93 protein-coding genes, 1 pseudogene and 1 riboswitch (2 of these 95 running past the window's edge) are annotated in these 115,343 nt (G+C 70.4%); of the genes and pseudogenes, 58 read left to right on the forward strand and 36 right to left on the reverse strand.

Going from position 1 to position 115,343, the window contains the following annotated elements; translation table 11 throughout:
* Both ACPXB1_RS13220 and ACPXB1_RS13225 read right to left on the reverse strand, forming a co-directional pair.
* Positions 1 to 1,014, reverse strand: the start of a protein-coding gene (locus tag ACPXB1_RS13220; RefSeq protein ID WP_425735332.1) for a carboxyl transferase domain-containing protein. 2,265 nt of this gene lie to the left of the window's left edge; only the first 1,014 of its 3,279 coding nucleotides appear in the window; the start codon lies at positions 1,012 to 1,014; its stop codon lies off the left edge, out of view.
* 16 nt (positions 1,015 to 1,030) lie between these two features.
* Positions 1,031 to 2,242, reverse strand: a complete 1,212-nt coding sequence (locus ACPXB1_RS13225) for an acyl-CoA dehydrogenase family protein (RefSeq protein ID WP_355591897.1) — start codon at positions 2,240 to 2,242, stop codon at positions 1,031 to 1,033.
* A 179-nt stretch (positions 2,243 to 2,421) separates the two neighbouring features.
* On the opposite strand from ACPXB1_RS13225, the gene ACPXB1_RS13230 reads away from it, so the two are divergent.
* Together ACPXB1_RS13230 and ACPXB1_RS13235 are read left to right on the forward strand one after the other, a co-directional pair.
* On the forward strand, positions 2,422 to 3,585 hold the full coding sequence (locus ACPXB1_RS13230; protein WP_425735333.1) for an acetyl-CoA C-acyltransferase: 1,164 nt from the start codon (positions 2,422 to 2,424) through the stop codon (positions 3,583 to 3,585).
* Between the two features lie 4 nt (positions 3,586 to 3,589).
* Complete coding sequence (locus ACPXB1_RS13235) at positions 3,590 to 6,355, forward strand: AMP-binding protein (protein WP_425735334.1); 2,766 nt, start codon at positions 3,590 to 3,592, stop codon at positions 6,353 to 6,355.
* A gap of 2 nt (positions 6,356 to 6,357) precedes the next feature.
* Here the strand turns inward: ACPXB1_RS13235 and ACPXB1_RS13240 are convergent, their stop codons facing one another.
* A complete protein-coding gene (locus tag ACPXB1_RS13240) occupies positions 6,358 to 7,005 on the reverse strand; it encodes a TetR/AcrR family transcriptional regulator (RefSeq protein ID WP_355591888.1) in 648 nt (215 codons plus the stop codon).
* A 206-nt stretch (positions 7,006 to 7,211) separates the two neighbouring features.
* Here ACPXB1_RS13240 and ACPXB1_RS13245 point away from each other — a divergent pair, with 206 nt between their 5' ends.
* From ACPXB1_RS13245 to ACPXB1_RS13290, 10 genes are all read left to right on the forward strand, one after another.
* Complete coding sequence (locus tag ACPXB1_RS13245) at positions 7,212 to 8,153, forward strand: ABC transporter permease (protein ID WP_355591885.1); 942 nt, start codon at positions 7,212 to 7,214, stop codon at positions 8,151 to 8,153.
* Positions 8,150 to 9,343: a CaiB/BaiF CoA transferase family protein gene (locus tag ACPXB1_RS13250; RefSeq protein ID WP_355591882.1), complete on the forward strand. Its 1,194-nt coding sequence runs from the start codon at positions 8,150 to 8,152 to the stop codon at positions 9,341 to 9,343. The genes ACPXB1_RS13245 and ACPXB1_RS13250 overlap by 4 nt, the downstream gene beginning before the upstream one ends.
* Complete coding sequence (locus ACPXB1_RS13255; protein ID WP_355591879.1) at positions 9,340 to 10,227, forward strand: ABC transporter permease; 888 nt, start codon at positions 9,340 to 9,342, stop codon at positions 10,225 to 10,227. The genes ACPXB1_RS13250 and ACPXB1_RS13255 overlap by 4 nt, the downstream gene beginning before the upstream one ends.
* Before the next feature lie 55 nt (positions 10,228 to 10,282).
* Positions 10,283 to 11,818, forward strand: a complete 1,536-nt coding sequence (locus ACPXB1_RS13260; RefSeq protein ID WP_355591876.1) for an ABC transporter substrate-binding protein — start codon at positions 10,283 to 10,285, stop codon at positions 11,816 to 11,818.
* The gene (locus ACPXB1_RS13265) at positions 11,815 to 12,810 is read left to right on the forward strand and encodes an ABC transporter ATP-binding protein (RefSeq protein ID WP_425735335.1); all 996 of its coding nucleotides are present in this window, start codon (positions 11,815 to 11,817) and stop codon (positions 12,808 to 12,810) included. The genes ACPXB1_RS13260 and ACPXB1_RS13265 overlap by 4 nt, the downstream gene beginning before the upstream one ends.
* Positions 12,807 to 13,565, forward strand: coding sequence for an ABC transporter ATP-binding protein (locus ACPXB1_RS13270; protein WP_355591870.1), 759 nt, complete (start codon positions 12,807 to 12,809; stop codon positions 13,563 to 13,565). Before ACPXB1_RS13265 ends, ACPXB1_RS13270 begins: the two co-directional genes overlap by 4 nt.
* 3 nt (positions 13,566 to 13,568) lie before the next feature.
* Entirely contained in the window at positions 13,569 to 14,168 is a 600-nt protein-coding gene (locus ACPXB1_RS13275; RefSeq protein ID WP_355591867.1) for a nitroreductase family protein, read from the forward strand.
* On the forward strand, positions 14,165 to 15,241 hold the full coding sequence (locus ACPXB1_RS13280) for an acyl-CoA dehydrogenase family protein (RefSeq protein ID WP_425735336.1): 1,077 nt from the start codon (positions 14,165 to 14,167) through the stop codon (positions 15,239 to 15,241). Before ACPXB1_RS13275 ends, ACPXB1_RS13280 begins: the two co-directional genes overlap by 4 nt.
* The gene (locus ACPXB1_RS13285; RefSeq protein WP_355591861.1) at positions 15,238 to 15,954 is read left to right on the forward strand and encodes a tyrosine-protein phosphatase; all 717 of its coding nucleotides are present in this window, start codon (positions 15,238 to 15,240) and stop codon (positions 15,952 to 15,954) included. Before ACPXB1_RS13280 ends, ACPXB1_RS13285 begins: the two co-directional genes overlap by 4 nt.
* A 160-nt stretch (positions 15,955 to 16,114) precedes the next feature.
* A complete protein-coding gene (locus ACPXB1_RS13290; RefSeq protein ID WP_355591858.1) occupies positions 16,115 to 16,813 on the forward strand; it encodes a TetR/AcrR family transcriptional regulator in 699 nt (232 codons plus the stop codon).
* On the opposite strand, the gene ACPXB1_RS13295 is transcribed toward ACPXB1_RS13290, so the two are convergent.
* Genes ACPXB1_RS13295 through ACPXB1_RS13310 form a run of 4 tightly spaced genes read right to left on the reverse strand, consistent with a single transcriptional unit; the run spans position 16,799 to position 20,963 of the window.
* The gene (locus tag ACPXB1_RS13295) at positions 16,799 to 17,932 is read right to left on the reverse strand and encodes an acyl-CoA dehydrogenase family protein (protein WP_425735396.1); all 1,134 of its coding nucleotides are present in this window, start codon (positions 17,930 to 17,932) and stop codon (positions 16,799 to 16,801) included. The genes ACPXB1_RS13290 and ACPXB1_RS13295 overlap by 15 nt on opposite strands.
* Positions 17,933 to 17,962: 30 nt before the next feature.
* A complete protein-coding gene (locus tag ACPXB1_RS13300) occupies positions 17,963 to 18,991 on the reverse strand; it encodes an LLM class F420-dependent oxidoreductase (RefSeq protein ID WP_355591852.1) in 1,029 nt (342 codons plus the stop codon).
* Positions 18,991 to 20,148, reverse strand: coding sequence for a CaiB/BaiF CoA transferase family protein (locus tag ACPXB1_RS13305; RefSeq protein WP_425735337.1), 1,158 nt, complete (start codon positions 20,146 to 20,148; stop codon positions 18,991 to 18,993). The genes ACPXB1_RS13300 and ACPXB1_RS13305 overlap by 1 nt, the downstream gene beginning before the upstream one ends.
* On the reverse strand, positions 20,145 to 20,963 hold the full coding sequence (locus ACPXB1_RS13310) for an enoyl-CoA hydratase-related protein (protein ID WP_425735338.1): 819 nt from the start codon (positions 20,961 to 20,963) through the stop codon (positions 20,145 to 20,147). Before ACPXB1_RS13310 ends, ACPXB1_RS13305 begins: the two co-directional genes overlap by 4 nt.
* 43 nt (positions 20,964 to 21,006) lie before the next feature.
* Here ACPXB1_RS13310 and ACPXB1_RS13315 point away from each other — a divergent pair, with 43 nt between their 5' ends.
* Positions 21,007 to 21,687 carry a GntR family transcriptional regulator gene (locus ACPXB1_RS13315; RefSeq protein ID WP_355591843.1) on the forward strand — a complete coding sequence of 227 codons (681 nt, stop codon included), beginning with the start codon at positions 21,007 to 21,009 and terminating at the stop codon, positions 21,685 to 21,687.
* 1 nt (position 21,688) lies between these two features.
* On the opposite strand, the gene ACPXB1_RS13320 is transcribed toward ACPXB1_RS13315, so the two are convergent.
* Complete coding sequence (locus ACPXB1_RS13320; protein ID WP_425735339.1) at positions 21,689 to 23,179, reverse strand: aldehyde dehydrogenase family protein; 1,491 nt, start codon at positions 23,177 to 23,179, stop codon at positions 21,689 to 21,691.
* A gap of 74 nt (positions 23,180 to 23,253) precedes the next feature.
* Between ACPXB1_RS13320 and ACPXB1_RS13325 the strand changes: the two genes are divergently transcribed.
* From ACPXB1_RS13325 to ACPXB1_RS13350, 6 genes are all read left to right on the forward strand, one after another.
* A complete protein-coding gene (locus tag ACPXB1_RS13325) occupies positions 23,254 to 24,405 on the forward strand; it encodes an acyl-CoA dehydrogenase family protein (protein WP_425735340.1) in 1,152 nt (383 codons plus the stop codon).
* A 466-nt stretch (positions 24,406 to 24,871) separates the two neighbouring features.
* Entirely contained in the window at positions 24,872 to 26,104 is a 1,233-nt protein-coding gene (locus tag ACPXB1_RS13330; protein ID WP_355591834.1) for an ABC transporter substrate-binding protein, read from the forward strand.
* A 78-nt stretch (positions 26,105 to 26,182) separates the two neighbouring features.
* On the forward strand, positions 26,183 to 28,123 hold the full coding sequence (locus ACPXB1_RS13335; protein WP_425735341.1) for an ABC transporter permease: 1,941 nt from the start codon (positions 26,183 to 26,185) through the stop codon (positions 28,121 to 28,123).
* On the forward strand, positions 28,120 to 28,875 hold the full coding sequence (locus ACPXB1_RS13340; protein WP_355591828.1) for an ABC transporter ATP-binding protein: 756 nt from the start codon (positions 28,120 to 28,122) through the stop codon (positions 28,873 to 28,875). Before ACPXB1_RS13335 ends, ACPXB1_RS13340 begins: the two co-directional genes overlap by 4 nt.
* Positions 28,872 to 29,624: an ABC transporter ATP-binding protein gene (locus ACPXB1_RS13345; RefSeq protein WP_425735342.1), complete on the forward strand. Its 753-nt coding sequence runs from the start codon at positions 28,872 to 28,874 to the stop codon at positions 29,622 to 29,624. The genes ACPXB1_RS13340 and ACPXB1_RS13345 overlap by 4 nt, the downstream gene beginning before the upstream one ends.
* Positions 29,624 to 31,570: a GMC family oxidoreductase N-terminal domain-containing protein gene (locus ACPXB1_RS13350; RefSeq protein WP_425735343.1), complete on the forward strand. Its 1,947-nt coding sequence runs from the start codon at positions 29,624 to 29,626 to the stop codon at positions 31,568 to 31,570. The genes ACPXB1_RS13345 and ACPXB1_RS13350 overlap by 1 nt, the downstream gene beginning before the upstream one ends.
* A 4-nt stretch (positions 31,571 to 31,574) precedes the next feature.
* On the opposite strand, the gene ACPXB1_RS13355 is transcribed toward ACPXB1_RS13350, so the two are convergent.
* Positions 31,575 to 33,722 (reverse strand): 3-hydroxyacyl-CoA dehydrogenase NAD-binding domain-containing protein, encoded by a 2,148-nt coding sequence (locus ACPXB1_RS13355; protein ID WP_425735344.1) that lies wholly within the window; start codon positions 33,720 to 33,722, stop codon positions 31,575 to 31,577.
* A 10-nt stretch (positions 33,723 to 33,732) separates the two neighbouring features.
* Positions 33,733 to 34,947: an acetyl-CoA C-acetyltransferase gene (locus ACPXB1_RS13360; protein WP_355591817.1), complete on the reverse strand. Its 1,215-nt coding sequence runs from the start codon at positions 34,945 to 34,947 to the stop codon at positions 33,733 to 33,735.
* Between the two features lie 184 nt (positions 34,948 to 35,131).
* Between ACPXB1_RS13360 and ACPXB1_RS13365 the strand changes: the two genes are divergently transcribed.
* Together ACPXB1_RS13365 and ACPXB1_RS13370 are read left to right on the forward strand one after the other, a co-directional pair.
* Positions 35,132 to 36,328, forward strand: coding sequence for a TetR/AcrR family transcriptional regulator (locus tag ACPXB1_RS13365; RefSeq protein WP_425735345.1), 1,197 nt, complete (start codon positions 35,132 to 35,134; stop codon positions 36,326 to 36,328).
* A gap of 149 nt (positions 36,329 to 36,477) precedes the next feature.
* Positions 36,478 to 37,641, forward strand: a complete 1,164-nt coding sequence (locus ACPXB1_RS13370) for a TetR/AcrR family transcriptional regulator (protein WP_355591811.1) — start codon at positions 36,478 to 36,480, stop codon at positions 37,639 to 37,641.
* Between the two features lie 12 nt (positions 37,642 to 37,653).
* Here ACPXB1_RS13370 and ACPXB1_RS13375 read toward each other — a convergent pair whose 3' ends face one another.
* From ACPXB1_RS13375 to ACPXB1_RS13385, 3 genes are all read right to left on the reverse strand, one after another.
* Entirely contained in the window at positions 37,654 to 38,871 is a 1,218-nt protein-coding gene (locus ACPXB1_RS13375) for an oxygenase MpaB family protein (RefSeq protein ID WP_355591808.1), read from the reverse strand.
* A 169-nt stretch (positions 38,872 to 39,040) separates the two neighbouring features.
* Positions 39,041 to 40,132, reverse strand: a complete 1,092-nt coding sequence (locus ACPXB1_RS13380; RefSeq protein WP_425735346.1) for an NAD(P)-dependent alcohol dehydrogenase — start codon at positions 40,130 to 40,132, stop codon at positions 39,041 to 39,043.
* 27 nt (positions 40,133 to 40,159) lie between these two features.
* The gene (locus ACPXB1_RS13385; protein ID WP_425735347.1) at positions 40,160 to 40,630 is read right to left on the reverse strand and encodes a DUF4334 domain-containing protein; all 471 of its coding nucleotides are present in this window, start codon (positions 40,628 to 40,630) and stop codon (positions 40,160 to 40,162) included.
* 109 nt (positions 40,631 to 40,739) lie between these two features.
* Here ACPXB1_RS13385 and ACPXB1_RS13390 point away from each other — a divergent pair, with 109 nt between their 5' ends.
* Positions 40,740 to 41,654, forward strand: coding sequence for an oxygenase MpaB family protein (locus ACPXB1_RS13390; RefSeq protein WP_425735348.1), 915 nt, complete (start codon positions 40,740 to 40,742; stop codon positions 41,652 to 41,654).
* Between the two features lie 13 nt (positions 41,655 to 41,667).
* On the opposite strand, the gene ACPXB1_RS13395 is transcribed toward ACPXB1_RS13390, so the two are convergent.
* The 4 genes from ACPXB1_RS13395 to ACPXB1_RS13410 all read right to left on the reverse strand — a co-directional run bounded on the left by ACPXB1_RS13395 (position 41,668) and on the right by ACPXB1_RS13410 (position 46,828).
* The gene (locus ACPXB1_RS13395; RefSeq protein ID WP_425735349.1) at positions 41,668 to 43,536 is read right to left on the reverse strand and encodes an AMP-dependent synthetase/ligase; all 1,869 of its coding nucleotides are present in this window, start codon (positions 43,534 to 43,536) and stop codon (positions 41,668 to 41,670) included.
* Between the two features lie 247 nt (positions 43,537 to 43,783).
* On the reverse strand, positions 43,784 to 44,551 hold the full coding sequence (locus tag ACPXB1_RS13400; protein ID WP_355591793.1) for an SDR family NAD(P)-dependent oxidoreductase: 768 nt from the start codon (positions 44,549 to 44,551) through the stop codon (positions 43,784 to 43,786).
* A gap of 26 nt (positions 44,552 to 44,577) precedes the next feature.
* A complete protein-coding gene (locus ACPXB1_RS13405) occupies positions 44,578 to 45,651 on the reverse strand; it encodes a phosphotransferase family protein (protein ID WP_355591790.1) in 1,074 nt (357 codons plus the stop codon).
* Positions 45,644 to 46,828: an acyl-CoA dehydrogenase family protein gene (locus ACPXB1_RS13410; protein ID WP_355591787.1), complete on the reverse strand. Its 1,185-nt coding sequence runs from the start codon at positions 46,826 to 46,828 to the stop codon at positions 45,644 to 45,646. The genes ACPXB1_RS13405 and ACPXB1_RS13410 overlap by 8 nt, the downstream gene beginning before the upstream one ends.
* Positions 46,829 to 47,112: 284 nt before the next feature.
* Here ACPXB1_RS13410 and ACPXB1_RS13415 point away from each other — a divergent pair, with 284 nt between their 5' ends.
* The 3 genes from ACPXB1_RS13415 (at position 47,113) to ACPXB1_RS13425 (ending at position 51,284) form a co-directional block, all read left to right on the forward strand.
* Positions 47,113 to 48,333 (forward strand): oxygenase MpaB family protein, encoded by a 1,221-nt coding sequence (locus ACPXB1_RS13415; protein WP_355591784.1) that lies wholly within the window; start codon positions 47,113 to 47,115, stop codon positions 48,331 to 48,333.
* 107 nt (positions 48,334 to 48,440) lie between these two features.
* The gene (locus ACPXB1_RS13420; protein ID WP_355591781.1) at positions 48,441 to 49,073 is read left to right on the forward strand and encodes a molybdopterin cofactor-binding domain-containing protein; all 633 of its coding nucleotides are present in this window, start codon (positions 48,441 to 48,443) and stop codon (positions 49,071 to 49,073) included.
* Between the two features lie 327 nt (positions 49,074 to 49,400).
* Positions 49,401 to 51,284 (forward strand): alpha/beta hydrolase-fold protein, encoded by a 1,884-nt coding sequence (locus tag ACPXB1_RS13425; RefSeq protein WP_425735350.1) that lies wholly within the window; start codon positions 49,401 to 49,403, stop codon positions 51,282 to 51,284.
* 104 nt (positions 51,285 to 51,388) lie between these two features.
* Here ACPXB1_RS13425 and ACPXB1_RS13430 read toward each other — a convergent pair whose 3' ends face one another.
* Entirely contained in the window at positions 51,389 to 52,582 is a 1,194-nt protein-coding gene (locus ACPXB1_RS13430) for an ROK family transcriptional regulator (protein WP_355591775.1), read from the reverse strand.
* Positions 52,583 to 52,965: 383 nt separating this feature from the next.
* Between ACPXB1_RS13430 and ACPXB1_RS13435 the strand changes: the two genes are divergently transcribed.
* From ACPXB1_RS13435 to ACPXB1_RS13470, 8 genes are all read left to right on the forward strand, one after another.
* On the forward strand, positions 52,966 to 54,084 hold the full coding sequence (locus ACPXB1_RS13435; protein WP_355591772.1) for a substrate-binding domain-containing protein: 1,119 nt from the start codon (positions 52,966 to 52,968) through the stop codon (positions 54,082 to 54,084).
* 118 nt (positions 54,085 to 54,202) lie between these two features.
* A complete protein-coding gene (locus ACPXB1_RS13440) occupies positions 54,203 to 55,195 on the forward strand; it encodes a phosphotriesterase family protein (protein WP_355591769.1) in 993 nt (330 codons plus the stop codon).
* Positions 55,195 to 56,241 (forward strand): ROK family protein, encoded by a 1,047-nt coding sequence (locus tag ACPXB1_RS13445; protein ID WP_355591766.1) that lies wholly within the window; start codon positions 55,195 to 55,197, stop codon positions 56,239 to 56,241. Before ACPXB1_RS13440 ends, ACPXB1_RS13445 begins: the two co-directional genes overlap by 1 nt.
* Positions 56,242 to 57,222: an ABC transporter permease gene (locus tag ACPXB1_RS13450; RefSeq protein ID WP_355591763.1), complete on the forward strand. Its 981-nt coding sequence runs from the start codon at positions 56,242 to 56,244 to the stop codon at positions 57,220 to 57,222.
* A 19-nt stretch (positions 57,223 to 57,241) separates the two neighbouring features.
* Positions 57,242 to 58,489 (forward strand): alanine racemase, encoded by a 1,248-nt coding sequence (locus tag ACPXB1_RS13455; RefSeq protein WP_355591760.1) that lies wholly within the window; start codon positions 57,242 to 57,244, stop codon positions 58,487 to 58,489.
* On the forward strand, positions 58,486 to 59,286 hold the full coding sequence (locus tag ACPXB1_RS13460; protein ID WP_355591757.1) for an ATP-binding cassette domain-containing protein: 801 nt from the start codon (positions 58,486 to 58,488) through the stop codon (positions 59,284 to 59,286). Before ACPXB1_RS13455 ends, ACPXB1_RS13460 begins: the two co-directional genes overlap by 4 nt.
* A gap of 237 nt (positions 59,287 to 59,523) precedes the next feature.
* A riboswitch (SAM riboswitch) is annotated at positions 59,524 to 59,641 on the reverse strand.
* Positions 59,642 to 59,874: 233 nt separating this feature from the next.
* Entirely contained in the window at positions 59,875 to 60,678 is an 804-nt protein-coding gene (locus tag ACPXB1_RS13465; RefSeq protein ID WP_355591754.1) for an ABC transporter ATP-binding protein, read from the forward strand.
* A 3-nt stretch (positions 60,679 to 60,681) separates the two neighbouring features.
* Positions 60,682 to 63,216, forward strand: a complete 2,535-nt coding sequence (locus ACPXB1_RS13470) for an ABC transporter permease (protein WP_355627782.1) — start codon at positions 60,682 to 60,684, stop codon at positions 63,214 to 63,216.
* A 75-nt stretch (positions 63,217 to 63,291) separates the two neighbouring features.
* On the opposite strand, the gene ACPXB1_RS13475 is transcribed toward ACPXB1_RS13470, so the two are convergent.
* Entirely contained in the window at positions 63,292 to 64,539 is a 1,248-nt protein-coding gene (locus ACPXB1_RS13475) for a sensor histidine kinase (protein WP_355591749.1), read from the reverse strand.
* 675 nt (positions 64,540 to 65,214) lie between these two features.
* On the opposite strand from ACPXB1_RS13475, the gene ACPXB1_RS13480 reads away from it, so the two are divergent.
* Entirely contained in the window at positions 65,215 to 65,514 is a 300-nt protein-coding gene (locus tag ACPXB1_RS13480) for a MerR family transcriptional regulator (protein ID WP_355591746.1), read from the forward strand.
* Positions 65,515 to 65,535: 21 nt separating this feature from the next.
* On the opposite strand, the gene ACPXB1_RS13485 is transcribed toward ACPXB1_RS13480, so the two are convergent.
* The gene (locus ACPXB1_RS13485; RefSeq protein ID WP_355591743.1) at positions 65,536 to 65,970 is read right to left on the reverse strand and encodes a DUF6223 family protein; all 435 of its coding nucleotides are present in this window, start codon (positions 65,968 to 65,970) and stop codon (positions 65,536 to 65,538) included.
* Between the two features lie 214 nt (positions 65,971 to 66,184).
* Between ACPXB1_RS13485 and ACPXB1_RS13490 the strand changes: the two genes are divergently transcribed.
* From ACPXB1_RS13490 to ACPXB1_RS13505, 4 genes are all read left to right on the forward strand, one after another.
* Entirely contained in the window at positions 66,185 to 67,303 is a 1,119-nt protein-coding gene (locus ACPXB1_RS13490) for a sensor histidine kinase (protein WP_355591740.1), read from the forward strand.
* Entirely contained in the window at positions 67,300 to 67,962 is a 663-nt protein-coding gene (locus ACPXB1_RS13495; protein ID WP_355591738.1) for a response regulator transcription factor, read from the forward strand. Before ACPXB1_RS13490 ends, ACPXB1_RS13495 begins: the two co-directional genes overlap by 4 nt.
* A 71-nt stretch (positions 67,963 to 68,033) precedes the next feature.
* Positions 68,034 to 68,948, forward strand: a complete 915-nt coding sequence (locus tag ACPXB1_RS13500; protein WP_355591736.1) for a pyridoxal-phosphate dependent enzyme — start codon at positions 68,034 to 68,036, stop codon at positions 68,946 to 68,948.
* 39 nt (positions 68,949 to 68,987) lie between these two features.
* Positions 68,988 to 69,890 carry a hypothetical protein gene (locus tag ACPXB1_RS13505; protein ID WP_425735351.1) on the forward strand — a complete coding sequence of 301 codons (903 nt, stop codon included), beginning with the start codon at positions 68,988 to 68,990 and terminating at the stop codon, positions 69,888 to 69,890.
* A gap of 502 nt (positions 69,891 to 70,392) precedes the next feature.
* Here ACPXB1_RS13505 and ACPXB1_RS13510 read toward each other — a convergent pair.
* A pseudogene (locus ACPXB1_RS13510) lies at positions 70,393 to 70,791 on the reverse strand (helix-turn-helix domain-containing protein); the annotation flags it as partial.
* Positions 70,792 to 71,246: 455 nt separating this feature from the next.
* On the opposite strand from ACPXB1_RS13510, the gene ACPXB1_RS13515 reads away from it, so the two are divergent.
* The 4 genes from ACPXB1_RS13515 to ACPXB1_RS13530 are packed head-to-tail and all read left to right on the forward strand — an operon-like array spanning position 71,247 to position 78,756.
* Entirely contained in the window at positions 71,247 to 72,251 is a 1,005-nt protein-coding gene (locus ACPXB1_RS13515) for a multicopper oxidase domain-containing protein (protein ID WP_425735352.1), read from the forward strand.
* A 24-nt stretch (positions 72,252 to 72,275) separates the two neighbouring features.
* On the forward strand, positions 72,276 to 76,211 hold the full coding sequence (locus ACPXB1_RS13520) for a ThuA domain-containing protein (RefSeq protein ID WP_425735353.1): 3,936 nt from the start codon (positions 72,276 to 72,278) through the stop codon (positions 76,209 to 76,211).
* An 8-nt stretch (positions 76,212 to 76,219) separates the two neighbouring features.
* On the forward strand, positions 76,220 to 77,746 hold the full coding sequence (locus ACPXB1_RS13525; protein ID WP_425735354.1) for an OmpL47-type beta-barrel domain-containing protein: 1,527 nt from the start codon (positions 76,220 to 76,222) through the stop codon (positions 77,744 to 77,746).
* Positions 77,747 to 77,778: 32 nt separating this feature from the next.
* Entirely contained in the window at positions 77,779 to 78,756 is a 978-nt protein-coding gene (locus tag ACPXB1_RS13530) for a hypothetical protein (RefSeq protein ID WP_355591720.1), read from the forward strand.
* A 92-nt stretch (positions 78,757 to 78,848) separates the two neighbouring features.
* On the opposite strand, the gene ACPXB1_RS13535 is transcribed toward ACPXB1_RS13530, so the two are convergent.
* From ACPXB1_RS13535 to ACPXB1_RS13565, 7 genes are all read right to left on the reverse strand, one after another.
* A complete protein-coding gene (locus ACPXB1_RS13535; protein WP_355591717.1) occupies positions 78,849 to 79,826 on the reverse strand; it encodes a cyclase family protein in 978 nt (325 codons plus the stop codon).
* Positions 79,813 to 80,577 carry an IclR family transcriptional regulator gene (locus ACPXB1_RS13540; RefSeq protein WP_355591714.1) on the reverse strand — a complete coding sequence of 255 codons (765 nt, stop codon included), beginning with the start codon at positions 80,575 to 80,577 and terminating at the stop codon, positions 79,813 to 79,815. The genes ACPXB1_RS13535 and ACPXB1_RS13540 overlap by 14 nt, the downstream gene beginning before the upstream one ends.
* Positions 80,578 to 80,639: 62 nt before the next feature.
* Positions 80,640 to 81,710, reverse strand: coding sequence for an extracellular solute-binding protein (locus ACPXB1_RS13545; protein ID WP_355591711.1), 1,071 nt, complete (start codon positions 81,708 to 81,710; stop codon positions 80,640 to 80,642).
* Positions 81,711 to 81,869: 159 nt separating this feature from the next.
* Complete coding sequence (locus tag ACPXB1_RS13550; RefSeq protein ID WP_355591708.1) at positions 81,870 to 83,006, reverse strand: ABC transporter ATP-binding protein; 1,137 nt, start codon at positions 83,004 to 83,006, stop codon at positions 81,870 to 81,872.
* Positions 83,007 to 83,014: 8 nt separating this feature from the next.
* Positions 83,015 to 83,884, reverse strand: coding sequence for an ABC transporter permease (locus ACPXB1_RS13555; RefSeq protein ID WP_355591705.1), 870 nt, complete (start codon positions 83,882 to 83,884; stop codon positions 83,015 to 83,017).
* Positions 83,881 to 84,747 (reverse strand): ABC transporter permease, encoded by an 867-nt coding sequence (locus ACPXB1_RS13560; protein WP_355592099.1) that lies wholly within the window; start codon positions 84,745 to 84,747, stop codon positions 83,881 to 83,883. The genes ACPXB1_RS13555 and ACPXB1_RS13560 overlap by 4 nt, the downstream gene beginning before the upstream one ends.
* Before the next feature lie 51 nt (positions 84,748 to 84,798).
* Positions 84,799 to 85,584 carry an IclR family transcriptional regulator gene (locus tag ACPXB1_RS13565; RefSeq protein ID WP_355591702.1) on the reverse strand — a complete coding sequence of 262 codons (786 nt, stop codon included), beginning with the start codon at positions 85,582 to 85,584 and terminating at the stop codon, positions 84,799 to 84,801.
* 238 nt (positions 85,585 to 85,822) lie between these two features.
* Here ACPXB1_RS13565 and ACPXB1_RS13570 point away from each other — a divergent pair, with 238 nt between their 5' ends.
* The 7 genes from ACPXB1_RS13570 to ACPXB1_RS13600 are packed head-to-tail and all read left to right on the forward strand — an operon-like array spanning position 85,823 to position 92,817.
* Complete coding sequence (locus ACPXB1_RS13570) at positions 85,823 to 86,743, forward strand: DUF6282 family protein (RefSeq protein ID WP_053656683.1); 921 nt, start codon at positions 85,823 to 85,825, stop codon at positions 86,741 to 86,743.
* On the forward strand, positions 86,743 to 87,684 hold the full coding sequence (locus tag ACPXB1_RS13575; RefSeq protein ID WP_355630057.1) for a 3-keto-5-aminohexanoate cleavage protein: 942 nt from the start codon (positions 86,743 to 86,745) through the stop codon (positions 87,682 to 87,684). The genes ACPXB1_RS13570 and ACPXB1_RS13575 overlap by 1 nt, the downstream gene beginning before the upstream one ends.
* Positions 87,681 to 88,592 carry a hypothetical protein gene (locus tag ACPXB1_RS13580; RefSeq protein WP_425735355.1) on the forward strand — a complete coding sequence of 304 codons (912 nt, stop codon included), beginning with the start codon at positions 87,681 to 87,683 and terminating at the stop codon, positions 88,590 to 88,592. The genes ACPXB1_RS13575 and ACPXB1_RS13580 overlap by 4 nt, the downstream gene beginning before the upstream one ends.
* Positions 88,589 to 89,392 carry an HpcH/HpaI aldolase family protein gene (locus ACPXB1_RS13585; RefSeq protein WP_355591694.1) on the forward strand — a complete coding sequence of 268 codons (804 nt, stop codon included), beginning with the start codon at positions 88,589 to 88,591 and terminating at the stop codon, positions 89,390 to 89,392. Before ACPXB1_RS13580 ends, ACPXB1_RS13585 begins: the two co-directional genes overlap by 4 nt.
* Positions 89,389 to 90,162: an SDR family NAD(P)-dependent oxidoreductase gene (locus tag ACPXB1_RS13590; protein ID WP_425735356.1), complete on the forward strand. Its 774-nt coding sequence runs from the start codon at positions 89,389 to 89,391 to the stop codon at positions 90,160 to 90,162. Before ACPXB1_RS13585 ends, ACPXB1_RS13590 begins: the two co-directional genes overlap by 4 nt.
* Positions 90,155 to 91,393: an iron-containing alcohol dehydrogenase gene (locus ACPXB1_RS13595; protein ID WP_425735357.1), complete on the forward strand. Its 1,239-nt coding sequence runs from the start codon at positions 90,155 to 90,157 to the stop codon at positions 91,391 to 91,393. Before ACPXB1_RS13590 ends, ACPXB1_RS13595 begins: the two co-directional genes overlap by 8 nt.
* The gene (locus ACPXB1_RS13600; RefSeq protein WP_355591685.1) at positions 91,390 to 92,817 is read left to right on the forward strand and encodes an NAD-dependent succinate-semialdehyde dehydrogenase; all 1,428 of its coding nucleotides are present in this window, start codon (positions 91,390 to 91,392) and stop codon (positions 92,815 to 92,817) included. The genes ACPXB1_RS13595 and ACPXB1_RS13600 overlap by 4 nt, the downstream gene beginning before the upstream one ends.
* 73 nt (positions 92,818 to 92,890) lie before the next feature.
* Here the strand turns inward: ACPXB1_RS13600 and ACPXB1_RS13605 are convergent, their stop codons facing one another.
* The 3 genes from ACPXB1_RS13605 to ACPXB1_RS13615 all read right to left on the reverse strand — a co-directional run bounded on the left by ACPXB1_RS13605 (position 92,891) and on the right by ACPXB1_RS13615 (position 98,690).
* Positions 92,891 to 95,479 (reverse strand): nuclear transport factor 2 family protein, encoded by a 2,589-nt coding sequence (locus ACPXB1_RS13605; RefSeq protein WP_425735397.1) that lies wholly within the window; start codon positions 95,477 to 95,479, stop codon positions 92,891 to 92,893.
* Between the two features lie 393 nt (positions 95,480 to 95,872).
* Positions 95,873 to 97,201 carry an alpha/beta hydrolase gene (locus ACPXB1_RS13610; RefSeq protein ID WP_425735358.1) on the reverse strand — a complete coding sequence of 443 codons (1,329 nt, stop codon included), beginning with the start codon at positions 97,199 to 97,201 and terminating at the stop codon, positions 95,873 to 95,875.
* A gap of 112 nt (positions 97,202 to 97,313) precedes the next feature.
* Positions 97,314 to 98,690, reverse strand: coding sequence for a serine hydrolase domain-containing protein (locus tag ACPXB1_RS13615; RefSeq protein WP_425735359.1), 1,377 nt, complete (start codon positions 98,688 to 98,690; stop codon positions 97,314 to 97,316).
* 238 nt (positions 98,691 to 98,928) lie between these two features.
* On the opposite strand from ACPXB1_RS13615, the gene ACPXB1_RS13620 reads away from it, so the two are divergent.
* Positions 98,929 to 100,305, forward strand: a complete 1,377-nt coding sequence (locus ACPXB1_RS13620; RefSeq protein ID WP_355630072.1) for an FAD-dependent oxidoreductase — start codon at positions 98,929 to 98,931, stop codon at positions 100,303 to 100,305.
* A 35-nt stretch (positions 100,306 to 100,340) separates the two neighbouring features.
* Here the strand turns inward: ACPXB1_RS13620 and ACPXB1_RS13625 are convergent, their stop codons facing one another.
* The 3 genes from ACPXB1_RS13625 to ACPXB1_RS13635 form a co-directional block, all read right to left on the reverse strand.
* Entirely contained in the window at positions 100,341 to 100,817 is a 477-nt protein-coding gene (locus ACPXB1_RS13625) for a heme-degrading domain-containing protein (RefSeq protein ID WP_425735360.1), read from the reverse strand.
* A gap of 35 nt (positions 100,818 to 100,852) precedes the next feature.
* A complete protein-coding gene (locus ACPXB1_RS13630) occupies positions 100,853 to 102,307 on the reverse strand; it encodes an SDR family NAD(P)-dependent oxidoreductase (RefSeq protein WP_355630078.1) in 1,455 nt (484 codons plus the stop codon).
* A gap of 203 nt (positions 102,308 to 102,510) precedes the next feature.
* Positions 102,511 to 103,407 carry a siderophore-interacting protein gene (locus ACPXB1_RS13635; RefSeq protein ID WP_355630118.1) on the reverse strand — a complete coding sequence of 299 codons (897 nt, stop codon included), beginning with the start codon at positions 103,405 to 103,407 and terminating at the stop codon, positions 102,511 to 102,513.
* Between the two features lie 107 nt (positions 103,408 to 103,514).
* Here ACPXB1_RS13635 and ACPXB1_RS13640 point away from each other — a divergent pair, with 107 nt between their 5' ends.
* Positions 103,515 to 106,688, forward strand: coding sequence for a BTAD domain-containing putative transcriptional regulator (locus ACPXB1_RS13640; RefSeq protein ID WP_425735361.1), 3,174 nt, complete (start codon positions 103,515 to 103,517; stop codon positions 106,686 to 106,688).
* Positions 106,689 to 106,690: 2 nt separating this feature from the next.
* On the opposite strand, the gene ACPXB1_RS13645 is transcribed toward ACPXB1_RS13640, so the two are convergent.
* Entirely contained in the window at positions 106,691 to 107,509 is an 819-nt protein-coding gene (locus ACPXB1_RS13645; RefSeq protein ID WP_355591660.1) for an ABC transporter permease, read from the reverse strand.
* Complete coding sequence (locus tag ACPXB1_RS13650) at positions 107,506 to 108,486, reverse strand: ATP-binding cassette domain-containing protein (protein WP_355630084.1); 981 nt, start codon at positions 108,484 to 108,486, stop codon at positions 107,506 to 107,508. Before ACPXB1_RS13650 ends, ACPXB1_RS13645 begins: the two co-directional genes overlap by 4 nt.
* A gap of 264 nt (positions 108,487 to 108,750) precedes the next feature.
* Here ACPXB1_RS13650 and ACPXB1_RS13655 point away from each other — a divergent pair, with 264 nt between their 5' ends.
* The 7 genes from ACPXB1_RS13655 to ACPXB1_RS13685 form a co-directional block, all read left to right on the forward strand.
* Entirely contained in the window at positions 108,751 to 109,692 is a 942-nt protein-coding gene (locus ACPXB1_RS13655) for a hypothetical protein (RefSeq protein WP_355630087.1), read from the forward strand.
* A gap of 152 nt (positions 109,693 to 109,844) precedes the next feature.
* Positions 109,845 to 110,627 (forward strand): S1 family peptidase, encoded by a 783-nt coding sequence (locus ACPXB1_RS13660; protein ID WP_355591651.1) that lies wholly within the window; start codon positions 109,845 to 109,847, stop codon positions 110,625 to 110,627.
* Between the two features lie 207 nt (positions 110,628 to 110,834).
* Positions 110,835 to 111,863, forward strand: coding sequence for an iron-siderophore ABC transporter substrate-binding protein (locus ACPXB1_RS13665; RefSeq protein ID WP_355591648.1), 1,029 nt, complete (start codon positions 110,835 to 110,837; stop codon positions 111,861 to 111,863).
* Positions 111,860 to 112,903: a FecCD family ABC transporter permease gene (locus ACPXB1_RS13670; RefSeq protein ID WP_355591645.1), complete on the forward strand. Its 1,044-nt coding sequence runs from the start codon at positions 111,860 to 111,862 to the stop codon at positions 112,901 to 112,903. Before ACPXB1_RS13665 ends, ACPXB1_RS13670 begins: the two co-directional genes overlap by 4 nt.
* Positions 112,900 to 113,934: a FecCD family ABC transporter permease gene (locus ACPXB1_RS13675; RefSeq protein WP_355630090.1), complete on the forward strand. Its 1,035-nt coding sequence runs from the start codon at positions 112,900 to 112,902 to the stop codon at positions 113,932 to 113,934. The genes ACPXB1_RS13670 and ACPXB1_RS13675 overlap by 4 nt, the downstream gene beginning before the upstream one ends.
* Positions 113,931 to 114,767 carry an ABC transporter ATP-binding protein gene (locus tag ACPXB1_RS13680; RefSeq protein ID WP_355591639.1) on the forward strand — a complete coding sequence of 279 codons (837 nt, stop codon included), beginning with the start codon at positions 113,931 to 113,933 and terminating at the stop codon, positions 114,765 to 114,767. Before ACPXB1_RS13675 ends, ACPXB1_RS13680 begins: the two co-directional genes overlap by 4 nt.
* A 5-nt stretch (positions 114,768 to 114,772) precedes the next feature.
* Positions 114,773 to 115,343: the start of an ABC transporter ATP-binding protein gene (locus tag ACPXB1_RS13685; protein WP_355630092.1), read on the forward strand. The gene runs 1,136 nt beyond the window's last position; the window shows 571 of its 1,707 coding nt (coding positions 1–571); the start codon lies at positions 114,773 to 114,775; its stop codon lies off the right edge, out of view.

The following is a 115,343-nucleotide window of genomic DNA, read 5'->3' on the forward strand; positions in this document are numbered from 1 at the left end:
CGCGGGACCGTCCAGGCCGATGTCGGCGAGGCTCGCCCCGGCTGCCAGGCGCAGCTGGATCTCCACGAGGTCGACGTCGAACACCTGCTCGGTGACTGTGTGCTCGACCTGCAGGCGCGGGTTGGCCTCCAGGAAGACGAAGTCGTCTCTGCCGACGAGGAACTCGACGGTGCCGACCCCGCGGTAGCCGAGTCCGGCGGCCAGGCGTACCGCCGCGTCGTGCACCGCGTCGCGCAGTCCAGAGGCCAGACCGGGTGCCGGGGCGAGTTCCACCACCTTCTGCCGGCGCCGCTGGAGGCTGCAGTCCCGGTCACCGAGGGCGACGGCCGCGCCGGTGCCGTCGCCGACGATCTGCACCTCGATGTGCCGGCGGCCGGTGAGCAGCTGCTCGGCGTAGAGGGTGCCGTCGCCGAACGCGCCGAGCGCCTCGGACCGGCAGCGCTCGAACGCGGCGGCCAGGTCGGCCGGGTCGGTGACCGGCCGCATCCCGCGTCCGCCGCCGCCGGCCACGGCCTTGAGCATGATGCCCTCCGGTGCGCCGGCCAGCAACTTCGCCGCTTCGTCGAGCGTCGCCGGCCCGGTCGCCGGCACCACGGGGATACCCGCCGACTCCGCCGCCGCGCGTGCTGCGGTCTTGTCGCCAAGCACCCGCAGCACCTGCGGCGCCGGACCGACGAACACCAGCCCGGCCTCGGCGCAGCGGCGCGCGAACTCGGCGTTCTCGCTCAGGAACCCCCAGCCGGGGTGCACGGCAGTGGCTCCGGCCGCGTGGGCGGCCTCGATCAGCGCGGTCTGATCGAGGTACGCGCCGACCCCGGTGCCGGGCAGCGGCACCGCCCGGTCCGCCCGGCGTACGTGCAGGCAGCGGTCGTCGTCGGCGGCGTACACCGCGACCGACGGCACGGCGAGGTCGGCGAGCGTCCGCAGCACACGGACGGCCACCTCGCCCCGGTTGGCCACCAGCACGCGATCCGGGTAGATCCCCACGGTCAGCTCCTCTGCGTTGTCGCCCACGCCGCCATCGTCCCGGTCAGGCGGATGTCTGCGCGTGCAGCTCCGCACGGGCGATCGAGCGCCGGTGCACCTCGTCCGGGCCGTCGGCGAAGCGCAGCGTGCGCTGGTGGGCGTACATGCTGGGCAGTGGGGTGTCCGGTCCGAGGCCGGCGGCGCCGAACGCCTGGATGGCGTGGTCGAGCACGCGGAGCGCGACGTTGGGAGCGATGACCTTGATCCCGGAGATCTGGGTCCGGGCCGCCTTGTTGCCCTGGGTGTCCATCAGCCAGGCGGTGTAGAGCGTGTAGAGCCGCGCCTGGTCGATCTCGATCCGCGCGTCGGCGATCCAGCGCTGGATCTGGCCCTGCTCGGACAGCGGGCCGCCGAACGCCACGCGGGACGTCACCCGCTGGCAGAGCAGCTCAAGGGCGCGCTCGGCCGCCCCGAGCGACCGCATGCAGTGGTGGATCCGGCCCGGTCCGAGCCGCGCCTGGGCGATCGCGAAGCCGCCGCCCTCCTCGCCCAGCAGGTTCGTCACCGGAACCCGGACGTTCTCGAACGTGATCTCGCAGTGCCCCTCCTGGTCCTGGTAGCCCATGACGGTGAGGCTGCGCACGAGTGTGACGCCCGGGGTGTCCAGCGGCACGAGGACCATGCTCTGCTGCCGGTAGGTGGGGCCGTCGGGGTCGGTCTTGCCCATCACGATGGCGATCTTGCACCGGGCGTCGCCGGCCCCGGAGATCCACCACTTGTGGCCGTTGATGACGTACTCGTCGCCGTCGCGGACGATCGAGCACTGGATGTTGCGGGCGTCGGAGCTGGCCACAGCCGGTTCGGTCATCGCGAAGCAGGAACGGATCTCGCCCTCCAGCAGCGGCTGGAGCCACTGCTTCTGCTGCTCCTCGGTGCCGAACATGGTGAGCAGCTCCATGTTCCCGGTGTCCGGTGCGGAGCAGTTCAGCGCCTGCGAGGCGATGTGCGAGCGGCCCAGGATCTCGGCAAGCGGCGCGTAGTCGAGGTTGGACAGGCCCTCGGTCCACTGGGTCTTGTGCGGCAGGAACAGGTTCCAGAGGCCACGGGCCCGTGCCTCGCGCTTGAGTTCCTCCATCACCGGAGGAAAGAAGTGCGGGTCACCGCTGTCGGCGAGTTGTTGCCGGTAGACCGGCTCGGCCGGATAGACGCACTCGTCCATGAACGTCAGCAGCGTTTCTCGCAGGGCGGCGGAGGTGGGCGAGTAGGCGAAGTCCACGAGAGCTCCAAGCGTCGTCGATCGGACCGGGTCGGAAGCGGAGGTGAGTCCGGGCCTCCGACGATCCGGATGGTTGCGTCGGCCCGGTACCGGTGCTCAAATTAGAGCCGACGTCGACGTCGGCGTCAAGAAATCGGACAGGTCCGTTGGTGGACCTTTTCGCGACGAATGGAGACGACGTGGCGCCAGCCCGCGAAGCAGTAATCGTGGCCACCGCACGGACGCCGATCGGTCGTGCGCACAAGGGGTCGCTCCGTCAGGCACGGCCGGACGATCTGGCCGGTTTCGCCATCGCACAGGCCCTGGGAAAGGTCCCAGCTGTCACCCCTGACCAGATCGGCGACGTGATCGTCGGTACCGCCAACCCGGCGGGGGAGCAGGGACTGAACGTCGGACGGCTGGCCGCGCTGCTGGCCGGGCTGCCCGACACCGTCACCGGGACCACCGTCAGCCGGGGATGCGCCTCCTCGCTCGACGCGATCCGGATCGCGGCGAACGCCATCGTGGCCGGCGAGGGCGACGTGTACGTGGCGGGCGGCGTCGAAAGCGTCTCCCGGACCTCAAGCGCACACATCGACGACGCCGCCACGAACCCGCGGTTCGGCACCGACCCCCTGCCGGACGCCTACATCACGATGGGGCGCACGGCCGAGAACGTGGCCGACCAGTTCGACATCTCCCGCGCCCGGATGGACGAGTACGCCAAGCTCTCCCAGGACCGCGCGGTCGCCGCCCGGGACCGTGGGTTCTTCGCCCGGGAGATCAGCCCGTACCGGCTGGACGACGGCACGCTCGTGGAACAGGACGACTGCCCGCGCGCGAACGTCGACCTCGACGTGCTGGCCGGGCTTCCCACCCCGTTCAAGGTCGACGGGCGGGTCACACCCGGCAACTCCTGCCCGCTCAACGACGGCGCTGCGGCGGTCGTCGTGATGTCCGCCGAGCGCGCCCGCGACCTGGGGATCCAACCCCTGGCGCGGATCCTGGGCTGCGCCACCACCGGTTTGGCCCCGGAGATCATGGGGGTCGGGCCGATCGAGGCGGTACGCCGGCTGTTCGACCGCACCGGGCTCGCCATCAGAGACGTCGACGTGCTGGAGCTCAACGAGGCGTTCGCGGCGCAGGTGCTTGCGGTCGTGGACGCCCTGAAGATCTCGGTGGAGGACCAGCTCAACCCGCACGGCGGCGGGATCGCCCTGGGCCACCCCTTCGGCATGACCGGTGCCCGGATCATGACCACGCTGCTCAACGGGTTGGAGGCCACCGGCGGTACTGTCGGCGTCGAGACGATGTGCGTCGGCGGCGGGCAGGGGATGGCCATGGCTGTCGAGCGGATGGCGTGACCCGATGACGTACCCCACGGCGCATGCGCTCCGGTGGCCGGACCGGCCGGCGGTGGTGATCGCCGAGACCGGCGAAACCCTCACCTACGGTCAGTTGGACGATGCCTCCCGCCGACTGGCGCGGGCGATGTGGAACGCCGGCCTGCGCCCCGGAGACCATGTCGCCCTGATGATGGCCAACCACCTCAGCTTCCTGGAGGTGTACTGGGCGGCGATGCGGTCCGGGCTGGTCCTCACCCCGATCGGCACTTCGCTGACCGCCGACGAGGCGGCCTGGATCGTCGACAGTTGCGGGGCCAGAGCCCTTGTGGTGGACGCGGCGGCACCCGCTGCGGGCGCCCTCGCCGCCGTACCCGCGATGGTGTTGAGGCTTGCGGTCGGTGGCCCGCTGGCGGGCTTCGACGACTACGCCGAGACGCTCGCGGCGTCGTCGGCCGAGCCGCTGGAGCACGAGCCGCTGGGCGTCGCGATGGTCTACAGCTCCGGCAGCACCGGGCGGCCCAAGGGGGTACGCCGCGAGCTGTCCGGCCGCACCGTGCAGGAGGGACACCCGCATTTCCTGCGCTGGCTCAGGGAGCTGTGGAAGTTCACCGACGACTCGGTGTTCCTGACTCCGGCCCCGCTGTACCACGCCGCGCCGCTGTCGTTCTCCAGCACCGTCACGGCGGCCGGCGGCACCGTAGTGCTGATGCGCAGGTTCGACGCGGATGCGGCGCTCACGGCGATCGAGCGGTACGGCATCACCCACGCGCTGATGGTGCCCACGATGTTCGTCAGGCTGCTGCGGCTGCCCGCCGAGCGGCGCCGGGCCGCTGTGCTCGACTCGCTGTCCGTCGTGATCCACGGTGCCGGACCGTGCGCCGTCGACGTCAAACGCCAGATGATCGACTGGCTGGGGCCGATCCTGCTGGAGTACTACGCCGGCAGCGAGGACAACGGCACCACGTTCATCGATTCGCAGGAGTGGCTGGCGCACCCGGGGTCGGTGGGCCGCGCCATCGCCGGCTGCCGGGTGCACGTCTGCGGCCCCGAGGGGGACGAGCTGCCGTCCGGGCAGGATGGCCTTGTGTACTTCGAGGCCGAGGGCGGTCGGTCCGACTTCGAGTACGTCGGTGGAGCCGACAGCTCGGCGGCCCGCCACCCGGTACGCCAGGACTGGTCCACGCTCGGCGACATCGGCCACCTCGACGACGAGGGCTACCTCTACCTCACCGACCGGCGGGACTATCTGATCATCTCGGGGGGCGTGAACATCTCGCCCCAGGAGATCGAGAACGCGGTGATCGGCTACGAGCCGGTGGTCGACGTGGCCGTGTTCGGCGTTCCGGACGAGGAACTCGGCGAGCAGGTGGTGGCGGTCATCCAGCCCGTCGACCCGGCTGTCGACCGGGACGAACTCGTGGCCGGGCTGCTCGCGTACCTGACCGGTCGGCTGGCCCGGCACAAGATTCCGCGGTCGGTGTTCGTGGTGGAGGCCCTGCCGCGACTGCCCACCGGCAAGCTCGCCAAGAACCGCCTGCGGGAGCGGTACCTGCCGGCCCGTGCCCTGGACACGGCCGCCGGGCCGCAGGAGTTCCGGGCCTCCGTACGCGCGCTGCTGGAAAGGGAACTTCCGCCCGGCTGGAGCGGGCTCGGGGCGCTCGGGGACGACGAACTGCACAAGTGGATAGCGCGCTGGCGCGCGGTGCTGGCCCGGCACCGCCTGCTCGCCCCCGGCTGGCCGGTCGAGCACGGCGGGCTCGGTCTCGCCCCGGACCAGCAGGTGGTGCTCCAGGAGGAGTTCGCGAGGGCCGGAGTGCCAAGCGGCAGCGGCAACGACCCGTTCGGCATCGACATGCTGGGCAACACGCTGCTCGCCCTCGGTACGACCGAACAGCGGGCCCACTACCTGCCCCGGATCCTCGACGGCACCGACGTGTGGTGCCAGGGCTTCTCCGAGCCGGGCGCTGGATCCGACCTGGCGGCGGTGCAGACCCGTGCGGTGCTCGGCGCCGACGGGCGCTGGCGGCTCACCGGGCAGAAGATCTGGACCTCGAACGCGCACCTGGCGTCCTGGATCTTCGTGCTGGCCCGTACCGGCGCCCGCGCTGAGCGACACCGTGGCCTGACCTTTCTGCTCGTGCCGCTGGATCAGCCGGGTGTCGAGGTGCGCCCGATCCGGCAGCTCTCCGGCGCCTCCCACTTCAACGAGGTGTTCTTCACCGACGCGGTGGCCGCCGATGTGGTGGGCGCCGTCGGTGGAGGCTGGGCGGTAGCAATGGCGTTGCTCGGCCACGAGCGCGGGCAGTCCGCCACGACCCAGGCCATCCGGTACCGCGCGGAGTGGGAGCGGCTGGTCCGTACCGCCCGGGAGAACGGCATGCTGGATCGGGCCTGGGTACGTGACGGCCTGGCCGCCGCGTACGTCCGGATCGAGGTGATGGACGCGCTCGGCCGGCGGCTGGCCGACGGCGGCCTCACCGGTGCCGACGCGGCGGGGGACGCCGCCCTGTTCAAGTTGCAGTGGAGCGCGCACCACCAGGCGGTGACCGAGCTGGCCCTGGAGATCCTCGGGCCGGAGGCCACCACGCCGACAGGGCGTGTGCTGGAGCTGGGCTATGGCGGCCCGGACGCGGCCGGCGCGCCGATCAGCTCGGCCTCCTGGGTCGACATCTTCTACAACGCCCGACCCGGAACCATCTACGCCGGCACCACCCAGGTGCTGCGCAACGTGGTGGCCGAGCGCCTGCTCGGGATGCCGAAGGAGGTGCGACCGGCGGGCCCCGGCTGAGGTCAGTCCTTCTTGAGCCCGATCGCGTTGGCCCACAGGCGGGTCAGGCCGTCGACGGCGGCGTCGAGGTCGAATTCGTAGTCGGGGCCGGCGTCGGCGCCCATCCACAGGTACGCGAAGCGGCTGAGCATCGAGGTGAGGGCCACGGCGCTCAGGTGCGGGTCGAGGTCCGGGTCGGCGAAGCCGTCGGCCTGGAGCCTGCGGATCGAGCGTTCGGTCCGGCTCATGGTCTGCTGTGCCCGGGACTCACGGATCGCGTGGATGTCGTCGTTGAACGTCGACACCTGCTCGATGATCGCCATGATCCGGCTGTGCCGGCGGTAGGACTCCAGGTAGCGGCGGTTGGCGGCCTCGATCCGCTGGTACGGGGTGAGGTCGGCCGACCCGCCGCGCTGGCCGTCGAACATCTCGGCCTGGATCTGCTCGGCGACGACCCGGAAGATCTCCTCTTTGGAGGAGAAGTACGTGTAGAACGAGCCGTGCGCGAGGCCGACCTCCTTCGCGATGTCGGTGATCCGGGCATCGATGAACCCGTCCCGCTCGAAGACCCGGTGGGCGCCCTCCACCAGCTTGGCGCGACGCTCGAGATAACGCTTCGACTGCGTCGCCGCGCCGTCCGGACGTGCCGGCGTGGTGGTCCTGTCTGTCACTCGTCGCCCCATTCGATCTCGTGTCGCCCGGTCGGCCGCTGTCGACCGGCCGTGTGAACCGAATCATAGAAAATCCTGGACACCGGGTAGTGCCTCGTCCTAACGTCCTGTGCAACGAATCTGACCCCGACGTCAGAGTCAACCCTAACTCCCCTGCTTGACGCGCGTCGCGGGTCTCCCAGGATTAACGCGAGAAAGGTGACGGGATGCGTGCCTTCCTGATTCGCAGACTGGCCACCTTCGTGCCCACGCTGCTTCTCATCACCTTGATGGTGTTCGGGCTGCAACAGATCGTGCCGGGCGGTCCCGCCGAGGCGATCGCCGGCGCGGGATCGACCCAGGAGTCGATCGACGAGATCAACAGGCAGCTCGGGCTGGACCGCCCGCTCATCGAGCAGTACACCTCCTGGATCGGCAACCTGGTACGCGGTGACCTCGGCACGTCGTACTTCAGCCGGGAGCCGGTGGACGAGCTGCTCTCCCGCCGGCTCGAACCGACGGTGCTGTTGGTGGTCTCGGCGCTCGTCCTGGCCCTGCTGATCGGCGGCGGCGCCGGTCTGTGGGCCGCGGCCCGGCGTCGCCACCTGGACGGCCGTTCGGTGCTCGCCGTCTCCGGCATCGGCCTCGCCGTCCCGGACTTCTGGCTGGCGACGATCGCCGCCGGCTTCATCGGTCTCGACCTGGCCCTGCTGCCGGCCGTCGGCTACACGCCGCTCGCCGACGACTGGGTGCAGACGATCCGCTCGATCATCCTTCCCGTCCTGGTGCTCTCCTTCGCCACCGGCGCGCTGGTCTGCCGGCACGTCCGCAGCGCGGTGAGCCAGGCCCTGGACAGCGCGCACATCCGTACGGCCTGGGCGATGGGCCTCGCGCCCCGGCAGGTGTACCTGGGCGACGCGTTGCGCTCGGCGGCGCCCGCCGTGGTGACCCTCCTGCCGCTGCTGGTGGCCACACTTGTGGGTGCCTCGGTGGTGGTCGAGAACGTGTTCGCGATTCCCGGCCTGGGCGGCCTCATCGTGCAGTCGGTCGACAACCGGGACTACGCGACGTTGCAGGGCACTGTGCTGCTGATGGCGCTGCTGGTGCTCATCCTCAACTTCGTCGCCGACCTCGTGCTCGCCCGGCTCGACCGGCGGGTGGCGGCGTGAGCGCGGCGGCCGGCGCGCTGGCCGGCGTCCGGGTGATCGAGCTCGGCCACGCCATCGCCGGCCCGCACTGCGCGCAGATGCTCGCCGACCACGGCGCGGACGTCGTCAAGGTCGAGCCGCCGGTGGGGGAGATGTCCCGCGACGCCCTGCCGGTCGTGGACGGCGTGAGCGTCTACTTCGCCTCGCACAACCGGGGCAAGCGCAGCATCTGCCTGGACCTCAAGACCCCGCCCGACCTGGAGCTGCTGCTCCGGCTGTGCGACACCGCAGACGTCGTGCTCACCAACTACGGCGCCGACGTGCCGCAGCGACTGGGCTGGTCCTACGACGTGCTCCGGGCCCGCAATCCACGACTGGTGATGGTGCACGTCACAGGCTTCGGCTCCGGGGCGTCCGACGCGCCCCGTGCCGCGTACGACGGCGTCATCCAGGCGATGAGCGGGATCGCCGACCTCACCGGGCAACCCGGCGGGGAGCCGACGTTCGTCGGTGCCTTCGTGGCCGACCACGTGGCCGCGTACCACGCGACAATCGCGGTGCTCATGGCGCTGCGCGAGCGTGAGGCCACGGGCGCCGGAACGTTCGTCGACGTGAGCATGCTCGACTCGTACACCGCAATGCTCGCCCACGAGGTCGGCCTGGCGGCCGCCGGCGTCCCCCGTGGACGCTGGGGCAACCAGGTCCAGACCGCGTTCGCGAACGTCTTTGCGGCGCGGGACGGGCAGGTCTTCCTGGCCCCGTTGGGTGACGCCGCCTGGCAGCGGTTCTGGGCGGTTCTGGGCGGCACCGACGTCAGCTACGACGAGTCCACCGGAGAGGCGCGGGAGCGTCTGGAACAGGTGGTGGGCGACTGGACCTCCGGTCGCACCATCGCCGAGGTGCTCGACGCGATGCGCGCCGCGGGCGTGGCGGCGGGACCGATGCGCCCGGTCGGGGAGGCGGTCACGGCGATGGCCGGCACGGGCATGGTGCTGACAGTTGAGGGCCCCGACGGCCGGCCGGTGCGGGTGCCCGGCCGGCCGGTGCGGGTCGGCCTCACCGAACGCCCCGGCGCGCTCACGGTGCCGCGGACCGGTGAGCACACGACGGAAATCCTCACCGAACTCGGGCTCGCCCCGCACCAGCAGCAGGACCCGGCCGAGCGCGGCCCGGCCGCCCCGGTAGCGCGATCGCAGGAGGCAGACCGATGACCACGTCGATGGACCCGCGCACCGCTGCCACGCCGCTGCGCGTCCGCGCCGGGCTGGCCGCCCGGCGGCCACGGTCGGCAAGCGGCCCGCGCGCGGTCGCCTTCTGGATCGGTTCCGCGGTCGTCCTGCTGGTGCTGCTGGCCGGGCTGCTCGCGCCCTGGCTGGCGCCGTACGACCCGCTGGCCATCGATCCGGCCGACCCGTACGCCGGGCCGTCCGGCGCGCACTGGCTCGGCACCGACGCGAACGGCCGCGACGTGCTGTCCCGACTGATGCACGGCTCGGCCTCCAGCTTCCGCGGAATCGCCATCACCGTCGGTGTGGCCGGAGTGTTCGGCAGCCTGTGGGGTCTGGTCGCCGGCTACGTCGGCGGGCCTGTCGACGAGGTGTTGATGCGCCTCGCCGACGCCGTGATCTCCTTCCCGGGCATCGTGCTGGCCATCGCGATCACCGGCGCGCTCGGCCCGAGCCTGCTCACCGCGATGCTCTCCGTCGGTGTCGTCTTCGCCCCGATCGTCGCCCGGCTGCTGCGTGCCCAGGTGCTGGCGCTGCGGCAGGCGGAGTTCGTGCTTGTGGCCCGGTCGCTCGGCGTACGCGGCTGGCGGATCGCGCTGCGGCACGTGCTGCCCAACGCGATGGGGCCCGTCGTCGTCCAGCTCTGCGGCCTGGCCAGCACCGCGCTGATCATCGAGGCCGCGCTCGGATTCCTCGGCCTGGGCGTGCAGCCGCCGGCACCCAGTTGGGGGCCGGACCTGGCCCGCGCGTACGCCGACTTCTACGTCAACCCGTTGCTCACCGTCGCTCCCGGCCTGCTGATCACCGCTACCGCGTTCGCGATCAGTCAGGTCGGTGACGGCCTGCGCGACCGCCTACGGATCGGATGAGCCGTCCCGTCATCCGCTCCTTTCTTCTCACCAATTCCCTCGATGAGGAGCAGCAATGTCCATATTCGGCCCCCGCCGCCTACCCACCACTGCCCTCGCCGTCAGCATCCTCGTCCTCGCGACCGGGACCGCATGCGGATCCGGCGAGTCCGGAACCGACTCGACGGCCGCCGCACCCTTGAAGATCGGCACGGTCAACTTCCCGACCTCACTGGACCCGACAGTGAGTTCCTCGGGGTACGACTACCCGCACCTCAACCTGGTCTACGACCGCCTTCTGGTCGGCGATCCCAAGACCGGTGAGCTCGGCCCCGGCCTGGCCACGTCGTGGAAGGTCGCCGACGACGGCTCCTCGATCACCCTGGAACTGCGCGAGGGCGTCAAGTTCTCCGACGGCACGACGATGGACGCCGCCGCCGTGAAGGCCAGCATGGATCGGTTCAAGGCGTCCGCGAACGGCCAGGACATCGCCAGTGTCTCCGCGATCACCGCAGAAGGCGCCAACACAGTGGTGCTCACGATGAGCAAGCCGGACTCCTCGATCCCGACGGCGTTGAGCGACCGGGCCGGGATGATCGTCTCGCCGACCGCTGTCGAGAAGGAGGGCAAGGACTTCGCCGCCCGTCCGGTCGGCGCCGGGAAGTACACGCTGGAGAGCCTGCAGACCGGGGCGGCCGTCAACTACAAGCGCAACGACGCGTACTGGGGTGACAAGGGCAAGGCGCCCACGCTCAACTGGCAGGTGTTCAAGGACCCGCAGGCAATGGTGACGGCGTTCCAGAGCAACGTGGTCGATGTGGCGATCTCGGTGCCGCCGCTGAGCGTCGAGAAGCTCAAGACGGTGCCGGGCAAGCAGGTGGTGGTCGGTCCCGCGTACTCCGAGACAATGATCAACTTTAACGCGAAGCTGGCGCCCACCGACAAGGTGGAGATCCGGCAGGCCATCAACTACGCGCTCGACCGCGAGGTCATCCGGAAGGCGGCAAGCGGTGACGCCGCCGAGGTGACCTGGACGGCGCTGCCGCCGACGCACCCGTACCACGACGCGTCGATCACACCCACCTACGCCTACGACGAGGCGAAGGCCAAGGCGCTCGTCGCCCAGGCCACCGGTGGCAAGCGGGTGGCAATGAAGTGCCTGACCTTCCCGGGCCTCAACTACGAGACCAGCGGCCCGATCATCATCGACTCGCTGAAGAAGATCGGCATCGACGTCACCATCCAGTCCGAGACCGCCGCCGCGGCCACCGAGGCGTTCTGGGCCAAGAGCCAGGCGCCCTGTTTCCTGTCCGGCTGGACCGGCCACGCCGACCCGGCGATCACCTACGGCCGGTTGCTCAACCCGGACTCCTTCTACAACGCCGGCAAGACCGACTTCGGCACCGCGCAACTTCAGGACAAGCTGTTGACCACGTTCGACTTCGCGCCGCGCAAGGCGGCGGCCACCGACCTCGCCAAGAAGGTGGCCGAGGTCGCGCCGTTCGCGCCGCTGTTCACCGTACCGATGATCGTCGGTCTGTCCGACCAGGTCGACGGCTACGAGCCGAACGCCAGCGGCCGACCGGACATGTCGACGGTGGCCCGCAAGTGACAAGCGCGGAGCAGGCGGCCCTGGAGATCCGTGACCTGGGCATCAGGTTCGCGGGGAGCCCCGAGCCCGCGGTGCGGAACGTCTCGTTCACTGTCGGACGCGGTGAGGTCCTCGGCGTGGCGGGGGAGTCCGGCAGCGGCAAATCCTCTATCGCCCTCGCCGCGCTGGGGCTGCTGCCGCCGGACGCCGAGGTGACCGGAAGCATCCGCCTCGGCGACCAGGAACTGGTCGGGCTCCGGGGCCGCCGGCTCCGCGCGATTCGTGGTCGGAGGATCGCGATGATCTTCCAGGAGAGCGTCTCGGCGCTGCATCCGATGCGCCGGGTGGGTGACCAGATCGTCCGGGTGATCCGGGCGCACCTGCCCGGCAGCCGGGCCGAGGCCGGTGCGCGCGCGGTGGCGGCGTTGCGCGACGTCCGGCTCGACCCGGATCGGGTCATGGGCAGCTACCCGCACCAGCTCTCCGGCGGGATGTGCCAGCGAGTGATGATCGCGATGGCGCTCAGCTGCGAGGCCGACGTTGTCCTCGCCGACGAGCCCACCACGGCGCTTGACGTCTCGTTGCAGAAGGACATCCTCGTCCTGCTGCGGGAGCTGGTCGCCTCGCGCGGCCTGAGCGCCGTCTTCATCAGCCACGACCTGGGCGTCCTCGGCGACGTGAGCGACCGGGTGATGGTGCTCTACCGCGGTGAGGTCAAGGAGGTCGGTGCGGTGGACGCGATGCTGAGCCGGCCGCAGCACCCCTACTCGCAGGCGCTGCTGGACTGCGTACCCCGGCTCGGGGGCGACCGGCTGCGGACCTTCCCGGAGATCGCCGCCGACCAGGCCGGTGGCTGGACCGGCGGTGGGTGCAACTACGCGGCCCGCTGCCTCCGTGCAGCCGACGACTGTCGGGAGCACCCCGACCTGCGCAGTGTCGAGGAGAGCCTGGTGCGCTGCCGGCACCCGCTGGGTGAGGCGGCCCCCGCCGGCCGGACGGAGGTGCTGCGGTGAGCGACGTCCTGCGGGTCTCGAAGGTGTCGAAGGACTACGGCTCGGGCGACCGCGCCCACCGCGTGCTTTCCGACGTCAGCCTGGAGTTGGCGCGCGGCGAGGTGCTCGGCGTCGTCGGCGAGTCCGGCTCGGGCAAGTCCACGCTGGGTCGGATCGTCGCCGGCTTTCTGCCGCCGAGCCAGGGCAGCGTCGAGCACCTCGCCGGCGGGCCACGGTCGGTCCAGATGATCGTCCAGGAGTCGGCCGGGGCGTTGAACCCCCGGCTGCCGGTCTGGCGGTCGATGGCCGAGGTCACCGCTGTCAACCGGCGGTTGGCCCGCCGGTTCCGCGAGCCGTCGATGGAGTACGTGCGGTACGTCGGGCTCAGCGACGCCGACGCCGACCGCCGCCCGACGCAGTTGTCCGGCGGTCAGCGCCAGCGCGTCTCGATCGCCCGGGCGCTTGCCGCCAAGCCTGCGGTGCTGGTCTGCGACGAGGCGGTGTCCTCGCTCGACGTCTCGGTACGCGCCACAGTCCTCAACCTGCTCAACCGGGTCCGAGTGGACTTCGGCATCGCGATGATCTTCATCTCGCACGACATCGCCGTCGTGAGCCATCTGGCCGACCGGGTGCTGGTGCTGAGCAACGGAAAAGTGATGGAACACGGGCCGACCGAGCAGGTGCTCACCCGGCCCGAGTCGGACTACACCCGCGCCCTGATCGCGGCGACCCCCAGCCTGGAACGTCGCCTGATGCATTCCGCCGAAGGAGCCTGAGCAATGGACGTCTTCGAGGCGATCCGGACGACGCGCGCGATGCGGCGACTGGATCCCACGGTGCCGGTCACCGACGAACAACTGTGGACCATCCTGGGCGCGGCCCACTGCGCGCCCTCCGGCGGCAACGCGCAGTGGCTGCGCTGGGTGGTGGTCACCGACGCCGAACGACGCGCTCGACTCGGCGAGATCTATCGGGCCTGCTGGGCGCCGGTCCGCCGGCGCTACGACGACCGCGTGCCCGCCGACCCGGAGGCGGCCGAGAAGCAGGCACGGATGCTGCGCTCGGCGGACCACCTGGCCGAGCACATGGGTGAGGCGCCGGTCCTCATCGTCCCGGTGACGACAGTGGACGAGCCGTCGTCGGTGTTTCCGGCGGTGCAGAACCTCATGCTGGCGGCGCGGGCACTGGGCCTGGGCACGACGCTGACCACCACGCACCGGCACGCCGCCGACGAGGTGCGGAAGGTGCTCGGCCTGCCACCGGACGCGATCACCTGGGCGCTGATCCCGGTCGGCGTCCCGACCGGCCGCTGGGGCGAGGCCCGCAGGCGTCCGCTGGAGTCGGTCGTCTACTGGGACACCTGGGAGGCGACCCGGTGAGCGACGCCCAAGCCGACTTCCGCCAGTCGCTGCGCGGTTTCCTGGCGAAGGCGTCACCGGAATCCGAGGTACGGCGGCTGATGGAGGCCCCGATCGGCTTCGATCCCGCAGTCTGGCAACGGATGGCGGTCGAGCTGGGGCTGCCGGGTGTGGCCATCCCCGAGGCGTACGGCGGGCAGGGCTTCGGCGGCGCGGAGCTGCGGCTCGTGATCGAGGAACTCGGTCGCGTCCTCTACGGCGGCCCGTACTTCGCCACCGTGGCCCTCGGGGCCGAGCTGCTGCTCCGGCTCGACGACGAGCGGGCCCGCGCCGACTTGTTACCCCGGATCGCCGACGGGTCGCTGCCTACGGCCGTCTCGCTGGGCGGCGACCTGCGGGCCCGGGCCGGCGAGGACGGGACCTGGGTGGTCGACGGCACCGCGACGCACGTCGTCGACGCCGAGGCGGCGACGCTCCTGCTCGTGGTCGCCGCGACCGTGGACGGTGTCGACGTCCTGGCGGTGGACCCGGCCGAGGCGGAGGTGACAGTGCAGCCGTCGCCCGTGCTGGACCCGACCCGCCGCCAGGCTGTGGTGCGCTTCCGGTCAGCCCCGGCACGGCGGCTCGGGCGACCGGGCCAGGCGGCCACGGTGGTGGCCCGCGTGCGGGACCAGGCAATGGTCGCGCTCGCCGCGGAGCAGACCGGCGGCGCGGCCCGCGCGTTGGAGCTGATGGTGGAGCACGCGTTGACCCGGGAGCAGTTCGGCCGCCCGGTGGGCGGCTTCCAGGCGATCAAGCACCTGTGTGCCGAACGCCTGCTCGACGTGGAGTCGATGCGGTCGCTCGTCCACGCGGTCGACGACACCCTCGACGACGACGCCTTCGCCGTCCAGGCCCGGACCGTACGGTCGTTCTGCTCCGAGGCGTACTTCCGGGTAACCGCCACGGCCGTCCAGGTGCACGGCGGCATCGGCTTCACCTGGGAGCATCCGATCGGCCTCTACTTCAAGCGGGCCAAGAGCAGCGAGTTGCTGTTCGACGGGCCGGCGACGCAGCGGGAGGAACTCATCGACCACCTGCTCGCCGCCCGATGAGCGTCCACACGCCGCTGAACTTCCGGGACCTCGGTGGCCTGCCGACAGCCGACGGCGGGCGGGTGCGCCCCTGCGCGGTCTACCGCAGCGCCACCCCTGTGTTCCTCGACCCGGACGAGGCAGAGGCCTTTCGCGAGGTGACAGGCATCCGGGTCCGGGTCGACCTGAGGGGCCGCCGGGAGATCGCCGAGACCAGCGAACGGGACCGGCTCACAGGCGGTCTGCGGATCATGCACCTGCCGTTCGGCCGATCGACCCTGCGGCCGGTGCATCCGGACCCGGGTGTGCGCCTGGCCGAGCACTACGCCGACATGCTCGTCGTGTCCGCCGCGACGATCACCACGGCGGTGCGGCAGGCTGTGGACGCCCGCGAGAACCCCCTGCTCGTGCACTGCACAGCGGGCAAGGACCGCACCGGCGTTGTCGTCGCCGTGCTGCTCGCCGCGCTCGGCGTCCCCGCGCGCGACGTGGTCGAGGACTACGCGCGGACCCGTGAGCACCTGGTGGCGATCTGGAACCAGGCGCGGCTCCTGCCGGAGTGGGAGAAGCGGATTGCGAGCCTGCCCGAGGAGGCGCACACTGCGGAACCAGCCACCATGGAGCACTTCTTGGCGCTCGTCCAGGAGCGGCACGGCGGCGTCGCCGCCTGGCTGGCGACGCAGGGCTTCGGCGCCGCCGACCTCGACGCGCTGAGGGCCGCCCTGGTGGAGTAGTGCTCGGGCTGTGACGAGTGTCCGACACCGGCGGTCCCACCATTACCGTCTCGGAACTCCGGGTTCCTGATTGCTACCGTGATGCAAGGCGCGCGTCAACGTATCTCACGAGAGGGCAACCATGGCCCGGACCGTTTCCGCGAACGCAGCAATCCCCGGTATGTCCGAGGCGACCCACGACCAGCCTGTCGCGGCACCGCCGGGGGCCGCGCCCCGCTCGGAGTCGCTGCTGGAACGCGCCTTCACCGAGGCGCTCGAGCGCTCCGACGACAACGACGAGATCACCATGCGGCTTCTCGACGCCGCCTACGAGCAGTTCCGCCGCATGGGCGTCCGCCGGTCAACAATGGAGGACGTGGCGCGGCGGGCCGGCGTTTCCCGGATCACCGCGTACCGCCGGTTCGCCACGAAGGACCGGCTGGTGGAGCAGGTGGTCCGCCGGGAGTTCCGGCGCTACTTCGACCAGTTCCTCGTCGACATCCAGCGGGCCGCGACCGTCGGCGACCGGGTGGTGCTGGGCTTCGTCAGCGCCTTGCAGGCGATCCGCCGCAACCCGCTGATCGGAGGGCTGATGGACGCCGAACCGGACATGCTCATCCCTTCGATGATCAGCGACGGCGGGCGGACGTTGGCCACGGTGCAGCGGTTCGTCGCCGGCCAACTCCGCCGCGAACAGCACGCCGGCACCATCTCCGCCTCGGTGGACGTCGAGATCGTCGCCGAGCTGATGACCCGGCTTTCCTGCTCCTTCCTGCTCATACCCAGCCACGTCATCGACCTCGATGACACCGAAGAACTACGAGCCGTGGCCCGGCGGTTCCTCGTACCCATGCTGGAGCACGGTTCACAGGCCGAGTGATCGGCCGATCACCTCCTTCATGATCTCCGTGGTGCCGCCGTAGATGGTCTGCACGCGGGCGTCCAGATACGCCCGGGCCACCGGATATTCGCGCATGTAGCCGTAACCGCCGTGCAACTGGAGGCAACGGTCGACGGTGCGGTGCTGTAGCTCGGTGCACCACCACTTCGCCATCGCCGCCGTCTCCGCCGTGAGGTCCGGCGCGACCAGGCACTGGTCGATGAAGACCCGGCCGAGGCGCAGTTCGGTGGCGAGTTCGGCAAGCACGAACCGGTTGTGCTGGAAGCTGCCGATGGGGCGGCCGAATGCCTGGCGTTCCTTGCAGTACGCGAGGGTCTGCTCGAACACCGTCTCGGCGCCGGCGAGCGCCGCCACGGCGATCGACAGCCGTTCGAAGGGAAGGTTGCGCATCAGGTAGCCGAAGCCCTTGCCCTCGACGCCGAGGAGATTCGCCGCGGGCACCCGGACGTCGGCGAAGAACAGCTCGGCGGTGTCCTGCGCCTTCTGCCCGATCTTGTCGAGGTTGCGGCCCCGCTCGAAGCCTGCCATGCCCCGCTCCACCACCAGCAGGCTGATGCCCCGGTGCCCCGCCGCCGGGTCGGTGCGGGCCACGACGATGACCAGGTCGGCCAGGATGCCGTTGCTGATGAAGGTCTTCTGACCGTTGAGGACGTAGCAGTCCCCGTCGCGTACCGCGGTGGTCGTGATGCCCTGCAGGTCGCTGCCAGCGCCCGGTTCGGACATGGCGATCGCGGTGATGATCTCGCCGGAGCAGAAGCCCGGCAACCAGCGTTCCTTCTGCTCGTCGTTTGTCAGGTCGGTGAGGTACGGACCGATGATGTCGTTGTGCAGGCCGAACGCAGGGCCGCTCGCGCCGGCCCGGGCCAGCTCCTCGGTGAGAATGGCGCTGAACAGCCGGTCGGTCACCCCGCCTCCGCCGTACCGTTCGTCGACGGAGAAGCCCAGCAGGCCGGTCGTGCCGGCGGCCCGCCACAGGCCGCGGTCGACGATGCCGTCGGCCTCCCAGCGGTCGTGGTGCGGTGCGATCTCCTTGTCGATGAAGGCACGCACCAGTTCGGCGAACGCGAGGTGGTCGGCGGTGAGGATGGGACGGTCCACCATGTGTGTCAGCTCCTTGCCGCACGGGCCCTACCGGGCCATGTCCTTCACTGTGGCGATGAGACGCCGCGGGTCCGAACCCAGCGGTGTGACGTTGAGGATCGTGACGCCGGCGTCGCGGTAGGCCTGGACCCGATCCCGTACGTAGCTCTCCGGCCCGATCAGGCTGGTGCGCTCCAGCAGTTCGGCGGGGACGGCGGCGGCGGCCTCCGTCTTGCGCCCCGCCAGGTACAGCTCCTGGATACGGTCGGCGTCGTCGGCGTAGCCGTAGCGGCACAGCAGGTCGTGGTAGAAGTTGCGACCCTTTGCGCCCATGCCGCCGACGTACAGGGCGATCAGCGGTCGGGCGAGGTCGCGCAGGCCTGTCACGTCGCTGCCGATGGCCAGTGGACCACCTGCCACGACCTCCAGCGGCGGGAGATCGGCGGATCGTTTGCCCTGTCCGGCGGCCAGCGCCGCACCCCAGATGTCGGCCGCGCGCTCCGGGTCGTAGAGGAACGGGAGCCACCCGTCGGCCACTTCGGCGGTCATCCGTACGTTCTTGTCGCCCAGGCTCGCCACGTAGATCGGGATGCTGTCGCGGAGCGGACGGGTGAGGATCTTCAGCGGCTTGCCGAGGCCGGTGCCTTCCTCGGCGGGCAGTGGCAGCGGATACACACCGTCGTTGACAAGCGTCTCGCGTCGCCACACCTGCCGGCAGATCCGGATCACCTCGCGCGTCCGGGCGAGCGGCCGATCGTAGGCGACGCCGTGCCATCCCTCGATCACCTGCGGCCCGGACGCGCCCAGGCCGAGGATGGCACGACCGCCCGAGACCGCGTCCAGCCCCGCCGCGGTCTGCGCCAGCAGCGCCGGGGTACGGGAGTAGATGGGCAGGATGGCGGAGCCGATCTGCAGCCGTGTGGTCTTCGCGGCGAGGTAGCCCATGATGGTCGGCGCGTCGAACCCGTAGGCCTCCGACACCCAGACCACGTCGAGGCCGTCCTGCTCCCAGGCGGCCACGGCATCAGCCCCGCTTCTGGGGTCCGTCGCGTAGGCCAGGGGTGTCGCGATACGCATCAGTGGTCTCCTAGTTTCTCGCTGACGGCGCCGTTGTCCAGCCACCGCGGCACGTCGGCGCCGAGGCCCCAGTCGGTGAGGACCGTCGCGGTGTCCGCGCCCGGCGCCGGCGGGCTGCCGCCGACCGACCCGGGTGTCAGCGACAGGCGGGGCGCCACAGCGGGCTGGCGAACGCCGAAGTGCTCCTCGAACGTCGCGCGCGCCACCAGGTGCGGATGGTGCTGCGCCTCGGCGAGCGACAGCACCGGTGCCACGCAGGCATCGCTGCCGTCGAACAGCTCGGTCCACTCGTCGCGGGTACGGCCCGCGAAGACCTCCGCGAAGCGTGCGCGGAGCACCGGCCATCCGGTGACGTCGTGCTGGGCGGGCAGGTCCGCGTCGGCCAGCCCAAGCAACCGCAGCAGCTCGGCGTAGAACTGGGGCTCCAGTGCGCCGACGGCCATGTGCCCGCCGTCGGCGGTCGCGTAGACGTCGTAGAACGGTGCGCCGCCGTCGAGCAGGTTGCGGCCACGCTCGGGTTGCCAGGCGCCGTCGGCGAGCAGTCCGGCGAACATCGTGGTGAGGTGGGCAGTGCCGTCGACGATGGCGGCGTCGACCACCTGCCCCTGACCGGTGCCGCGGGCCGTGTGCAACGCGGCGAGGCAGCCGACGACGAGGTAGAGCGCGCCGCCACCGAAGTCGCCGACGAGGTTGAGTGGGATCTGCGGCGGCCCGTCGGAGCGGCCGATCGGGTGCAGGGCCCCGGCGACGGCGATGTAGTCGATGTCGTGGCCGGCGGCGTGAGCCAGCGGCCCGTGCTGCCCCCATCCGGTCATCCGTCCGTAGACGAGGCTGGGGTTGCGCTCCAGCGCGGCCTGCGGGCCGACACCGAGCCGCTCGGCCACCCCCGGACGCCAGCCCTCAATGAGGATCGCGGCCCGGTCGGCCAGTCCGAGGACCACCTCGGCCCCGTCGGGATGCTTCAGGTCCACGACGACCGAGCGCTTGCCCCGGTTGAGCAGGTCACGCCTCGGGTCGCCGGCCGGCAGCGCGCCCGGCCCCGGTCGGTCGACCCGTACGACGTCGGCGCCCAGGTCGGCCAGCAGCATAGCGGCGAACGGGCCGGGGCCGATCCCGGCGAGTTCCAGGACCCGGACCCCGGCCAGTGGCCCGCTCACGCGCCGGCCCGGGGCGCGAAACGGGGCGTACGCCTCTGGACCTGACTGGCCAGGGCCTCACCGAAGTCGGCACCGGCCAGGGAGGCGGTCATGAGTCGACTGGCATCGGCGGCCGCCTCGGCGATCCCGCACTCCAGGCCCGCGAACACCTGCCGCCGGATCACCGCCATGGAGGCTGGCGAGCAGTGTGCGGCAAGGTCGGCGGCGTAGGCTTGCGCCTGGGCCAGCACCTCGTCGCGGGGGAGTACGCGTTGCACAAGTCCGATCCGGAGCGCCTCCGCCGCGTCGATCTTGCGACCGGACACCAGTAGGTCCAGCGCGTTGCCGACGCCGACCAGCCGGGGGAGCAGCCAGGCGCTGCCGTACTCGGCGATGAGACCGAGCCGGCTGAACGCCGTGGCAAGGCGCGCCCGCGTCGCCATGAACCGCACATCGGCATACAGCGCGTGGACCAGCCCCAGGCCGGCGCCGCCGCCGTTGACCGCCGCGACGATCGGCGTTCCCAGCGTGATCGGCAGATGTGGCTCGAAGCCGAACTCTTTGGTCAGTTGGTCGCGGTGACGTTCGTCGAGCAGCGCCTCCAATGCCCCCGGATCGGCGCCCGCGCAGAACCAGTCGCCGGCGCCGGTCACCACGATGGCGCCTACCTCCGGATCCCTGTCGGCTGCCAGCAGCGCCGCGTAGTAGTCGCGGAACATGTCAAGCGTCATCGTGTTGCGCTGGTCGGGCCGGTCGAACCAGATCGTGCGTACGCCGGCGTGGGTCGCGGCCCGCAGACCACAACCGGCCGGCTCGGCCTCAAGCACGGAGAGCATCGGTGCGTCCCTTGTGATATCTGATATTTGATACTGTTGTCGGGTGGCAACCCGGAGCAAGGTCCAAGACGTATCTCATCCCCAGCTCTCCGAGACAGTGGCGAGCCTGCTGCGCGACCGGATCATGTCCGGCCAACTGCGCCCCGGTGAGCGGATCCGCCTTGAAGAGGTCGCCAAGGAGACCGGGCTGAGCATCACGCCGGTGCGCGAGGCCCTGCTGATGCTGCGCGCCGAGGACATGGTCGAGTTGCAACCACGTCGTGGCCACGTGGTCGCGCCGCTGTTCCGCCAGGACATCGTGGACGTGTTCGGGCTGCAGGGCGACATCGCCGGCGAACTCGCCGCCCGGGTCGCCGTCAGAATCACCCAGGCCCAGCTCGATGACCTGCGGCAGCAGCACGAGCGGCTGCGCCGGGCAGCCCAGGCCCGGCAGGTCGGCCGGGTCGAGCAGCTCGAGTTCGAGTTCCACCGCGGCATCAACCGGCTGGCCGGCGCACGCAAGCTGTCCTGGCTGCTGCGAACCGCGACGCGCTACACGCCGTCGCGGTTCTACGCGGCCGACGCCGAGTGGCGGGCGGGCATGATCGCCGACCACGAGGCTCTGCTGGACGCCCTCGAGGCCCACGACCCGGTCGCCGTGCGGCCGGTCATGGCCCGCCACTTCACCGACGGCGCGGAGCGGCTGGTCAAGCACCTGGACGGTCTGGGGGTGTGGAGCGGGTGAGTCAGTGGCGACCATGACGCCACTTGAACATCGCCAGCGAGGTCCGCATGGCGGAAGCGGCGGGTTGCAGCGTCATCACGTCGATCGGCGGCCGGAACCGCTGCCAGGTGACCGAGCGCGGTCGGCTGAACTCGCGCAGGCCGTCCGCGCCGTGGACCCGCCCGAAACCCGAATCGCCCACGCCGCCGAAGGGCAGTGACGGCACCCCGGCGTACCCGAGCACCGAGTTGACCGACACGGCTCCCACCTGCAGCCGGGCCGCGAGTGCCAGCCCCTGGCGGCGGTGTCGCGTGAAGATGGAGCCGGACAGCCCGTACCTGGTCGCGTTCGTCCTGCGTAGCGCCTCGTCGACGTCGGGCACCGGATTGACCACCAGCACCGGACCGAACGTCTCGTCGGTCACCGCCGTGCTGTCCTCGGGGACGTCGGCGAGCACTACCGGCTCGACGAACGGTGGCCGCACCGAACTCGCGTCACCGACCACGGCGCGGGCACCCCGGTCGATGGCGTCGGTGATGTGGCTCAGCACGATGCCGGGCTGGACCGGCGTGCTCATGGGCCCGTACGGCGCATCCGGCTCGGCGCCCGGCTGGACCTGCCGCACCAGCTCGGTCAGCTTGGCCACGAACGGCTCGTAGACGGCCTGCTCCACGTAGACGCGCTCGACACCGGCGCACGTCTGCCCGGCGTTGCCCAGGCCGCCGAAGACCGCCGCCTGTGCGGCGGCGTCGAGGTCGGCGTCGGCGGTGACGATGAGCGCGTCCTTGCCGCCGCCCTCGATCACGACGGGGGTCAGAGTCTCGGCGCAGGCGGCCATCACCGCCCGGCCCGTCGCGGCCGACCCGGTGAACGCGATCTTGTCGGCCCCCGCGCGGCACAGTGCCGCCCCGGTCGTGCCGTCGCCGGTGACGACCTGCAGGACCGGTCGATCGGGAAGCAGGTCACTCCAGCGCTCGGCGAGCCACACGCCGACGCCTGTGGTGAACTCGCTGGGCTTGAAGACCACAGCGTTGCCGGCGGCCAACGCGTGCGAGATGGCCCCCATCGGCGTGTAGACCGGGTAGTTCCACGGCCCGATCACGCCGACGACGCCGTACGGCACGTACTCCACGGAGCTGGCCTGGTTGAACGCGAGCAGGCCGGAGGAGACCCCGCGTCGTTTCAGCACGCGCCGGGCGTGCCGGGCGGCCCAGTCCAGGTGCTCGACGGCGAGCATCACCTCCAACTGAGCCCCGGCGATCGACTTGCCGGTCTCGCTGCGGATGAGCTCGGCCAGCTCGTCGATGCGGTTCGCGATCGTCGCCTTGTAGGCGAGCAGGTGCTGCCGGCGTTGCCGCGCGTCCAGGCCGGCCCACCAGCCTGCCGCCTCGCGTGCCCTGTCGACGGCGGCGCGTACGACAGCTGCGTCAGCTATGTCGTAGTCGGTGCGGGACTCGCCGGTGATCGGGTCGACGAGGTGCAACCGGCGGGGTTGCTCAACGAGGGATGTCATCCGCAGCTCCTGACATTTGATATTCGATAGTTTAGCCTTGCTGTCAATCCCTTTGCGACGCTGGAGGTACAGCTGTGGAATGGAGCGACGAGCAACGGTCACTGGTCGCCGCCGTGCAGGATTTCTGCCGTCGCGAGGCAGGCACCCGTGAGCAGCGGCAGAGACTCACAGACGGCGGACGGGAGCCCCACAGCCCGGAGCTGTACCGCAAGATGGCCGACCTCGGCTGGCTGGGCCTGTCTCTGCCGGAGGAGTTCGACGGCGGTGGGGCCGGCATGGTGGAGCTGTGCCTCTTCCTGGAGGAGACGGCCAAGGCGATGGCGCCGATCGGCGGCTTCACCACGTCGATCATCGTGGCCGCCACCTACGAGCGCTTCGGCTCGTCCGAGCAGAAGAAGCTCATCCTCAGCGGGGTGGCCCGTGGCGTCGTCGAGGCAGTCGCGATGTCCGAGCCGGAGGCCGGCTCGGACGTGGCCAACCTGAGCTGCCGCGCCGAGCGCCGGGGCGACGTTTTCGTCATCAACGGCCAGAAGACGTGGTGCTCCAACGCCCATCTCGCCGAGCACATCCTGCTTGTCGCCCGGACGTCGGGAAGCGCCGGTGACCACCACGGCCTCACCATGTTCCTGGTCCCGGCCAACGCGCCTGGCCTGACCATCTCCGGCATCGACACAATGGGCGGCCGGGAGGTCAACGACCTCTACTTCGCCGACTGCGTGCTGCCCGCCGACGCCGTGGTCGGTCAGGTCGACAACGGCTGGCGGCAACTGATGGCCGGGCTCAACATGGAGCGGCTCATCCTGGCCAGCGTCATGCTCGGCACCGCGCAGCGGGCGTTCGACGACGTCATGGAATACGTCAAGAACCGGCAGCAGTTCCGCCGGCCCATCGGGTCGTTCCAGGTGATCCGGCACCGCCTCGCCGACCTGGCCACCGAGATCGAGTGCGCCCGGCTGCTCGTCTACAACACCGCGGCCCAGGTCGATCGCGCCCCGGAGACGGTGCTGCCCCGGGAGAGTTCGATGGCGAAACTCAAGGCCACCGAGACGGCCCGTCGGGTCGCCCTGGACGCCATGCAGATGATGGGCGGCTACGGGTACGCGACCGAGTTCGACATGGAGCGACTGGTCCGGTCCTCGGTCGTGTCCACCGTCTACGGCGGCACGAGCGAGATCCAGCGCGAGATCATCGCGAAGACCTACGGGCTGTCCGACCACATGCGGTAAGGCTCAGCGATACGCCGTCGATTGCACGTCCACCGACGGCGAACACCCCGGCCGACGAGTGTGCCGAACACTCACCGGCTGGGGTGTTTGTTAGGCATGGTTCGACATCTCCCGCCCGTCGTCGCCACCTTTCAGTGAGCCGGATACCGCCACAGCGCTCATATCGATCAGTGCTCAGCCCAGAACTCTTCCCAAGAAGTTACGTGTGATTTACAGTGCCGTAAGCACGAAGAGGGGTGCCCGCGCCAATGATCGCGGGCCGATCGCCTGTCACCGCCGGTACCGCCGGTCCGGTCACGCGCCGGTTCGGCGGTGCGCCGTCCTGGGCATTCGCCGACACCGCCACGCCACAAACGGCGACGTCTGACAGAACACCGCAGGACAGGCCCGTCGCATCACGGAGAGCCGTTCGGTCGGCCGCCTCGAACGGTTGACGGCACCGACCATCGCGTCGAAATGAGGACCCATGCCCAGATGCCCCGCCGTCCTGCGGGCTTCAGCAATTCTGGTCGCCGCAGTGGTTGCCGCGACCGGCTGCGCCTCGGACACCCCGAGCACGACCTCCACGCTGTCCAAGTCACCGATCGTCGTGGGCTTCCTCAACCCGTCCGGCGGTCCGGTTCCCCAACCGGGCACCGACACCGGGGTCAAGGCGGCACTGTCCTACATCAACGGCGAGTTCGGTGGCATCAACGGCCATCCGCTCGAGGTCGTCTCGTGCGACACCGACACGACGCCTGAGCGGGCACAGTCGTGTGCCAACATGTTCGTCGAGAAGAAGGTGGTCGCCGTCATGGACGGCTACAACCTCTCCTCCAGCGCGACCCTGCCGACCCTGACCGCCGCGCAGATCCCGCTCGTCGGCATGATTCCGTTCGACTCCGTGACCGGCGCCAAGGCGGAGAACAGGGTGTTCTTCGCCGCGCCGCAGGCCGCCTTCCTCATCGGCGCCCTGCAGGCGTTCAAGACCGAAGGCAAGAAGTCGGTGACGCTGGCCCTCGTCGACACCCCGTCGTCGCACCAGACCATCGACAACCTCCTTCCGGCACTGGCCAAGGCGCTCGAAATCGACGCCAAGGGCATCTACTTCTCGCCCACGAACCCCAACTTCACCGCCGTGGCCTCCACTATCGCCCGGGACAATCCCGATGTGGGCGGCCTGGTCGCCGCGCCGAGCGAGGCTGTCTGCACGGCTCTGGTCAAGGCACTGCGGCAACTGCGGTACCAGGGCGAGATCTTCACCGCCGCGTGCACCGACTACATCAAGGGCGCCCCGGAACAGGCTGCCGGCGGCGCGCTGTACTCGTCGAACTGGCTGCCCGCCGCCGCCCGGTACGCACCGGCGGAGGTCCAGAGCGACCTGACGCTGGCCGAGAAGTACATCTCCGGGGTGTCCGGCGGGACCGCCGGGTACTACGCGTACGGCGAGTTCGCGCTCTTCATGAACTTCGCGAAGGCGATGTCCACGGCCGCCGAGGCCGACCTGACCGGCCCCGGTGTCCTCAAGACGCTCAAGGCGCTCAAGGACTTCCCGAGCTTCCTCGGCCCCAAGATCACCTGCGGCAGCGCCACCTCACCGAACTGCACGACACAGCTACTGCTCTTCGTGGTCCAGCCCGACGGTTCGATCAAGCCCGCCACGGACACCTGGATCACGCCCATTCCCCAGGTCATGAGCATCATTCCCGGCGCTGTGTAAGCCCTTGCTGCGGCGGCGTCCGCGGGTCGCACGCCGCCGCCCACAGTCCATATCAGGGCCAGCACAAGGGAATCGACAATGGATCAGGTCTTGCTGTTCGTCACGCTCGGCTTCGCCGGCGGGGCGGTGTACGCCGTCATCGCCACGTCCATCGTGTCCCTGTACGCCGCCACCGGAGTCCTCAATTTCGCACAGGGCTCCCTGGCCCTGTGGGCGGTGTGGGTGGTGGCCGAGCTACGGGAGTCCGGCACGCTCGTGTTCCCCATCGGCGCGGTGCGGCTCAGCTCGCAACCGCTGCCGGCCTGGCCCGCTGTCGCGCTCGGCGTGCTCAGCGCGGCCGGGCTGGCGTTCGCCGCGCACTGGCTGGTGTTCCGGCCGCTTCGCACCGCACCACCGTTGTCCCAGGTGGTGGCATCGGTCGGGCTGATGCTGGCGGTCGCCGCGCTGGTGCCGCTGCGCTTCTCGACCAACGGGGCGCTCGCGCCCGCCCTGCTCACCGACCGAACGCTGCCCGTGGGCGGCGCTGTGATCAACATCAGCGACCTGGTGCTCCTGGTCGCGGCCGTGGTGGTGGCGTTGGTGCTCGCCGCGTACTTCCGGTTCACCCGGTGGGGCGTGGCGACCCGGGCCGGAGCCGAAGACGAGCTAGCCGCCAGGCTGACAGGGTTGTCGCCGGACCGGCTGGCCAGCGTCATGTGGCTGCTCACCGGAGCGGCGACGGCACTTGTGGCGGTCCTTGCCGCCCCGACACTCGGCCTCGACCCGATCGGCTACATGTTCTACGTCCTGCCCGGCCTCGCCGCAGCCCTCCTGGCCCGCCTGACCTCGATCATCATCGCGTGCCTGGCGGGTGTGGGCATCGGCGTCCTCCAGTCGGTTCTGCTGTTGTTGAGCAGCTTCGACGGCTGGCCGGTCTGGGCTCAGGCCGGCCTCGGCGACGTCGTGCCGTTCGTGCTCGTCATCGTCGCGTTGGTAGTCCTGGGCCGGCACCTTCCCGCACGGGGTGCGTTGGGCACCGTACGCATGCCCGCAGTAGATCTGCCCCGACGGCCGTTGCGGGCGGCGGTGGCGCTGGTCGGTGCCGCCGCCCTGGCCGTCGCGCTGACCTCCGGCAGTTGGCGGTTCGGCGTCGTCACGTCGATCATCATGGCGCTGATCGCCCTCTCGCTGGTCGTGCTCACCGGCTACCTGGGCCAGATCTCTCTCGCCGCCATGGCCTTCGCCGGTACCGCAGGGTTTCTGCTGTCCCGCGCGACGACGTCCTGGCACATACCGTTCCCGCTGTCGATAGTGGTCTCGGCCGGCGCTGCCACCGTCGTCGGTGTGATCGTCGGCCTGCCGGCGCTGCGGGTCCGCGGGGCGCAACTGGCGGTCGTGACCCTGGCCGGTGCCGTCGCCCTGCAACAGCTCGTCTTCGCCAACCCGGCGCTGACCCCGTTCGAGGGCAACCTCATCGCGGACCCCACCCTGTTCGGCTGGGACCTGGCGGTGCGCAGCGGCACCGACCTGACGACCACCGCGTTCGCGACCACAGTGATCATCATCGTCGGCCTGCTCACACTGGCCGTCGCACGGATCCTGGCCGGCACGACCGGCCAGTCGTTTCTGGCCGTCCGCTCGAACGAGCGGGCCGCGGCGAGCGCCGGCATCGACGTGGCGCGCGTCAAACTGACCGGCTTCGCGCTCTCCGCGTTCCTCGCCGGTGTCGGCGGATGCCTCATCGGCTACAGCCGCTCACAGCTGTCGGTCGAGTCGTTCAACATCATCGTGGGGCTCAGCGTCCTGTGCATGGCCTACGTCGGCGGAATCACCCGAATCAGCGGTGCGCTCATCGCCGGACTCGTCGCACCACTGGGCGTGCTCTACACGCTGCTCAACGGAACGTTCGGCCTCGGCCACTACTACACCCTCATCGCAGCCTGCGCCCTGGTCGTGACCGCCGTACTCAATCCCGCGGGTATCGCCGGCGGCGCCACCGGCCTGCTGCGCGGGCACACCCGTCGGGAGGTCACCTCGTGACTGCGACCCAGCCGCTGTTCACCACGACCGGACTGACCGTCCGCTACGGCGGCGTCGTGGCCAACAGCGATATCAGCATCCATGTCGACGAGGGCGAAGTCGTCGGGCTGATCGGCCCCAACGGCGCCGGCAAGACCACATTCGTCGACGCCGTCACCGGATTCACATCGGCCCGGGGCACGATCAGCGTGGCCGGACGCCGGATCGACCGGCTCGCGCCCCACCAGCGCCGGCGTACCGGTCTGGCCCGGACCTGGCAGGCGGGAGAGCTCTTCACCGACCTGACCGTGCGCCAGAACATCGCGATCGCGTCCGGCCGGGGACCGCTGCACAACCTGTGGAGTGACATTGCCGGTCGTCGCCGGCCCGACCACGACGACAACAGCGTGCTGGAGATGTTCGGCCTGCACGTCGTCGCCGACCGCCGCCCCGGTGAGCTGAGCCTCGGCCGGCAGAAGATCGTCGGCGTCGCCCGAGCCCTCGCCGGCACCACCCGCGTCCTCCTGCTCGACGAACCGGCCGCCGGGCTGGACACCGACGAGAGCACCGAATTCGGCGGCCACGTCCGTGCCATCGCCGCGTCCGGTCGGGCGGTGCTGCTCATCGAGCACGACATGAGCCTCGTCGCGGACATCTGCGATCGCGTGTACGTCCTGGACTACGGGGCCGTCATCGCCTCCGGAACGCCGAGCGGCGTGCTCTCCGATCCGGCAGTGCGTACCGCGTATCTCGGATCGGAGCTCGTGCCATGAGTGATGTCCTGCGACTGGAACGCGTCACGGCGGGCTACGCCGGCATCCCCGCCCTCCGGGAGCTCGACCTCCACGTCGGCGAGGGCGAGGTCCTGGCACTGCTCGGCCCCAACGGCGCGGGAAAGACCACGGCGCTGCTGACCGCCGCCGGGGTCATCCGGCCGATGGTCGGCAGCGTCACCGCGTTCGACCGGCCGCTGCGTAAACGGCTGGAGCAGAACGCCCGCGACGGCCTGATCCTGGTACCTGACACCCGAGGGGTGTTCCACAGCCTGTCGGTACGCGAAAATCTCGCCCTCGCCCGAGGCTGGCGTTCCCGCCTGGGGCACGCCCTCGACCTCTTCCCCGCCCTGAAACCACTGATGTCACGCCGGTGCGGTCAGCTGTCCGGCGGTGAGCAGCAGATGCTCGCCATCGCCAAGGCCCTGGTCTGCCGGCCACGGGTCCTGCTCATCGATGAGATGAGCATGGGCCTGGCTCCGATCGCGGTCCAGGCTCTGCTGCCCGGCATCCGAGCGCTGGCCGACCGGCTCGGTGTCGGTGTCGTCCTCGTCGAGCAGCACATCGATCTCGCCCTGTCCATCGCCGACCGGGCGATGGTGCTCCATCACGGCCGAGTCGTGCTCACCGGGTCCGCCGCCGAACTCCGCGTCGACCGGCGCGCCGTCGCCGAGGCCTACTTCGGCACCGCCCCGCGCCTGGCGCCGGCCACGCGGGACCCCGCCCACCGCTCTGAACGGGAAAAATGATGGAATTATCTGCCAAACAGCGCGCCGCCCTGGCGAGCATCTGCGACACCTTCGCACCGGGCGACGGGGCTGACCTCCCGCCGGCCAGTCAACTCGGCGCGGTCGACATCATGGCCGCGCTGGTTCTGCACAACCCTCGCGCCGCCGAGGTCAAGCAGTTCCTTCAACTGCTGGATCTGTGGGACTCCCGCACCACCCAGTTCATCCTCGGCGGCGGCGCACGGCGCTTCTCCCGGCAGACCCAGCAGCGCCGCGAGCGGATGCTGCTCGCCCTGGCCGAGTCGAACGTCACCCGCAAGCGGGCGCTCTTCCAGGCGCTCAAGGGCGCGGCCACCCTGTCCTACTACATGGCGCCCGGGCCGACCGGTCGATCGCCGGTGTGGCCCGCCATCGGCTACCCCGGCCCACTCGGCACCAGAACCGACGCCCCCGAGCCCGCCCTGGCGCCGATCCGCCCGTCCGCGCCGACCACCCTGGACTGCGACGTCATCGTCGTCGGGTCGGGCGCTGGCGGCGGCACCGCCGCGGCCGTCCTCGCCGGTCACGGCCTCGACGTGATCGTCGTGGAGAAGGGCGGGTACTACGACGACAGGGACTTCGACGGCGGCGAGCTGTCCGGGCTGTCGCGGCTCTACGCCCCGGGCCCCTCGGCCACCGCGGAGGGCCAGCTGAGCATCCTCCAGGGACAGTGCCTCGGTGGCGGCACCGTCGTCAACTACACCACGTCGTTCCGCACCCCGCCGCGGGTTCGCGACGAGTGGGCCGCGCTGGGCGTGCCACAGTTCGCCACTGACGAGTACGAGCGTTGCCTCGACGCGGTGTGGTCCCGGCTCGGCGTCAACAGCGACCACGGCAGGATCTCGTCTCGTGACGCGCTCATGGAGCGCGGACTGACAGCGCTCGGCTGGCATGTCGACGAGATGCCCCGCAACGTCGACGGCTGCGACACCGGCATCGAGTGCGGGCGGTGCGGTCTGGGCTGCCGTATCGGCGCCAAGAAATCCGCGACAAAGACCTGGCTCGTCGACGCCCAGCGCGCGGGGGCGCGCCTCCTCGTCGACGTCGACGTCCGCACGGTCACCATCACGGCCGGCAGGGCGACCGGCGTCGCCGGTCACACCGCCGACGGTCACCCGGTGACCATTCGCGCCCGCGCGGTGGTCGCCGCGGCCGGCAGCGTGCAGACGCCGGCCCTGTTGCGCCGCTCCGGCCTCACGAACCCGAACATCGGCCGGCACCTCCATCTGCACCCGGCCACCGGCGTCTGGGGCGTGTTCGCCGAGGAGGTCCGCCCGTGGGAGGGCGGAATGCAGACCCGGTACTCCACCGAACACGCCGATCTCGACGGCCTCGGCTACGGCGTCATCTACGAGACCGCCGCCACCAACCCGGCCACCGCCGTGTCCTTCATGAGCTGGACGGGCGCCCGGAACCACCTGGACCAGATGCGGTCGCTGCCGAACCTCAGCGGCGTCGGCATCATCACCCGCGACCGCGACAGTGGACACGTAAAGGTCGGCAGCGACGGCGAGCCGGTGGTGCACTACCGCCTCTCCGCCTACGACGCCGCCCACATGCGGGCCGGGATCGCCGGTGCCGCTCGTATCGTCGAGGCCGCCGGTGCCCGCAAGCTGTTCTCCGGCCATCAGCGCGGCAGGATCTGGGAACGCGGCAAGGGCTCCATCGAGGACTTCATCAGCCAGACGGACACCCTGGGCACCGCGCCCGGTCAGGTCGCCATGGCAGCCCTGCACATCATGGGCGCGGCCCGCATGGGCGGCAGCAGGGCCACGTCGGTCGCCGGGCCCGACGGTGCCACGTGGGAGGTCCCGAACCTGGTCCTCGCCGACGCGTCCACCTTCCCGGCGTCGTTGGGCGTCAACCCGATGATCTCCGTCGAGGCCATCGCGTACATGAACGCCCAACGACTCGCCGCCGGGATCTGACCGCCTATTCGAACCGCTCGCCCCGGCCGGCCATTGCCACCAGCAGTGGGGGCGGGCTGAACCGGTCACCGTAGCGCTCCGCGAGCACCCGCGCGCGGGCCACGAAGCCCGGCAGCCCGCCCTCGTACTGGTTGATGTACTGCAGGACGCCGCCGGTCCAGCTCGGGTAGCCGATGCCCAGTATCGAACCGACGTTGGCGTCGACCACCGAGGTGAGCACCCCCTCTTCGAGGCACCGCACCGACTCGACCGCCTCGATGAAGAGCATCCGCTCCTTCAGGTCCTCGAAGGGTGTGTCGAGATTGGTTCCGCCGAAGGTGTCCCGCAGGCCCGGCCAGAGGCCGACCCGCTTGCCGTCGCGGTAGTCGTAGAAGCCGGCGCCACCCGAGCGTCCCGGTCGACCGTAGTCGTCGATCATCCGGTCGATGACCGCGTCGGCGGCGTGCGGCTGCCAGGTGCCACCGGCGGCGACAGTCGCCGCGGCCGTCTCCTGCCGGATCCTGCGGGGGAGGGTGAGGGTGAGTTCGTCCATCAACGCGAGGACCGGCGCGGGATAACCGGCCTGGCTGCTGGCCTGCTCGATGGTGGCAGCCGGGATCCCCTCGGCCAGCATCGCCACGCCCTCGTTGGTGAACGTCCCGATGACCCGGCTGGTGAAGAAACCGCGACTGTCGTTGACGACGATTGGTGTCTTGCGTATCAGACGTACCAGGCCCAGGGCCCGCTGGAGCGTGGCCTCGTTGGTGCGCTCGCCGCGGATCAGCTCGACAAGTGGCATCTTGTCCACCGGCGAGAAGAAGTGCAGCCCGATGAAGTCCTCCGGCCTGCTGACGCCCTCGGCGAGCATTGTGATGGGCAGAGTGGACGTGTTGGAGGCGATCAGCGCCTCCGGTGCGACCTGCTCGATCTCGGCGTACACCTTCTGCTTGAGCGCGGGATCCTCGAAGACCGCCTCGACGGCGAGGTCGACGCCGGCGAGGTCGGCGATGTCCTCGGTCGCCTGGATCCGGGCCAGGATCGCGTCGCGCTCATCGACGGTGGACACACCGCGGGCGACGGCCTTGTCGAGCAGGCCCACCGAGTAGTCCCGCCCGCGCAGCGCCCCTGCGAGGGTCACGTCCTTGAGCACGACACGCATCCCGGCCCGGGCGCACACGTACGCGATGGCGGCGCCCATCATGCCCGCGCCGATGACCGCCACCCGCTCCAGCGGCGGATGGCCAGCGCCGACGTCCCGCGAGCCGGCGGCCTGTACGTCGAAGAAGAGCGCCTTGATCATGTTCTTGGCGATCTGGCCGGTGGCGAGTTCGGTGAAGTACCGCCCCTCGATGGTGAGGGCGGTGCCCAGGTCGACCTGGGCGCCTTCGACGGCGGCGGCGACGATGTTGAGGGGAGCGGGGTAGGGGGCGCCCTTGAGTTGCTTGCGCAGAATGGCCGGCACGGCCGGCAACTGGGCGGCGAGCGCCGGAGTGGACGGGGTGCCGCCGGGAATCCTGTAGCCCTTGCGGTCGTACGGCTGCATCGCGTCGGGGTTGGCGGCGATCCAGGCGCGGGCGGCATCCATCATGTCGGCCTCGTCGGCGGCGATCGCGTCGACAAGCCCGTGCGAGAGCGCGTCGTGCGGTCGGCGGCGCTGACCGCGGAGCAGCCAGTTGGTGAGCGCGTCGGTCACGCCCAGCAGGCGGACGCTGCGCACCACGCCACCGCAGCCCGGCAGCAGGCCGAGGGTGACCTCCGGGAAGCCGATCTCGATGGTCGGGTTGTCGAGGACGATGCGGTGGTGGCAGCCCAGGGCGAGTTCGAGCCCACCACCGAGGGACGAGCCGTTGATGGCGGCAACGACCGGACGGCCGAGTGTCTCCAGGCGACGTACGGTGTCCTTGAGCAGGCGGGTTTCCGCTTCGGACGCCTCGGCGTCGGCAGGCGTCAGCCGCAGTAGCGCGTCCAGGTCACCGCCGGCGAAGAACGTCTTCTTGGCCGAGGTGATGATCACGCCGGCGATCTGGTCGCGTTCGGCCTCGAGTCGGTCGACGGTCGCCCTGAGGCTCGCACCGAACTCGCCGTTCATCACGTTCGCCGAACGGCCGGGGTGGTCGAGGGTCAGCAGGACGACGCGATCGTCGCCGTGTTCCCACCGGATCGTGTTGACCATTCGTGGCTCCTCAGATTCGTTCGATGACTGTCGCGATGCCCATGCCGCCGCCGGCGCAGAGGGTGGCGAGGCCGTAGCGGCCACCGCGTCGCTCCAGCTCGTCGACGAGGGTGCCGAGGATCATGGCTCCGGTCGCTCCCAGCGGGTGCCCCATCGCGATCGCGCCGCCGTTGACGTTGACCCTGTCCAGGCTCAGGCCCATGTCGGCGACGAACCGCAGGACCACGGCCGCGAACGCCTCGTTGATCTCGACGAGGTCGAGGTCGTCGACGTCGAGGCCCGCCTTGCTCAGCGCCTTACGCGCGGCCGGCGCCGGACCGGTGAGCATGATCGTCGGTTCGGCGCCGCTGATCGCGGTGGCGACGATGCGTGCCCGCGGGACGAGACCGGCGGCCGTGCCGACGGCCTCGCTGCCGACGGCCACCAACGAGGCGCCGTCGACGATGCCGGAGGAGTTGCCCGCCGTGTGGACGTGGTTGATGCGCTCGACCCAGTGGTACTTCTGGAGCGCGACGGCGTCGAAGCCGGCCTGCTCCCCGATGCCGGCGAAGGAGGGACGAAGCGCGGCGAGGCTTTCGGCTGTAGAGTCCAGCCGGATGTGCTCGTCGCGGTCGAGGATTGTCAACCCGTTGCGGTCCCGCACCGGTACGACCGAGCGGTTGAAGTAGCCGTTGGCCCATGCCTTGGCGGCCCGGACCTGCGACTGGAGCGCGTAGCCGTCGACCACGTCGCGGTCGTAGCCCGCGATGGTCGCGATGAGGTCCGCGCTGATGCCCTGGGGCACGAAGCCTGTGGTGTAGTTGGTTTCCGGGTCCAGTGCCCACGCTCCGCCGTCGGAGCCCATCGGGATGCGGGACATCGATTCGACGCCGCCGGCGAGGACGAGGTCCTCCCAGCCCGAACGCACCTTCTGCGCGGCGATGTTCACCGCCTCCAGGCCCGAGGCACAGAAGCGGTTGAGCTGGACGCCGGCCACGGTGTCGGGCAGGCCGGCGACGACCGCGGCCGTCCTGGCGATGTCGGCGCCCTGGTCGCCCAGCGGGGACACCACCCCGAGCACGATGTCGTCGATCAGCGCCGGATCCAGTCCGGGCATCCGCCGCAGGGTCTCCTCGATCAGGCCGGTGACGAGCGAAACCGGCTTAACCCCGTGTAGCGATCCGCTCGGTTTGCCCCGACCACGCGGTGTGCGTAGTGCGTCGTAGATGAACGCCTCGGTTGTCATAGCCAAGCTCCTCGCTGCTCACCCGAATGCGAATCCAGCCTAACTTTCGTTGAGCTCGCGGCCGATTGTCAAGCAACATCGACCCCTCATGCCTGCTGGCCGCATCCGGCCTGGATCGCTTACGGCGAACGAGAGGGCAGAGGGGCATCGCAGCAATCCTGCGAGGTGGCGCTAACGTGTAGAGGTGCGAGCAGCAGCGAGCGGCACCGGCCCCGTAGCGACGAAGCGTCCGAAGGATCGCAAGGACCGTATTGCCCTGGCCGGGGCCGAACTGTTCTGCGAGCGGGGCTATCACGGCGTCTCCGTCGACGAGATCGCCGCCGTCGTCGGCATCAGCGGCCCGGCGGTCTACCGGCACTTCCCGAACAAGTACGCCATCCTCGTGCACGCCACCCGGGAGGTGGTCGGCGCGCTGCTCGCCGCGACCGCCGACCCGCCGACGGCCACCGCCGAGGGCGTCCTCGACGTCCTCCTGGGCAGGCTCGCCAGCGTTGCCGTGAGCAAGCGGCGCGTCGCGGGGCTGTACCAGTGGGAAGGCCGCTACCTCACACCGGAGCATCGCCGCGAGTTCGCCGCGACCCTGACCACGCTTGTCGGCCGCCTCGCCGGGCCGCTGCGCGAGCTGCGGCCCGAACTGACCGCCGAGCAGGCCGAGTTGCTTGTCAACGCGGCTCTCAGCGCTTTCGGCAGTGTGACCACCTACCGCGCGGCGACCACCGGCACCGGCACCGAGCAACTGCTCACCCGGGTCGCCTGGACCCTCCTGCGCGGCGATGCGCCCCAGTTGCCGCCACCGCAGCGCGGCACCCCGGGTACCGCGCCGGTGCGCCCGGCGGCGCGCCGGGAACTGCTGCTGATCGAGGCGATCCGCCTCTTCCACCGCCACGGCTACCACGCCGTGGCCGTCGAGGACATCGGACGCGCGGCCGGCATGCAGGCATCCAGCGTGTACAGGTACTTTCCCAGCAAGGCCGACCTGCTCGCGGCCGCCTACTACCGCGCCACCGACCGCCTCGCCGGGGCCACCAGCGCGGCGATCACCGAGGCGAGTGACCCGGCGGACGCCCTGCGCCGAGTCGTGCGGGCCTACGTCGCCTACGCCTTCGGCCAGAGCGACCTCGTCGCGGTCTACCTGGCGGAGAACAACAACCTGCCCGACAAGGACCGTCACCAGTTGCGCGGGGCGCAGCGGCTGCACGTCGAGGAGTGGGTACGACTCGTCGGGACGGTACGACCGGACCTGCCGGTGACCGACGCCCGTGTGCTCGTCCACGCCGCGCTCAACGTCATCACCGACATCGGCCGGCTCGGCCGCTTCGACCGTGCCGAAGGTTACGACACCCAGACGGCCCACTTGGCCCTCGCCGTCCTGCACGCCTGACCAGCGAGCATCCGCGCCGGGCAGGTCCGGCCGCGCGCCTCGGAGCCGCCCGGGCACGGCGGACCCGGCGGTGAGCACGGGGCGCGACGATGCTGTGATTGACTGTCAGGCGTGCTGCTGTGTCCGCCCACCTTTGATCGACTGAGCCGGTGACTACCGGGCCGACCGCGGCCACCCGACCTCGAAACCGCAAGCAGGTCATCGTCGAGGCAGCCGGTCAGGTCTTCAGCGAGCGCGGCTACCACGCGGCGTCCATGGAGGAGATCGCCGCCGTCGTCGGCATCAGCGCCGCAGCCCTCTACCGGCACTTCCCGAACAAGTACGCGCTGTTCGCCGAGTGCGCCAACGTCATCGTCGACAAGCTCGTAGCTGTCGTCGACGAGTGGCCGCCCGAGGCGGCCCTGACCGACGTGCTCGCCGCCCTCACCCGGGTCACGGTGTCCCACCGCGTGTCCGGCGGCCTCTACCGGTGGGAGGCCCGCTACCTCAAGCGCGCGGACCGTCAACTGCTTCGGACGAAGTTCGCGCACGTCGTGGGGCGGGTCACCGACACGGTACGACGCGAGTACCCGCTGCCCGACGAGCGCCTGCGGGCGATGGCGGCCCTCGGTGTGATCGGGTCCATCACCATGCACCGCACCTCGATCGCCCAACGCCGGATCGAGGATCTGTTGCTGGCGTCCGCCCTGGGTGTGGTGGCCACCGATCCGGCGACGGCGGCGGGCAGCGCGCGCCTGGTCGAACTGCCCGCCCAGCCCGTGCCGCGTACCCGACGCGCCGAGATCCTGGCGGCGGCCGTCCCGCTCTTCGCGCGGGACGGTTTCGCCAACGTCACGAACGCGCAGATCGCCCAGGCGGTGGGGTTGGCCCCGTCCGCGATCTACCGGCACTACCCCGGAAAGGTCGACATTCTGGTGGCCGCCTGCCTGCAGGCGGCGGGCCTGCTGGCCCAGGCGGTGGAGCGGAGCCTTCACCGGGCGACCGACCCACATCAGGCCGTCGTCGCGTTGGCGGCGGCGTACGTGGCCTACTGTTTCGAGCACAACGCGCTCACCAGCGTCGCCGAGGCCGAGGTCGCCGGTCTGCCGGCCGATCTGCGGCGGCCCCTGATCCTCGCGCAGCGGGAGCACATCGCCGTCTGGGAGCAACAGGTGCGGATGGTCCGCCCGGAGTTGGACCCACGGCAGGCCCGACTGCTGGTCCATGCGGGCTTCGGGGTGGTGGTCGAGGCCGGGCGCGCCCTGCGCTGGCAGGATGCGCCCGGCCATCGGGACGCGGTGACCGCCCTGGTCACCGGTGCCCTGACGCGGTGAGCACTGGCCGACTCAGCTGCCGGGCCGGTTCATCACCGGGATGGTGATGGGGGTGTGCGACGCCGAGGTGCCGTTGTTGAGGAAGAGCATCGCCAGGCCGCGCACGAAGTGGTCGAACGTGGAGAAGGTGCGCGGCATGATGGGTGACAGCCCCTCGCGGAACATGATGTACGTCGGCCAGCCGGCTTCGATCACGCCTCGCGAAATGAGGTCGCGCGGCAACCGCAGCCAGTTACCGATCTGGTCGCTGAGCACGTAGCGCGCGAACTCGCGTTGGAATCCCTTGGTGATGCCCAGGTCGACCGACGAGGTCAGGTTCAACAGGATGTCGGCCAGGTCGATGCCCTCCCGCGTCGGCGCCAGGATCGGCGTCAGCGCGTACTGCGACTGCTCGTGTGCGGCGGCCCAGGTGGCGGGGATGAACTCGTCCCGTACGCCAAGCAGGTGCAGCGCGACCTGCCACATGTGCAGGTACGCCTCCTCCTCCGCCGCCGACACCCGCAGGCCGTATCGACGCCACTCCACCAACTTGCTGTGCACGTAGGTGCCCAGGCTGTGGAAGGTGATCAGGATGTCGCCGTTGCTGATCGGAATCGGATGGTCGGTGACCCCCCGCCACGCCGCTGACTGCGGCAGCAGGTGCCGCACCGCGGCGTGCGTCAGGCGGGTCTTGGTGGAGGTGGTGATGAAGTTGCCCGTCGGCTTGAAGGCGTCGGGGGTGTTCAGGTCGTAGCCGTAGGTGAAGGTCTTCGCCGCGCGTGACTTCATGTCGGCGCCGCCCTCGGACCAGTAGACGTTACGGGCCTCGCGGGGGATGACGGTGCTCATGATGCCGCTGCCAAGCCCGTACAGCAGGAACAGGTACATGCTCATGCGCTTGTTGAACTGGGCGGCACGGTCCAGCTTGGCCTGGTCGGCCCACGACGGCAGCTTGTTGAACTGCCTGAGGTAGGTGGTGAGTGCGGGGGGCAGGCCGCTGGGCACCGGGTCGCCGTTCTTGATGAACGATTTGAACGCGTTGTTGACGGCCGGGATCTGGCCGTTGTCGAGCATGGAGGCGACGAGCGGGTCGGTGTCGTCGTCCCACACGTCCCACGGGTCCGTGACCGCGTTGGTCCCGGCGATCGAGTTGGTCGAGGACCACGCCCACGCCTTGGGCACGTCGGTCACGGCTACCAGACCCAGCGCCGCGCCGAGGGTCAGGGCGCTTCTTCTGCTGAGATTTTCCATTAGCCACCGCTTTCCGGGCTAGCCGGACATCGCCCTGAACACCAGCTTGATGGGGTGCTACAAGCAGGTTTCAAGTTATCCGGGCGTGTGATTTTCTATTAACATAGAGGAGCTTGACTCTGCCGACAAGGGGGTAGGCGCGACGCGGCTCCGCGATGGCGAGGCCGGGTCAACCGAAGGTGAGCACAGGCTTGATCGCGGAGCCGTCGCGCATGCCGGCCACGGCGTCACCGATGTTGTCGAAGGGAAAGGCGGCGATGAGCCGGTCCAGCGGAAAGAGGCCGCGTTGGTGAAGATCGACCAGTACGGGGATGAAGCGCGGCGGGTCCGCGTCGCCCTCGATCACGCCGTGAACACGGATCCCCTTGGTGAGCAGGCTCATGACGTCGAAGGCGACTGTGGTGCCGACACCGACGAGGGCGAGGTCGCCCCGGGGACGCAGGAAGGCGACGGCCCGCTGGAGCATCTCCGGACGGCTGGTGGTGTCCACGATGTGGTGTGCGCCGCCACCGGTGAGGTCACGCACGTTGGTGACGAGGTCGGCCGCTTTCGGGTCCAGGCCCGCCGTGGCGCCGAGCTCGATGGCCAGGGCTCGTCGCGAGGCGACCGGCTCGATGACGATGACAGGGGCGCAGCCGCGCACCAGCGCGGCCATGAGCGCGGTGAGTCCGACCCCGCCGGCACCGATGACGACCAGGGAACTCCCCGGCTCGGGGCGCAGACGGTTGAGTACCGTACCCGCCCCGGTCTGCGCACCGCAGCCCAGCGGCGCGGCGACGACGGCCGGCAAATCGTCAGGGACCCGGATGGCGTTGCGCTCGTGGGCGAGCGCGAACGTGGCGAAGCTGGACTGGCCGAAGAACCCCGCGTGTACGGGTGCGCCGTCGCGGGACAGCGGGGTGGTGCCGTCGCCCCGGCCGCCGGAGGTGTTCAGGGTCTCCTGGCGACGGCAGTACGCCGGGTGACCAGCCACGCACTGCTCACACCCACCGCAACTGTTGAAGGTCAGGCAGACACGGTCGCCCGGCGCGAGAGTGGTCACCGCCGCGCCGACCTCCTCGACCACGCCGGCACCCTCATGGCCGAAGACCATGGGAGTCAGCCGGCGGGGCCAGATCGCCTGCATGCTGAGGTCGGTGTGACACAGGCCGGCAGCTGCCATTCGGACCAGCACCTCGTACGGCCGTGGCGCCTCGAGATCCACGGCCTGGACGACGAACGGCCCGCCTGGGGTGTCGGTGACGGCAGCTCGGATTCGCATGGCGGACTCCTTCGCGCGCGGTCAGCCTCAGGCCGCGCGCTCGAGGACGAAATAGAAGAAGGGGCCCTCGGCGGGGACGTTCTTGCCGTTCATGATCCCCATGAGGGTGTTCTCGTCAGCTCGCTTGAAGTGATCGAAGACCGGCTGCCCGTCGTAGACCATTGTGGCGGTCGACTCGCCACGGAACTCGACGATCCACAGGCTGGCCTCGCCCTTGCCGAGCACGGTGTTGGAGTACAACTCGCCCCTGTCGTCGCGGCAGATCAGCGGCTTGACGTCGGCGCGGGAGACGAAACGCTTGCCGTACCACCGGACCCGGTCCAGCTGCCCGTTGAGGGGGTGCCCCGTGTCGAGCGCGCTGCCCTTCCACTCGCCGAGAATCTCCTCGGGGCGGACCGTGTCCAACGCGGCCCAGATGTCGTCGAGTTCGGCGGCGGATACCCGGCCGCCCCGTCGGCGCAGCTCGGCGAAGCGGTCTCGGGCCGTGCTCGTGTTCATCGTGGCTTCCTCTCGCCGTTTGTGAGGGTCGCGGGCACCTGGCCGGGCACCGCACCCGGCCTTGACAACGCGCCGCGCCGTCGCCGAACCTGCTGGGGAGGTGATCGCGATGGCTGATGGCGGCCGACACCGCTGGTTGCGCCGTATCGAGGCACTCGATCCGGTCCGCGACCATCACGAGATCTACCGCATTTCGATCGGCTACGAGTTTCCCTTCGACTACCAGCGGGCGCTGGAGCTGGCGCTGCTGCGCACGTACTGCGTGCCGAGCATCTCGGCGCTGCTCGACGCCACCGGCGAGTTCCGGCTCCGCGCCCAGCGGCGGTACGACGACACCGCGCTGCTGATGGCCGAGATGGCCGAGCACGGCTACGACTCGCCGCGCGGCCGGCAGGCGCTCAAGGCCATCAACCGGGCACATCATCGGTACGCCATCTCCAACGACGACATGCGCTACGTCCTGTCCACGTTCGTGTACGAGCCGATCGACTGGCTGGACCGGTTCGGCTGGCGCCGGCTGCACGAGCACGAGCGGCTGGCAGCGTTCCACTACTACCGGGCCGTCGGCGCGCGCATGGGTATCCGCGACGTGCCGGACGACTTCGACGCGTTCCTCGACTTCAAGCGCGAGTACGAACGGGCCACGTTCCGCTACGACCCGAGCAACCAGCGCATCGCCACCCACACCCTGGATCTGTTCGCCTCCTGGTACCCGCGCCCGCTGCGCCGCGCCGCGCGGCTCGGAGTGCTCGCACTGCTGCCCGCCGAGCTGCGCGCCGCCTTCGGGCTCCCGGCCGCGCCGCGCTGGGTGTCCGCCGTGGTCACCTACGGGCTGCGCGGCCGGGCTGCGGCGGTGCGCCTGATGCCGCCGCGCGGCACCAGCAGGTTGACAATCGCGCCGGACAACCGCACATACCCCGGCTACCCGCACGGGTACGAGCCCTCCGACCTGGGCGCACCGCCACCGCCGTCCGACCTCGACCCGAAGTGGCTGGCCCGCCCGGAGCCGCCGACCGATCGCTGACAGTGGTGTACGGCTAGCCGGTGGCGGACTCGGCCGCCGGGGCCGCCGACCGGTAGAGACCGTCGATGCTGTCGCCGTACCGCTCGACGATGACCCGGCGGCGCAACTTCAGCGTCGGGGTCAGCTCGCCCGACTCCGGCGTCCAACTCGACGGCAACACCTCGAAGGTCTTCACCTGTTCCGGTCGCGCGAGCCTGGCGTTCGCGGCGTCGACGGCGGCCTGGATCTCGGCGAGCAGCAGGGGGTCCGAGGCCAGGTGGGGCAGCTGCGCGTCACTGATGCCACGTGCCCGCGCCCACTGGGGAGCGACCTCGTCGTCCAGCACGATCAACGCTGTCACGTACGGTCGCCGGTCGCCGATCGCGACCGCCTGACCGATGAGCGGATGTGCCCGAAGCAGCCCCTCGATCTGCGCCGGCGAGATGTTCTTGCCGCTGGACGTGATGATGATTTCCTTCTTGCGGTCGGTGATGGTGAGGAAGCCGTCGTCGTCGATCGTGCCGACATCGCCGGTGGCCAGCCATCCTTCCGCGTCGACGATCGGCTCGATGCTGCCGTCGGCGCGCAGGTATCCGGAGCAGACCAACGGCCCGCGTACGAAGATCTCACCGTCGTCGGCGAGGCGTACCTGCATGCCCAGATGGGGCCGACCGACGCTGCCGGTACGGAAACGGTCCGGCAGGTTGATGGTGGCGGTGCCGGTGGTCTCGGTCATGCCCCACACCTCCAGCACGTCGACGCCGAGCCCGGCCAGGAACCGCAGGACGTCGACCGGGATCGGGGCGGCGCCGCTGCCGGCCCAGAGCATGTTCTGCAGGCCCAGTGTGGACTGGATCGGGCGCAGCACCGTGGCTTCGGCCTGCGCCAACTGGGCAGCCAGCTCGTCGGGCACGGCCTGGCCCGCCGCGCGCAGCTCGTACGCCTGAAGGGCGACGGCGCTCGCGGCGCTGAAGGCGGTCTGCACGGCGGGCTCCGCGGCGGCCAGGTGGGCCTGGACGCCGGCGGCCATCTTCTCCCAGATTCGCGGAACACCGAAGAACGAGTACGGAGCGACAGTGCGCAGGGCCTTGATGAGCTGGGTGGGGTCCGGGCAGATGGTCACGTGGCCGGCGCGGTAGATGGGGTTGTAGATGCCCAGGAACCGCTCCGCGATGTGGGCCAGCGGCAGGTAGGCCACCGACGGCGCGTGGTCGGGGACGAACACGTTGGCCTCCAGGGCCACGGCCTGGTAGATCACGTTGTGGTGACTGAGTACGACCCCCTTCGGGTCACCTGTCGTCCCCGACGTGTAGAGCAACGTCACCGGCTGCTCGGGTCGGATCGCGCGCCAGCGCCGCTCGAAGGCGGCGGGGTCGGCCCGGTGCGCTGCCTGACCGGCGGAACGCACCTGTGACAGCGGCACGGTCTTCGGGGACAGGTCGTCGGGCTCGGCCTCGTCGACCACCACGATCCGGCGCAGGTGCGGCAGGTCCGGCAGGACCGGACGCCAGCGGTCCAGCGCTGCGGCGTTTTCCAGCACGAGCACCTGGGCGTTGCTGTGGAGCGCCAGGTATCGCATCTGGTCGGTGCTCAGCGTCGGATAGATCGTGGAGGGCACCGCGCCCAGGTGGACTGCGGCGAGGTCGACAAGCCAGTGCTCCGGCCGGCTCGACATCATGATCAGCATGTGGCCGCCCGGCTCCAGGCCGATGTCGGCCAGGCCGCAGGCGATCTCGGTGACCTCGGCGTGCACCTGCGCCCACGTGCGGGTGTCGTCACTGTCGAGTGTGGTCAGAGCCGGCAGGTCGGCGAATTCGGTGGCGTTGCGGTGCAGCAGGGCGGGAACGGTCAAGTCGGCGGCCGTCTTGGCGCATTGGTCGGCAAGAGTCTCGGCGGGGTCCATGGGGTTACTCCTTCAGCCGTAACCGGGCCTGGTGGGGTGAGGCCGGTGTACCCCTCATCGTGGTGGTGGCGAGGGTGCCGCAGCCTGTGACAGCACTGTAAACGAGGGCTAACTTTCTGGGAAGGACCGACTGTCCGTACGCGGGTATCTGGGCCGCAGTCGTGACCAGCGCTAGAACTTCGCCTAACCAAACGGCCGCCCCGGGGCGGGGCGGCCGCAGCGGCGCTCGTCGGGGCGGGACCGGTGGTTACTGCGCGGTCCACCCGCCGTCGACGTGCAGGATGCTGCCGGTGACATAGCTGGCGGCGTCCGAGGCCAGGAAGGCGACGGCACCGACGACCTCGTGCGGCTGGCCGAACCGGCCCATCGGAATCCGTTCGCGCAACCGCCTCGACCACTGGTCGTGGCTGCGTAGCCCTGCCGTCATCGGTGTCTCCAGGTAGCCGGGCGCGACAGCGTTCACCCGTACGCCTGCGGCCGCCCACTCCAGGGCCAGCGTCCGGGTGAGCTGCTCGACTCCGCCCTTGCTGGCGCTGTAGGCGGCCAGTCGCGGAAGACCGACCTGGCCGTGCACCGATGACATGTTGACGATGCTGCCCGCGCCCTGCTCGATCATGATCGCGCCGGCGGCGCGGGCGCAGACGAACACCCCGGATAGGTTGGTGTCGATCACCTGCTGCCAGTCCGCGACGCTCAGCTGCTCGCTGCGGTGCAGCGCCGGGCTGATGCCGGCGTTGTTCACCAGGATGTCCAGGCGATCCCATCGTCGTCGGGCCAACGTCACGACGGCTTCGGCAACAGCCTCGTCGGTGACGTCACCGGCGACGATGTCCGCCGTACCACCGTTGGCGACGATCTTGTCGCGCACCGCCTCCAACGCGTCCATCCGGCGCGACTGGAGGATCACGGAAGCGCCCGCCTCCGCCAGCCCTTCGGCGATCGCCGCTCCCACGCCCTGGCCGGCGCCCGTCACCCAGGCGACCTTGCCCTGAAGCTGCCCGTCGGTCACGCTCATCTCGTCTCCTCTCTTCGGCGGTTCCGTCACGAACCCAGCGCCGCGACGCCCTGCCCGTCGACGACCCGCAGGCCCATGTCCACGAGCGCCGCAGCCGCCCCGGCCATCTCCGCGGCGTCCGATCCCAGCTGGTTGCCCTGCAGATGGCGGAAGTAGATGGATTCCATGATGACCGCGAGCTTGAGGCAGGTGAGAGCGAGGCATACGTCGAGGTGGTCACTGTCGACCGGACGGATCGCCGTGTAGGCGCGCAGAACGGCTGCCCGGTCACCGAACCCGGGACGGTCGGTCACGCCGAGGGCCACCGGAACGTGCCGCCGCAGCGTGTCTCCGGGCTCGGTCCAGTAGACGAGCAGGAGCGCCACGTCGCACACCGGATCGCCACGGGTGGCCATCTCCCAGTCCAGCACCGCGCGTACCTGTGAGGTGTCCGGCGCGAGGATGAGATTGTCCAGCCGGTAGTCGCCGTGCACCAGCGCCCACGGCCGGTCGGCGAACGCGTCCGTGCGGGCGGCCAGCCAGCGCGCGAGCCGCTCGAATCCCGGCAGGTCACGTACCTTGGTCCGGGTCCACTGGGCGGTCCACAGCGTGGCCTGCCGGCCCAGGTAGCCGACCGGCTGACCGAAGGTCTCCAGATCGGTGCCGGTCAGGTCGGCGTCGTGCAGCGTCGCCAGCGTCCGGACCAGGACGTCGGTTATGGCTGCCGCGCGTTCTCGGGGGAGACCGGCGCAGTCGGCCGCCGAGGAGAGCACGACGCCGTCGACGTGCTCCATGACGAGGAAGGGGGCGCCGATGACGGATTCGTCCGCGCAGAGCAGGTGTGGCCGGGCGCTCGGCACCGCCGTTGATCGCAGGCCGTGTAGCACGCGATACTCGCGCGCCATGTCGTGCGCCTTGGGCATCACGTGGCCGAGCGGTGGCCGCCGCAGCACCCAGGACCGTTCGCCCTGGCTGATCCGGTACGTGAGGTTGCTCCGGCCGCCGGTGAGGAGTTCCGCGTGCCAGGGCAGGGCACTGTCGACCTCCGGCAGATACTGCATGAGGTACGGCACGAGGCGGCGCAGCGCCAGGCCCGGCGGATCGCAGCCCTGCTCAGCCATGCGTTGCCCCGCCTGATCGGGCGGCCTCGTACCGCCGGACAGCGCGGCGGGCCACCGCCCAACGGTGCACCTCGGATGCGCCGTCGTAGATGCGGAACGGGCGCACCTCGGCCAGGAACCGCGCCAGCGGCAGGTCATGGGAGACGCCCTGCGCGCCGCACAACTGGACCGAGCGGTCGACGATCCGCCCGACGGCCTCAGACACGAAGGTCTTGGCTATCGACGTCTCGTTGTTCGCGCGTCCATGCCGGTCGTGCGTCGCGGCGGTGGTACGGATCAGCGCCCGGCACGCCGCGATGTCGATCTCGTTGTCGGCGATGAGGTGCTGTGCCAGGCCGAGATCGGCGAGCCGGCTGCCGAACAGTTTCCGCTCGACGACGTAGCCGAGCATGATCTCGTGAGCGCGGCGGGCGACACCGAGCCAGCGCATGCAGTGGGTGAGACGGGCCGGCCCGAGCCGCACCTGCGCGTTGACGAAACCCCTGTCGACCTCACCCAGCACGGCCGACGACGGGACCCGGCAGCTGTCGAACGCCACCTCGCAGTGTCCGCCGGTGAAGCCGGCGTCGATGGTCGGGATGTGCCGGCCGACCGACAGCCCGGCCGTGCCGGCGTCGACGAGGAACATCGTCGCGGCGTCGGCGCCCGTGCGCGCCATCACGATGAAGAACGCGGCGCCGTCGGCGCCCGTGATGAACCATTTCCCGCCATCGATCACCCAGTCGTCGCCGTCACGCGCGGCTGTCGTGGTCAGCGCTCCGGGATCTGATCCGGCGCCCGGGGCGGGCTCGGTCATCGCGAACGCCGAACGAGCGTCACCGGCGACCAGTGGCCGGAGGTACCGCTCGCGTTGCGCGGGCGTGGCGATGTGCTCCAGCAGCGTCATGTTGCCCTCGTCGGGTGCCGCGCAGTTCATGACGAGCGGACCGAGCAGACTCCTGCCTGCCTCTTCGAGGGCGTCGGCCTGTTCGAGCAGGGGCAGTCCCAGGCCGCCGTATTCGGTGGGCGCCGACGGGGCGAACACGCCTGCGGCGCGGGCCCCCGCCCGAAGCTTGGCGAGGATCCCCGGATCGGTCTCGATCTCGCGCTCGACCGGAATCACCTGGTCGTCGATGAATCGCCGAACCCGCTCCGTCAGGCTCTCCGGGCCGGTGTCGACTGTCCTATCCGTACGCACCCTGTGCCTCCTGGTCGGTCTGGTCGCCCGGACGCGGAGTCCAGTGGTCGGGTGGGGCACCGACCGGCTCTTTGGGTCTGGACTGTCCGGCCAGGACGTACGCCGGAACCGGTTGCCACCGTGGCGACTTCGTGTCGCGCGACGTCCGCGCAGTTCAGATCGCGCCGTACATAGATGGCCGTCGCGATCCTCCTTGTGATCACCGGCACAGTGTGCTCTCATCTGATACACGGTCGCAACATTTGTTTCACCGTATCAATGGCCTCGACCGCGAGGAGTGAGCCGTGGAACCACTCAGCAGACGCAAGATGTTGCAGGTCGGAGGGGCCTTGGGCGCGCTCGGCGCGTTGAGTGCCACCACGCCAGCGCAGGCCGCACCATGGTCCTGGTCCCCAGTGGGCTCGGTCGCGGGTGCCGGGGCGGGCACCGACCCGCGATGGGTGTGGGACGAGGAGGCCGACCCTCTGGTCGCCTCGCTGCTCGACAGGGGCGACGCGCCATTGGTCAACCGGGTGCTGCGGACCTGGACCAGGAACGGGCAGCCTCTGCCGGACGGCCTGCCCGCCGACGTGCGCCAGTTCATCGAGCGTGCCCGCCAGCTTCCGTCCTGGGTCGACCAGGGCAAGCTCGCCACAGCTGTGCAGTTCAACGAGAAGCGAGGGCTCTACCTCGGCGTGCTGTACGGCCTTGCCAGCGGCATGATGAGCACTGTCATTCCGAAGGAGGCCCGCGCCGTCTACTACTCCGAGGGCGGCGCGGACATGAAGGACCGCATCTCCAAGACGGCCAAGCTCGGATACGACATCGGCACGGCGAACGCCTACCAGCCCACCGGCTCGATGATCGTGACGGCCGTCAAGACCCGGCTGGCGCACGCCGGCGTGCGCCACCTCCTGCCACAGTCGCCGAGGTGGGTGGCCGTCGCCCCGGAGGACATCCCGATCAGCCAGCGAGACATGATGGTCACCTGGCACAGCCTGCCGACCACTGTGATGCGCCAGTTGAACGCGTGGCGGGTTCCGATCCCCACCCGGGAGTCGACAGCCTTCCTCCACCTGTGGCAGGTGGCCGCACACATGCTGGGCATCAAGGACGAGTACATCCCCGCCACGTGGAGCGAGGCCAACGCCCAGGCCGACCAGGTCCTCGACCCGGTGCTGGCACCGACTCCCGAGGGCATCGCGCTCGCGGACATCCTGCTCGACCTCGGTAAGGAGATCGACGCCGGCATCCTGAGCAAGCCCATCCTCGGCTCGTTCACGAGGTTCCTGCTCGGCAACCAGATCGCCAACTGGTTGCAGATCCCCCGGGAACCGCTCTGGGACACCCTGTTGCAGACGGCCTGGGGGCCGTTCATCGCCGTCCGGGAGGCGCTGCTCCCGCTTCCCCTGGCGCCCCCGTCCTACTGGCTCTTCGACGAGTTCCTGCGCAAGCTGGCACTGCTCTTCCTGTCCGAGGGGCAGCAGATCAACATCGAGATCCCGCTCGGCAACCGCCCATCCTGAACATGTACGTCGCAGTCGGGGACGCGGCCGGTGTCGCGTCCCCGACCCCTGCCGACGCACCGCACCCAGTTCGCGAGACAGCACACCGATCAGCAGTGAGAACGGCCATGGTGGAGCGCAATACCCGGGGACGCTTCCCCGGGTACGTACTGGCCGCACCGGTGCTGGTGACCGCTGCGGAACTGGTGACGCCCCCCGGTGCTGCCGAGCTGCCGTCGTCGGACCCGACGGAGCTGCTCGGCCTCAACGGCATCATGACCGCCGTGGCGCTGACCACCTCGGCACTGATCGCTGTCGAGGTCAGTGAGGACGGAACCGTCTCGTTCGCGGTGCCCCGAGCCTTGATGGGGCAGACGGCCACCACCTCGACCGCCACCCTGATCGCCGAGGAACTCTGCGTCCCGCGGGGACGGATCCGCGTGGCACCTGCCGACGCCCGGCCGGAGCGTGCGGGCACCCTGGCTGCCGTCGGGCCGTCCTATGCGCCGATCCGGGTCGCAGCGGCCATCGCCCGACAACGGCTCCTGGGGGCCGCGTCGGCAGTGCTCGACGTACCCTTTGGCGACCTGCGGCTGGAGGCCGGCTTCGTCACCGACGACGCCGGCCGGAGAGTCGACATCGGTGCCCTCGCCACGAGGGCCGCCAGCCCGAGCACCCTCGCCGTGGCTGTGGAACTCGCCCCGCGCGACGGTCGCACCCTCGTCGGCCATCCGGCGGTCGGGCCGGCGCGCGGGCGCTAGATCCCTTGACATCGGAAGGTGTGCGCGGCCACACTAATTTTGCTAATTCGATTTAGCGCCGCACCAGGTCCAGAGAGTGCCGGAACGGGTCGTTATCGACGGGCGCGAGCCCGAGTGGCCCAGGAGGAGGCTCTTCACGTTCCACCACCACCAACCCGCGTCCCCGTCCCCAGACGCCTTCAGCTCCGGTGGCTCCTCCGGTAATGAGCCGAATCAAGCGCTGCGCCCCGATTGGGGCTCGATCAGTGCTGCCCTCAGTCGACAGTGTCCGAATAGAACCGTGGGTCGGAAAGGACAAGATATGAGACTACGAAGGAGTGTGCTCAGATGAGGAAGGCGATCGGAAGGCGCGGGCTCGCGCGTGCGGTCGCGTTGCTCGCGTTCGCGTCACTCGGTGCCAGCGCGATCGTCTCCGCGCCGGCTGCCGCCGCCACCACGACCGCGCTCGTGGAAGGTGCGACAGTCACTGCGGACAGCACCTCACCGACCGGCTACACCGTCAGGTTCGTCTACCACAACCCCAACGCCACGCAGGTCCGCCTGGCCGGTGACCTGACGTTGCTCGACGTCGGCACCGGCACCACGCGGTACCAGCCGGAGGCGTGGCAGCCGGGGCGGTACCACGCCGGAGGTACCGAGTTTCTCAGGGACATGACCAGGGACCCTGCCGGCTACTGGTCGGTCTCGGTCCCGCTGCACGCCGGCAGCCTCAGCTACTGGTACCGGGTCTGGGACCCGACCCAGGGCTGGGTCAACAAGCGCATCTGGGACCCGGCTTCGACGAACCCCCGACCCCCGGGCGAGTCTTCGTTCCGGGTCCGCAACAACGACGTGCTCGACGCCGTGTACGTGCCGTACGCCGACAAGCAGAACGACCCGGTGCTGAAGGAGCGCTCGGAGTACGAGCTGCCGGTGTCGGACCCGTCGCGGCGGGGCACCGTCCGGTACATCCCCTACACGACGATCCTCGGCGACAGTGGCCACTACCTCGGTGTCTACCTGCCGCCGAACTACGACCCCAACCGGGCGCAGCCGTACAAGGTCGCGTACCTGGCCCACGGGATCTTCGGTGACGAGACCGACTTCATGGTCCCCGCGAACGTCCCGAACATCCTCGACAACATGACGGCCAAGGGCGAGATCGAGCCGACTGTGGTCGTCACCATGGGCAACCACTTCACGGGCACGAGCCTCGGGTTCGCCTCGTACAACCAGACCAACGCCGCGAACAACCTGGTCCAGACGATCCTTCCCCTCATCGAGGCCAACTACAACGTCTCGACCGAGCGGGAGGGACGTGCCTACGGCGGGTTCTCCTATGGCGGGATGACCGGCGGCGTCGTCATCAGGAACTATCCGACCACGTTCGCGTTCTACGGGCACTTCTCCGGCAACCCGTCCCTCACCACGCAGGACTACGACACCATCGCCGGCGCGGTCGGCGACGACGACCTCTTCGTGTTCCTCGGCAACGGCGTCTTCGAGGGCAACCTCAACGCCCAGAACGGCATCGCCAACAACTTCCGGGCCCGCGGGTACGACGCCCACACGACCCAGGTGCCCGGTGCGCACGACGGGATGACGGCGGGCCAGCTGTTCACGATCTTCGCCCGGGACCACCTGTGGTCAGGCGTCGACTCGGTGTCGGTGATCCCGCCGACGGAGAGCCTGACGCAGGGCTGGAACTGGACCCGGCAGTTCGCCGCCAAGGTCACCACCAACGACGGTGTGAGTCCGGCGGTGACGTGGTCGGTCACGGGCGCGACCTCGGCGGGAACTACCGTCTCCGCGGACGGTCGGCTCTCGGTGGCGGCGAACGAGACCGCTTCGGCGCTCACCGTCGTGGCGACGTCGGTGGTCGACCCGACCAAGGCGGGCACGGCCAGGGTCACCCTGACGCCTCCGGGTGCGGCACGGGTCGTCGTGAAGGCGAAGGCCGCGCCCGCGTCGATCGTCCGGGGTGGCACCTTCAGGCTGGACGTCGACCTGCGGGCGCAGACCCAGCACAAGAAGGCGCCGCCGGTGACCGGTGAGATCGCCGTGACGTTCGGCGGTAGCACGCAGGTGGTGTCGCTTACCGACGGCGCGGCCGTCGTCAACCTGCCGACCAGCGGCCTGTCGGCCGGGGGATACCCGGTCCACGTCGCCTACTCCGGTGACCCGACCTACGCCCCCACCGCGGCCGTCCATCAGCAGCTGCGGGTGCGGTAGCCCTTCGGCATGGTGGGCCGGCGATCGCAGGTCGTCGGCCCACCATCACCGGCGCCGTCCGGCCGGAGCCCCGAGTCGGGGCACGGCCCGGCGGCGTCTGACGGTCAGGCGTCCGCCGTGGCGGCCAACGCGCGCAGGTCGCAGCCGACGAGGGCGTCCGACTGGGGTACGTGGGCCAGGTCGGGCTCGGCGAGCCCGAGTCGGCCGTACGCGCTGTGCAGCGCCGCCACCACGGCGCCCAACGCGCCGGAGAGGTCCCCGAGTTCCGCGCTCTGGACGACCGCCGGGGCGGAGGGCACGATCTCTCGCAGCCGACTGCCCAGTCGGCCGAGATCGGGTGTGAGCGCGTGGGAGATGCCGCCGCCGAGGACGATCACCTCGGGTTCGTAGGCAACCACTGCGGCGGTGAGGATGATCAGCAGCGCCTGCTCGACGTACTGCTTGACCGGCACCAGGCGGGGATCTCCGGAGTGGAAGACGTCGGCCGCGTTGTCGAACGGTAGGCCGAGGTCGCGGGCGCGGGCGAGGATGCCGGGCCCGGTGATGATCTGTTCGAGTGCGCCGCCCAGAGGGCCGGCCGGCAGATGCCCGAACTCGCCCACCATGCCGCTGCGGCCCCGGAACAGCCGCCGTTCGATGGCGACGCCGGCGCCGAGCCCGGCCCCGATCGTGAACATCACAGCGGTCTGCGTGTCGCGCGCCGCGCCGAAGCGCAGCTCACCCAGCAGTGCGTAGTTGGAGTCGTTGTCCACCTCGATGCCGGTGGCCAACCGCTTCTCCAGCAGGCGAAGGAACTCCGGATCCTCGACCTGGGGAAGGTTCGGCGCGTTACGGACGGTGCGGTCGTGCTGCCGAACGGCACCGGGCAGCCCCACCGCCACGCAGTCGAGCCGGTCGAGATGGTCGCCGACGGTCTGCCGGATGAGGTCGGCCAGCCAGTGGGCCAGCCGGGGGGCGTCGTAGTCGGCCGGGGTGGGGACCGTGCGGCCCACAAGCGGTGTGGCGGCGAGGTCGGCCACCACCAGTCGGACGTTGGAGCCGCCGACGTCGACTCCGCAGACCACGCCCCGTCCGGCGGCGATCGCCACCCGTGTCGCCCGCCGGCCCCGGGTGGTGCTCGGGGTGCCGTCGCTCTCGGTCAGCAACCCCTCGTCGAGAAGTTGCTCGACGATGCGCGAGACCGTGGCGGGGGAGAGGTCGGTCTCCTGGCCGATGGCGGTACGGGTCACCGGGCCGTGGGTGAGTACGTGCGTCAGCACTGTCGACCGGTTCGCGCGTCGCGGCGCCTGTGCTTCCACGTCCACCTCCCCTATTTCTTTCCGACCGAATGTTAAGGCTGCGCCCTGGCCGCCGCAACACCCGAGCGCGTGTCGGTTCGCCCGGGTCTCGGGATGCCGCCGGTGACTCGCGCCGTCCACTGCATTTCCGCCGTAGCCGGACAGATGCCCATCTTTATGGTCGAACCGCGTGGCTGAAATCTCCGAGCGGGCCTCTTGACTGGTGTGAGCAGGGACGTTAATACTTTCATCCTGAACGGAAATAGAGGCCGCCGCCCCGCCGGTACGGACCGGAGCCGGGGTGACGGCACGGGTCCCTTGTCACGTGCCGTGCTGGTCACGTCGGAACCCCGTCTCAGTCCGGAGCCACCGGCTCCGGGCCCGTTGCTGTGGAGGGAAGAGCTATGAATCTCACCCGTAGGCGTGGGGCAGTTCTGGGCGCGATCTGCGCCCTGGCGCTCATGGTCAGCGCCTGCTCGACCGAGACGTCCGGTGATGACGGCGGCGCGTCGAGCGGTCCTCGCACCGAACCGAGCCTGTCGTTCGTCGGCCCCGGCGGGGAGACGCCCACCGCCGCCGACCAGCTTTCGCTGACCCCCGAGGAGCAGCAGAAGGTCAAGGACGGCAACTTCTCGGCCGCGTTCGTCTGGCACGAGGGATCCGCGCTGACCAAGGCTGTGGAGTCCGGCGTCCGCAAGGAGTTCGACCAGCTCGGCATCAAGGTGCTGGCCAGCACCAGCGCCGAGTTCGACGCCGCCCGGCAGGCCAACAACCTGCAGACCGTCCTGGCGCTCAAGCCCGACCTGATCGTCACGATCGCTGTCGACCCCACCGCGGCCGCGGCGGCCTTCAAGCCCGCTGTCGACGCCGGCGTCAAGCTGGTCGTGATGACCACCCCGCCGAAGGGCTACAAGGCCGGGGAGCAGATCGTCGGCATCGTCACCGCCGACCTGACCGCGTTCGGTAAGGCCAACGCGGAAATGCTCGGCAAGGCGCTCGGCGGCAAGGGCAAGGTCGGCTACATCTACCACGACGCCGACTTCTGGTTCACCAACCAGCGGGACAAGGCGTTCAAGGACTGGCTGAACTTCCTCTACCCCGACATCAAGATCGTCGAGGAGAGCGGGTTCTCCGACCCGGCGCGCACCGAGGACATCGCCACCGCGATGTTGACCCGCCACTCCGACCTGAACGGCGTCTACGTCGCCTGGGCCACCGCCGCCGAGGGCGTGCTCGCCGCGACCCGGCAGCAGGGTCGTACCGACGTCAAGATCGTCACGAACGACCTGGAGGCGAACCTCGCCGCCGACATGGTCAAGGGCGGCAACATCGTCGGCGTCGTCGCCAACGGCTCCACCCGGCTCGGCCAGAGCCTGGGCATCGTCGGCGCCTACGGGCTGCTCGACAAGAAGGCTCCCGAGCTGGTCGTCGGATCGCCGATGGCCGCCACCAAGGAGAACATCGCCGATGCCTGGCGCGACGACTACGGCCAGGAGCCGCCGGCCGAGGTGCGCGCCAACTAACAGCAGGTGACGCGAGGCCCGGGGGCCTCTCCCTGACGAGACCCCGGGCCTCACCCCGGCCGCGCGACACGGCCGGGTCCGCGAGCCCTCTGCGAAGCGCGATGGAAGGAAAAGCCAGATGGGGTACGTCCAGACAGTCCTCGGGCCAGTGTCCCCCGAGTCGCTCGGCCGGGTGCTGAGCCACGAGCACCTCGGCGCGCTGGTGCCCGGGCCGTGGCTGTCCGGCGGCGCCGGCGACGACCGCGCGGACCTCGCCGTCGACGCCGTACGCGGCCTGCCGGAACTGGGCTTCGGCACGATCGTGGACCTGTCCCCGTACGAGGTGGTGGGCCACGACGTCACACTGCTGCGCGAGGTGGCCGAACGCACCGGCCTGCACGTCGTCGCCGGATCGGCGATCTACCTGGAGCCGTACTCGCCGGGCTGGGCGCTGAACGCCAGCGTGGACGAGATGCGGGAGCGGTTCGTCGCCGACGCCACGATCGGGGTGGGCGACACCGGAGTCAAGGTCGGCATCTTCGGCGAGCAGGCCACCGGACTCAACGAGATCACCCCGCACGAGGAGAAGTGCCTGCGTGCCGCCGCCCGCGCCCACGTGGCCACCGGGCTGTCGGTGAACACCCACACCACGCACGGCACGATGGCGCTGGAGCAGGTCGAGATCCTGCGCGAGGAGAAAGCCGACCTCTCCCGCATCGTCATCGGCCACCTGGACATCAACCCCGACCCGGACTACCTGCGGGCGGTGCTCGCGACCGGCGTCAACATCGCCTTCGACACCCTCGGCAAGCAGTTCTGGGACTTCGTGCTCGCCCCGCTGCCGGACAACCCGCCCGAGGGTGAGTTCGGCAAGCGGGCGTACCACCGGCCCGACCGTGCCCGGTTGGACATGCTCGCGGGGCTGGTCCGCGACGGGTACGCCGACCGGATCCTGCTCTCGATGGACCTGACCGGCGCGGAGGCGTACCTGAATCCGGGCACGCACGGCCGCCTCGGCTACTCGTACCTCGGCCAGGAGATCGTGCCGGGCCTCGCCCGGCTCGGTGTGCCGCCGGAAGCGCTCGACGCGATGCTGGTGGCCAACCCGGCCCGACTCCTGACGGTCGGCTGATGGCCGGCCACCCGAACCCGCGGTCCGACTCGACCGGGTACGTCGCCGGTGTGGACCTCGGCGGCACCAAGCTCCGGGCCGCGATCGCGGATCTCGCCGGTCACATCGTGGCCGAGGACGTGCTGGCCACCGACCCGCGCGGCGGGGTGGCGGTCGCCGCGCAGATCGACATGCTGCTCCGCGACCTGGCCGTCCGGGCCGGCATTCCGTGGTCCGACGTCCGGGTCAGCGCTATCGGCCTGCCCGGCGCCCCGGACCCGGCCACCGGCACCGTCGACCTCTCCCCGAACGTCTCCGAACTCGGGTCCTTCGACATCCGGGCCGAGTTGACCAGCCGGCTGGGTCACAGGGTCGTGCTGGACAACGACGTCAACATGGCAGCCGCCGGAGAGCGGTGGCTGGGCAGCGGACGTACCCATCGGCATTTCGTCTTCGTGGCCGTCGGCACCGGGATCGGCATGGGCATCGTGCTCAACGGCGAACTGGTCCGCGGCGCCCGCGGCGCGGCGGGGGAGATCTCCTACCTGCCACTGGGCACCGACCCGTTCGATCCCGCGAACCAGGTCCACGGCGCGCTGGAGCAGGCGGTGGCCGGCGCTGCCCTGGCCGCCCGCTACCGGGCGGTCAGCGGCGAGCAGGCAAGCGTGCCCGATGTCTTCGACCGGGCCGCGGCCGGCGACGAGGGCGCCCGGGCGGCCATCGACGAGGAGGCCCGCTTCATCGCGTTGGCAATCGTCGCGGTCACCGCCGTCCTCGACCCGGAGGCGGTCGTCCTCGGCGGCGGGATCGGCTCCCGGGTCGAGCTTGTCGATCCGGTCCGGCGTTGGGTCGCCGCGTTGAGCGCGGACGCCCCGGAGATCAAGACCAGTCTGCTCGGCGACCGCGCCGGCCTGCTCGGCGCCATCGCGGTCGCCCGTAAAGAGGCCGGCGTCCACAGCGGTCCGCCGACCGACCACGACCTGCCCGCCCACCTCGGTTCGGCGGCGCGGCCCGTTGCGACCCAGCCCGGCTGGACCGCCTCTTTCGAAACAGCGGAGGGACGATAGATGACCCAGACCGATGCTGCGGTGAAGGCCAGAAGCGGGCCGGCCTGGAGCAGGTTCAACTGGCGCGACTACGTGGTCTACATCGGCTTCGCCGTCGTGTTCCTGTTCTTTGCCATCACGCAGGGCAGCAATGGCTTCCTCACCACCAGCAACCTCACGAACATCATCATCCAGACCGCGCCGATCACGGTCATGGCGGTCGGCCTGGTCTTCGTGCTGGCAGCCGGTGAGATCGACCTGTCCATCGGCTCGGTCGTCGCGCTCTCCGCGCTGGTCGGCGCGGTGACGTTGCGGGAGACCGACAGCATGCTGCTCGGCGCGGCGGCCGGGTTGCTCGCCGGCGCGGCGGTCGGCCTGGTCAACGGCGTCTTCGTCACCCTCGTGCGGCTACCGTCCTTCCTGGTCACCCTCGCCACGATGGGTGCGGTGGCCGGTCTGGCCCGCGAGGTCACCGGCCTCCAGTCGGTGCCGGTCGGCAACGACGCGTTCCTCGCGATCTTCGGCCAGGGCGAGATCTTCGGCATCCCCGGCCTGGTGCTCTGGTCGGTGGCGGCAGTGGTCGTCGGCTACCTCGTGCTGCGGCAGACCCGGTACGGCGCGCACACCCTCGCGATCGGCGACAACGTGGGCGCGGCCCGGGTAAGCGGCATCAACGTGGTCCGCGTCAAGATCATGGTGATGATGGGCAGCGCCATGTGCGCCGCGATGGCCGGTCTGCTCTACGCCGGCCGCTTGCAGGGCGCCCGGTACACCCTCGGCGAGGCAGACCTGATGACCGTGATCGCCGCGGTGATCGTCGGCGGGACCAGCCTGTTCGGCGGCAAGGGCTCCATCGTCGGGGCGCTGCTGGGCAGCCTGCTCATGGGCATGCTCAACAACGGCCTGATCCTGGCCGGGCTGTCCGTGTCCCAGCAGATGATGGCGCGCGGCGCGATCATCCTCGTGGCCGTCTCCCTCTCGCTGCGCGAGCGGCGCAGCTGACCCGGAAGGAAGCTGACGCATGTTTCTGGATCTGCTGCGACGCCGCAACCCGGGCCTTTTGGCCGCTGCCGCGGACCTGCACGGCAGGGGTGACCTGCCGACCAACTGCTATGCGCTGGACCTGGACACCGTGGCGACGAACGCCGCCGCCATCAAGCGTGAGGCCGACCGCCACGGGCTCTCCACGTACGCGATGACGAAGCAGGTCGGGCGCAACCCCGACTTCTGCCGGACGATCCGCGACGCCGGCATCACCGACGCCGTCGGCGTGGACCTGCAGTGCGCCCTGGCCGATCGACGCGGCGGGCTCGGCATCGGTCACCTCGGTCACCTGGTGCAGATTCCCCGGCACGAGGCAGCCACCGCCGCCGCGCTCGCCCCGAGATACTGGACGGTCTTCAACGACACCAGGGCCGGCGAGGCGGCGGCCGCGAGCGCCGCCGCCGGCCGGGAGCAGGCGCTGCTCGCCCGGATCAGCGCCCCCGGCGACCGTTTCTACCGAGGTCACGAGGGTGGCTACCCGGCCGACGAGATCGTCGCGGTCGCCGACCGGCTCGATGCCCTTTCCGGGGCACGGTTCGCCGGTGTCACGAGCTTCCCGACCCAACTGTTCGACCCGGCCGCCGGCCGGGTGGTGCCGACTGCGAACCTCGAAACCCTGCGGACCGCCGCCGCCGCGTTGCGCGCCGCCGGGCGGTCCCACGTCGAGATCAACGCCCCGGGTACGACGTCCACAGCGATCCTGGGCATGCTCGCCGAGGCGGGTGCCACGCAGGTCGAGCCCGGTCACGGGCTGACCGGCACGACGCCCTGGCACGCTGTCACCGACCTGGTCGAGGAGCCCGCCGTGCTCTACGTCAGCGAGGTGTCCCACCTGTGGGACGGCCGGGCGTACGTCTTCGGTGGCGGGCTCTACGTCGACCCCGTGCTGGGTCTGGGCGGCACGCGCGCCCTGATCGTGCCCCGGGGCGGTGGTCTGGACGACGCGCACCTGGTCGACGTGGAGATGCCCGCGCCGGAGGCGATCGACTACTACGCGATGGCTGACGTCGGCGCGGTGCCGTCCGTCGCACCCGGCGACACCGTCCTGTTCGGATTCCGCCCGCAGGTCTTCGTCACCCGGGCGCTGACCGCGGGGGTGACCGGCGTGCGTTCCGGCGCCCCGGCCGTCACCGGCGTCTACGCCGCCGACGGGTCGACGCCGATCCGGCTCGACGACAGCGACCCGCGCACCCACACGTCCGGCAGCACAGGGAGGGCATCATGAGCACTGTCACCCAGAACACAGTCCCGGCCGGTGACGCGGCCGGCACGGGCGCCCCACCGTTGCAGCTGCGCGACATCCGCAAGCAGTTCGGCGGGGTCGTCGCGATCGAGCGGTTCAACCTCGAACTGGCCGCCGGTCAGATCACGGCGCTGGTCGGTGACAACGGCGCCGGCAAGTCCACCCTCGTGAAGATCATTTCCGGGGTGTACCAGCCGACCGAGGGCGAGCTGCGGATTCACGGCCGACCGGTGACGTTCCGGGACGCCTCCGACGCCCGACGGCAGGGGGTCGAGGTCGTCTACCAGGACCTGGCCCTTGCCGACTCGCAGCCGGTCTACATGAACATGTTCCTCGGCCGGGAGTTGACCCGCGGCCCGCTGCGGCTGCTGGACCGCCGCCGGATGGCGCGGGAGACCCAGGAACTGGTAGATGCCCTGGACGTCCGCATCCCCAGCGCGAAGGCGACGATCAGGGACCTCTCCGGCGGGCAGCGTCAGGCGGTGGCGATCTGCCGAGCCACCCACTGGGCGAGCGGCCTGGTGTTGATGGACGAGCCGACCGCCGCGCTGGGGGTGGCCGAGACCGCCAAGGTGGAGCAGCTGATCATGAAGTTGCGGGAACGGGGCGCCGCAGTCCTCGTCGTCAGCCACAACCTCGACCAGGTGTTCCGGATCGCCGACCGGGTGGCCGTGCTGCGCCGTGGCCGCCAGGTCGGTGTCCGCAACATCGAGGAGACCAGCCGCAACGAGATCGTCTCGATGATCACCGGTGCGTCGGGCGAGGTCGAGCAGTCCTGAGCCCCGGCTGCTGTTGGTGAAGCCGGGGCGTCACCAACAGCAGCCGGCCAGGCCGGCGACCAGTGCGCCGTGAACAGGAAGTGCACCTGGGCCTGCCGGAGGCCGGCGAGGTCACGGGCGACGGGCACGATGCCGTAGCGGTTGAACGCGTCGACGTTCGCTCCGAGCGAGGGCGGCCACCATCGCTGCCACTCACGCAGCTCGTTTGAGCGGCGCGCGCCTGCGAGACGTGTCTACAGGGCGCTCTTGCCGGGCCGCGGCTCGCGGTCGGCCGGGTCTTCCCCCGGGGCACCGTGCGCGTGGCGCGGTTGCCGGGTCAGCGAGCCGGGAGGCTTGACGCTTACCACTCGTGACGCAGACGGAGCGTAGAGAGCATCGCCGTCGAACGCGTTCGGGCAGCTGGTAGTGCCAGCACTACGCCGGGAGTACGGCACGGGGGATGGCTGCCGTCCGACGACCCGCATACGTTCAGGTGCAAGGAATTCCGGACGGAAGAGTTCGACCTGACACGTTCGGTCTCGCGACACGGGGCCTGGCGTGGTTGTCGCTTCGGCATGCCACCCAGAGCGCCGATAAAGGAAAGAAACTATGAGCACGGATGTCTACCGTTCCCCGATCCCGGTGCCGGCGGCTGCTGCCGGGCCGATTGCCGTCCGGGTCGAGAGCCTGGTCAAGGTCTATGGGTCCGGGCGTCAGTCCGTCACAGCGCTCGCCGGCGTGGACGCCACGTTCGAGCGCGGCACGTTCACGGCGGTGATGGGCCCGTCCGGCTCGGGCAAGAGCACCCTCCTGCACATGGCGGCGGGTCTGGACCGGCCGACCTCCGGTCGTGTGTGGATCGCCGAGGAGGAGCTGTCGCGGCTGTCGGAGACCAAGCTGACAAAGCTGCGCCGGAGCAGGATCGGCTTCATCTTCCAGGCCTTCAATTTGATCGGCGCGCTGAGCGTCGAGGAGAACATCCACCTGCCGTTGCGGCTGTCCGGGACGCCGGTCGACGCGGCGTGGCTGCGGGAGGTGGTGCAACGGGTGGGGCTCGCCGATCGGTTGCGTCACCGACCGGCGGAGCTGTCCGGTGGGCAGCAGCAGCGGGTGGCGATCGCCCGCGCGCTGGCGATGCGTCCTGACGTGATCTTCTCCGACGAACCGACCGGCGCCCTGGACACGCAGACGGCGGCGGAGGTGCTGACCCTGCTGCGGTCGGTGGTCGACGATTCCGGGCAGACGGTCATCATGGTGACCCACGACCCGGTGGCCGCCTCCTACGCCGACCGGGTACTGGTCCTCGCGGACGGTCGGATCGTGCGGGACATGCCCCAGCCGGGCGCGGAGCGGATCGCCGAGCAGTTGGCGTTGCTCGGCCGCCGCCCCGCAGGCACCGCGCGGGAGGTCTGAGCCGTGCTGAGACTGGCCGCGCAGATGCTGCGCCACCGTATCGGAAGCGCCGTCGCCACCCTGGTCGCACTCACGCTCGGCGTCACGATCCTGACGTCAATCGGCCTGCTGGTCGAGTCCGGACTGCGCTACCAGCCCACACCACAGCGGTTGGCCGCCGCGGACGTGGTGATCGCCAACCGCGAACTCACCGTCACCAACAGGGAATTCGACGGCGAGATGGTCACGACCACTGTCGCCCTACCCGCCGGCGGGACCGTTCCGGTCGCGCTTGCCGATCGGCTCCGGCAGGTGCCCGGAGTGGCAACCGTAGCCGTCGACAACTCCTTCCGGGCCGTCGTCTCGACACCGGTGGCGACGGAGGCCACCGGCCACGGCTGGAGCAGTGCCGGGCTCACGCCGTACCGGATCGTCGCCGGCAACCAGCCTGGCGCCGACGACGAGGTCGCCGTCGACGTCGGGCTCGCCACGACGTCCGGTTCCACAGCGAGCCCCGGTGACCGGATCGCCATCCTGGTCAACGGCGGCGTCCGCGAGTATCGGATCAGTGCCACCGTCGAACGGACGGTCGCCGGGGACGGGCCGGCGGACGCCCTCTTCTTCACCGACACCCATGCCGCGCAGCTGAACCCGCACCCGGGCCGGGCCGACGCGATCGGAATCATCCTGGCGCCCGGCGCGGACCGCACCGCAGTGGTGGCCGAGGTTCGCCGAATGTCCGCCGAGGTCGGAGCGAAGGCGTACACCGGTGTCGAGCGCGGCAAGCTGGAGCAACCCGAGGCTCTCGCGGCGGGTGCCCTGCTCGTGGAGATCGGGGCCGTCTTCGGTGGCTACGTCGCGCTGCTCGTCATCTTCGTCGTGGCGGGAACCATCGGCCTGGCGGTACGCCACCGACGTCGCGACCTCGCCCTGCTGCGGGCCATAGCGGCGACACCGGGTCAGGTACGACTGATGATCCTCGCGGAGGTCGGCCAGCTGAGCATTGCCTCCGTCGTGCTGGGCGTGCCGGCGGGCCTGTTCGCGACCGGCTGGGTGCACCGGCAACTGGTGGAGCGGGGCTTCATCCCCGAGGGCTTCCCGATCACCGGCGGTGTCGTCTCGACGGTGGCGGTGGCAGCGGCGACGATCCTGGTGGCCGCGGCGGCGGCGTTGATCGCGGCCCGCCGCACGGTACGGATCCGACCGACCGAGGCACTCGGTGAGGTGTCGGTGGAAGCGGCGCGCAACAGCAGGACCCGGCTCTATTTCGGCCTGGGCGCGCTGGCCGGCGGCCTCGCGCTCACCATGTTCACGACGGCCGCCGGTGGCCAGGCGGCTCTCGGTGCGGCGATCGGCATGCTCTACACCTTCGTGCTCGCGGTGGCCCTGCTGGCACCATGGATCAACCGGTACGCGGCCCGCGCGCTCGGTCCGGCCCTGCGGGCCGTCTGGCGGGAGAGCGGATACCTGGCCTCGGCGAACCTGCGGGCCAACGCGCAGGGAATGGTCACCGTGCTGACGGCGCTGGTGCTGTCGGTCGGCTTCGGAGGCTCGGTCTGGTTTCTCCAGGACAACCTGCAACGCCATACGATCGCGCAGAGCCGTGACGGGATACTCGCCCAACACGCGCTGGTTTCCGCCACCGGGCTACCCGAGACCGCGGTGGACGAGGCCCGCGCGACTCCCGGGGTCGTCGCGGCGACCGGCATCCGACGTACGTCCGTTCTGATGTCCTGGCTGAGCGAGGTCGAAGTGGTCGGCGCTCAGGGCATCGATCCCGAGGGCGTGGAGCAGACGATGGACCTGAAGGTCAGCGACGGCAGCCTTGCCGACCTTCGTGGCGAGAGCGTGGCCCTGTCCAGCCTCCGAGCGTCGTCGCAGGGTGTCGACGTCGGCGAGCAGGTCTCGATGTGGTTGGGCGATGGCACGCCTGTGACGTTGCGGGTGGTCGCCATCTACGAACGGGGGCTGGGTTTCGGTGACGTGACCCTCAGCCGGGAGACGCTCGACGGGCACACGGCGACTGATCTCGACGACCAGGTCCTGATCCGAACCGAGTCGGGCGGCGACGCCGGCGCCCTCGCCAACCTCGTCAGCCGCTACCCGGGCAGCGGACTTGTCGACACCAGCGCCATCAACGCTCAGTTGGCGAAGGACCTGGCGCTCAGCGCCTGGCTGAACAAGCTCCTCATCGGCGTGATGGTCGGCTACGCCGCCCTCGCGGCCGCGAACACGATGGTCATGGCTGCACTGGCCAGGGGGCGCGAACTGGCGCTGCTCCGTCTGGTCGGAGTGACCCGGCGTCAGGTCAAGCGGATGGTGCACGCCGAACAGGTCGGCCTGCTCGGGACGTCACTGCTGATCGGCGGAGCCATCGCCGCGATCTCGCTGATCTCGGTGGTGCGGACCCTGACCGGAGAGCCCGTGCCCTACGTGCCCCTGGCGGGATGGATATCGATCATCGTTGGTACCACGCTGCTGGCGCTGGTCACCACCGTCCTGCCCATCGGCGCACTGCTGCGCACACCGCCGGTCCACGGCATCGGAATCAGGGAGTAGACGGGAGGTCGTCGAGCGACTCGGCCCGCAGCAGCAGGGCCAGCCCTTCGCGCAGCAGAGGATCGTCTTCGGCGATCACGATCCGCACGGCAGCTCCACCTGTATCGTCGTCGGCCCGCCGGGCGGGCTGGTAAGCGAGAACCGTCCGTCGTACGCCTCGACCCGCTGCCGGATGCCGGTGATCCCCGAGCCGTCGCGCTCAGCGGCACCGCCGTGGCCGTCGTCGCTCACCAGCAGCAGCAGCTGCCCGCCCTCGGAGCGCACCGTGACGGTGGCAGCGGTGGCGCCGCTGTGCTTGTTCACGTTGGTAAGCGCCTCGGCCACCACGAAGTAGGCGGTGGCCTCGACGGAGGTGGCGCACCGACCGGGCATGTCGATGTCGACCCGGCACGGCACGGCGCTGCTCGCGGCCAGGCCGTTGAGGGCGCCGGTCAGGCCGCGGTCGGCCAGTACCGGCGGCAGGATGCCGCGCACGACCGTACGCAGCTCGGCCAGCGCCTGCTCGGCGGCGTCCTGCGCCCGCTCCAGGACGGCCGTCGCAGACTCCGGGTCCCGGGCCAGCGCCCGACGGGCCGCGCCGAGCAGCACGTTGACCGCCACCAGCCGGTTCTGTGTCCCGTCGTGCAGTGACCGTTCGATGCGGCGCAGCTCCGCGGCGTGGGCGTCCAGCGCGCCAGCGCGGGTGGCGGTCAGCTGTGCCACCCGCAGCGACAGATCGGCGCCGGGAGGTGGCGCCAGCAGACGACGGCCGGGCCGCGCCTGGAGGCGGGCCATGCCCGGCCCGACGGCCAGGCCGACTGCCAGCCAGCCGATGCCCAGAACTCCCGCCCCGAGCGCGTCCAGGAACCCGTCGATCCGCCAGGTAAGCAACCCCGGCCCGTGGGAGCCGGGCGGCAGCAGCCAGAACCACAGTGGGAACGTGACGCCCTGCAGCGCGTACAGGGCGATGACGAGGGCGAGCAGACCGATCAGGAAGCCAGCGAAGGCGTGTACCGCCAGCCAGCCCAACTCCCGCCGTACGGCGTAGTCCCGCAACGCGTCGCGCAGTCCGGCCGGCACCGGCCCGGGATTCACGACCGGCGGACCCCAGCGGGACAGGCGGTCCCGTTCGCGGTTGGCGACCGCCCGCACCATCCGCAGGGTGGGCGACGGGAGGAAGATTCCGATACCGATGACGTGGGCAAGCCCACCGAGCGCCAGTAATGACGTGCTCAGCCCGCCGACGAGATGCTCCAGGGCATCGACCGCGAGACGTATCCGGTCGTTCAGGTAACGCCGGCTGGCGTGGAAACGCCTGCCAGCGGCCGAGTCCTCGAATGACACCGCACCTCCCCGCCAGACCATAGGACACCGGTCCGGGCCGGGCGACGGCGCGGCCGTGAAAGCGCTGCTGGCGGTGCGACGTCACCACCCGCGGCAGCGCGCCACAGAGAAAAACTTGTGCCCGTTGTTGTAGATATTCTCGGCCGGTCCGGTTAAGGTATCTCTCGTTGACAGCAGAGGAACGTAAAGACGCGGACGACCTGACCGATTGCGAGGTCGCGACGGGCAGAGGGCTGGAAGCCGGCGCACATCGCCGCTTTCGCCCGCACGGCAGTGCAGATAGGCACAAGCTCCGGTCGACATGACGGAGGGTCGCAGGTGGGGCCGAGGCACGTTCAGGGCTCCAGCTGACAGTTCGTCGCCGACGTGTGGGGCCACGAAGTTGCGTGGGGCCTCCACGCGGGCGAGCAGTTCAGGCAATGGAAGCAGAGGAAAGGGAGGGTTCCACACCGTTGGATCGCCCGCTACCGGTCGCTGTTCGGGCCGGGCGGACACCGCAGTTTCCATCGAACGAGAGGTGGTCTCCGGTCACGCTTATGCGATCCTCGCACCCGTTGCCTGCACAGCAGGCTGGTGCGGAAAGGACAAGCCGACGTTCTCGTCGGTAGATGGTGTTCAAACCCATAACCCTGGGCCCCGGCGCGTCAGCGCCGGGGCCCTCGACATGGAGGTCAGATGGGCCAAGGACCCGAGGACATGTTCGGCGACGAGGACTTCCCCGCGTACACGATCGGTCGCGCCGCGGAGATCGTCGGCACCACCCAGGAATTCCTGCGCAGGCTGGACGAGGCGAAGCTGATCCACCCGCAGCGCTCGGCCGGCGGGCACCGCCGCTACTCCCGCTATCAACTGCGACTGGCCGCGAGGGCCAGGGAGATGGTCGACCAGGGCACGGCGCTGGAAGCCGCCTGCCGCATCATCATCCTGGAGGACCAGCTCGAGGAGGCCCTGCGGCAGAACCAGAACGGTAGGTGACCACAGCCGCGCCCGGCCACGTCAGACGGTGCGCCGGGAGCGGCTCAGTGCGATCGAACCGAGGCCCAACGCGGCCACGCCCAAGACCAGAGCCACGTACGCGCCGCCACGCCCGTTGCCCGTGCCGATCCCACTGTCCGAGGTGACCACCACGAGCGCGCCGAGCGCCACGCCGACCAGTCCTGTCGCCAGGGCCACGGCCGCGCCGAGCCGACCGGTGGCGGTGCCGACGCGACTTGCGGGACGGGCCAGGGACAACGCGCCGATGATGACGCCGACCAGTGCCACCACGGCTGCCACGGAGGCCCCGAGCCGCCCGGCACTCATTGTGACGCTGGCGGCGACCGGCTGAGTCGACGCGTACGCGGCCGCCGGTGCGGCGAGCCCGCCGACCAGAGTGGACGCGACGACGGCGACCACCAGCCGGGCGGTTGACAGATTCCCTGACGCGTTCATGTGCCACTCCTTCGTCGTCAATCGTTGTGCTCCGATCCTGGCGGTGGGCGGGCCGCGGGTCGTCCGGCGACGGGACGCCTTCTCGCCTGCCGTCGAGGGCGTACCCGCCTGCCACGGACGGGGCAGGCGCGGCGTGCGCTACAGCGGGCGCGGTAGTGGTGGCTCGTCCGCCAGGGGGAGTCGCAGGCGGCATGCGCGGGGCTACGGTTCCGGCATGAGCACGGGACGGGTGGGTGTCCGGGACATCGGAATCGCCGTGTGCGTGACAGCGGCGCTGCTTGCCGCAGGGCTCGCCGAGGACCGCTCCCGCATCTCCCTGGACCTGCTCGGCCTCGCGCTCCTGGCGGCCAGTGGTCTGGCTCTGGCCGCGCGCCGGCAGGCACCCGTCGCCGTCCTCGCCCTCAGCGGGTTGTGCGGCGTCGGCTACCAGGCGGTGGGCTTCGACGTGCCCGCTGTCGCCTTCCTGTTCGCCGTGTACGCCGCCGTGCGGGCAGGGCATCGCGCCGTCACGATCATCGCGGCCGTCCTGATGCTGGTCGCGCTGCCGCTCACGGCCCTGGCCCCGCCGCTGGACCTTCCGGTGGGCGAGGCGCTCACACGTGCCCGCGGCGCGCTCGAGGTGGCGTGGCTCGTCGCCGCCGCCGCAGCCGGTGAGGCGTTGCGGCAGGCCGAGCGGCGGGCCGACGAAGCCGAGCGCACCCGGGAACAGGTCGCGCGTCGCCGCGCCGACGAGGAACGGCTGCACATCGCACGTGAGCTGCACGACTCGCTCACCCACCAGATCTCGATCATCAAGGTGCAGGCCGAAGTGGCCGTCCACCTAGCCCGCAGGCGCGGCGAGGCGGTGCCGGAGGCGCTGCTGGCGATTCGGGAGGCCGGCCGTGAGGCGAGCCGCGAGCTGCGCGCGACCCTGGAGGCGCTGCGCGAGGACGGCGGCAACCCGCAGCGCGGGCTCGACCACCTCTCGGAGCTGGTGGAGCGCGCCCGGATGGCCGGCCTGGACGCGACGTTGACGATCGAGGGGCAGCGACACGACGTGCCGGCAGCGGTGGACCGGACCGCCTACCGGATCGTCCAGGAGTCCCTCACCAACGTCGCCCGGCACGCCGCCGCCGCGACGGCGTCGGTCCGTGTCGACTACCGTCCGGATGCCCTCGCCATCCGCGTCGACGACGACGGTACGGCCCGGCTGGGCACGCCGCCGACGCCCGGTGTGGGGTTGCTCGGCATGCGCGAACGGGTCACCGCCCTCGGCGGTCGGCTCCGTGCCGAGCCCCGCGACGAGGGCGGCTTCAGCGTCCACGCCGAGCTTCCCGTCGGCCCGACGCCATGATCCGCGTCCTGCTTGTCGACGACCAGCCGCTCCTTCGCAGCGGCTTCCGCGCGCTCCTCGACGCCGAAGACGACATCGAGGTGGTGGGCGAGGCCGCCGACGGGCGACAGGGGGTGGCTCTCGCCAGACAACATCTGCCCGACATCGCGCTCATCGACATTCAGATGCCGGTAATGGACGGCATCGAGGCGACACGGCTCATTGCCGCGGACCCGACCCTGGCCGGGGTGCACGTCGTCATCCTTACCAACTACGGCCTCGACGAACACGTCTTCCACGCACTACGCGCGGGCGCGGCCGGCTTCCTCGTCAAGGACATCGAGCCGGAGGACTTCCTGCACGCCGTCCGCGTCGCGGCACGCGGCGACGCGCTGCTCGCACCGTCGATCACCCGCAGGCTCATCGACAGGTACGTCACCGAGCCGCCCCACCTGCGTGCCCACGCCGGCCTGGCCGGGCTCACCAACCGGGAACGGGAGACCGTCGCACTTGTCGCGCGTGGCCTCTCCAATGACGAGATCGCCGACCGCCTGGTGATCAGCCCGCTGACCGCGAAGACACACGTCAACCGCGCCATGGCCAAGTTGCACGCCCGCGACCGCGCCCAACTCGTTGTCATCGCGTACGAGTGCGGCCTCGTGGTGCCACGCCCGCGCTGAGGTGATCACCAGCAGGGCGACGAGGCGTGGCGAGCGTCGCACGAGGGTTGGCGCGGTGATTAGCTGTCAGCATGATCGCACCTGTTTTCCTCGGGACGTGGCCGACTCCGCTGGAGGCCGCACCCCGGCTCGCAGCCCGGCTCGGGCTGGCGGAGTTGTGGTTCAAGCGCGACGACCTCGGCGGGCTCGGCGGCGGCGGCAACAAGATCCGCAAGCTGCGCTACACCTGCGCCGAGGCGGTCGCGGTCGGCGCCACCACGCTCATCACCTCAGGGGCGCCACAGAGCAACCACGCGCGGCTGACCGCCGCGGCGGCCGCACGCCTCGGCCTCGGCTGCGTGCTTGTGCTCGCCGGCTCGCCCCCGCCGGAGCGGCGCGGGAACCTGCTGCTCGACGAGCTGGCCGGCGCGGAGATCGTCTGGGCGGGAGACAGCCCGCTCGCGGAGGTGGTGGCGGTAGAGGCGAACCGGCGGTCGGCGTACGCCATCCCCTTCGGTGGCACCTCACCCGCGTCGGTCCAGGGCTATGTGGACTGCGGTCGGGAACTGCGCGACCAGGTGCCGGACATCGACGCGACGGAGGTCGTGGTGGCGCTCGGCTCCGGCGGGACGATGGCCGGGCTGGTACGCGAACTGGGCGCCGAGCGGGTGGTCGGCGTGGACGTCGGGGCCCTGCCCGACCCCCGCTCGACGGTCGCCGGCCTGCTGACCGGTGAGGTTGAGCCGGCCGCGCTGCGGATCGACGGGTCACAGGTGGGCGCAGGCTACGCCACCCTCACCGACGGGGTGCGGGAGGCACTGACAACGACCGCCCGCGAGGAGGGGATCTTCCTGGATCCGACGTACACCGGCCGGGCCATGGCCGCGCTGCTGGCCGGCAGCTTCCCGCGCGGCGCCAGTGTGGTCTTCCTGCACACCGGGGGCCTGCCGGGGCTCTTCGGCCATCCTGGGCTGTTCGGCGGCGGGAAAAGCCGCCAGGATCACTGAACGCAGGCGCCCCGAACAGCTCGTGCCATGATTGCGTTCATGGGCAAGCAGCAGCACGTCGGCCGATCCGACCGGCACAGCGGACCGGCCACCACCGGCAACGACACGGCAGGTGCTGACGCGCGCCTCGGCGTTGCGCAGGACCCGGCGACGTCACAGATGACCCTCATCGATCTGGCGTCCGACCCGTCGCCAGTGGTCCGTAAGGCCGTCGCGAGCCGCAGCGACGCGCCCGCGCAGGCACTGCGACCGCTGGCCCGGGACCACGACCGTCAGGTCCGGGAGGCCGTGGCGAGGAACCCGTCGACGTCGGTCGGCAACCTGCTGCGTCTGGTCAAGGACGCGGACCGGTGGGTCCGCTGGGCGGTGGCCAGTAACCCGGCCTGCGACGAGTCGGTGCGCCGGGCCATGGTCGAGGCGGCCGACAAGGAGCTTCGTGGCCTCCTCGCCGAGACCCGCGAGTTGGAACCCGACCTGGCTGCCCGGCTTGTCAACGACGTCTCACCCGAGGTGCGGGAACGGCTCGCCACCCACACCCACGACCCCGACGTGATCAACGCCCTGATGGCCGACCGCACCAGCCGCGTCCGCAAGGGGCTCGCCCGCAACCGGCGTACCACCGCCGCGCAGCGCAGCGCGCTTGCCGCCGACCCGGTGGTGGACGTCCGCGTGGCGCTGGTCCGCTCGGTCGACCTGGACGAGGCGGACCTGGAACGCCTCGTCGACGACCGCTCCGTGCAGGTGCGACTGGCGATGGCGACGTCCGAGATCGTCCCGCCGCACATCCGTAAGGCACTTGAGCGCGATCCGGACGAGATGGTGGCCTCGGCGGCACGGGACTTCCGCCCTGCGTCGGGCACCGCCTCCGCGGTGCGGGCGCCGCGCATCGGCCACCGCCCGTCCGGCGGGGGCACCGCCCCGGCCGGCGGCGCCGCGCACTGAGGCGAGGCCGTCCCTGCCTGCTCTGGTCGCCCTGCCCGCTCTGGTCGCCTCCTCGGTACGTGTAGTGGCGCGCTGTAGAGCTGCCCCAAATCTGGGGCGTGCGCGACGCACCCTCCCTCGTAGATGACCTCACCGCGCAGCACCAGACGCCGGCACACCGGAAGCTCGTATCGGATTGAGCGACATCCGGACAAGGGTGGTGGGGCGCCGCCGCCTGCCCCACCGGTGGGGCAGCTCGACAGGACGCGCCTGGGTATGGGCGACCTGACGATGGGGCGGCACAGGGAGCTGTCGACCTCGGAGCTCAGGCCGATCCACGGCGGTGGGTTGCGGCGGCCGTGGTCGGAGTCCTACGCCGCGGGGATGAGGCGCGGAGATGAGGGAGGAGAGGACGGCGCTAAGCGAGGTGGACGGTCGGCGGTTACAGGCGCGACGCCCTTGGCTGGTGTGGGGTGTTGCGGCGGGCGACCTGCGGCGTCGATGACGGCCGGGCGTTAAGCGGTACGTCCCGGCGGGCCAGGCGGTGCAGCAGGGCGCGGATCTGGCGCTTGTCCGAGGCCGGGACGGTCTCGTCGAGCAGCCGTTCACGGATGCTGCCCATGTCCGCGTCGACCTGCGTGAGCGCCGGAGGGCTGGCCGGGGTGGGGGTGCCGGCCATCGCGAGTGGCCGGATTGCGGCAGCGATGGGAAGTCCGAGTGTGGCGCAGAGGCTGCGGACCTTCGACAGTTCCGGGTAGCGCTGCCAGTCGCCGGCGAGCCAGCGGAACAGCGTAGAGCGGCTGATGCCTGTGTGTCGCGCGATGTCGCCGACCGTCCAGCCGTGTTGTTCCCGTGCGTCCTCGACGGTCTGGCGAACGAACTGCGCGAACGCCATCTGCGGCGTCGTGGGAGTGTCCGTCATCGGAGGTGCCCCCTCGGTGCTGTGGTGCTCGGCGTACGGCACTCGATCGGATACGGCGTGTGGCCGTGATGTGATCTTCTCGCAGTCGATGCCGTAGCGCCTCGTCGTCAGGCACCGCTGCCTTACTCGTTCCAGGTTGGGCGGTTACTCAACCCACTGATCGCAGGCGGTTTCCGCGGCGCCGGTGGAGCGCTCCGCAGGCGCTGTCGAGTGGGGCGGCCTGCGTCGCGCGACCCTGTCAATCGACGGTTGCCGTGATGTCAAGGTAATCTTTTTGCAATCAGACCTGTACTTTCGTCGATGGATTACATAAGTTGCTGGCATCCACCGAAAGTTCTGAGTCTTCCGAGCAAAGCCCGCGACGAGCCTCACCTCAGTCGTGCTTCCGCCCCGTGCTCGGCGGTTGATGCACCCTGCCCTTCGTCGCGTCTTCGCCCGGTCGGGAACGGAGACCCATGGACGATCATGCTGCTGGCCCTCACCGCCAGCTCTCCCGCAGATCGCTGATCGCTACCGGAGCACTGGCCGCCGGCGCGCTCGGCGCGTCCGCCCCGGCGATCGGTAGCGCCCTCGGCGGCAGCCCTGCACGGGCCGCCGCCGGCGTCACGAAGAAGGTCACCCTCTACGCCGAGCAGTTGCCCGGTGGCCTGTTCGGGTACGGCCTGGCGCCCGGCCAGGCCACCGTGCCCGGGCCGGTGCTGGAGATCTACGAGGGTGACACCCTGGAGATCACCCTTGTCAACACCACGAACCAGCGGCTGTCGATCCATCCGCACGGGGTGGACTACAGCACCGACTCCGACGGCAGCCCACTCAACGCCTCGTTCAACAACCCCGGCGAGACGCGCACGTACGTCTGGCGCTCGCGGGAGATGTTCGCCGCCTCGGGTCGGCGGTACATGCCGGGCAGTGCCGGCTACTGGCACTACCACGATCACGCCATGGGCACCGACCACGGCACCGGCGGGATAGCCAAGGGCCTGTACGGGGCGCTGATCGTCCGGCGGCGCGGCGACATCCTGCCGGACAAGCAGTTCACAGTCGTGTTCAACGACATGATGATCAACAACAAGATGGCCCCGGACACCCCGATGTTCGAGGCGAACCTCGGCGAGCGGGTGGAGTGGATCGCCATCGGGCACGGCGGCACCTTCCACACCTTCCACCTGCACGCACACCGCTGGGCGGACAACCGAACGGGCATGCTGGAGGGCCCGGCCGATCCGAGCCTCGTGATCGACAACAAGGACCTCAATCCAGGCAGCTCCTTCGGCTTCCAGGTCCTCGCCGGAGAGGGCGTCGGACCCGGCGCCTGGATGTACCACTGCCACGTGCAGTTCCACTCCGACGGTGGCATGGCCGGCATCTTCCTGGTCCGCAACGCCGACGGCAGCATGCCGCCGGGCGCCGAGGAAGCGATCCACCGGTTCCAGGGCCACACCCATACGGATGGCAGCTGACCGAAACCGAGAGTGGGGACGGGCATGACCAGAAAGCTACGACGAGCACTCGCCGCGATAGCGGCACTCGTGACACTGATCCCGGCGACTTCGGCGGCAGCCGCGCCGCGAACGGCAGCGGCACCGCAGGTGGCGCAGCCGCAGAAGACAGCGGTCCTGGTGTTCCACGGCCCGGTGGCCGAGCAGCAGGACCCGGTGGCGCGCGCAGCGGATACCATCCGGCAACTTGGTGCCGGTCATGACATCGATGTCATCACCACCAGTGACCCCAGCGTGTTCACAGCGTCCGGGCTGTCCGCGTACCGCAGCGTGGTCTTTCTCTCCGCGACGGGCGCCGCGCTCAACCGCGACCAGGAGTCGGCGCTGCAGAGCTACATGAAGGCCGGCGGCGGCTTCGTCGGCATCGCCGACGCCGCCCGCGCGCAGGTCGACTCCGCCTGGTTCACCGGCCTGATCGGTGCCCGCCCGGCGGGCGCCATCCCGGTGGCCGAGCCGGTCGCCCGGGTGACCGCCAGCGGCGAGAACCCGCCGGACGAGACAAAGGAGAAACTCACCGACGGCGACGCCAACACCAAGTGGCTGGTCCGCACCGCTACCGGTTGGGTCGCCTACGAACTGAGCGCGCCGAAGCAGGTCACTGGGTACGCGCTGACGTCGGCGAACGACTTCACCGGCCGCGACCCGAAGGACTGGACGCTCCAGGGCTCGGCAGACGGCCAGAGCTGGACCGACCTGGACCGGCGCACCGGTCAGGTCTTCCCGGAGCGCTTCCAGACCCGCCGCTTCGACATCGCCACCCCGCAGGAGTTCAAGCACTTCCGGCTGAACATCACAGCCAACAGCGGGGAGCCCCTGATCCAGCTCGCCGACCTGCGGCTCTTCACCGGCGACACAAGCGCGCCGCAGATCCCACCGGTGAACCGGGCGGTGGTCGACATCCTGGACCGGAAGCACCCGGCCACGGCGTCGCTGCCGATGACCATCACCCGGTCGGACCGCTGGGACAACTGGGACCCGAACCCGATCGGCACCGTGCACACACTGGCCCAGGTGCAGGAGCGGCACTACGACCCCGGGCCGGGCGCCAACGGCCCGTTCCACCCGGTGTCCTGGTGCCGGGACTACGACGGCGGCCGGTCGTTCTACACGGGCATGGGCCATACCGAGGGCAGCTACGGCGAGGAGGCGTTCCGCACGCACCTGGCCGGGGCTCTCAACTGGACCACCGGTCGCGTCCGCGGCGACTGCCAGGCCACCATCGCGTCGAACTACAAGGTGGAGCGACTCACCGCTGCCAACCAGACCGGTCAGCTGGACCAGATCGGCGAGCCGCACGGGCTGACCATCGCCCCCGACGGCACCGTCTTCTACGTCGGCAAGGCGGCCTGCCCGACCGGCCCGATCGCGGACTGGAACAACCCGAACGTCGGTAAGGGCTGCGGCACCATCCACTCGTGGGACCCGCGTACCAAACAGGCGAAGCTGCTCACCACCCTTGAGGTGATGGGCAACCGGGGCAGCGGCTCCGAGCTGGTGAAGAACGAGGAGGGCCTGCTCGGCATCGTGCCCGACCCGAAGTTCGCCGAGAACGGCTGGCTCTACGTCTACTGGATGCCGCACGAGTCGATCGACAGGGTGAAGCGGGTCGGGCAGCGGACCATCTCGCGGTTCACCTACGACCGCGAGGCGCAGACCATCGACCAGTCCACCCGCAAGGATCTGCTGGAGTTCCCGGTGCAGATCCACAGCTGCTGCCACGCCGGTGGCGGCATGGCGTTCGACGCCAAGGGCAACCTCTACGTGGGATCCGGCGACAACAACTCCTCCGAGGGGTCGCAGGGCTACTCCGGTAACAACTGGACCCAGGAGTACCAGGGGATCTCGTTCCAGGACGCCCGACGTACGTCGGGTAACACGAACGACCTCGCCGGAAAGATCATCCGGATTCACCCGGAGGCGGACGGCACGTACACCATCCCGGAGGGCAACCTGTTCCCACCGGGCACCGAGAAGACCCGTCCGGAGATCTACGTGATGGGCGTGCGCAACATCGCCCGACTCCAGATCGACCCGGAACACCAGTGGCTGACCGCCGGCTGGGTCGGCCCGGACGCGTCGTCGCCCAGCCCCACCCTCGGCCCGGCCAAGTACGAGACCGCCACGATCATCACCGAGGCCGGTAATCACGGTTGGCCGTACTGCATGGGCAACCGGCAGCCGTACCGGGACCGCAGCAACACCGACGCGACAGTGCTGACCGGCTGGTACGACTGCGACAACCTGAAGAACGAGTCTCCCCGCAACACCGGTCTGGTGGACATCCCGGCGGCCCGGGACAACATGATCTGGTATTCGCCAGACGGCGGGGGACCGGTCTTCCCGAAGAGGACCGACGGCAGCGGCCTGCCTACCTACGTCGCGGCCGACGCCACCTACACGCAGCCCTACCTGCGCGGCGGCGGGCAGGCCATCATGTCCGGTCCGACCTACCACCGCGACCGCGTCGACACCAACAGCGGTGTGGCCTGGCCGGCGTACTGGGACGAGAAGTGGTTCATCGGCGACCAGTCGAACGCCAACAACCGCGTCGCCGTCACCGTCGACCCGGCCGGCGTGCCGCAGGCAACCCCACCGGTGTACGCCGAGACGCTGCGGGCCATCATCCCCAGCGGCAACGGCGACACCCGGCTGCAGAGCTGGATGGACGCCAAGTTCGGCCCGGACGGCGCGCTCTACCTGCTGGACTACGGAGGCGGGTTCTTCAGCCTGCACCCCAACCAGAAGCTGATCCGGATCACCTACACCGGCGGCGCGCCCACCCCCGTACCGTCGGCGAACTCGGTGGCCGTGCAGAACAAGCCGCTGACCATCGCCTTCGACGGCTCCCGCTCCGGCGGAGTCAGCCACCGCTGGGAGTTCGGCGACGGCGCCACGTCGACCGAGGCGAACCCCCGGCACACGTACGCGACTGTCGGCACCTACACGGCGAAGCTGACGGTCACGTACGCCGACGGTGAGACGGCGACGGTGCAGTCCACTGTCACCGTGGGCTGTGCGGTGCCCGATGCCCGGCAGACTGTGTGGCTCGACGACACGGACAGCAAGGTGCCCAACCGCACGGTCGGGCAGGGCTGCACCATAAACGACCTGCTCGACGACGAGAGCGTCTGGCCCGATCACAACAGCTTCGTGCGGCACGTGACAGCGGTGACCGACGCGCTGCGGGACGACGACCTGCTCAACGCCCGTGAGGCCGGCACGCTCACCCGTCTGGCCGCCGCGTCGGAGATCGGTCGGGACGGACGCACCGGCTACGAGCCGCTCTTCGACGGCACTGCCGAGTCGCTTCGCGGTTGGCAGCAGGCGCCGACCGGGTCGTTCGCGATCCAGCCGGACGGGTCGTTGCGGTCCAGCGGTGGTCTGGGCATGCTCTGGCACACGAAGGAACTCGGCGACTTCTCCCTGCGGGTGCAGTTCCGCGACATCGCACCCGGCACCGGTCGGGCCAACACCGGCGTGTTCGTCCGGTTCCCCGACCTGCGGACGCCGTTGGAGCAGCGCCCGCCGGGCAGCTGCGGCACTGTCGGATCGGCCCGGACCTCGCCTGCGTGGATGGCCATCTACTGCGGACACGAAATCCAGATCTACGACGGTGAGACCGGTGAGCCGCAGAAGACCGGCTCGGTCTACAACTTCGACCCCGTGCCGCTGGCGCAGGCCGGCGTCACCCCGAAGAACCAGTGGAACGACTACGAGATCCGCGTCGTCGGCCAGCACTACACCATGATCCGTAACGGTGTGGTGATCAACGAGTTCGACAACACGCCGGGCAAACAGTCCTCCCGCGCCGGCGATCCACCCACCGATCTGCGGCAGTTCCTGCGCGGCTTCATCGGCCTGCAGAACCACGGTGACAACGACCTGACCGAGTTCCGCAACATCCGCGTGCGCGAACTCTAGGAGAGACGATGCCCCGACGACTGACGGCAGCGCTGGCGGCGCTCCTGCTCACGGTGACCCCGTGGGCAGCGACGCCGGCCACCGCCGCCCCACGCGCCGCGGAACAGGTGCTGACCTGGACCGCCGACGACGACATCACCCGCTACAAGTCCGCTCCCACCCAGGCGGTGGCCGGTGCGACAACGATCATCTGGGAGAACAGCGCGGCCACCGGAAACACCACAGGGATGCCGCACACGCTGACCTTCGACACCAGCACCGAGGGCTACAACCACGACGTCACGCTGAACATCCTGGCCAACCCGTTCGACGTCAACAACGGGCGTCACGAGGCGACAGTGACGCTGACGCCGGGCCGCTACCGCTACTTCTGCACAATCCCCGGCCACGGCCAGATGGTCGGGGAGCTGGTGGTCACCGACGGCGGTGGTGGCGACGACACCACCCCGCCGACGGTGACCGGCGCCGTGTCGGGTGACCGCGACCAGGACGGCAACTACGTCGGTGCAGCGACGGTGACGGTGACTGCCACCGACGCCGGCTCCGGCGTGGACACCGTCGAATACCAGGTCGACGACACGAGCTTCCAGCCGTACACGCAGCCGGTGCGCGTCACGGCGATCGGTGACCACTCGGTGCAGTTCCGCGCTACCGACCAGGCCGGCAACACCAGCGCTGTCGGCTCGGTGTCGTTCCGGATCGTCGAGCCGACCCAGGAGGACACCACGCCGCCGGTGGTGACGGCCGCGTTGACCGGCGACCGTGACGGCGACGGCAACTACGTCGGTACGGCCACCGCCACGCTTACCGCCACCGACGAGGGGTCCGGTGTCGCCAGCATCGAGTACTCCCTCGACGGTGGCGCCTTCACCACGTACGCGAACCCGGTCGTCGTGAACACGGTGGGGATGCACATGCTGCACTACCGGGCGACAGACGTCGCCGGTAACACGTCGGCCGAGCAGATGGCGCACTTCACGGTCGTCGCACCGCCGGTCGAGGACACCACCCCGCCCACGGTCTCCGCCACGGTGACCGGTGACCGCAACGACGACGGCGCGTACGTCGGCGGCGCGACAGTCACAGTCACCGCCACCGACGACGAATCGGGAGTGGCAAAGGTCGAGTACGCGCTCGGCACCGGGGCCTGGACCACGTACTCCGGGCCGGTCACCGTCCGCGCCGTCGGCGCGCACACAGTGCGGTACCGGGCCACCGACACCGCCGGCAACACCTCCACCGAGCAGTCGAGCACGTTCACGGTGGTGGCAGACGGCACCGACGCCTGCCCCGAGTCCGACACCCGGGCCACCGTGATCATCGACGGCGACGACACCGGTGTGGCGAACGTCGACACCGGCGACGGCTGCACCATAAACGATCTGATCGACGAACACGCCGACTACCCCGGCCACGCCGAGTTCGTCAGGCACGTCGAGGCGGTCACCACCGCGCTCGTGACCGGCGGAACGCTCGACCGGCGGCAGCAGGGCGCCATCGTCCGGGCCGCGGCCCGATCGGACGTCGGCGCATGAGTCCTCGAATCTCACCGACAGGGAGTACAACGATGCCCGGACGTACCGTCGTCAAGCTGGCCACCGTGAGCGCCGTCGTCGCCGCCTCGGTGCTGGCGGTGGCGCCCTCCGCACACGCCGACCTGGTCACCCACTGCATCGGCACCGGCGGCGCGGTGACCGTCCCCAACGACCTGCTCGTGCCGGCCGGCAAGTCCTGCTCGCTGACCGGCACCACGATCACCGGCAACGTCACCGTCGCGGCCGGCGGCAACCTGGTGGTCACCGGTGGTCGCATCAGCGGTGAGGTACGCGTCGCCGCGGACGGCTACCTCGACGCCACCGACACGACAGTCGACGGCCAGGTGGTGCTGGCCGCCGGCGGGTACGGCGTCTTCCTCTCCGCCGCCCAGACCGGAACCGTGACGGTACGGCCGAAGGGCACGGCGACAATCGACAGCTTCCTGTTCGTGGAGGAGTCGACGATCGTCGGGCACGTCAACGCGAGCGCCGGCGAGGTCCGGCTCGACAGTGGAACCCAGGTGCAGCGCAACCTGAGCAGCACCGGCACCTACTACACCGACGTGCACGACTCGTTCGTCGACGGCACGCTGTCGGTGCTGAACAGCTCCACCGGCAGCGTGGTGTGCGGCAGTGCGGTCCGGGGCCGGGCCACCTTCGCCGGCAACCTCGGCGGGGTGCAACTCGGCCCGAACGGGGTCCTCGACAGCTGCGCGTCCGGCGGCTACTGGGGCGCGGACGTCAGCATCACCAGCACCACTGGTGGAGTCACCGTCGACGACAACATCATCAACGGTCAGCTCACTGTGACGTCGAACAACCCGGCTGCGCAGGTGGCCGACAACAACCGGATCCGCGGCGGCGTGACCGGTGACCAGGCCGACGCGACAGCCAACCGGGCCGCCCGGGTGGCCGACCCGGACCGCGAGGAGGCCGGCGAGCAGAGGGCGGAGGTCCGTCGTACCTCGGCCGAGCAGGCGGCCACCGCGGCGGGCACCGCCCGGCTCTAGGCCGCCGGCACCGTAACGCCGGGCCGGACGTCAGCAGGCGTTCGGCCCGGCGCGGCGTCACCACCGTTTCCGGTACGGCAAGCCTCGGGCGCTCACTTGATGGCGAGCGCGTTGGGCGGGGAGCCGACCCCACCCGGGATGTTCAGTGGTTTGCAGGTAAGGAAGAAGTCGTAGCGGCCGTCCTGCGCGCAGCTCGCGGCGAGCTGGTCGAGCCTCCACAGCTCGCCCATCGCCATGCCGAGCAGTGCGATAAGCGGTCGGTGCAGCATGCCGCTGTGGTTCACGCCGCGCTCGGGTGCGCGTTCGCCTGTCACCCGGAAATCCGAGTCGATGACGGGGTCGGCCTCGACGGCGGGCGTGTCACTGGCGACGAGCGCGATTTCGTGGTCCCACAGCCACCGCAGTGTCTGCTCGCGTTGGGCCAGCCCGGGGGACCGGTTGCGGGTGTTGAACTCGATGCGCTCCGGCCGCGATTTCGCCACGTAGTTCTCGGCCCAGCCGGTGCGCAGCAACAGGATGTCGCCGCCGCGCCACTGGACGCCCTGGTCCGCCGCGATCGCGTCGAGCGTCGGCGCGTCGAGGACCACCGTCGTCTCGCAGTCGTACTCGCGGCCGTGTGCCGCGAAGAAACGCGCTACGTCCAGCAGCACGCCCCGGCCGGCGATGCCCGACTCGGCCCAGTTGTGGATGCCCAGGCGCGTCGAGTCGCTCGTGTTGTCGGAGGCCGCGAGCCCGTTGTAGAAACCGTGTCGGGGGTGGCCGATGTGGCGCAACGCGTCCAACTGCGAGGTGGACTGGAGATAGAACGAGTCGAGCCAGTCGTCGCGGTGGAACTCGTTGTTGGCGAACACGTGGTGCGCGGTGGCCGGTCGGGTGCCGGTCGGGTACGGGTCGAAGGCGTTGACGGGGTAGTCGAGGTTGAACCTGTGGCCGCTGCGGACGAGTCGCGCGGCCGCCGCCACCCGTTCGGGCGTCAGGAGGTTGATGGTGCCCAGTTCGTCGTCGCGGCCGAAGACATCCCAGCTCGAGTGGGGCGGGTCCGCGGAGGAGAGTTCTTCATAAGTCGGCATGTGGCCCTTCACCTGGAGCCTTCAGTTCGTCGCTGAGCGCGGTGGCGGTTGCCAGGAGTTGGTCGAGTGCGGTGGCCAGGTCGAGTTCCCCGGCGCCGAGGATCGCCACGGTGGCGCACATTCCCTGCTCGTCGAAGACCGGCGCCGCCATGGCGAACAGGCCGCCGCTGTGTCGGGCGATGCTGAACCCCTGCCGGCGGGCGGAGTAGATCTCGGACTCCAGCCGGGCCCTGTCGACCGCCGACATTCCCTCGGTGGCGGCGTCCAGCGCTGACGGATCGGCGTACGCGAGGAACAGGTGGGTCTGGGCCGCGGTCATGTCGAGCTTCGAGCCCGCGTGCACGGTCACCACGACCATTCGACTCGTGTCCTCCTCGACGAGGGCGACCACCGGCTCCGTCGCGCCGCGGATGCTGAGCACCGCCGTCATGCGGACGGCGGTGCGCAGCTTCCGCAGGTGGGGACCGGCGATCTCGACGATGCGTTGGCGTCCCAGGGCCTGGATGCCCAGCTCCAGCATCAGTCCGCCGAGCGCGAACGTCCCTCGCCGGGTGCCTCGTTCGAGAATGCCGGCGGCCACCATCGATGCGCAGTACCGGTAGGCCGTTGTGCGGTTCAGGCCGGTGCGTTCGGCAACGTCCGCCGCTGTGAGCTCGAGGACCCGAGGGCCGAACAGCGCTAGGATCTGGCCGACGCGTGCAACGGCCCGGATGTCGGAACTCGATGCGTCGGTCGGGTCAAAGTTCGCCATCGCTGAATCGTAGTTCACAGAGGGAACGTCTAGGTTTCAGTGTGACCCGTGGGGGAGTGGCGTCATCCGGCCAGCCAATTGGTGAGCTTCGTCGTCACCTCGTTGAAGTTGGTAGCGTACCAGCCGACGTCCTGAAGGACCGTTTCGCCGGTATTGGCGGGGCCGTAGACCTCCACCTTCTTGGCGTTCTGCGAGAGGTTCGACTTGGCGGCCAGGTTCACCGGCGCGGTGCCGAGGGCCTCGGATATGCCGGCGACAGCCTCGGGGCTCACCACCGTCGGCAGGAACCGTTGTGCGGCCTGGACGTTCGGCGAGCCCTTCGGGACGGCGAAGGCGTTGATGGACGCGACTGTCACGTCCCACACGATCGTGACGTCGGTGCCCTCGTCCATCAGCGGTACGAGTCGCGAGTCCGCAAGCAGGAACATGTCGACCTGCTTCGATCCGACAGCCTGCTGCAGCGCGCCGACGTTCGGGGCGAACGTCGTGACGTTGCGAATGGTGTCGAGTTTCTTGAGCGAGCGGTCGACGTCGAGCGGGTAGAGATCCTTCGGGGCCACGCCGTCGGCCAACAGCGGATATTCAAGGATGCCGTTCTGGATGTTGGTGAGAATGCCGCGCCGGCCGGGGAACTTCTGGACGTCGAAGAAGTCCTCGATCGTCTTCGGCGCCTTGCTGGCGTCCGGGAACGCGTCGGTGCGATAGGCGAACGGCGACGCGTTGATGAAGTTGCCGATGTAGCATTCACCGATGGTGCCCTCGACGAGGTCCTTCTTGTCGACAGCGGAGAAGTCCAGCTTCTCGAAGAGGGTCCCGCAGTTCTGGGTGGCGGCGGCCGGGGCGACCGCGACCACGTCCCACAGCACGGAGTTGCTCTGCACCTGGGCCTTCACCTGCGCGACGTCCGGCGGTGAGGAATTGACGAATGTGACGTTGGGGTTCGCGGCCGTGTAGGGCTTCTGGTAGTTCTCGATCATCGCCTCCTGGCCGACACCGCCGTACGCGACGAACGTCAGTTTGACCGGGCCGTCCGGGTCTGTCGCGGAGGCCGTCTCGCCGCCGCAGGCGGCCAGCAGGGCCACGGCGGTGATCGCGCTGATGGTCGCGAGACCGCGACTGGTTCTGGTCACCATCGTCACTTCCTTCGGTATAGGTCGATATGCGAGCCTGATTGTTCAAATCGCGGTTCATGACTTCGTAATATGAACGCTAGGCGAGGGTGACGCGGCTGTGCAAGGGCCGTTCAGGCATCATGTTTGGAATACGTCGATCATTGTTCACACAGTGAACGATCAGGCGGCTACGACACGTTGCTTCTCGACCCGCCACCAGGCGACGACCGGCTGGCCGACGCTCAGGTCCGTCTGCATGGCGTCGAACTTCGCGCGCCCGACAGTCCCTCCCCGGCCCAGCGAGAGCGCGGCCGTGCGGTAGGAACCCATGTAGCCGATGTCCCGGATGGTCGCGGCCACCGAGTTCGCCCCGGCCGGCACCGCGCCGCCGTCGGTGACGATGTGGACGTCCTCCGGCCGCACCACCAGGGCGACCTGACCGCCGGCGCTCGCCCGGGACGACACGGTGCGGGAGTCGAGAGCCCAGACGTTGTCCTCCCACACGACGGTGTCGTCGGCGCTGCCCGACAACTCGAAGACGTTCGAGTCGCCGAGGAAGCGCGCCGTGAAGAGGGTCTCCGGGGCCTCGTAGAGCGATTCCGGCGTTCCCACCTGCTCGATGCGGCCGTCGTTGAAGAGCGCGATGCGGTCCGACAGGTTCATCGCCTCCTCCTGGTCGTGGGTGACGAACACGAACGTCGACCCCACCTCGCGGTGGATCCGCTGGATCTCCAGCTGCAACGAGGACCGCAGGTTGCGATCCAGCGCCCCCAGCGGCTCGTCGAGGAGCAGCGCTGTCGGGCCGAAGACGATGGCGCGGGCGAGCGCGACCCGCTGCTGCTGGCCGCCGGACAGCTGGGCGGGATAGTTGTCGTCCCGGCCGGTCAGCTGGACCAGTTCGAGCACCTCGGCGACCTTGCGCGCCGTCTCGGCCCTGGACACCCGGCGTTCGCGCAGCGGATAGGCGACGTTCTGCGCGACAGTCATGTGCGGAAAGAGCGCGTAGTTCTGGAAGAGCATGCCCAGGTTGCGCTTGTGCGGGGGAAGCGCGCTGACATCGGCCCCGTTGAACGAGATCGTCCCCGCGGTGAGCGTCTCGAACCCCGCTATCAGGTTGAGCGTCGTCGTCTTGCCGGAGCCGCTGGGCCCGAGCAGCGTCATGAACTCGCCTGGTTCGATGGTGAGCGAGACGTCCGCGACGGCGGGAACCGCCAGGCCGTAGTCCTTTGTCACACCGTTGAGGCGGATCTGCGTACCGGCCCGCGGCGCAACGGACGCGGGCGCGGGCGCGACAGTGGGGGACGGCGTTGCAGGCATGCGTACTCCTAACGGGTCTTTCCTCGGCTACCCACGAACTGCAGGACGAGGCAGATGATGGTGACCGCGGTGACCACGAGGCTGGATGACGCGGCGATCGTCGGGTCGATCTCGACGGTGACGCTGTTGTACATCTGCACGGGCAGCGTCTGGAACAGCGGAGAGCGCAGGAAGAGGGCGATGACGACCTCGTCGAACGACGTCACGAAGGCGAAGATGGCGCCCGTGACGATGCCCCGGCTGATCAGCGGCATCGTCACGCGCAGGAAGGTGCGGTACGGCGGGGCGCCCAGTGACGCCGACGCGCGCAGCAGCTTCGGGTCGAACCCGCCGAGCGCGCTCGTGACCGACACCAGCACGAACGGCACGGCTATCGCGGCGTGCGCGAGCACGTAGCCGGTGATGGTCCCGACGAGCTGCCACTTCAGGAAGGAGATGTAGACCGCCACCGCGATGACGATCGCCGGCGTGACGATCGAGATCATCAGTACGGTCCGTGCGAAACGGGCCAGCCGCCCGGTCAGGTTGTGCAGGCCCAGCGCGGCGGCGGTCCCCACCACCGTTGCGAGCGTGGCCGAGAGCAGTGCCACAAGCACCGAGTTGCGCAGCGAGGTCAGCCACACCGGGTTGGTGAAGAAGTTCTCGTACAGCTTGAGCGAGAAACCCTTCGGCGGGAACTGGAACGTCGACGCGGAGCTGAAGCTCATCGGGATGACGATCAGCGTGGGGAGGATGAAGTACAGCGCGACGAGGACCACGATGGCGGTCAGCCACCACGGGATCGGGTCCACCCCCCGTGCGCGTCGGCGGGTGCGGCGCGGGCGGGGCGCCGTCGTCTCGCCCGCCTCCGTCTGGATGTCACGCAACGCGCGGGTCATGGCTGGTCCTTCGTACGAGTGGCGGCGACGACGCCGATAGCCGAGATGGTGCCCCCGAGGCGGTTCGCCCAGGCGACGAGCACGAGGGTGACGACGAGCACGAGCATCCCCAGCGCGCTGGCCCCGGCGAAGTCGAGGAGCTGGGTCGTGCGCTGGCCGAGCAGTTGGGCGACGAGCGACTGCTGCGGTGAGCCGAGCAGGGCCGGCGTGACGTAGAAGCCGAGGCTCAGCGTGAATACGAGGATCAGCCCGGCCACGACGCCGCCGCGCGACAGCGGCCAGTACACCTTCCAGAAGGCCTTGAGGGGATGCGAGCCGAGCCCGCGCGCGGCCAGCAGCAGTCGCCTGTCGATGCCGCTGAGCGCACTGAACAGGGGCAGCACCATGAACGGGAGCAGTACCTGGCTCATCGCGATGGTCACCCCGCCGACCGTCCCGTACAGCACGATGTCCAGGCCGAACTGCTCCAGGAACGAGTGCACCGGACCGTTGCGCTGCAAGATGATGATCCACGCGAAGTTGCGGGCCATCACCGACGTCCAGAACGGGATCAGGACGATCACCAGGAGGACGCCGCGCATTCGCGGCCCGACCCGGGTCATGAGGTACGCGTACGGGTAGCCGAGCAGGAAGGCGATGAGGGTGACCATGGCCGCCGTTATCGCGGTGCGGGCGAGTACCCGCAGCGTCACCCCGTCGGTGAACAGCGTCTGGTAGTGCTGGATCGTCCAGTCCGGACTTCCGGCGCTGCGGACGAGGCTCTGGCCGAGTGGGACGAGCAGGATCACGGTGATCAGTGCGAACGCCGGCACGAGCAGGAGCCACTGCGGGCTCGGGGTGCGCCGCCTCGCGGGACCTGGCATCTTCACGTCCGCCTTCCGTCCGTCATCTCGGGCTCGGGTGTCCTGCATGGGTCAGCTCGCGACAAGCGAGCCCAGGGTCTGCGCTGCCTGCTCGAGCGCGTGCACGCGCTCGGTCGACTGGTCCGCGGGGCGCAACATCGCTGTCGTGCCGAGGAGCGCCATCGCGGCCTGGACGTTGCGGGTGGCGAAGACCGGTACCGCCACCGACACGAAGCCCTCCCGGTCGAGGTCGGCCCAGGCGACCCGGTGGCGCCGTACGCCGACAAGCGCGTGCCGCTCCACGGCGGCCTCGGTCGGGGTGAGCCGCTCGTGCGCGCGGGCCACCGCAGCCGGGTCGGACTGGAACGCCAGGAGGACGCGGGTCTGCGCCGCCTTGTGTTCGAGCACGGTGCCGACGCGCACGGTGAGCACGATGGTGGCCTGGTTGGCCTCCTCGACGAGCGTCACCACCGCGCCTGATCGCCCCAGGAAACTCAGCACCGAGGTGAGTCCCGTCCCGTCCGAGAGCTGACGCATGACCGGCGGCGCGAGGGTGAGGATCTGCTGGCGCACCGACACCAGCGCGGAGAGCTGGTCGAGCAGTGGGCCCGGTCCGAATGCGGTGTTGAGGAACCCGGCGCGCTGCAACGACTGGAGATACCGGTGCGCTGTCGTCCGGTTCAGGCCGAGCCGGTCGGCCACGAGCGCCGGCGTGAGGCTGCCGGTGTCCTGGTCGAGGAGCGCGAGCACACTCGCGGCGCGGTCGATCGACTGGATCGTGGCCGTCCGGGCTGGACCTGCGGTGCGGCCCGGACTGCCGGTGCGGCGTGTGCGATGGCCGTGACGCTCGCTGCTCATCTCACACCGCCTCCGGGAGTCACGTCGGGCATGTGTCGTGCATGTGTCCGGGCTGTGTCGCAAGTAGAGCAGCCGAAAGTTCATAGGGCAACCCTCAACTTCGTATTGTGAACAGCCGTCGCTGCACTCGGGTGGCGTGGAGTGCGTCCGGGGCTGTGGACACACCTGAGCGTGATCCGTATATTGAACTTTCATTACGCATCCCGAACACGCATCACCGACTCAAGGAGGTACTCGCATGTCCGTCGCCGAGGAGACGCGCACGCCGACGCCCGGGCTGCTCAAGGTGCTGGACGGCGCCGTCGACCTCCATTGCCACTCCGGTCCGAGCCCCTTCCCCCGCCGCTTCGACCACGTGGAAGCGTCGTACGACGCGGCCCGGATCAACATGCGCGCCATCCTGTGCAAGTCGCATCACCACAACACCGTGATGGATCTGCTCGCCATGCGAACGCAGCTGGCGAACGCGCCGACACCCATGTACGGCGGGGTGGCCCTCAACTCCGAGGTCGGCGGCGTCAACCCGTCGGCTGTCGCGGTGGCGATCAACATGGGTGGCCGCTGCGTGTGGGGGCCGACAGTGTCGGCGGGCCAGCACATCCGGGCACACAGCCACGACGACGGTTTTCCGAGCGCCACCGGCAACCTCTACGAATCCGAGGTGTCGATCTTCAACGCCGCCGGTGACGTGTCCGAGGAGGCGGACCTCGTCACCCGCCTGGTCGCCGATGCCGGAATCCTGCTGACCGGAGGCCACCTCGACGGCGAGTCGATGTCCGCCTACTTCAAGACGGCAAGCGCGAACGGGGTCAAGCGCATCCTGCTGCACCACCCCGACTTCATCGTCGACGTCTCCGAACCCGACATCGAGACGATGCTCGGCTACGGCGCGTTCGTCGAGCACGAGCTCTCGATGTACCACCCACAGGTGCCCGCACCCCGCTGGCCGATCGAGCGACTCGTCGACTGGATCAACAAGATCGGCCCGGAGCGCACAGTGCTCGACTCGGACCTCGGCCAGCAGGGCAACCCGCTCCCCGTCGACGCGTACATCCTGATCGTCCAGCAGTTGCTCGACCACGGCATCTCCGCCGCCGCCATCCGCCAGATGATCTGCCGCAACACCGCCTACCTGCTCGGTCTCGAGGAGACCAACTGATGCGTACGGCTGAGAAGGTCATCATCACGACGGCGGTGACAGGCTCGGTGAACGTTCCCTCGCAGAGCCCCTACCTGCCGCTGTCGGCGGCGGACGTGGCGCAGGCCGCCGTCGAGGCGGTGGAGGCCGGCTCGGCCATCGTGCACATCCACGCGCGGCACCCGGACGGGCGACCCGCCTTCGAACCCGAGATCTTCGAACAGATCATCCCGCGCATCACCGAACGCACCGACGCCGTCATCAACATCACCACCGGCGGTTCGTCGGCGATGACGATGGAGCAGCGGCTCGCGGCGGCCGTCGCGTTCCGCCCGGAACTCGCCTCCATGAACATGGGATCGATGAACTTCGTGTACTCCGGGATCGCCGAGCGGGTGACCGAGTGGCGGTACGCGTGGGAGAAGCCCTACGTGCTCAACACCTACTCCCAGCCGTTCGTCAACACGTTCGACCGCATCGAGCACACGCTGCGCACGCTCGGCGCGAACGGAACCCGGTTCGAGTACGAGTGCTACGACATCGGTCACCTGTACTCGCTCGCCCACTTCGTCGACCGGGGTCTGGCCACGCCGCCGCTGCTGATCCAGGGTGTCTTCGGCATCCTGGGCGGCATCGGCGCCGACCACGAGAACCTCGAACACATGGTGCGCGTCGCCGACAAGCTGTTCGGCGACGACTACTCGTTCTCCGCGTTCGCAGCGGGTCGGGACCAGATGCAGTTCGGTACGCACAGCGCCTGGCTCGGCGGGCACGTGCGGGTGGGCCTGGAAGACAGCCTCTGGATCGGCAAGGGACGGCTCGCCGAGAGCAACGCGCAGCAGGTCCGCAAGATCCGCGACGTGATCGAGGACCTCGGCAAGGAGATCGCCACGCCAACCGATGCCCGTGCGCTGCTCGCGCTGCGCGGCATCGGAACCGCCGAAGGGAGCCCACACGCATGAGTACGTACGCCGCAGACGACATCCGGTCGCGCCTGACGACCTCGACCCCCACCCGGGCGGTGGACGTGTCCACGCCCATCAGGCCCGCACAGTGGATCGAGTTCCACTCGTTCGCACCGACGGTGGTCGGGCCGAACGGCAGCACCACCTGGATCGCCCGCGCCGCCAACCTGGTGATCGCCTACACCGAGGCCAAGGCGGGTGACGTGTTCGCCCGCGCCGCGCAACCTGACGAGTACGCAGTCCTCATGTACTCGTCCAGCGCACCCGTAACGGTGTCCGCCGCCGGCCGCACCGAGTCGGTGTCCGAGGAGGCGTTCGTCGTCGTACCGCCGGGCGACAGCGAGATCCGCGTCGACGGCGACGGCACACTCATCCGGCTGTTCTCCAACCGGGCCGAGGACCTGTGCGCCAGCGCTGTCAACGCGGCGGCGTACGCCGAGCCCGACGAGCGGGTGGCGCCTCTTGCGCCCTGGCCCGACCCGATCGGCGGGTTCGCGCTGCGCGTCTACCGGTTGGCGGACACACCGATCGTCGAGGGCCGGTTCGGCCGCATCTTCCGCACCACGAACCTCATGGTCAACTTCCTCGCCGAGGAGCCGAAGCCCCGCGATGTCCACAAGTTGTCGCCGCACCACCACGACGACTTCGAACAGGTCTCGCTCGCCGTCAAGGGCCGCTTCATGCACCACATCCGCTACCCGTGGGGCCCGGACTCGACGCGCTGGCGGCCCGACGAGAGCCGTGAGATCGCCACCCCGTCGATCTGCGTCATCCCGCCGCCGACGGTGCACACGACCCAGGGGGTCGGCCCGCACCAGCAGCTCATCGACATCTTCTCCCCGCCGCGCGAGGACTTCTCCGCCTCGGGGTGGGTGTTGAACGCCGACGACTACCCGATGCGGTGACCGGCCTGTCGGGGCAGTCGAGCCGATTCCGCGAGGCCCTCGCCGACGTCCACGCGCCAGCCCTCGGCACCTGGGTGAAGATCCCGGCCATGGAGATCATGGAGCTGGTCGCGCTCGCCGGTTTCGACTTCGCCGTCATCGACCTGGAACACTCGCCGATCACGCTGGAATCGGCGTACCAGCTCATCGGCACCGCGCTCTATCTGGGCGTCGCGCCTCTGGTCCGCGTGCCGGGCACCGACGCGGGCGTGGTGCAGCGGATGCTCGACGCGGGCGCCGAGGGCATCATGATGCCGCACGTCGACACCGTCGAACAGGCGCGGGCGGCGGTGTCGCTCGTGCGCTTCCCGCCCCTGGGGTCGCGGGGCGTCGGCGCGACGAGCCGAGCCGGCGCGTGGGGAGCCCTCCCGCGCGCGGACTACCTTCGCTACGGCCAGCAGGAGGTCGTCCTCATCGCGCAGATCGAGAGCGCCGTCGCGGTACGCAACGCGGGCGCCATCGCCGCAATCGACGGTGTCGACGCGTTGCTCGTCGGCGCCGCGGACCTCTCGGTGAGCGAGGGCCGGACCGAATCCGACCCGGCCATCGCCGCCCTGATCGCGGTGACGATCGAGCAGGCCCGCGCGGCCGGCGTTCCGGTGGGCAACGCGGGCGGCTCCACAGTGGATTCCGTTCGTGCGGCGGTGGACGCGGGATTCCGGTTCACGACGATGAGCAACGACGCGAGTCTGTTCGGCGCCGCCGCGAAGGCAGCCGTCGACGCGGCCAGGACCGTGACGTACGAACTGGAGGGTCCATGACTGACGCACAATCGATCGCCCCGCCACTGAACGGCAAGGTCGTCCTCGTCGTCGGGGCGAGCGCGGGGATCGGAGCCGACACGGCGCGCGTCCTGGCCGCCGACGGCGCGGCGCTGATGCTCGTGGCGCGCACCGAGGGACCGCTCGCCGCGATCGCCACCGAGCTGACCTCGGCGGGGCACGACGTCGCGTACGTGACCGGCGACGTGTCGGACGCCCGGGACGTCGCCCGGTTCGTCGACACCACAGTCGAGCGGTTCGGCAGGCTCGACGGCGCGTTCAACAACGCGGCGATGACGCAGGCCGGCCGCCTCGACGAAGTTTCCGAGCCGGACTTCGACCGCATCATGGCGGTCAACGTGAAGGGCACCTGGCTGTGCATCCGCGAGGAGGTGCGGGGCATGCGGCGACAGGGAGCGGGCTCGATCGTCAACGTGAGCAGCATCGGTGGGATGCGCGGCAGCTCCGGCATGGGTGCCTACCAGGCCACCAAGCACGCCGTCATCGGCCTGACCCGCACCGCCGCCCACGACTTCGGCCCGCTCGGCATCAGGGTCAACGTCATCGCGCCCGGACCCACCGAGACCCCCATGCTCGCCAAGACCCGGCTGGCCATCCCCGGCGGCGTGGAGGCGCGCATCGCCGCCACGCCGCTGCGCAAGGTGGGAACCGGAACCGAGGTCGGCGGCACGGCGGCGTTCCTGCTCAGCGACCGGGCCAGTCACCTCAGCGGCGTCGTGCTGCCCGTCGACGGCGGTTTCAGTGCCTGACCCGGGGACCGGCGTCGTCGGGACCCTCCGGCTCCCCGCACGGGTGCACTTCGGGTACGGCGCGCGGGCGCAACTGCCGGAGACCGTCGGCGTCCACGGCCGGCGGGTGCTCGCCGTCGTCGACCCGTTCCTCGTACGGACACCGTTCCTCGACGACACCATCGGCGCGCTCACCGCGGCCGGGCTCGACGTGCGCGTCCACTCCGACATCACACCGGAGTTACCCGTCGACACCCTGGACACCGCCGCCGCGACGGCCCAGGAGTACGGCGCGGACGTCATCCTCGCGATCGGCGGCGGAAGCGCGCTCGACGCGGCCAAACTGATCGCGCTGCTCTGCGCACACGGCGGCCCGCTGAGCAGGTACTACGGCGAGAACCTCGTGCCCGGCCCGGTGGTGCCGATCGTGGCGGTGCCGACGACGGCCGGCACCGGCTCGGAGGTGACACCCGTGGCCGTCGTCTCGGATCCGACGCGGGAACTCAAGGTGGGCATCTCCAGCCCGTTCCTGGTGCCGGTCGCCGCCATCGTCGACCCGGAGTTCACAATCGGGTCGCCGGCGACGGTGACCGCGTACGCCGGCATCGACGCGCTCGTGCACGCTGTCGAGTCGTACACGGCACGGCCCTTCGACCTCGACTGGTCCGCTCGACTGCCGGTGTTCACAGGTCGCAACGCCCTCGTCGACGGCATCGCGCTGCGCGCCGCGGGGCACCTCGGCCAGTGGCTGCCGCTGGCAGTGCGGGAGCCCACCGACCGGCGTGCGCGCCAGGAGGTCGCCATGGGCGCGCTGCTCGGGGGGATCGCGTTCGGCTCGACCGGCACCCACCTGTGCCACGCCCTGCAATACCCGATCGGCGCACTCACCAGGACCCCCCACGGGCTCGGCACGGGCCTGATGCTCCCGTACGTCCTCGACGCTCTGCGCGTCGAGGCCGACGTCGCCGAGCGGACCGCGACGCTCGGCGCCGCGATCGAGCAGATCCCGCCCGGCGAAGCCTCCGCCGAGCGGACCGTCGCCCGGATCGCGCTGATCAACCGCGAGATCGGCGTGCCCGCAAGCCTCGCCGACATCGGCGTCGAGCGCGCGCACCTGCCGCGGCTGGCCGACCTGGCACTCGGGTCGACACGCCTGATCGCGATAGCCCCTGTCACGCCGTCGCGGGACCTGCTGCTAGACATCCTCGAACGCGCCCACGCGGGAGCCCTGGCGGATCGGAGTGCCCAATGACCCTGCACACGGACCTGTTCATCGACGGGCAGTGGCGGGCCGGCTCGGACGGGGAGCGTTTCGACGTCGTCGACCCCGCGGACCTGTCGACAATCGCCCGCTTCGCCATCGCCTCGGAACAGGACTGCATGGACGCCGTCGACGCGGCGGCCGCCGCGCAGGACGCCTGGGCGGCGACCGCCCCGCGTGAGCGCGGCGAGCTGCTCCGCGCCGCCTACGAGATCCTCACCGCCGAGGTCGAGGTCTTCGCCGAACTCATGGTCCGCGAGAACGGCAAGTCCTGGGCGGACGCGATCGGGGAGGCCACCTACGCGAAGGAGTTCTTTCGCTGGTTCGCCGAGGAGGCGGTGCGCGTGCCGGGCGACTACCGGCTCTCGCCCGCGGGCGACAAGCGGATCATCGTGGACCGGCAGCCGATCGGTGTCTCGCTGCTCATCACCCCGTGGAACTTCCCGGCCGCCATGGCGACCCGCAAGCTCGGCCCCGCGCTCGCCGCGGGGTGCACGACGATCCTCAAGCCTGCCCGGGAGACACCTCTCACGGCGGCGTACGTCGTCGAGGTTCTGCGCCGCGCCGGGGTTCCACGCGGCGTCGTCAACCTTGTCACCCCGGTCCCGACCGGCCCGCTCGTACGGCGCATGATCGACCGCCCCGAGGTCCGGAAGCTGTCGTTCACCGGCTCGACCGAGGTGGGCCGCGAGCTGCTGCACGCCTGCGCCGACAGCGTGGTGAGCGCCTCGATGGAGCTGGGCGGGAACGCGCCTGTCATCGTGCTGCCCGGCGCGGACCTGGAGACCACAGTCGAGGGCGCCCTGCTTGCGAAGATGCGCAACGGGGGCTCGGCCTGCACCGCGGCCAATCGCTTCTACGTGCACAGCTCGGTGCACGACGAGTTCGTCGCCCGGATGGACGCCGCGCTCGCCGCCGTCTCGGTGGGTCGGGGGCTGGACCGCAGCAACGACCTCGGGGCGTTGGTCTCCGTGCACGAGCGGGACAAGGTCGCCAGCCTCGTGCAGACCGCCGTGGCGGAGGGAGCGACGCTTGTGCGCGGGGGGCAGTCGTCGGCCGACGGCGCCTTCTACGACGCGACGTTGCTCACCGACGTGGCCCACGGCTCGACGATCACCACCACCGAGATCTTCGGGCCGGTGACCGCGGTGGTCCGCTTCGACGACGTCGACGAGGCGGTCCGGATGGCGAACGACACCATCTACGGCCTCATGGCGTACGTCTTCGGCGAGGAGCGCGAGGCGATCGCCGTGGCACGCCGCCTCGAGGCCGGGATGGTGGCTGTCAACAGGGGTGTCGTGAGCGATCCGTCCGCACCGTTCGGTGGTGTCAAGCAGAGCGGCCTCGGCCGGGAGGGCGGCTCCGAGGGGATCCTGGAGTTCCTCGAGGAGAAGTACATAGCCCTCACCGCGTGACACACGTGAAAACCGCACCGGGTTGGCTGGACCTTCGGCCAACCCGGTGCGGTTTCGTGTCGACGGGATCAGATCAGCAGGTGCCGACCTGCTGCCACGGCCCGTTCGGCGTGCCGGGCAGTTGGTTACGCGTCCACCACTGGGCCTTCCAGAGCTTGCCGCCGTGCACGACGGTCTCGCCACCGGTGTAGACCCACGACGAGGTCCAGGTCAGGTGGGTGCCGGTCGCGCACGCCGTCGGCGCGCCGACCTGCATCCACGAACCCCACGGCGAGGACCCCGGCACCTGGTTCTGCGTCCACCACTGCGCCACGTGTACGGCGTCACCGTGGCTGACGTACTCACCACCGGTGTAGACGGTGCCGGCGTCCCACGTTCGGTAGGCGGCTGTCACCGGACCGCTGGTGGCGGTCGCCGCTGGACGTCCAGCGCCGGTCGCGGTGACCTTCACCCGCAGCTCGTGCCCGACGTCGGCGTGCTGCACCTTGTAGTGCTGCCCGGTCGCGCCGCTGATCGGTTCTCCGTCGCGCAGCCACTGGTACGCGAACGACAGTCCGTCGACGTTCCAGGTGCCCGGCGTGGCGGTGAGGCGCTGCTCCCACAGTCCGGAGCCGTTGACGCTGGGCGCGACCTTGTTGAGCGCCGGCGCGTCCAGGTCCCAACCGTCGATCTGCGGCCCGGTCGGCGGCTTCTGGTAGCCGTGGGCCGTCATCCGCCAGTCGGGGCGTACCTCGCACGGAGCGCAGTCGGGCCAGTAGTGCGCCGGCTCCCGCCCGGTCACCGGGTTGCGGTAGTGGAACCACATGGGCAGGATCCCCGGCCAGCCGATGAACCTGCCGGTGCCGCCCTGGAAGCCCTCCGCGCGGATCCCCATCTGGCTGAGCAGCACATCCGGGGGGTACCTGGTCACCAGAGTGCTCGGCGCCGGGTCGGGCAGGCTGGGGTTGCGCGGGTTCGCGGCCGCCCAACCGCCGGCCCAGTTGACCGACTGCCAGTAGAACTCGTCGATGGTCAGGCTCCAGACCCGCCAGATGCCGTTCTCCAGCACGAACTCGTCGTTGTACATGGCGCCGTTGAAGGTGCCCGGGTTGTTGATCGACGTGCGGGGCTGGAGCAGCCGTGCGCGCAGGGTAGCCGACCGGCCGTCCTCCGACACGATCACCACCGGCTGCGGACGCCAGTGCATGGACAGGCTGTTGCGCATCGTGGACGGGTTGCTCCCGTAGACGGTGAGCCCGGCCTGCGCGATGCGCTCGGGTCCGATGAAGTAGCCAGCGAACGGCGAGAGCTTGTGGCCGTTCGCCGCGTGGATCTGCGACATTTCCACGATCCGCAGATCGTCGAGGTAGGCGGTGTAGGCCAGCGAGACGTTCTCGGCGCCGTCGAACGCCTGCGACCGGTCCAGCCGGCGCTTGAGGTCGGCGAGATCCGTGTTCGGCGGTGCGGTCCCCGCCGGCTTCGCGCTACGACCGGCGACGTCGAGGAACGCCGGTACGACGGTGGCGGGCGCGGCGACGCCGCCGTTGCCCCAACCGTCGGCGTAGGTGGCGACGATCAGGGGAGTGATCGCCATGTCCTTGAGCTTCCACAGCCCGCCGTCCTTGACGAACGAGTTGCGGAAGACGGAGAACTCCCACGAGGCGGCACGGGTGTTCGCGTCACCGACCATGGCGAACTCGATGCCCCGGGCGATGGCCTCCTGCCCGTTGGGGCTCACCTCGACGATCGTGTCGAACAGCGGCCGCTCGTTGAGGATGCCCTGGGAGAGGTTCTCCGGGCCCATCCGCTCCATCGCCTGACGGACGCCACTGCTGCCCTGGTAGGAGCCGACGCCGTCGATCCGGACAGTGCCGTCGGAGGCGAAGAGGTCGACAACGTCGGACCACATGCGACGGTCGACGTAGTAGCCGTAGGCGTGCTGGAGGTTGCGGACCGCGTCCTCGTCGTTGAGCCTGCTGATCCGGGCCGCCAACTCGCCGACGGTGGCCGTCGTGGCCGGCGCGGCGCCCGTCGGCGGCGGGATCGGTACGCCCGCCTCGTCGGGGGTGAAGTGGTAGGGGACGATCGGCAGCGCGCCGCCGACGTTGCGCCAGCCGGTGGCGTACGCGCCGGCGTACTGCGGGTAGTAGCGGAGAAGCTCGATCTGCCAGCGGCCGTCCCTGAGGACGTACTCATTTTCGTAGATTCCGCCCTCGATTCGCGCCTGGCCCTCGCCGTCACCCAGGAAACGCAGGCCCATCCAGCGGCCCTTGGCGGTGGTGCCGTCGGCGGAGAGGTTCACCAGAGGCTGGTCGATGACAAGTGTGTGCAGGGAGCCCGGCCGGATGCCGTCCATGCCGCCGGCGTCTGCTTCGAGCCAGGCCGCGATCGCCGAGCGGCCGGCGGTTGTCTGATCCCCCCACTGCAACGTGCCGTCGGTGGCGAACAGTTCGGCCATCTCCGACCACCGCCCGAACTGGGCCAGGTGGGTGTACGCGCGTTGGACGTCCTTCACCTCGCGCAGGGACTCCACCCGTTCGACATCCCGGGCCAGTGTGTTGATCGTCGTCGACACCGCCACGTTCGTGGTCGTGCCCTGGGTTTGTGCCGATGCTGCCGGTGGGTTGATGGCCACCCCGGCTATCAGGAGTAGCGCTGTGGCCACACTTGTCACACGTCTCATGCTCACGCCCCTATCCGTTGCCGTTGCCGTTGATTCGCGGGCCCCTCGGGCGAGGGTGTCGGGCAGATTCGCGCCGCCGTCCCGGGCGGCAGGCGATGCCGCGAAACGTAACTGAAATGTTCGTCATGCGCTAGATCGATTTCGATGGACGAACATTTGGGCGGCGAGCCGGCGCACTTTCGGCGGTTCGGGCAGCGCGCGGGGCTGATCAGGCGAAACGAGAGAACGAAACGGACGGCACGGAATCCACTTAGCGCGGATACCGGAATGCTGGTATCGCTGTGCGCACGCTCCTGGTCAGGCGTGTCGCGTCGGCAGCGAGACTGGGCCCGGTCACGCAGAAGGGCCCGGCCACCGTCACGAGCTGAGGTGGCCGGGCCCTCCGACGAGCGGTCAGAAGTCGTCGACGTTGATCGTCACCCGATGGGCGCTCGACTTCCAGTTGGGCACGTTGACCACGTCGTACCCGCCGCCGCGCTGACCCACTGTGACGCGTACGACGCCGAGGTTCGCCGGGGTCGCAGGGATGAACACGTCCATGCCGGTGATGAAGGTCTGACTGAAGAACTCCGGCAACGGGGCGGTCAGGTCGGTCACCCCGTCGCTGTCGTCGTCGAAGGCGAACAGGGCGATCGTCCTCTTGAGGCGTGGCGTGTTCGCGGGGTTGAGGACGTCCCTGCCGTTGATCCAGAGCTTGTCGCCACCGTCGCCCTGGTCGCCCCACCACTCCTTCTGGCGTTGGATCGTCAGCGCCGTGTGCCTGTCGCTGGTGTCGACAAGCGCGCCGAGACCCTCGCCCGGCACGCTTGTGGCCAGGCGTACGAACGAATCCGAGCGAAGGAACGGCTGGAAGTAGAAGTGGTGCGTCGGAGCGCCGGAGCGGACGACCGCGAACTCGTAGCGGGCCGTGGCGAGGACCGGGAACGGCCCGAACGAGCCGTCGCCGGCAAGCGTCACCCGATGCGTCGGCCGGGACGACAGCCGGCCGCCGGTGAGGTGGCTGACCGGGTAGACCTCGAGTGTCGCGTCGGTGACGCCGGCGTTGCTCGGAAAGAGCACCGCGCGCCCGGAGACCCGGGCGGTGCCGAGGAGTTGGGGCACGATCCGTGTCGTGTGGGGCGCGCGACCGCGCAGGAACCGGTAAATCTCGCCGAACGACTCCGTCGACGACACGGTCTGCGTGTGGGACTGCTCGGGGAGGTGGACGTTCGTCGCGCCGACGACGGTGCGGGCCGGGTCGCCCTCACCCCAGATGGCGAGGGTGGGTACACCGCCCGGCGGGGAGGCCGCGGTGCGTCCGTCCAGGTTGACGTAGTGCGCGACCCGGGCGGCCCGCGCTGGAGAGCTGGTGAGGTAGCCCTGTGTGACGAAGGTGCCGAGGGAGTGCGCGATCAGGTCGACCTTGTCCGCGCCGGTCGCGGCCAGGAGGCGGGAGATCCGTGCGTCGAGTCCCGCGTACACCTGGGGCAGGATCGTCGCGATGTTCGGCGAGTCGTACTCGTGGGCTTCGATGATCTCGATCGGGTAGCCGTTGCTGGCCAGGCGTTTGGCCTGGGACTGGAACTGCGTGGCCGACCCGGCGCTGCCGTGCACGAAGATCACCGGGCGGTACGTCGGTGGGGCGGCGGCTTCGGCGGCGCGCGGGGCGGGGACGACTGACAGGCTGACCGCGAGGGCGAGCCCGGCCGCCACGGAGAGCAGTCTCCGGAGGGGTGTGTGCATGGATCCTCCACCTTGACGGACGAAGTATTTGCACTGCTAGCGCAAGTATCGTGTCAGGGCGCGGCGCGACGGTCCACACCTTCCGGCCGGGCATCGGTCGCGGTGGAGGCGATCAATTGACCTCTCTGGCGAGCAGGTCGCCCACCGCGGCCCGGACCGGATCGGGGTTCGCCCAACTCCAGTTGGGGTGCGCGCGGTTGGTGAGCAGGGCCAGCACGAGCCGCCGGCCGGGGTCGACAAGCAACGAGGGGCCGGCGAAGCCGGTGTGGCCGAAGGTCCGAGCTGCCGCGAGCCGCCCCATGAACCAACGCTGGTCGAGGACGACCCCGAGGCCGTGCGCGGCGGTCCGGTTGGGACGCTCGGGGTCGACGGCGGGAATCCCCGCGTTCTGGTTGCTGAGCATCCGGCGCACCGTCGCCGCGGCGAGGATCCGCCTGCCCTGGTAGGTGCCCCCGTTCAGGAGCATCTGACCGATGACCGCGAGGTCGGTGGCGCTGGCGAAGATGCCCGCGTGACCGGCGACGCCGCCGAGGTGGTTGGCGACGTCGTCGTGGACGGTGCCCCGCAGCAGCCCTCGCGACGAGCGGGCGTCGGTGGCGACCAGTCGGCTGGCCCGCGCACTGCCCGACAGCCAGGTGCTGGGGTTGAAGCCGGTGTCGCGCAGGCCGAGCGGGCCGGTGAGGTTGCTCTTGAGCGCCTGGTCGAGCCGCTGACCGGTGACCTTCTCGACGATCCTGCCGGCGACCATGAGTCCGACGCTCGAATAGCGGAACGTGTCGCCGGGCACGGCACCGGAGACCAGCCCCGTGGTGAGCACGGCGTTCCACCGGGCCGCGTTGTCGGGCAGACCGGTGACCTTCGCGCCGACCGGCAGGCCGCTGGTGTGGGTGAGCAGCATCTCGACAGTGATCCGCTCCTTGCCCGCCCCGGTGAAGGCGGGCAGGAGGTCGCGGACCGGGGCGTCCAGGTCGACGCGTCCCTTGTCGACCTGCTGGAGCAGCAGGATCGCCGTGTACACCTTCGTGACCGAGGCGAGATCGAAGATGGAGTCGGGACGCATCGCGACGCGCTGGCCCGGCGGAAGGAGCTTCGGTCCAGCGCCGTAGCGCAGCGCCTCCCCGACAGCTGTGTGGACCGTCGTCTTCCCGTCCACGAGGACGACCGCGACGGCACCGGGGAAGCCCTTGTGCTGGACGGTCTGACCGGTGGCGGGCAGCTGCTTGCGGAGCAGCGCCGTCACGTCCTGCGCGTACCGGGCCTGACCAGCCGGCGCGGCACCGCCGCTGGGAGACGCGGTGGCGCTCGGCGAGCCGGACGGCGCCACCGCCGAGCCGAAGCCCACCCGGTTTCCGGCCGCGTCGGTAGCGGTCACCGCGTCGCCGGATTCGGCAAGACCGGGCGCCGACGAGCCCTTGTCGCCGCAGCCGGCCAGGGCGGAGGTCGCGGCGGCCAGTCCGGCCCCGAGCAGAGTACGACGAGCCACGGGCATGCCGGAGATCCTGACAGCAGGTCAGGGCGCATTTCAATCGACCCACCCGAACGTCGACAACCGGCACCCGCCCGGGCGTCCCGGTTGTCACCAGGTGGACACGGTCAGTGGGCGTACGCCGGTTGTGCGACGATCGACGGGAGTCACGCCAGCGACCCGACCACCGCTCTGCCTGCGCCCCGTCCGCTGGCAGACACGGGGGAGGGCCACGCCCTTCGTACCCCTTTTGGAGAGCACGATGCCCCGCTCCGCCATCCGGGCCTTCGCCGCGCTGAACGCAGTGCGACCCCCCGACCAGCCCTCCCCGGTCCTGGGTAAGGCAGTAGTGCTCGGCGGCAGTGTCGCCGGTCTGCTGGCCGCCCGGGTCCTGTCCGATTACGCGGAGAGCGTGCTCATCATCGACCGGGACGACCCGCAGATCAGCGGCGCGCGGCCCGGCGTGCCACAGGGGACGCAGCTGCACGCGCTGCTGCCCGGCGGCCTGTCCCAGCTCGAGCGACTGTTTCCCGGCTTCCGGAAGCAGGCGATCGCCCACGGCGCTATCGAGGCGCCCCCGGCCACCCGGCGCAGCTACCTCGACGGCCGCCTCAAGGTGGTCGTCCCCGACGACGCCGACAGCCTGGCGGGCAGCCGACCCCTGTTGGAGGGGCTGATCCGCCAGCACGTGCTGCGCCTGCCCAACGTCAAGACCTTCACCGCCCGCGCCACGGGCCTCGTTATCGAGGGCGAGGCGGTCACCGGTGTCCGCTGCGACATCGGCGGGGTGCCCGGCGTCGAGGGTGGTGACCTGGTGGTGGACGCCATGGGGCGGTCGAGCCGGCTCTCCGACTGGTTGGAGCGCGCCGGCTGGGAGCGGCCCGCGACGCGGCGGATGCCCGTGCACCTGAACTATGCGACAGCCCTGTTCCGGCGGCCCGAGCAGGACCCACCGGCGAAGGTCGTCCTGGCGCTGCACACCCCGGCGACGATGACGGACGTGGCGGGCGCGGCATTCTTCGCCATCGAGGACGGCCGGTGGATGGCCATGTTGGCCGGCTACGGAGACGACCGTCCGGGGCGCACCGCCGAGGACTTCGTCCGTCGGCTACGGGAGCAGTTCCCGCCGGAGTTCGGCGAGGTCACCGCCAACGAGATGCTCGGCGACGTGCAGACCTACCACCATTCCGACAGCCGGCGTCGGGACTTCCACGCGCTGCGGCGCTGTCCGGCGCGGCTCGTCAGCGTCGGTGACGCCGTCGCCTCGTTCAACCCGGTCTACGGGCAGGGCATGACGGCGGCGGCACTGCACGCGGCCTGCCTGTCGGCGTACCTACGCTCCAACCCCGACCTGACCACCCCCGCCCGCCACTTCCTCGCCCTGCAGAAGGTGGTGGTCGACGCCGCCTGGTCGACGTCGACCTCGGCCGACCTGGCGCTGCCGCACTTCGACGGGCCGTACCCGCGCGGCTACCGCATCTCCAGCTGGGTCAGCCGGCAGATCATCGCGGCGACAATCACGGACGTGGAGACCGCGCGGCGGTTCAACGACGTCGTCTCCATGCAGGAGCACCCGCTCTCACTCGCCACGCCTGGTGTGATCCTGGGGGCGATACGCGCGAACCGACGCGCACGCTGACCGTGCTCGGGCGCTTGGGTCGCCGTCGTCGTCGGTCAGCGCGGGGTGTCGCGGAGGATGTCCACCACGAAGCGGTGGTCGTCCAGCTGCGGAAGCCCGGACACGCCCATCCAGCCGACGACGCCGGTGCCCCGCACCCGCAACGGCACCGCGCCGCCGGCTGCCGCGTACCGGGCGGCCGGTAGGCCGTACTTCTGCGTCAACGTCACGTCCTTGTCCCGGCAGAGGCGGGCCATGTACAGCGACGAGCGCTCGAACCGCAGCACCACCCGCCCCTTGCGGCGCAGCCACGCGTCGTTGTCCCGCGTCGAGCCGGGCAGGCCGCAGTGGAACAGCTGACGTCCGGCACGCCACACACCGATCGCCACCGGGAGTCCCCGCTCGCTCGCGGCGGTGACGGCACGCATGCCCAGCTCGTACGCGTCGGTCTCGGACAGGCCTGTCAGTTCCAGCTCCGCCTCCTCGCGTACCAGCTCGTCAAGCGTGGGCCACGCGTCCTGGTCGGATGTCATCTGCCTACTCCTCGTCGTACGGGTCGGAACGTGGATCACCAGGCGCAGGGCGCGTAGTCCTTCAGGAAGCAGCCGTACAGGTCCTCACCCTGCTCGCCGCGCACGATCGGGTCGTACACCCGGGCGGCGCCGTCGACAAGGTCCAGCGGGGCGTGGAAGCCCTCGTCGGCCAGCCGCATCTTCGTCGGGTGGGGCCGCTCGTCGGTGATCCACCCGGTGTCGACGCTCGTCATCAGGATGCCGTCGGTGAGCATCTCCTCGGCGCTGGTGCGGGTCAGCATGTTCAGCGCGGCCTTGGCCATGTTGGTGTGCGGATGCCCGGGGCCCTTGTAGCCGCGCCCGAACTGGCCCTCCATGGCCGAGACGTTCACTATGTACTTGCGTCGGGCCGTCGCCGCTGCCATCGCCGGTCGCAGTCTGCTGACCAGCACGAACGGCGCTGTCACGTTGCACAACTGCACCTCGAGCAGCTCCACCGGGTCGACCTCGTGCACCCGCTGCACCCAGCTGTTCACCGAGTCGAGGTCCGGCACCAGGCCGCCCGCGTCGATGGCGGTGGACGCCGCGATCCGCTCCGGGGAGGCGGAGCCACTCGTCAACGCCAGCGCGGTGAGCGCGTGCGGGGTGAGCGCTGTCGACTCCGCGGCGGCGGTCAGGCTCCCGGCCGGGCTGCCGCCCGGCTTGGCGAACGTGATCAGCTCCGGCAGCGGACCGTCCGGCAGGGCCGCGGCCTCCGCGGCGACGAGCTGCGCGTACGCCCCGGGGGAACGACGAACGGTCTGCGCCGCGTTGTTGATGAGGATGTCGAGGGGGCCCTGGCTGCTGACCGAGTCGGCCAGGGCGATCACCTGCGCGGGGTCGCGCAGGTCGATGCCGACGATCCGCAGGCGGTGCAGCCAGTCCGCGCTGTCCGGCATCGCCGCGAACCGGCGGACCGCGTCGTGCGGGAACCGCGTGGTCACCGTCGTGTGCGCGCCGTCGCGCAGCAGCCGCAGCGCGATGTACATGCCGATCTTGGCCCGGCCGCCGGTGAGCAGCGCGCGGCGGCCGGTCAGGTCGGTGCGGGCGTCCCGACGCTGCCTGTTGAGCGCGGCGCAGGACGGGCAGAGCTGGTGGTAGAAGGCGTCCACCTCGCGGTAGCGCTGCTTGCAGACGTAACAGCCGCGCGGGTTGTGCAGGACGCCTGCCGTGGCGCCGACGGTGGGAGACGCGAGCGGGATGCCCTGGGTCTCGTCGTCGATCCGGCCGGGGGCGCCGGTGGCGGTGGCCTCCGTCACCGCCCGGTCGGCGGCCAGGATGGCGTCACGCCGCTCCTCGCGCCGACGCTGCTTGATCACCTTGTAGAGGCGCGCGGTGGCCCGCTGCACCCGCAGCACGTCGGGGTGATCCGGAGGCAGCTCCTCCAACGCCGCGAAGACGCTGAGACAGGTCTCCAGCTGCACGCGGTCGATAGCGTGCTTGCCGTTTGTCGGGTGTGTGTCCGCCGTCATGCGTCTGTGTCTCGTCCCGTTCCCGGTGCCGGATGAGCCGGCCCACCTCAAGTCCGACCCGAAACTGTACGCACCGCACGGCGTCGAACGCATCCCGCGCTCCGTGGCCCCGCCCGGAGAGCGCCTGGTCAGGGCAGACCCGGCTTCGGCCGCCAGGTCCCTGATAGCGGGGTCTCCGGGCCTTGGCGAGAGCGTCGGCGACCTCAGGCGGCCCGGCCGAGTCGCCAGTAGCCCATGAACGCCACAGCCCGCCGGTCCAGACCCCGTTCGGCGACGAGGTGCCGGCGCAGGGCGCGGATGGCGCCGGCCTCTCCGGCCAGCCACGCGTACAGCGGCGTCGCGGGCACCTCGTCGGGGACCTCCCACAGGATCTCGGTGTCCACGTCCACGTCCGAGATCGACTGGTCCGCACTGCACGGGCCGGTGAGCAGTTCCTCCGTCGCGGCGGCGACGGCGGGTACCAGTTGGCTGCCGTGCCCGCCCGTGCCCCGGGGCACCCAGCGGACCTCGACGCCGGGCGGAGCGGCAAGCGGCAGCACGTCGCCGGCTTCAGGCACCTCCAGCACGACGATGCCCCGCGTGTCCTGGGGGAGCCGCTCGCAGATGCCGCTGATGGCCGGTACGGCTGTTTCGTCGCCGGCCAGCAGCAGGCAGCCCGCCGCCGGGGGCTGGAACTCGATGCCGCCGTGGTCCCCGTCGTAGCCGGCGTCCGGGCCGACGAGGGCGATCTCGTCACCGACGCTCGCCCGCCGGGCCCAGCGCGTCGCCGGCCCGCTGTCGCCGTGCAGCACCAGGTCGACGTCGACCTCGGCCAGGTGCGGACGGACCGCGCGCACGGTGTAGGTGCGAATCGGGTTGCGCCGGTGCTCGGGCAGGGCCCGCCACGCGGCGTACCAGTCCGGCCCCTGCGGCAGGTCCACTCCGCGCCGGCCAGGCAGCGGCAACGCCAGCTTGATCCGCTGGTCGTAGCCGTTGTCGGCGAATCGGTCGAGGTCCGCCCCGGTGAACGTCACACGCGTGAAGGAGGGGCTGAGCCGCTCGACCGCGCGCACTGTGACGGCGAACGAGCGCCACGGCGCGACGGGCAGAGTCTGGGTCAGGGTGCCTGGCATGAGGAAAGGCTTACCTAACTTGATGATGAACTGTCAAGCCGTTCCCGCGACCGGCCAGGCCGACGCCCCCCGAAAGGGTGAGGGATGCTGGGTCCGTGCAGATCACGATCCTCGGCCCGCTCGCTGTCGACGGGCAGCCGATCCGGGGCGAACGGCTCGCCGCAGTGGTCCGCGCGCTCGTCGACGCGCGCGGGCGGGCGGTCTCCACCAGCCTGCTCGTCGACGCGGTCTGGGACGGCAGCCCACCCGACGACGCCGCGGGCGCCGTCCAGGCGTTGGTGTCCAGGGCGCGTCGGCTCGGGCTGCCAGTGGTCGCTGTGCCGGGCGGTTACCGACTGCCCGCCGAGGAGGTGACCGTCGACGCGGTCGAGGCACGCGCCCTCGTCGACCGGGCGCGCGCCGCGCTGCGGTCCGGCGACGTTCACGCCGCACGCGACACTGCCGATCGGGCACGCGTCCTGTTCGGCGCTGTCCCGGACCTCGACACCGCCGAGGACGCGAACCTGTTCGCGGACGTCGCCGCGCTGCGCGCCCAGACGGCGCTCGCCGGTGCGGGCCCGTTCGACGAGGTCGACCTGCGTCGGCTCGTCGCGCGTACGCCGCCGCACGAGCCGTCCGCAGCACTGCTCGTGCGGGTGCTCGCCGCGCAGGGCCGCGAGGCCGAGGCGCTGGAGGTGGTCGAGCGGCTCCGCGAGGAGCTGGCCGACCGGTACGGCACCGACCCGGCGCCGGTGATCACCCAGGTCCACGTGGCGTTGCTCCGTGGCGAACTCACCGCACCGGCGGCCGTGACGTCGACGCCCCGGCAGCCGGGGTTGCCCGCCGGGTGGCGCCGGCCGGTGACGGCCCTCGTGGGGCGGGAGCGGGACGTCGAGGCCGTGCGGGACGCCCTCACCCAGGCGGCCCTGGTGACGGTCGTGGCGACCGGTGGCGCCGGCAAGACGCGGCTCGCCGCCGAGGTGGCGCGGCGCGCGGTCGAGGCCGGGCAGCCGGTACGGGTGGTCGAACTCGCCGGCCTCCGGTCACCCGACGAGGTGCTGCCCACGGTGCTCGCGGTGCTCGGTGGCGCGGACACCTCGACCACCGGCGGCAACCTGGGCCTCGAACGGCGGGTGCTCGCCCCGGAGGAGCGGCTGCGCGCCGTGGCGCCGGACGTCGACGGGCTTGTGGTTCTGGACAACTGCGAGCACGTCCTCGGCGCGGCGGCCACAGTCGTCGCGGACCTGCTGGCCGTCACCTCGCCGGAGGTCGCCGTGCTCGCGACGAGCCGGGCACCGCTGGGCCTGGCCGGCGAGACGGTGCACCGCCTGTCCGTCCTGCCCGACGCCGACGCGCTCGGGCTGATCGAGTCCCGGGCCAGGGCCGGCGGCGCGGTGCCCACCTGGGACGCCGAGCGGGCGCTCGCGCTGTGCCATCGACTCGACAACCTGCCGCTGGCGCTCGAACTGGCCGCCGCACGGCTGCGCCACATGCCGATCGACGACGTGCTCGCGGGGTTGACCGACCGGTTCGCACTGCTCGACGACGCCCTGCGCGGCCTGCCGGAGCGCCACGCGAGCCTGTGGGCGATGGTCGACTGGAGCCGCGAACTGCTCGCCCCCGACGACCAGACGCTCCTCCAACGGCTCGCTGTCATCCCCGCGCCGTTCACCGCGGACCTCGCAGCCGCCGTCGCCCAGGGCGCCGACGTCCGGCGCGGCCTGGCGACGCTCGTCGAACAGTCCCTGCTGACCCTCGTCGAGGGCGAGAGCCCGCCCCGCTACCGGATGCTCGAAACGGTCCGCGAGTACGGCGAAGCCCGCCTCGACGCGGCCGGCGAGCGGGACCGGGCGATGGCCGGCCTTGTCGACTGGGCCCGCGAGCGGGCCGTCGCCCTCGGCGCGCGGTTCATCGGCCCCGGCCAGATCGAGGCGCTCGACGGCTGCGCCACCGAGCAGGACAACCTGATGGCGGGCCTGCGCTGGGCGCTCGGGCACGACGACGAGCCGGCCGCGGTCGACGTCGCCACCGCGTTGCTCCACCTCTGGACGGTGCGCGGCCTGCACCTGGAGGTCGTCGGCTGGGCGCGGGGCCTGCTGCACGTCGACCACCCGCGGCGGCGGCGACACTCGGCGATCCAGTCGGGCCAGGCCGCCGGCCGACCGCTGCCCCACGCCGACCGGCTCGCCTGGATGTGCCTCGTGATCGGCCTGAACGCCGGCATCAGTGGTGAACTGCGCCTCGCCGGGTTGGCCCACCGGGCCCTGCGGCGACTCCTGGCCGAGCGGCCGTCTGAGATGTCGTCCCGGATGACCGCGCTCGCGGCGGCGTTGCCCGGCTTCGACGGGGTCGACCTGGACAAGAGCCTGACGAGCGCGACAACGCTGGCCGTGCACCCGGACCCGTACGTGCAGGGGCTCGGCCTGTTCGCCCGTGCGGCCGTACGGGAGAACGGCGGCATGCCGCAGGCGTCGATCGTCGACGCCGAGCAGGCGTACCTCCGCTTCGAGGCCGTCGGTGACCACTGGGGCATGGCGATGGCGGCCGGTGCCGTCGGGCAGTTCCTGATCCCGGCCGGGGAGGCCCGGTCGGCCGACTGGCTGGCGCGCAGCGTCCGGCACATGGAACTCGTCGGCGCCACGCAGGACGCGCGGTCGATCCGGGTGCGGCTGGACATGCACCTTGCCCTCAGCGGCGATCCCGAGGCGGCGCGACGGTTGCAGGAGACCGCGACATCGGGTCAGGCCGATCAGGCCGACGTCGCCCAGGCGCGCCTCGGCCTGGCCCACCTCGCCTGGCTGCAGGGCCGGTACGACGAGGCGCTCGCGCACGCCGAGGAGGTGAGCCGGACGCTCGCCGAGTGGACCGGGCCGCCACCGCAGCCGCGCGTCATGCTCCGGGTCGGGTTGGCCGGTCTGTACCTGCGGATCGCCGAGGTGCGACAGGCGTCGACAGGTGACGTCGACTCCCAGGCGGTCGCCCTGCTGGCGCTCGCCCGCGACGACGCGCTGGCCTCGCGTGACCTGCCGGTGATCGGGGCGTGGGCGCTGGGCGGCGCGGAACTCGCGGCGTACCGCGGTGACGTGGGCGTGGCCCGCGAACTGGCCGCGCTCGCCACGCGGCTCGGCAGCCACGTCGAGTCGTTCTTCCCGCCCGGGTACGGCGAACGGCTCATCGCCACCCTCGGTGACGAGGAGCAGCGTGAGCCGTTGCTGACCGCGTGGCGGGAGCGGCCGGTGGCCATGGCCACCGCCCGGATCCGCGAGCTGATGGGCGACCTGCTCGCCTGAGGTCAGATCTTCCTGCGGTACGCGCGCAGCGCCAGCGGCATGAACAGCGCCACGAAGACGGCGCACCACGCGAGGGTCCACCACGCGTGGGAGCCGAGCGGGGTGCCGAGGAACAGGCCGCGTACCGATGCGACCAGGTGGGTCATCGGGTTGACGTCCACGAACGTCCGCATCCAGCCCGGCAGGGTGTCGGCGCTGACGAACACGTTCGACGCGAAGCTCAACGGCATGATCAGCGCGAACATCAGACCCTGCACGGCACCCGGGGTGCGCACCTTCATCGACACGTAGACCGGCAGCCAACTGAGGCACAGGGCGAACAGCACCGCGAGCAGACACCCGGCGATGGCCCGCACCGGGCCGGTGTCGATCCGGAAACCCATCAGGTAGCCGATCGCGAGGGTCGAGACCGTGACGATCACGTACCGGACGACGTCGCCGAGCACCGCGCCGACAAGTGGCGCTGAGCGGGGGATCGGCAGCGACCGGAACCGGTCGAAGATGCCCTTGGCGATGTCGGTGTTGAGGTTGACGCCGATCGCGATGGCCCCGGTGGCGATGGTCTGCGCCAGGATGCCGGGCAGCAGGAACTGCAGGTAGTCGTGGGTGGAGCCGGCGACCGCGCCGCCGAAGATGTACACGAAGATGACGAGGAACAGCACCGGCTGCAACGTGACGTCGACGAGCGCCTCGGGCGTACGCCAGGTCTTGATGAGGCTGCGCTTGGTCAGTGCCAAGGAGTGCCGGACGAGCCGGAACGGGCGGGGTTGGCCGACGGCCGTCGGGCGCGCCGGCCCCGTGGTGCCGATCAGTGTGCTCATGCCGCGACCTCCGTGCGGTTGGTGGTGTCGTCGTCGGATGCCGTACGCCCGGTGAGGGTGAGGAACACCTCGTCGAGGCTCGGCAGGTGCAGGGAGAGTTCGGTGACCGAGATCCCTGCGGCGGCGAAGCGCGCGACGCTCTCGGTGAGGGCCTTGTGGTCGGTGACCGGGACCGCGAGGACGCCCTTGCGGATCTCGTCGGCCCGCGTGCCGGAGCCGACCTCGGACAGGATCGCCGCGATCCGGGGTAGCTGCGCGCTGTCGCTCGGCCGGACCTCCAGGGTCTGCCCGCCCACCACCCGTTTGAGCCCGTCGGGTGTGTCGTGCGCGATGACCCGCCCGTGGTCGATCACCGTGATCGCGTCGGCGAGCGCGTCAGCCTCCTCCAGGTACTGCGTGGTGAGCAGCACTGTCGAGCCGTTCGACACAAGCGACCGGACCACGCCCCACATGTCCTCGCGCTTGGCCGGGTCGAGGCCGGTCGTCGGCTCGTCCAGGAAGATCACGTCGGGGGAGCCGACGAGGCTGGCGGCCAGGTCCAGCCGCCGCCGCATGCCGCCGGAGTACGTCTTGGCCGGCCGGTTCGCGGCGTCGGTCAGGTCGAACCAGTCGAGCAGTTCGGCGGCCCGCCGCCGGGCGCCGGCGCGCCCCAACTCCAGCAGCGTGCCGAACAACTCCAGGTTCTGCCGCCCGGTCAGGTCCTCGTCGACCGAGGCGTACTGGCCGGTGAGGCCGATGCTCTGCCGGACCCGCTCGGCGTCGCGGACCACGTCGAAGCCGCCGATCCGGGCGGTGCCGGCGTCCGGGGCCAGCAGCGTGGAGAGGATGCGCACGGCGGTCGTCTTGCCTGCGCCGTTGGGGCCGAGCACCCCGAGCACCGTGCCCCGGGGCACGGCGAGGTCCACGCCCCGCAGCGCCCTCGTCTTCCCGAAGGTCTTGACGAGGCCCTCGGCCTCGATCATGAGGTCGTTTGTCATGCCGCACAGCGTGCGCGGGTCGGCTGACACCGCGCCGACACGACCACCGACACGGCCTGACACGGGGCGCGGGCGGGGGCGGCTGACAGCGCGGTTCGCGATATGCTGGCCACGGCAGAGCGCCTGCCAGCGCCCGATGTGGCGGCCCACGCCCGACCGCATGCTGGGGCCAAGAGTCTCCGACTCCGCGCCGTCGTGTCGACGTCCGGCGTGCCGACCACGCCGCCTGTTCGGTGGAGTGCGTGGGGCTGCACCGGAGGCGCCATGTCCAACCAGAACCCCCGCCGCACCCCGGCCACGGGCCGTGCCCGTAAGCGCGCGATCCGCGAGCAGGCGGCCCGCACCGGCGTCGCCTACTCGGTGGCCAGCCGGCACATCGAGTCGATTGGTCTGCAACCAGGCGAGACGCTCGCCACCTATGGGCGGACGATCTATCCGATCGGCTTCGACCCGTACCGTCAGCTGCTTGTCGAGCGCCGTGAGCGGCGTTCGTTCCAGGAACGGGTGGCGGACACGCGGCGAGCCTCGGTGCTTCCCGACGGCCGCGCCCGGCACCTCGCCGAGCGCTTCCCGCCCAGCCGGGGACGCACGGGCGCCGGTGTGGGCACGCTCTACCAGGGCGAGGGCCGCGAGGACCTGCTCGCGATGGTCTACCTCGTGGTGGCGGTCGAGTCGCCAGGGCTGCTGCCCGACGTGGGGGACCTCGCCTGGATCGCGGAGCTGGGCGAGGACACGGCGCTCGACACCGCCTGCGCCGAGGTCGACCGTGAGGCCCGCCGCCTGCTCGACCGGGAGCCGCTGGTGCTCTGGTCGGTCATCGAGGAGGCGCTGGCCATCGCCGAAGCCGGCGCGGACCGGCGGATCCGCCAGGAGGCGATCAGGCAGACCGCGCACGTCCGCGCGATGATGACGCCGCGTGTCGGGTGCTCGGGTGAGCCGGAGGTGCAGGGCCTACCGATCGCCGGTGTCCGGCAGATCCTCGACGCGCTGCTCATCGTCGCCGACGACGGACATGCGCCGGGCACCCGGGTACGCCTGCGCACCGGGCCCGGCGAGACTCCGTTGGCCACGATCGTCGGCGCCAGGTGGGGAGCGCCGGGTCCGCCCACGGGCTATCTGGTGTGGGTCGACGGGGCGGCGGCGCCATTGTCGGTCCGAGCCGACGAGCTTGTCGTACTGGCTGGTCAGGAGTCCTTGCCCCGATGACCTGGCCGCCCGGCCCGGCGCCGGGCCGGTGCCATACCGCGGGGGTACGACCCAGAGAAGATGAGCCAACCAATCCATGAGCCTCAATATGATGGCGGCTATCTCGAATGAGGTGCGCTCACGAGGCGTACCGCCATGATGCGGAGGAATGCATGGTTCGCTGGCGTACCCTCACCGGCCTGGTGGCCGCCGCGCTTGCCGCGGCCAGCCTCGCCCTCGCCGCCCCGGCCGCGGCCGACAGCCCGATCACGCCTAACGTCGTCGGCGGCAGCCGCGCCGCCCAGGGTGAGTTCCCGTTCATGGTGCGGCTCTCGATGGGCTGCGGTGGCGCCCTCTACAGCCCCCGACTGGTGCTCACGGCCGCGCACTGTGTGGGCGCCACCGGCACCAACACCAGCATCACCGCCACCCTCGGTGCTGTCGACCTCCAGTCGTCGAGCCGGATCACCGTCCGGTCGAACTACGTCTACCGGGCACCCGGCTACAACGGCAGCGGCCGGGACTGGGCGCTGATCCGACTGGCAACCCCCGTCACCGGGTTGAGCACGCTGAACATCGCCACCACCACCGCGTACGACAGTGGCACCTTCACCGTCGCCGGCTGGGGCGCGGCGCGGGAGGGCGGCAGCCAGCAGCGGTATCTGCTCAAGGCGACAGTCCCGTTCGTCAGCGACTCGACCTGCAACTCCTACTACGGCGGCGACATCATCCCCGCGCAGGAGATCTGCGCCGGCTACGCCAGTGGCGGGGTGGACACCTGCCAGGGTGACTCGGGCGGTCCGATGTTCCGCCGGGACGCCGCCAACGCCTGGATCCAGGTCGGCATCGTCAGTTGGGGCCAGGGCTGCGCCCGGCCCAACTATCCCGGTGTCTACACCCAGGTGAGCTACTTCGCCTCGTCGATCGCCTCCGCCGCGGCGAGCCTCGGCGGCTGACCGCGTCCGGTGACCTGATCGACGGGTCGGCGGCCCCCTCGACGCCGGCCCACGGGCGGCCCGGACGACTGTCCGGGCCGCCCGCACGTGCGCGCCTCCGATCACCGGCTCCTCCTGCAAGATCGGCCGGTGACCCCGCGCTGCGAGAACGACTCACATCGTTATGTTAGGTTAGCCTCCCCTAACAAAGCGATGGAGTTTAGAGGCATGCGCTCACACCGTTTCCTGGCCGGGTTCGTCGCCCTGGCCGCGACATTGGCGCTCGCCGCCTGTGGCGACTCGACCGAGCCGGATGAGGCCTCCGCCGCCGGCAGTTCCGCCACCTTCCCGGTCACGATCAAGCACGCGCTCGGCACCACGACGATCAATGAGCAGCCGAAGCGGGTCGCGACAGTTGCCTGGGCCAACCACGAGGTGCCCCTCGCCCTCGGCGTCGTCCCCGTCGGGATGGCGAAGGCCAACTTCGGTGACGACGACGGCGACGGCGTCCTGCCGTGGGTCGCCGAGAAGCTCAAGACGCTCGGCGGCACCGCCCCGGTGCTGTTCGACGAGAACGACGGCATCAACTTCGAGGCCGTCGCCGACACCAAGCCGGACGTCATCCTGGCCGCGTACTCGGGCCTGACCCAGCAGGAGTACGACACCCTCAGCAAGATCGCCCCGGTCGTCGCCTACCCCGAGGCGCCCTGGGCCACCGCGTGGCGCGACACCATCAAGCTGGAGAGTCAGGCCCTCGGCCTCGCCAAGGAGGGCGACGCGCTGATCGCCGACATCGAGAAGCAGATGACCGAAGCCGCCGCGAAGCACCCGCAGCTGGCGGGGAAGTCGGCAATGTTCATGACGCACATCGACCCCACCGACCTGAGCAAGATCGGTTTCTACACGACGCACGACACCCGGGCGCAGTTCTTCGGCGACCTCGGCCTGAAGGTGCCGGCCAGCATCGCCACCCTCTCCGCCGGCACCGACAAGTTCAGCCTCACCCAGAGCGCCGAGCAGATCCAGGTCTTCAACGACGTGGACGTCATCGTCGCCTACGGTGACGACAAGCTCCTCGCCGCCGCACAGGCCGACCCGCTGCTGTCGAAGATCCCCGCGATCAAGCGCGGTTCGGTGGTCATGCTCTCCGGCGCCACGCCGCTGGGCACCGCCGCGAACCCGACCCCGCTGGCCATCGGATTCGTGCTGAACGACTACGTCGCGATGCTCGCCAAGGCAGCCGACAAGGTGTCATGACCACGCTCGACACGCGTACCGTGCCGGACGCCGCAGTGGTGCGGCGTCCGGCGCCGGTACGACTGCTGTGGTTCCTCGTCGCGATCGCGGTGCTGCTGTCGCTCATGGCGGCATCAGTGGCGCTGGGTTCCCGCAGCGTCGGGTGGTCCGACATCCTCGCCGCGTTCCAGGGCGTGGACGACACAATGGAACAGGCCGCCGTCACCAAACGGATCCCCCGCACCCTGCTCGCCGTGACCGTCGGAGCGGCGCTCGGCCTGGCCGGGGCCGTGATGCAGGGTGTGACCCGTAACCCGCTTGCCGACCCCGGGATCCTGGGCGTGAACATGGGGGCGTCGCTCGCCGTGGTCACCGGGATGGTCATGTTCGGCCTCTCCTCGCCGACCAGCTACCTCTGGGTCGCGATCCTCGGCGCGGGCCTCGCGGCCGTCTTCGTGTACGCAGTCGGCTCCCTCGGACGCGGTGGCGCGACGCCGCTCAAACTCGCGCTCGCCGGCGCCGCCACCTCCGCCGCGCTCGCGTCACTGATCAGCGCCTTCGTGCTGCCCCGCAACGACGTGGCCGGCAACTTCCGCTCGTGGCAGATCGGCGGCGTCGGCGGGGCCACCTACGACAGCATCCGGCAGGCACTGCCGTTTCTCGCAGTGGGCCTGGTGGTCTGTCTCCTGTCCGGCCGGGCACTGAACTCGCTCGCCCTCGGTGACGACCTCGCCGCCGGGCTCGGCGAGCGGGTCGCCGTGGTGCGGGGCGTCGCGGGCGCCGGATCGGTGGTGCTGTGCGGCGCGGCCACGGCGGTCGCCGGACCCATCGGCTTCGTCGGCCTCGTCGTACCGCACGTGTGCCGGCTGCTCATCGGGCTCGACCACAGGTGGCTGCTGCCGTTCTCCGCGCTGCTGGGCGCGTCGTTGCTGACCGCCGCCGACGTCGTCGGCCGGGTGGTGGCCCGCCCCGCGGAGATCGACGTGGGCATCGTGACGGCGCTCATCGGCGCACCGTTCTTCATCTACATCGTCCGGCGGCAGAAGGTACGCGAGCTGTGAGCACTGCGACTCTGACGGCCGTCACCCACGGCCGGGTCCGCCGTACGCGTCGACGGCGGGCCGTCCTCGCCGTCCTCGCGGCCCTCGTCGTCGCGGCGTTCGCCGTATCGCTGATGGCGGGACGCACCTTCTATCCTCCCGCCGACGTCCTGGCCGTGCTCTCCGGCGAGGACGTCCCCGGCGCGTCCTTCACCGTCGGTACGCTCCGCCTGCCGCGCGCCGTTCTCGCGGTCCTGGCCGGCGCCTGCTTCGGGCTCGGCGGCGTCACCTTCCAGACGATGCTGCGCAACCCGCTCGCCAGCCCCGACATGATCGGCATCAGCTCCGGCGCGAGCGCCGCCGCCGCCTTCGCGATCGTGGTGCTGAACCTCGGCGAGGCGGGCGTGTCCGCGTTCGCGATCGTCGTCGGGCTGGCGGTGGCGCTCGTCATCTACCTGCTGTCCTTCAAGGACGGCGTCGCCGGCACCCGACTCGTGCTCATCGGCATCGGCATGGCAGCCATGCTCGACAGCCTCACCGCGTACGTCCTGAGCCAGGCCGCCGAGTGGGACCTTCAGGAGGCGTTGCGCTGGCTGACCGGCAGCCTCAACGGCGTCACCTGGAAGCAGGTCACTCCGGTGGCCGTCGCCGTGGCCGTCCTGGCGCCGGTGCTGCTGGGTCAGGCCCGCAACCTGTCGATGATGCAGTTGGGTGACGACACCGCGGCGGCGCTCGGTGTCCGCCTCGAACGCACCCGGATCCTGGTCATCGTCGCGGCCGTCGGCCTGATCTCCTTCGCCACCGCGGCCACCGGGCCGATCGCCTTCGTGGCGTTCCTGTCCGGGCCGATCGCCGCCCGGCTCGTCGGCCCGGTCGGGTCGCTGCTGCTGCCGTCCGCCCTGGTGGGCTCGCTGCTGGTGCTCGTCGCGGACTTCGTCGGCCAGTTCGCCTTCGACACCCGCTACCCGGTGGGTGTCGTGACCGGTGTGCTCGGCGCCCCGTACCTCATCTACCTGCTCATCCGGACCAACCGCGCGGGAGGCTCGCTGTGACCACCACCCACACGCTCGCGGTCGAGAGTCTCATGCTCGGCTACAAGGACCGCGTCGTCATCTCCTCACTCGACCTCGTCGTGCCACCCGGAAAGATCACGGCGATCGTCGGCGCGAACGCGTGCGGCAAGTCGACACTGCTGCGCTCCATGTCGCGACTGCTCGCGCCCCGCGCCGGCCACGTCCTGCTCGACGGCAAAGAGGTGCACCGGCTGCCGGCCAAGCAACTGGCCCGTACCCTCGGGCTGCTTCCCCAGTCACCGACCGCGCCCGAGGGCATCACGGTGGCCGACCTGGTCGGACGCGGGCGCAACCCCCACCAGCGGGTGCTCTCGCGCTGGAGCAGACAGGACGACGCCGCCGTGGCGGCGGCCCTCGACGCGACACACACCGCCGACCTCGCCGACCGTTCGGTCGACGAACTCTCCGGCGGCCAGCGGCAGCGGGTCTGGATCGCGATGGCCCTGGCCCAGCAGACGGACCTGCTGCTGCTCGACGAGCCGACGACGTTCCTCGACGTCAGCCACCAGATCGAAGTGCTCGACCTGCTCACCGACCTCAATCTGACCCGCGGGACGACGATCGTGATGGTGTTGCACGACCTCAACCTCGCGGCCCGGTACGCGGATCATCTCATCGCATTGGCCGCCGGTACGCTGCACGCTGCGGGTGAGCCGGCACAGGTCCTGACGCGAGAGTGCGTCCGTGCCGTGTTCGGCCTCGAAAGCCAGGTCATCATCGATCCGACGTCGGAGAAGCCCCTCATGTTGCCCATCGGCCGCCACCACGTCGTCCCGTCCGCCGGTGCTCTCTCCCCGCTCGCCGGGGCCTGACGTCGATGGCGGACGACCTCACCAGCGGCGGCGCGGTGCTGCGGCGCGCCCTGCGCCGCCAGCGCGGCAAGGTGCTGGCCGGCACCGCGCTGCTCTGTGCCCACCAGGCCGCCGAGGCACTCGTACCGGTGGCCATCGGCGTGATCATCGACCGGGCGGTCGCCACCGGCGACGTGCCCGCCCTGCTGCTCTCGCTCGCGGGCCTCGCCGTCCTGTTCACAGTCCTCGCCTACGCCTACCGGTTCGGCGCGCGCCTGAACTACGCCGCCGTGGAGACGGAGGCGCACGCCGTACGGGTCGAGATCGCCACCAGCGCCCTGGATCCGCGCGGGCACCGCTCCGGCATGCGTGACGGGGACCTGCTGGCCGTCACCGCCTCCGACGCCGAGTTGTCCGCGCTCGTGGTACGGGTCGCCGGGCTCTGCGCCGCGGCGGTCACCGCCATCGTCGTGGCGGCCATCGCGCTGCTCGTCGTCGACGTCCCGCTCGGCCTCGGGGTGCTCCTCGGCGTACCAGTGGTGGTCATCCTGCTGCAACGGATGGCGCCGCTGCTCACCCGGCGCAGCGCCTCCCAAC

The organism is Micromonospora sp. DT68 (genome assembly GCF_049847245.1).
In the GTDB taxonomy this organism is placed as follows: domain Bacteria; phylum Actinomycetota; class Actinomycetes; order Mycobacteriales; family Micromonosporaceae; genus Micromonospora; species Micromonospora profundi.

Coding starts and splice junctions, on each gene's coding strand:
- ACPXB1_RS13235 (WP_425735334.1), top strand. CDS start 3,590: ATGACGTACCCCACGGCGCATGCGCTCCGGTGGCCGGACCGGCCGGCG.
- ACPXB1_RS13245 (WP_355591885.1), top strand. CDS start 7,212: ATGCGTGCCTTCCTGATTCGCAGACTGGCCACCTTCGTGCCCACGCTG.
- ACPXB1_RS13255 (WP_355591879.1), top strand. CDS start 9,340: ATGACCACGTCGATGGACCCGCGCACCGCTGCCACGCCGCTGCGCGTC.
- ACPXB1_RS13260 (WP_355591876.1), top strand. CDS start 10,283: ATGTCCATATTCGGCCCCCGCCGCCTACCCACCACTGCCCTCGCCGTC.
- ACPXB1_RS13275 (WP_355591867.1), top strand. CDS start 13,569: ATGGACGTCTTCGAGGCGATCCGGACGACGCGCGCGATGCGGCGACTG.
- ACPXB1_RS13285 (WP_355591861.1), top strand. CDS start 15,238: ATGAGCGTCCACACGCCGCTGAACTTCCGGGACCTCGGTGGCCTGCCG.
- ACPXB1_RS13290 (WP_355591858.1), top strand. CDS start 16,115: ATGTCCGAGGCGACCCACGACCAGCCTGTCGCGGCACCGCCGGGGGCC.
- ACPXB1_RS13300 (WP_355591852.1), bottom strand. CDS start 18,991: ATGCGTATCGCGACACCCCTGGCCTACGCGACGGACCCCAGAAGCGGG.
- ACPXB1_RS13310 (WP_425735338.1), bottom strand. CDS start 20,963: ATGCTCTCCGTGCTTGAGGCCGAGCCGGCCGGTTGTGGTCTGCGGGCC.
- ACPXB1_RS13320 (WP_425735339.1), bottom strand. CDS start 23,179: ATGACATCCCTCGTTGAGCAACCCCGCCGGTTGCACCTCGTCGACCCG.
- ACPXB1_RS13330 (WP_355591834.1), top strand. CDS start 24,872: ATGCCCAGATGCCCCGCCGTCCTGCGGGCTTCAGCAATTCTGGTCGCC.
- ACPXB1_RS13335 (WP_425735341.1), top strand. CDS start 26,183: ATGGATCAGGTCTTGCTGTTCGTCACGCTCGGCTTCGCCGGCGGGGCG.
- ACPXB1_RS13345 (WP_425735342.1), top strand. CDS start 28,872: ATGAGTGATGTCCTGCGACTGGAACGCGTCACGGCGGGCTACGCCGGC.
- ACPXB1_RS13350 (WP_425735343.1), top strand. CDS start 29,624: ATGGAATTATCTGCCAAACAGCGCGCCGCCCTGGCGAGCATCTGCGAC.
- ACPXB1_RS13355 (WP_425735344.1), bottom strand. CDS start 33,722: ATGGTCAACACGATCCGGTGGGAACACGGCGACGATCGCGTCGTCCTG.
- ACPXB1_RS13360 (WP_355591817.1), bottom strand. CDS start 34,947: ATGACAACCGAGGCGTTCATCTACGACGCACTACGCACACCGCGTGGT.
- ACPXB1_RS13375 (WP_355591808.1), bottom strand. CDS start 38,871: ATGGAAAATCTCAGCAGAAGAAGCGCCCTGACCCTCGGCGCGGCGCTG.
- ACPXB1_RS13380 (WP_425735346.1), bottom strand. CDS start 40,132: ATGCGAATCCGAGCTGCCGTCACCGACACCCCAGGCGGGCCGTTCGTC.
- ACPXB1_RS13385 (WP_425735347.1), bottom strand. CDS start 40,630: ATGAACACGAGCACGGCCCGAGACCGCTTCGCCGAGCTGCGCCGACGG.
- ACPXB1_RS13390 (WP_425735348.1), top strand. CDS start 40,740: ATGGCTGATGGCGGCCGACACCGCTGGTTGCGCCGTATCGAGGCACTC.
- ACPXB1_RS13395 (WP_425735349.1), bottom strand. CDS start 43,536: ATGGACCCCGCCGAGACTCTTGCCGACCAATGCGCCAAGACGGCCGCC.
- ACPXB1_RS13400 (WP_355591793.1), bottom strand. CDS start 44,551: ATGAGCGTGACCGACGGGCAGCTTCAGGGCAAGGTCGCCTGGGTGACG.
- ACPXB1_RS13405 (WP_355591790.1), bottom strand. CDS start 45,651: ATGGCTGAGCAGGGCTGCGATCCGCCGGGCCTGGCGCTGCGCCGCCTC.
- ACPXB1_RS13420 (WP_355591781.1), top strand. CDS start 48,441: ATGGTGGAGCGCAATACCCGGGGACGCTTCCCCGGGTACGTACTGGCC.
- ACPXB1_RS13425 (WP_425735350.1), top strand. CDS start 49,401: ATGAGGAAGGCGATCGGAAGGCGCGGGCTCGCGCGTGCGGTCGCGTTG.
- ACPXB1_RS13435 (WP_355591772.1), top strand. CDS start 52,966: ATGAATCTCACCCGTAGGCGTGGGGCAGTTCTGGGCGCGATCTGCGCC.
- ACPXB1_RS13440 (WP_355591769.1), top strand. CDS start 54,203: ATGGGGTACGTCCAGACAGTCCTCGGGCCAGTGTCCCCCGAGTCGCTC.
- ACPXB1_RS13445 (WP_355591766.1), top strand. CDS start 55,195: ATGGCCGGCCACCCGAACCCGCGGTCCGACTCGACCGGGTACGTCGCC.
- ACPXB1_RS13450 (WP_355591763.1), top strand. CDS start 56,242: ATGACCCAGACCGATGCTGCGGTGAAGGCCAGAAGCGGGCCGGCCTGG.
- ACPXB1_RS13455 (WP_355591760.1), top strand. CDS start 57,242: ATGTTTCTGGATCTGCTGCGACGCCGCAACCCGGGCCTTTTGGCCGCT.
- ACPXB1_RS13460 (WP_355591757.1), top strand. CDS start 58,486: ATGAGCACTGTCACCCAGAACACAGTCCCGGCCGGTGACGCGGCCGGC.
- ACPXB1_RS13465 (WP_355591754.1), top strand. CDS start 59,875: ATGAGCACGGATGTCTACCGTTCCCCGATCCCGGTGCCGGCGGCTGCT.
- ACPXB1_RS13480 (WP_355591746.1), top strand. CDS start 65,215: ATGGGCCAAGGACCCGAGGACATGTTCGGCGACGAGGACTTCCCCGCG.
- ACPXB1_RS13485 (WP_355591743.1), bottom strand. CDS start 65,970: ATGAACGCGTCAGGGAATCTGTCAACCGCCCGGCTGGTGGTCGCCGTC.
- ACPXB1_RS13490 (WP_355591740.1), top strand. CDS start 66,185: ATGAGCACGGGACGGGTGGGTGTCCGGGACATCGGAATCGCCGTGTGC.
- ACPXB1_RS13495 (WP_355591738.1), top strand. CDS start 67,300: ATGATCCGCGTCCTGCTTGTCGACGACCAGCCGCTCCTTCGCAGCGGC.
- ACPXB1_RS13500 (WP_355591736.1), top strand. CDS start 68,034: ATGATCGCACCTGTTTTCCTCGGGACGTGGCCGACTCCGCTGGAGGCC.
- ACPXB1_RS13505 (WP_425735351.1), top strand. CDS start 68,988: ATGGGCAAGCAGCAGCACGTCGGCCGATCCGACCGGCACAGCGGACCG.
- ACPXB1_RS13515 (WP_425735352.1), top strand. CDS start 71,247: ATGGACGATCATGCTGCTGGCCCTCACCGCCAGCTCTCCCGCAGATCG.
- ACPXB1_RS13520 (WP_425735353.1), top strand. CDS start 72,276: ATGACCAGAAAGCTACGACGAGCACTCGCCGCGATAGCGGCACTCGTG.
- ACPXB1_RS13525 (WP_425735354.1), top strand. CDS start 76,220: ATGCCCCGACGACTGACGGCAGCGCTGGCGGCGCTCCTGCTCACGGTG.
- ACPXB1_RS13530 (WP_355591720.1), top strand. CDS start 77,779: ATGCCCGGACGTACCGTCGTCAAGCTGGCCACCGTGAGCGCCGTCGTC.
- ACPXB1_RS13535 (WP_355591717.1), bottom strand. CDS start 79,826: ATGCCGACTTATGAAGAACTCTCCTCCGCGGACCCGCCCCACTCGAGC.
- ACPXB1_RS13540 (WP_355591714.1), bottom strand. CDS start 80,577: ATGGCGAACTTTGACCCGACCGACGCATCGAGTTCCGACATCCGGGCC.
- ACPXB1_RS13545 (WP_355591711.1), bottom strand. CDS start 81,710: ATGGTGACCAGAACCAGTCGCGGTCTCGCGACCATCAGCGCGATCACC.
- ACPXB1_RS13550 (WP_355591708.1), bottom strand. CDS start 83,006: ATGCCTGCAACGCCGTCCCCCACTGTCGCGCCCGCGCCCGCGTCCGTT.
- ACPXB1_RS13555 (WP_355591705.1), bottom strand. CDS start 83,884: ATGACCCGCGCGTTGCGTGACATCCAGACGGAGGCGGGCGAGACGACG.
- ACPXB1_RS13560 (WP_355592099.1), bottom strand. CDS start 84,747: ATGCCAGGTCCCGCGAGGCGGCGCACCCCGAGCCCGCAGTGGCTCCTG.
- ACPXB1_RS13565 (WP_355591702.1), bottom strand. CDS start 85,584: ATGAGCAGCGAGCGTCACGGCCATCGCACACGCCGCACCGGCAGTCCG.
- ACPXB1_RS13570 (WP_053656683.1), top strand. CDS start 85,823: ATGTCCGTCGCCGAGGAGACGCGCACGCCGACGCCCGGGCTGCTCAAG.
- ACPXB1_RS13575 (WP_355630057.1), top strand. CDS start 86,743: ATGCGTACGGCTGAGAAGGTCATCATCACGACGGCGGTGACAGGCTCG.
- ACPXB1_RS13580 (WP_425735355.1), top strand. CDS start 87,681: ATGAGTACGTACGCCGCAGACGACATCCGGTCGCGCCTGACGACCTCG.
- ACPXB1_RS13590 (WP_425735356.1), top strand. CDS start 89,389: ATGACTGACGCACAATCGATCGCCCCGCCACTGAACGGCAAGGTCGTC.
- ACPXB1_RS13600 (WP_355591685.1), top strand. CDS start 91,390: ATGACCCTGCACACGGACCTGTTCATCGACGGGCAGTGGCGGGCCGGC.
- ACPXB1_RS13605 (WP_425735397.1), bottom strand. CDS start 95,479: ATGAGACGTGTGACAAGTGTGGCCACAGCGCTACTCCTGATAGCCGGG.
- ACPXB1_RS13610 (WP_425735358.1), bottom strand. CDS start 97,201: ATGCACACACCCCTCCGGAGACTGCTCTCCGTGGCGGCCGGGCTCGCC.
- ACPXB1_RS13615 (WP_425735359.1), bottom strand. CDS start 98,690: ATGCCCGTGGCTCGTCGTACTCTGCTCGGGGCCGGACTGGCCGCCGCG.
- ACPXB1_RS13620 (WP_355630072.1), top strand. CDS start 98,929: ATGCCCCGCTCCGCCATCCGGGCCTTCGCCGCGCTGAACGCAGTGCGA.
- ACPXB1_RS13625 (WP_425735360.1), bottom strand. CDS start 100,817: ATGACATCCGACCAGGACGCGTGGCCCACGCTTGACGAGCTGGTACGC.
- ACPXB1_RS13630 (WP_355630078.1), bottom strand. CDS start 102,307: ATGACGGCGGACACACACCCGACAAACGGCAAGCACGCTATCGACCGC.
- ACPXB1_RS13645 (WP_355591660.1), bottom strand. CDS start 107,509: ATGAGCACACTGATCGGCACCACGGGGCCGGCGCGCCCGACGGCCGTC.
- ACPXB1_RS13650 (WP_355630084.1), bottom strand. CDS start 108,486: ATGACAAACGACCTCATGATCGAGGCCGAGGGCCTCGTCAAGACCTTC.
- ACPXB1_RS13655 (WP_355630087.1), top strand. CDS start 108,751: ATGTCCAACCAGAACCCCCGCCGCACCCCGGCCACGGGCCGTGCCCGT.
- ACPXB1_RS13660 (WP_355591651.1), top strand. CDS start 109,845: ATGGTTCGCTGGCGTACCCTCACCGGCCTGGTGGCCGCCGCGCTTGCC.
- ACPXB1_RS13665 (WP_355591648.1), top strand. CDS start 110,835: ATGCGCTCACACCGTTTCCTGGCCGGGTTCGTCGCCCTGGCCGCGACA.
- ACPXB1_RS13670 (WP_355591645.1), top strand. CDS start 111,860: ATGACCACGCTCGACACGCGTACCGTGCCGGACGCCGCAGTGGTGCGG.